The 115,089-nt window shown below is 51.3% G+C and carries 110 protein-coding genes and 1 riboswitch (2 of these 111 running past the window's edge); of the genes, 36 read left to right on the plus strand and 74 right to left on the minus strand.

What is annotated here, in order from left to right; genetic code table 11:
- From ABJU74_RS14550 to dnaK, 3 genes are all read right to left on the minus strand, one after another.
- A protein-coding gene (locus ABJU74_RS14550; RefSeq protein ID WP_348385440.1) for a putative 2OG-Fe(II) oxygenase crosses the window boundary here: on the minus strand, positions 1–721 show its 5' portion. 578 nt of this gene lie to the left of the window's left edge; only the first 721 of its 1,299 coding nucleotides appear in the window; the start codon lies at positions 719–721; its stop codon lies off the left edge, out of view.
- Positions 722–734: 13 nt separating this feature from the next.
- Positions 735–1,886, minus strand: a complete 1,152-nt coding sequence (gene dnaJ / locus ABJU74_RS14555) for a molecular chaperone DnaJ (protein WP_348385439.1) — start codon at positions 1,884–1,886, stop codon at positions 735–737.
- A gap of 123 nt (positions 1,887–2,009) precedes the next feature.
- Complete coding sequence (gene dnaK / locus ABJU74_RS14560; protein WP_348385438.1) at positions 2,010–3,956, minus strand: molecular chaperone DnaK; 1,947 nt, start codon at positions 3,954–3,956, stop codon at positions 2,010–2,012.
- Positions 3,957–4,156: 200 nt separating this feature from the next.
- Here dnaK and ABJU74_RS14565 point away from each other — a divergent pair, with 200 nt between their 5' ends.
- Together ABJU74_RS14565 and ABJU74_RS14570 are read left to right on the plus strand one after the other, a co-directional pair.
- Positions 4,157–4,627 carry a copper chaperone PCu(A)C gene (locus ABJU74_RS14565; RefSeq protein ID WP_348385437.1) on the plus strand — a complete coding sequence of 157 codons (471 nt, stop codon included), beginning with the start codon at positions 4,157–4,159 and terminating at the stop codon, positions 4,625–4,627.
- Positions 4,628–5,113: a vgr related protein gene (locus ABJU74_RS14570; protein ID WP_348385436.1), complete on the plus strand. Its 486-nt coding sequence runs from the start codon at positions 4,628–4,630 to the stop codon at positions 5,111–5,113. It begins immediately after the preceding gene.
- A gap of 40 nt (positions 5,114–5,153) precedes the next feature.
- Here ABJU74_RS14570 and ABJU74_RS14575 read toward each other — a convergent pair whose 3' ends face one another.
- Complete coding sequence (locus tag ABJU74_RS14575; RefSeq protein WP_348385435.1) at positions 5,154–6,542, minus strand: MATE family efflux transporter; 1,389 nt, start codon at positions 6,540–6,542, stop codon at positions 5,154–5,156.
- Positions 6,543–6,598: 56 nt separating this feature from the next.
- Positions 6,599–6,859 carry a hypothetical protein gene (locus ABJU74_RS14580; RefSeq protein WP_348385434.1) on the minus strand — a complete coding sequence of 87 codons (261 nt, stop codon included), beginning with the start codon at positions 6,857–6,859 and terminating at the stop codon, positions 6,599–6,601.
- Between the two features lie 104 nt (positions 6,860–6,963).
- Here ABJU74_RS14580 and ABJU74_RS14585 point away from each other — a divergent pair, with 104 nt between their 5' ends.
- From ABJU74_RS14585 to ABJU74_RS14595, 3 genes are all read left to right on the plus strand, one after another.
- Positions 6,964–8,433 (plus strand): ATP-binding protein, encoded by a 1,470-nt coding sequence (locus ABJU74_RS14585; protein ID WP_348385433.1) that lies wholly within the window; start codon positions 6,964–6,966, stop codon positions 8,431–8,433.
- 87 nt (positions 8,434–8,520) lie between these two features.
- A complete protein-coding gene (locus ABJU74_RS14590; protein WP_348385432.1) occupies positions 8,521–10,350 on the plus strand; it encodes a diguanylate cyclase in 1,830 nt (609 codons plus the stop codon).
- 103 nt (positions 10,351–10,453) lie between these two features.
- Entirely contained in the window at positions 10,454–13,441 is a 2,988-nt protein-coding gene (locus ABJU74_RS14595; RefSeq protein WP_348385431.1) for a CHAT domain-containing tetratricopeptide repeat protein, read from the plus strand.
- A 119-nt stretch (positions 13,442–13,560) separates the two neighbouring features.
- Here the strand turns inward: ABJU74_RS14595 and ABJU74_RS14600 are convergent, their stop codons facing one another.
- Positions 13,561–13,857 (minus strand): glycine zipper domain-containing protein, encoded by a 297-nt coding sequence (locus ABJU74_RS14600; RefSeq protein WP_348385430.1) that lies wholly within the window; start codon positions 13,855–13,857, stop codon positions 13,561–13,563.
- 311 nt (positions 13,858–14,168) lie between these two features.
- On the opposite strand from ABJU74_RS14600, the gene ABJU74_RS14605 reads away from it, so the two are divergent.
- Both ABJU74_RS14605 and ABJU74_RS14610 read left to right on the plus strand, forming a co-directional pair.
- Positions 14,169–15,524, plus strand: coding sequence for a GntP family permease (locus tag ABJU74_RS14605; protein ID WP_348385429.1), 1,356 nt, complete (start codon positions 14,169–14,171; stop codon positions 15,522–15,524).
- Positions 15,524–16,009, plus strand: coding sequence for a GNAT family N-acetyltransferase (locus ABJU74_RS14610; protein WP_348385428.1), 486 nt, complete (start codon positions 15,524–15,526; stop codon positions 16,007–16,009). The genes ABJU74_RS14605 and ABJU74_RS14610 overlap by 1 nt, the downstream gene beginning before the upstream one ends.
- Positions 16,010–16,012: 3 nt before the next feature.
- Here the strand turns inward: ABJU74_RS14610 and ABJU74_RS14615 are convergent, their stop codons facing one another.
- The 3 genes from ABJU74_RS14615 to hrcA all read right to left on the minus strand — a co-directional run bounded on the left by ABJU74_RS14615 (position 16,013) and on the right by hrcA (position 18,386).
- Complete coding sequence (locus tag ABJU74_RS14615; protein WP_348385427.1) at positions 16,013–16,606, minus strand: PadR family transcriptional regulator; 594 nt, start codon at positions 16,604–16,606, stop codon at positions 16,013–16,015.
- Between the two features lie 128 nt (positions 16,607–16,734).
- Positions 16,735–17,346, minus strand: a complete 612-nt coding sequence (gene grpE / locus ABJU74_RS14620; RefSeq protein ID WP_348385426.1) for a nucleotide exchange factor GrpE — start codon at positions 17,344–17,346, stop codon at positions 16,735–16,737.
- On the minus strand, positions 17,343–18,386 hold the full coding sequence (hrcA, locus tag ABJU74_RS14625) for a heat-inducible transcriptional repressor HrcA (protein ID WP_348385425.1): 1,044 nt from the start codon (positions 18,384–18,386) through the stop codon (positions 17,343–17,345). Before hrcA ends, grpE begins: the two co-directional genes overlap by 4 nt.
- A gap of 275 nt (positions 18,387–18,661) precedes the next feature.
- On the opposite strand from hrcA, the gene rph reads away from it, so the two are divergent.
- Together rph and rdgB are read left to right on the plus strand one after the other, a co-directional pair.
- Positions 18,662–19,375 carry a ribonuclease PH gene (gene rph, locus ABJU74_RS14630; RefSeq protein ID WP_348385424.1) on the plus strand — a complete coding sequence of 238 codons (714 nt, stop codon included), beginning with the start codon at positions 18,662–18,664 and terminating at the stop codon, positions 19,373–19,375.
- 8 nt (positions 19,376–19,383) lie between these two features.
- A complete protein-coding gene (gene rdgB, locus ABJU74_RS14635; RefSeq protein WP_348385423.1) occupies positions 19,384–20,013 on the plus strand; it encodes an RdgB/HAM1 family non-canonical purine NTP pyrophosphatase in 630 nt (209 codons plus the stop codon).
- A gap of 14 nt (positions 20,014–20,027) precedes the next feature.
- Here the strand turns inward: rdgB and ABJU74_RS14640 are convergent, their stop codons facing one another.
- Entirely contained in the window at positions 20,028–20,705 is a 678-nt protein-coding gene (locus tag ABJU74_RS14640; protein ID WP_348385422.1) for a CAP domain-containing protein, read from the minus strand.
- On the opposite strand from ABJU74_RS14640, the gene hemW reads away from it, so the two are divergent.
- The 3 genes from hemW to ABJU74_RS14655 all read left to right on the plus strand — a co-directional run bounded on the left by hemW (position 20,691) and on the right by ABJU74_RS14655 (position 23,497).
- Complete coding sequence (gene hemW / locus ABJU74_RS14645) at positions 20,691–21,893, plus strand: radical SAM family heme chaperone HemW (RefSeq protein WP_348385421.1); 1,203 nt, start codon at positions 20,691–20,693, stop codon at positions 21,891–21,893. The genes ABJU74_RS14640 and hemW overlap by 15 nt on opposite strands.
- A gap of 69 nt (positions 21,894–21,962) precedes the next feature.
- Positions 21,963–22,862, plus strand: coding sequence for a tyrosine recombinase XerC (locus ABJU74_RS14650; protein ID WP_348385420.1), 900 nt, complete (start codon positions 21,963–21,965; stop codon positions 22,860–22,862).
- The gene (locus ABJU74_RS14655; RefSeq protein WP_348385419.1) at positions 22,862–23,497 is read left to right on the plus strand and encodes a class I SAM-dependent methyltransferase; all 636 of its coding nucleotides are present in this window, start codon (positions 22,862–22,864) and stop codon (positions 23,495–23,497) included. Before ABJU74_RS14650 ends, ABJU74_RS14655 begins: the two co-directional genes overlap by 1 nt.
- A 44-nt stretch (positions 23,498–23,541) precedes the next feature.
- On the opposite strand, the gene ABJU74_RS14660 is transcribed toward ABJU74_RS14655, so the two are convergent.
- From ABJU74_RS14660 to rsmI, 4 genes are all read right to left on the minus strand, one after another.
- Positions 23,542–24,414 (minus strand): Rieske (2Fe-2S) protein, encoded by an 873-nt coding sequence (locus ABJU74_RS14660; protein WP_348385418.1) that lies wholly within the window; start codon positions 24,412–24,414, stop codon positions 23,542–23,544.
- A 144-nt stretch (positions 24,415–24,558) separates the two neighbouring features.
- On the minus strand, positions 24,559–25,506 hold the full coding sequence (gene gshB / locus ABJU74_RS14665; protein WP_348385417.1) for a glutathione synthase: 948 nt from the start codon (positions 25,504–25,506) through the stop codon (positions 24,559–24,561).
- A gap of 34 nt (positions 25,507–25,540) precedes the next feature.
- On the minus strand, positions 25,541–25,909 hold the full coding sequence (locus ABJU74_RS14670) for a YraN family protein (RefSeq protein WP_348385416.1): 369 nt from the start codon (positions 25,907–25,909) through the stop codon (positions 25,541–25,543).
- Positions 25,906–26,751: a 16S rRNA (cytidine(1402)-2'-O)-methyltransferase gene (gene rsmI / locus ABJU74_RS14675; protein WP_348385415.1), complete on the minus strand. Its 846-nt coding sequence runs from the start codon at positions 26,749–26,751 to the stop codon at positions 25,906–25,908. The genes ABJU74_RS14670 and rsmI overlap by 4 nt, the downstream gene beginning before the upstream one ends.
- Before the next feature lies 1 nt (position 26,752).
- On the opposite strand from rsmI, the gene ABJU74_RS14680 reads away from it, so the two are divergent.
- The gene (locus tag ABJU74_RS14680; protein ID WP_348385414.1) at positions 26,753–27,982 is read left to right on the plus strand and encodes a penicillin-binding protein activator; all 1,230 of its coding nucleotides are present in this window, start codon (positions 26,753–26,755) and stop codon (positions 27,980–27,982) included.
- A gap of 67 nt (positions 27,983–28,049) precedes the next feature.
- Here the strand turns inward: ABJU74_RS14680 and fsa are convergent, their stop codons facing one another.
- Together fsa and ABJU74_RS14690 are read right to left on the minus strand one after the other, a co-directional pair.
- Complete coding sequence (gene fsa / locus ABJU74_RS14685) at positions 28,050–28,703, minus strand: fructose-6-phosphate aldolase (protein WP_348385413.1); 654 nt, start codon at positions 28,701–28,703, stop codon at positions 28,050–28,052.
- 134 nt (positions 28,704–28,837) lie between these two features.
- Entirely contained in the window at positions 28,838–29,518 is a 681-nt protein-coding gene (locus tag ABJU74_RS14690; RefSeq protein ID WP_348385412.1) for a DUF4197 domain-containing protein, read from the minus strand.
- 74 nt (positions 29,519–29,592) lie between these two features.
- On the opposite strand from ABJU74_RS14690, the gene ABJU74_RS14695 reads away from it, so the two are divergent.
- The 3 genes from ABJU74_RS14695 to ABJU74_RS14705 all read left to right on the plus strand — a co-directional run bounded on the left by ABJU74_RS14695 (position 29,593) and on the right by ABJU74_RS14705 (position 34,680).
- On the plus strand, positions 29,593–31,770 hold the full coding sequence (locus ABJU74_RS14695) for a primosomal protein N' (RefSeq protein ID WP_348385411.1): 2,178 nt from the start codon (positions 29,593–29,595) through the stop codon (positions 31,768–31,770).
- 121 nt (positions 31,771–31,891) lie between these two features.
- Positions 31,892–33,439, plus strand: a complete 1,548-nt coding sequence (locus tag ABJU74_RS14700) for a trypsin-like peptidase domain-containing protein (RefSeq protein WP_348385410.1) — start codon at positions 31,892–31,894, stop codon at positions 33,437–33,439.
- Positions 33,436–34,680 (plus strand): MFS transporter, encoded by a 1,245-nt coding sequence (locus ABJU74_RS14705; protein WP_348385409.1) that lies wholly within the window; start codon positions 33,436–33,438, stop codon positions 34,678–34,680. The genes ABJU74_RS14700 and ABJU74_RS14705 overlap by 4 nt, the downstream gene beginning before the upstream one ends.
- Here ABJU74_RS14705 and ABJU74_RS14710 read toward each other — a convergent pair.
- Together ABJU74_RS14710 and ada are read right to left on the minus strand one after the other, a co-directional pair.
- On the minus strand, positions 34,677–35,420 hold the full coding sequence (locus ABJU74_RS14710) for an isocitrate lyase/phosphoenolpyruvate mutase family protein (protein ID WP_348385408.1): 744 nt from the start codon (positions 35,418–35,420) through the stop codon (positions 34,677–34,679). The genes ABJU74_RS14705 and ABJU74_RS14710 overlap by 4 nt on opposite strands.
- Complete coding sequence (gene ada, locus ABJU74_RS14715) at positions 35,417–36,457, minus strand: bifunctional DNA-binding transcriptional regulator/O6-methylguanine-DNA methyltransferase Ada (protein ID WP_348385407.1); 1,041 nt, start codon at positions 36,455–36,457, stop codon at positions 35,417–35,419. Before ada ends, ABJU74_RS14710 begins: the two co-directional genes overlap by 4 nt.
- Positions 36,458–36,736: 279 nt before the next feature.
- On the opposite strand from ada, the gene ABJU74_RS14720 reads away from it, so the two are divergent.
- The 6 genes from ABJU74_RS14720 to ABJU74_RS14745 are packed head-to-tail and all read left to right on the plus strand — an operon-like array spanning position 36,737 to position 41,615.
- Positions 36,737–37,291 carry a F0F1 ATP synthase subunit delta gene (locus tag ABJU74_RS14720; RefSeq protein ID WP_348385406.1) on the plus strand — a complete coding sequence of 185 codons (555 nt, stop codon included), beginning with the start codon at positions 36,737–36,739 and terminating at the stop codon, positions 37,289–37,291.
- Positions 37,292–37,301: 10 nt separating this feature from the next.
- On the plus strand, positions 37,302–38,831 hold the full coding sequence (atpA, locus tag ABJU74_RS14725) for a F0F1 ATP synthase subunit alpha (RefSeq protein WP_348385405.1): 1,530 nt from the start codon (positions 37,302–37,304) through the stop codon (positions 38,829–38,831).
- A complete protein-coding gene (locus tag ABJU74_RS14730; protein ID WP_348385404.1) occupies positions 38,831–39,706 on the plus strand; it encodes a F0F1 ATP synthase subunit gamma in 876 nt (291 codons plus the stop codon). Before atpA ends, ABJU74_RS14730 begins: the two co-directional genes overlap by 1 nt.
- Before the next feature lie 23 nt (positions 39,707–39,729).
- A complete protein-coding gene (gene atpD, locus ABJU74_RS14735; protein WP_348385403.1) occupies positions 39,730–41,175 on the plus strand; it encodes a F0F1 ATP synthase subunit beta in 1,446 nt (481 codons plus the stop codon).
- Positions 41,176–41,352 carry a glutathione S-transferase gene (locus ABJU74_RS14740; RefSeq protein ID WP_348422856.1) on the plus strand — a complete coding sequence of 59 codons (177 nt, stop codon included), beginning with the start codon at positions 41,176–41,178 and terminating at the stop codon, positions 41,350–41,352. It begins immediately after the preceding gene.
- Between the two features lie 5 nt (positions 41,353–41,357).
- Positions 41,358–41,615, plus strand: a complete 258-nt coding sequence (locus tag ABJU74_RS14745; RefSeq protein ID WP_348385402.1) for an ATP synthase F1 subunit epsilon — start codon at positions 41,358–41,360, stop codon at positions 41,613–41,615.
- A 63-nt stretch (positions 41,616–41,678) separates the two neighbouring features.
- Here the strand turns inward: ABJU74_RS14745 and ABJU74_RS14750 are convergent, their stop codons facing one another.
- Positions 41,679–42,617 carry a DMT family transporter gene (locus ABJU74_RS14750; protein ID WP_348385401.1) on the minus strand — a complete coding sequence of 313 codons (939 nt, stop codon included), beginning with the start codon at positions 42,615–42,617 and terminating at the stop codon, positions 41,679–41,681.
- 189 nt (positions 42,618–42,806) lie between these two features.
- Here ABJU74_RS14750 and ABJU74_RS14755 point away from each other — a divergent pair, with 189 nt between their 5' ends.
- Positions 42,807–44,342, plus strand: a complete 1,536-nt coding sequence (locus ABJU74_RS14755; protein ID WP_348385400.1) for a CpaF family protein — start codon at positions 42,807–42,809, stop codon at positions 44,340–44,342.
- Here the strand turns inward: ABJU74_RS14755 and ABJU74_RS14760 are convergent.
- On the minus strand, positions 44,339–44,878 hold the full coding sequence (locus ABJU74_RS14760) for a winged helix-turn-helix transcriptional regulator (RefSeq protein WP_348385399.1): 540 nt from the start codon (positions 44,876–44,878) through the stop codon (positions 44,339–44,341). The genes ABJU74_RS14755 and ABJU74_RS14760 overlap by 4 nt on opposite strands.
- A 67-nt stretch (positions 44,879–44,945) precedes the next feature.
- Here ABJU74_RS14760 and ABJU74_RS14765 point away from each other — a divergent pair, with 67 nt between their 5' ends.
- Both ABJU74_RS14765 and ABJU74_RS14770 read left to right on the plus strand, forming a co-directional pair.
- Complete coding sequence (locus ABJU74_RS14765; RefSeq protein ID WP_348385398.1) at positions 44,946–45,317, plus strand: VOC family protein; 372 nt, start codon at positions 44,946–44,948, stop codon at positions 45,315–45,317.
- Positions 45,314–45,826 carry a hypothetical protein gene (locus tag ABJU74_RS14770; RefSeq protein WP_348385397.1) on the plus strand — a complete coding sequence of 171 codons (513 nt, stop codon included), beginning with the start codon at positions 45,314–45,316 and terminating at the stop codon, positions 45,824–45,826. The genes ABJU74_RS14765 and ABJU74_RS14770 overlap by 4 nt, the downstream gene beginning before the upstream one ends.
- Here ABJU74_RS14770 and ABJU74_RS14775 read toward each other — a convergent pair.
- From ABJU74_RS14775 to ABJU74_RS14805, 7 genes are all read right to left on the minus strand, one after another.
- Positions 45,823–46,026 (minus strand): hypothetical protein, encoded by a 204-nt coding sequence (locus ABJU74_RS14775; RefSeq protein WP_348385396.1) that lies wholly within the window; start codon positions 46,024–46,026, stop codon positions 45,823–45,825. The genes ABJU74_RS14770 and ABJU74_RS14775 overlap by 4 nt on opposite strands.
- A gap of 6 nt (positions 46,027–46,032) precedes the next feature.
- The gene (gene mmsB / locus ABJU74_RS14780) at positions 46,033–46,929 is read right to left on the minus strand and encodes a 3-hydroxyisobutyrate dehydrogenase (RefSeq protein ID WP_348385395.1); all 897 of its coding nucleotides are present in this window, start codon (positions 46,927–46,929) and stop codon (positions 46,033–46,035) included.
- The gene (locus ABJU74_RS14785; protein ID WP_348385394.1) at positions 46,914–47,696 is read right to left on the minus strand and encodes an enoyl-CoA hydratase-related protein; all 783 of its coding nucleotides are present in this window, start codon (positions 47,694–47,696) and stop codon (positions 46,914–46,916) included. Before ABJU74_RS14785 ends, mmsB begins: the two co-directional genes overlap by 16 nt.
- On the minus strand, positions 47,693–48,736 hold the full coding sequence (locus tag ABJU74_RS14790) for an enoyl-CoA hydratase/isomerase family protein (protein WP_348385393.1): 1,044 nt from the start codon (positions 48,734–48,736) through the stop codon (positions 47,693–47,695). The genes ABJU74_RS14785 and ABJU74_RS14790 overlap by 4 nt, the downstream gene beginning before the upstream one ends.
- 31 nt (positions 48,737–48,767) lie before the next feature.
- Positions 48,768–49,913 (minus strand): acyl-CoA dehydrogenase family protein, encoded by a 1,146-nt coding sequence (locus ABJU74_RS14795; RefSeq protein ID WP_348385618.1) that lies wholly within the window; start codon positions 49,911–49,913, stop codon positions 48,768–48,770.
- Complete coding sequence (locus ABJU74_RS14800; protein ID WP_348385392.1) at positions 49,910–50,857, minus strand: polysaccharide deacetylase family protein; 948 nt, start codon at positions 50,855–50,857, stop codon at positions 49,910–49,912. The genes ABJU74_RS14795 and ABJU74_RS14800 overlap by 4 nt, the downstream gene beginning before the upstream one ends.
- Positions 50,858–50,921: 64 nt before the next feature.
- A complete protein-coding gene (locus tag ABJU74_RS14805; RefSeq protein WP_348385391.1) occupies positions 50,922–52,340 on the minus strand; it encodes an aldehyde dehydrogenase family protein in 1,419 nt (472 codons plus the stop codon).
- 241 nt (positions 52,341–52,581) lie between these two features.
- Here ABJU74_RS14805 and ABJU74_RS14810 point away from each other — a divergent pair, with 241 nt between their 5' ends.
- Complete coding sequence (locus ABJU74_RS14810) at positions 52,582–53,502, plus strand: DMT family transporter (protein ID WP_348385390.1); 921 nt, start codon at positions 52,582–52,584, stop codon at positions 53,500–53,502.
- 71 nt (positions 53,503–53,573) lie between these two features.
- Complete coding sequence (locus ABJU74_RS14815) at positions 53,574–55,319, plus strand: amidohydrolase family protein (RefSeq protein ID WP_348385389.1); 1,746 nt, start codon at positions 53,574–53,576, stop codon at positions 55,317–55,319.
- A 95-nt stretch (positions 55,320–55,414) separates the two neighbouring features.
- Here ABJU74_RS14815 and ABJU74_RS14820 read toward each other — a convergent pair whose 3' ends face one another.
- The 31 genes from ABJU74_RS14820 to ABJU74_RS14970 all read right to left on the minus strand — a co-directional run bounded on the left by ABJU74_RS14820 (position 55,415) and on the right by ABJU74_RS14970 (position 92,060).
- Positions 55,415–57,001 (minus strand): long-chain-fatty-acid--CoA ligase, encoded by a 1,587-nt coding sequence (locus ABJU74_RS14820; RefSeq protein ID WP_348385388.1) that lies wholly within the window; start codon positions 56,999–57,001, stop codon positions 55,415–55,417.
- A 73-nt stretch (positions 57,002–57,074) separates the two neighbouring features.
- A complete protein-coding gene (locus ABJU74_RS14825) occupies positions 57,075–57,722 on the minus strand; it encodes a DUF938 domain-containing protein (protein WP_348385387.1) in 648 nt (215 codons plus the stop codon).
- Positions 57,715–58,695 carry a bile acid:sodium symporter family protein gene (locus ABJU74_RS14830; RefSeq protein WP_348385386.1) on the minus strand — a complete coding sequence of 327 codons (981 nt, stop codon included), beginning with the start codon at positions 58,693–58,695 and terminating at the stop codon, positions 57,715–57,717. The genes ABJU74_RS14825 and ABJU74_RS14830 overlap by 8 nt, the downstream gene beginning before the upstream one ends.
- A 31-nt stretch (positions 58,696–58,726) precedes the next feature.
- Positions 58,727–60,310 carry an aminomethyl-transferring glycine dehydrogenase subunit GcvPB gene (gene gcvPB / locus ABJU74_RS14835; protein WP_348385385.1) on the minus strand — a complete coding sequence of 528 codons (1,584 nt, stop codon included), beginning with the start codon at positions 60,308–60,310 and terminating at the stop codon, positions 58,727–58,729.
- Entirely contained in the window at positions 60,307–61,665 is a 1,359-nt protein-coding gene (gene gcvPA, locus ABJU74_RS14840) for an aminomethyl-transferring glycine dehydrogenase subunit GcvPA (RefSeq protein WP_348385384.1), read from the minus strand. The genes gcvPB and gcvPA overlap by 4 nt, the downstream gene beginning before the upstream one ends.
- A gap of 16 nt (positions 61,666–61,681) precedes the next feature.
- Entirely contained in the window at positions 61,682–62,053 is a 372-nt protein-coding gene (gcvH, locus tag ABJU74_RS14845) for a glycine cleavage system protein GcvH (RefSeq protein ID WP_348385383.1), read from the minus strand.
- 29 nt (positions 62,054–62,082) lie between these two features.
- On the minus strand, positions 62,083–63,228 hold the full coding sequence (gene gcvT, locus ABJU74_RS14850; protein ID WP_348385382.1) for a glycine cleavage system aminomethyltransferase GcvT: 1,146 nt from the start codon (positions 63,226–63,228) through the stop codon (positions 62,083–62,085).
- 199 nt (positions 63,229–63,427) lie between these two features.
- Positions 63,428–63,523, minus strand: a riboswitch (glycine riboswitch).
- A gap of 122 nt (positions 63,524–63,645) precedes the next feature.
- The gene (locus tag ABJU74_RS14855; RefSeq protein ID WP_348385381.1) at positions 63,646–64,317 is read right to left on the minus strand and encodes an NAD(P)H-binding protein; all 672 of its coding nucleotides are present in this window, start codon (positions 64,315–64,317) and stop codon (positions 63,646–63,648) included.
- 4 nt (positions 64,318–64,321) lie between these two features.
- Positions 64,322–65,476, minus strand: a complete 1,155-nt coding sequence (locus tag ABJU74_RS14860) for a deoxyguanosinetriphosphate triphosphohydrolase (RefSeq protein ID WP_348385380.1) — start codon at positions 65,474–65,476, stop codon at positions 64,322–64,324.
- A 16-nt stretch (positions 65,477–65,492) separates the two neighbouring features.
- Entirely contained in the window at positions 65,493–67,343 is a 1,851-nt protein-coding gene (locus tag ABJU74_RS14865; protein WP_348385379.1) for an SPOR domain-containing protein, read from the minus strand.
- A gap of 135 nt (positions 67,344–67,478) precedes the next feature.
- A complete protein-coding gene (ftsZ, locus tag ABJU74_RS14870; protein WP_348385378.1) occupies positions 67,479–69,026 on the minus strand; it encodes a cell division protein FtsZ in 1,548 nt (515 codons plus the stop codon).
- Positions 69,027–69,130: 104 nt separating this feature from the next.
- Positions 69,131–70,390: a cell division protein FtsA gene (gene ftsA / locus ABJU74_RS14875; RefSeq protein ID WP_348385377.1), complete on the minus strand. Its 1,260-nt coding sequence runs from the start codon at positions 70,388–70,390 to the stop codon at positions 69,131–69,133.
- Positions 70,391–70,450: 60 nt separating this feature from the next.
- Positions 70,451–71,338 (minus strand): cell division protein FtsQ/DivIB, encoded by an 888-nt coding sequence (locus ABJU74_RS14880; RefSeq protein ID WP_348385376.1) that lies wholly within the window; start codon positions 71,336–71,338, stop codon positions 70,451–70,453.
- Entirely contained in the window at positions 71,335–72,255 is a 921-nt protein-coding gene (locus ABJU74_RS14885; protein ID WP_348385375.1) for a D-alanine--D-alanine ligase, read from the minus strand. The genes ABJU74_RS14880 and ABJU74_RS14885 overlap by 4 nt, the downstream gene beginning before the upstream one ends.
- Positions 72,252–73,169, minus strand: a complete 918-nt coding sequence (gene murB, locus ABJU74_RS14890) for a UDP-N-acetylmuramate dehydrogenase (RefSeq protein WP_348385374.1) — start codon at positions 73,167–73,169, stop codon at positions 72,252–72,254. The genes ABJU74_RS14885 and murB overlap by 4 nt, the downstream gene beginning before the upstream one ends.
- Positions 73,166–74,572: a UDP-N-acetylmuramate--L-alanine ligase gene (gene murC / locus ABJU74_RS14895; RefSeq protein WP_348385373.1), complete on the minus strand. Its 1,407-nt coding sequence runs from the start codon at positions 74,570–74,572 to the stop codon at positions 73,166–73,168. The genes murB and murC overlap by 4 nt, the downstream gene beginning before the upstream one ends.
- Positions 74,569–75,753 carry an undecaprenyldiphospho-muramoylpentapeptide beta-N-acetylglucosaminyltransferase gene (murG, locus tag ABJU74_RS14900; RefSeq protein ID WP_348385372.1) on the minus strand — a complete coding sequence of 395 codons (1,185 nt, stop codon included), beginning with the start codon at positions 75,751–75,753 and terminating at the stop codon, positions 74,569–74,571. The genes murC and murG overlap by 4 nt, the downstream gene beginning before the upstream one ends.
- On the minus strand, positions 75,750–77,003 hold the full coding sequence (locus tag ABJU74_RS14905; RefSeq protein ID WP_348385371.1) for a putative peptidoglycan glycosyltransferase FtsW: 1,254 nt from the start codon (positions 77,001–77,003) through the stop codon (positions 75,750–75,752). The genes murG and ABJU74_RS14905 overlap by 4 nt, the downstream gene beginning before the upstream one ends.
- Positions 77,000–78,334, minus strand: coding sequence for a UDP-N-acetylmuramoyl-L-alanine--D-glutamate ligase (gene murD, locus ABJU74_RS14910; RefSeq protein ID WP_348385370.1), 1,335 nt, complete (start codon positions 78,332–78,334; stop codon positions 77,000–77,002). The genes ABJU74_RS14905 and murD overlap by 4 nt, the downstream gene beginning before the upstream one ends.
- On the minus strand, positions 78,331–79,401 hold the full coding sequence (mraY, locus tag ABJU74_RS14915) for a phospho-N-acetylmuramoyl-pentapeptide-transferase (RefSeq protein WP_348385369.1): 1,071 nt from the start codon (positions 79,399–79,401) through the stop codon (positions 78,331–78,333). The genes murD and mraY overlap by 4 nt, the downstream gene beginning before the upstream one ends.
- Positions 79,401–80,822 carry a UDP-N-acetylmuramoyl-tripeptide--D-alanyl-D-alanine ligase gene (gene murF, locus ABJU74_RS14920; protein ID WP_348385368.1) on the minus strand — a complete coding sequence of 474 codons (1,422 nt, stop codon included), beginning with the start codon at positions 80,820–80,822 and terminating at the stop codon, positions 79,401–79,403. The genes mraY and murF overlap by 1 nt, the downstream gene beginning before the upstream one ends.
- On the minus strand, positions 80,819–82,297 hold the full coding sequence (locus ABJU74_RS14925; protein ID WP_348385367.1) for a UDP-N-acetylmuramoyl-L-alanyl-D-glutamate--2,6-diaminopimelate ligase: 1,479 nt from the start codon (positions 82,295–82,297) through the stop codon (positions 80,819–80,821). The genes murF and ABJU74_RS14925 overlap by 4 nt, the downstream gene beginning before the upstream one ends.
- A 3-nt stretch (positions 82,298–82,300) precedes the next feature.
- Complete coding sequence (locus ABJU74_RS14930) at positions 82,301–83,932, minus strand: penicillin-binding protein 2 (RefSeq protein ID WP_348385617.1); 1,632 nt, start codon at positions 83,930–83,932, stop codon at positions 82,301–82,303.
- Between the two features lie 53 nt (positions 83,933–83,985).
- Positions 83,986–84,591 (minus strand): colicin transporter, encoded by a 606-nt coding sequence (locus ABJU74_RS14935; RefSeq protein WP_348385366.1) that lies wholly within the window; start codon positions 84,589–84,591, stop codon positions 83,986–83,988.
- Positions 84,588–85,553 carry a 16S rRNA (cytosine(1402)-N(4))-methyltransferase RsmH gene (rsmH, locus tag ABJU74_RS14940; RefSeq protein WP_348385365.1) on the minus strand — a complete coding sequence of 322 codons (966 nt, stop codon included), beginning with the start codon at positions 85,551–85,553 and terminating at the stop codon, positions 84,588–84,590. The genes ABJU74_RS14935 and rsmH overlap by 4 nt, the downstream gene beginning before the upstream one ends.
- The gene (locus tag ABJU74_RS14945; RefSeq protein ID WP_348385364.1) at positions 85,550–86,038 is read right to left on the minus strand and encodes a division/cell wall cluster transcriptional repressor MraZ; all 489 of its coding nucleotides are present in this window, start codon (positions 86,036–86,038) and stop codon (positions 85,550–85,552) included. Before ABJU74_RS14945 ends, rsmH begins: the two co-directional genes overlap by 4 nt.
- Positions 86,039–86,350: 312 nt before the next feature.
- On the minus strand, positions 86,351–87,127 hold the full coding sequence (locus tag ABJU74_RS14950; protein WP_348385363.1) for a hypothetical protein: 777 nt from the start codon (positions 87,125–87,127) through the stop codon (positions 86,351–86,353).
- Between the two features lie 15 nt (positions 87,128–87,142).
- Positions 87,143–87,526 (minus strand): hypothetical protein, encoded by a 384-nt coding sequence (locus ABJU74_RS14955; protein WP_348385362.1) that lies wholly within the window; start codon positions 87,524–87,526, stop codon positions 87,143–87,145.
- Complete coding sequence (locus ABJU74_RS14960) at positions 87,516–88,511, minus strand: cysteine synthase A (RefSeq protein WP_348385361.1); 996 nt, start codon at positions 88,509–88,511, stop codon at positions 87,516–87,518. The genes ABJU74_RS14955 and ABJU74_RS14960 overlap by 11 nt, the downstream gene beginning before the upstream one ends.
- Positions 88,512–88,659: 148 nt before the next feature.
- Positions 88,660–89,694 carry an SMP-30/gluconolactonase/LRE family protein gene (locus tag ABJU74_RS14965; protein ID WP_348385360.1) on the minus strand — a complete coding sequence of 345 codons (1,035 nt, stop codon included), beginning with the start codon at positions 89,692–89,694 and terminating at the stop codon, positions 88,660–88,662.
- Positions 89,691–92,060, minus strand: coding sequence for a glycoside hydrolase family 3 N-terminal domain-containing protein (locus tag ABJU74_RS14970; protein WP_348385359.1), 2,370 nt, complete (start codon positions 92,058–92,060; stop codon positions 89,691–89,693). The genes ABJU74_RS14965 and ABJU74_RS14970 overlap by 4 nt, the downstream gene beginning before the upstream one ends.
- Positions 92,061–92,158: 98 nt before the next feature.
- Between ABJU74_RS14970 and ABJU74_RS14975 the strand changes: the two genes are divergently transcribed.
- Positions 92,159–92,677, plus strand: a complete 519-nt coding sequence (locus tag ABJU74_RS14975) for a gluconokinase, GntK/IdnK-type (RefSeq protein WP_348385358.1) — start codon at positions 92,159–92,161, stop codon at positions 92,675–92,677.
- On the opposite strand, the gene ABJU74_RS14980 is transcribed toward ABJU74_RS14975, so the two are convergent.
- Positions 92,654–93,928, minus strand: a complete 1,275-nt coding sequence (locus ABJU74_RS14980) for a gluconate:H+ symporter (protein WP_348385357.1) — start codon at positions 93,926–93,928, stop codon at positions 92,654–92,656. The genes ABJU74_RS14975 and ABJU74_RS14980 overlap by 24 nt on opposite strands.
- 211 nt (positions 93,929–94,139) lie before the next feature.
- Here ABJU74_RS14980 and ABJU74_RS14985 point away from each other — a divergent pair, with 211 nt between their 5' ends.
- Entirely contained in the window at positions 94,140–96,962 is a 2,823-nt protein-coding gene (locus ABJU74_RS14985; RefSeq protein WP_348385356.1) for a DUF5060 domain-containing protein, read from the plus strand.
- Positions 96,963–96,992: 30 nt separating this feature from the next.
- Here the strand turns inward: ABJU74_RS14985 and ABJU74_RS14990 are convergent, their stop codons facing one another.
- The 3 genes from ABJU74_RS14990 to ABJU74_RS15000 form a co-directional block, all read right to left on the minus strand.
- Entirely contained in the window at positions 96,993–97,694 is a 702-nt protein-coding gene (locus ABJU74_RS14990; protein WP_348385355.1) for a glutathione S-transferase family protein, read from the minus strand.
- Between the two features lie 128 nt (positions 97,695–97,822).
- A complete protein-coding gene (gene purT / locus ABJU74_RS14995) occupies positions 97,823–99,001 on the minus strand; it encodes a formate-dependent phosphoribosylglycinamide formyltransferase (protein WP_348385354.1) in 1,179 nt (392 codons plus the stop codon).
- Positions 99,002–99,098: 97 nt separating this feature from the next.
- Positions 99,099–99,563: a VOC family protein gene (locus ABJU74_RS15000; RefSeq protein WP_348385353.1), complete on the minus strand. Its 465-nt coding sequence runs from the start codon at positions 99,561–99,563 to the stop codon at positions 99,099–99,101.
- A gap of 133 nt (positions 99,564–99,696) precedes the next feature.
- Between ABJU74_RS15000 and ABJU74_RS15005 the strand changes: the two genes are divergently transcribed.
- Together ABJU74_RS15005 and ABJU74_RS15010 are read left to right on the plus strand one after the other, a co-directional pair.
- Positions 99,697–101,838, plus strand: a complete 2,142-nt coding sequence (locus ABJU74_RS15005; protein ID WP_348385352.1) for a TonB-dependent receptor — start codon at positions 99,697–99,699, stop codon at positions 101,836–101,838.
- A 57-nt stretch (positions 101,839–101,895) separates the two neighbouring features.
- Positions 101,896–102,021 (plus strand): entericidin A/B family lipoprotein, encoded by a 126-nt coding sequence (locus ABJU74_RS15010; protein WP_348385351.1) that lies wholly within the window; start codon positions 101,896–101,898, stop codon positions 102,019–102,021.
- Here the strand turns inward: ABJU74_RS15010 and tatC are convergent.
- From tatC to ABJU74_RS15055, 9 genes are all read right to left on the minus strand, one after another.
- A complete protein-coding gene (tatC, locus tag ABJU74_RS15015; RefSeq protein WP_348385616.1) occupies positions 102,018–102,785 on the minus strand; it encodes a twin-arginine translocase subunit TatC in 768 nt (255 codons plus the stop codon). The genes ABJU74_RS15010 and tatC overlap by 4 nt on opposite strands.
- Positions 102,786–102,793: 8 nt before the next feature.
- Positions 102,794–103,165, minus strand: a complete 372-nt coding sequence (gene tatB / locus ABJU74_RS15020; protein ID WP_348385350.1) for a Sec-independent protein translocase protein TatB — start codon at positions 103,163–103,165, stop codon at positions 102,794–102,796.
- A 31-nt stretch (positions 103,166–103,196) separates the two neighbouring features.
- On the minus strand, positions 103,197–103,424 hold the full coding sequence (locus tag ABJU74_RS15025) for a twin-arginine translocase TatA/TatE family subunit (RefSeq protein ID WP_348385349.1): 228 nt from the start codon (positions 103,422–103,424) through the stop codon (positions 103,197–103,199).
- A 28-nt stretch (positions 103,425–103,452) separates the two neighbouring features.
- Positions 103,453–104,106, minus strand: coding sequence for an SMC-Scp complex subunit ScpB (gene scpB, locus ABJU74_RS15030; protein WP_348385615.1), 654 nt, complete (start codon positions 104,104–104,106; stop codon positions 103,453–103,455).
- Positions 104,107–104,152: 46 nt separating this feature from the next.
- On the minus strand, positions 104,153–104,932 hold the full coding sequence (locus tag ABJU74_RS15035; protein WP_348385348.1) for a ScpA family protein: 780 nt from the start codon (positions 104,930–104,932) through the stop codon (positions 104,153–104,155).
- Entirely contained in the window at positions 104,932–105,939 is a 1,008-nt protein-coding gene (nagZ, locus tag ABJU74_RS15040; RefSeq protein WP_348385347.1) for a beta-N-acetylhexosaminidase, read from the minus strand. The genes ABJU74_RS15035 and nagZ overlap by 1 nt, the downstream gene beginning before the upstream one ends.
- A 163-nt stretch (positions 105,940–106,102) precedes the next feature.
- The gene (locus ABJU74_RS15045) at positions 106,103–106,741 is read right to left on the minus strand and encodes an SPOR domain-containing protein (RefSeq protein ID WP_348385346.1); all 639 of its coding nucleotides are present in this window, start codon (positions 106,739–106,741) and stop codon (positions 106,103–106,105) included.
- A 30-nt stretch (positions 106,742–106,771) separates the two neighbouring features.
- Positions 106,772–108,493: an arginine--tRNA ligase gene (gene argS / locus ABJU74_RS15050; RefSeq protein ID WP_348385345.1), complete on the minus strand. Its 1,722-nt coding sequence runs from the start codon at positions 108,491–108,493 to the stop codon at positions 106,772–106,774.
- 75 nt (positions 108,494–108,568) lie between these two features.
- On the minus strand, positions 108,569–109,228 hold the full coding sequence (locus ABJU74_RS15055; RefSeq protein ID WP_348385344.1) for a hypothetical protein: 660 nt from the start codon (positions 109,226–109,228) through the stop codon (positions 108,569–108,571).
- Between the two features lie 157 nt (positions 109,229–109,385).
- On the opposite strand from ABJU74_RS15055, the gene ispH reads away from it, so the two are divergent.
- From ispH to rnhA, 3 genes are read left to right on the plus strand one after another with little or no spacing between them, the layout of a single operon-like run.
- Positions 109,386–110,345 (plus strand): 4-hydroxy-3-methylbut-2-enyl diphosphate reductase, encoded by a 960-nt coding sequence (ispH, locus tag ABJU74_RS15060; protein ID WP_348385343.1) that lies wholly within the window; start codon positions 109,386–109,388, stop codon positions 110,343–110,345.
- Positions 110,345–111,304 (plus strand): homoserine kinase, encoded by a 960-nt coding sequence (gene thrB, locus ABJU74_RS15065; protein WP_348385342.1) that lies wholly within the window; start codon positions 110,345–110,347, stop codon positions 111,302–111,304. Before ispH ends, thrB begins: the two co-directional genes overlap by 1 nt.
- Positions 111,301–111,753, plus strand: coding sequence for a ribonuclease HI (rnhA, locus tag ABJU74_RS15070; protein WP_348385341.1), 453 nt, complete (start codon positions 111,301–111,303; stop codon positions 111,751–111,753). Before thrB ends, rnhA begins: the two co-directional genes overlap by 4 nt.
- A 79-nt stretch (positions 111,754–111,832) precedes the next feature.
- On the opposite strand, the gene ABJU74_RS15075 is transcribed toward rnhA, so the two are convergent.
- The 3 genes from ABJU74_RS15075 to ABJU74_RS15085 all read right to left on the minus strand — a co-directional run bounded on the left by ABJU74_RS15075 (position 111,833) and on the right by ABJU74_RS15085 (position 114,184).
- The gene (locus tag ABJU74_RS15075) at positions 111,833–112,009 is read right to left on the minus strand and encodes a DUF1508 domain-containing protein (protein ID WP_348385340.1); all 177 of its coding nucleotides are present in this window, start codon (positions 112,007–112,009) and stop codon (positions 111,833–111,835) included.
- A gap of 107 nt (positions 112,010–112,116) precedes the next feature.
- Positions 112,117–113,235: an FAD-dependent oxidoreductase gene (locus ABJU74_RS15080; RefSeq protein ID WP_348385339.1), complete on the minus strand. Its 1,119-nt coding sequence runs from the start codon at positions 113,233–113,235 to the stop codon at positions 112,117–112,119.
- 13 nt (positions 113,236–113,248) lie between these two features.
- Positions 113,249–114,184: an alpha/beta hydrolase gene (locus ABJU74_RS15085; RefSeq protein WP_348385338.1), complete on the minus strand. Its 936-nt coding sequence runs from the start codon at positions 114,182–114,184 to the stop codon at positions 113,249–113,251.
- 85 nt (positions 114,185–114,269) lie between these two features.
- Here ABJU74_RS15085 and ABJU74_RS15090 point away from each other — a divergent pair, with 85 nt between their 5' ends.
- Positions 114,270–114,743, plus strand: coding sequence for a prepilin peptidase (locus tag ABJU74_RS15090; protein ID WP_348385337.1), 474 nt, complete (start codon positions 114,270–114,272; stop codon positions 114,741–114,743).
- Positions 114,744–114,816: 73 nt separating this feature from the next.
- Positions 114,817–115,089, plus strand: the start of a protein-coding gene (gene cpaB, locus ABJU74_RS15095) for a Flp pilus assembly protein CpaB (protein ID WP_348385336.1). It continues 687 nt past the right edge of the window; the window shows 273 of its 960 coding nt (coding positions 1–273); its start codon is at positions 114,817–114,819; the stop codon falls past the right edge of the window.

Consider the following 115,089-nt stretch of genomic DNA (forward strand, 5'->3'; position numbering starts at 1 on the left):
CGCAATGCAGATTGATTTGTACCGGCATTAATGGCTCGGGCAATAACCAACTATGACGCGGGTCATCCATGATACGCCAGCACAATTCTGTCAAAGCCCAGACGGTAACCTGTTCGGAATTTTGATCGCGCAGCACCTGCAGCAGCTTATCGGCCTTAGCAAAATCCTGAATGCGCATTTGATGGCGCGTTTCGTCCAGATTTTTTATTTCCCAATCGCCGGGCAATTGCGCGAATAGACGGCCGGCGCGATCATGCAATCCAGCCAATCCTGCATAACGCGCTTCAAGCAGCATCAATTCCTTAGCTGGTGCACCTTTTTTGCGCAGCGATAGCGCGGTATCACAGGCCCTTCGGGCTTGTCCGCCATCAGCCAGCAATTGCATATAAAGTCGCCAAAGTGCAGCCTTTGGCCCTGACAATTGCAACGCTTTTTCGATCTGCGCCAGATAGTCGGGATCGGCTTTTTCAAAGCGGAATTGCGCCAGCGCGATATGGCCATCAATCCAATCCGGTGCTTGATCCAGAACAGCCGTCAAATTATCCAGCGCTGCCTGGTCATCTTGAGCAATCAGTGCCCCTGCTTCACTGATGAGCAAGCCGCCATCTAGCGGCAAATGGACACGGGCACTTTGCAGCAGAGCGAGGGCATTGTTGGCATCCGCCTGATAGGCGGCAATGGCCTGATCCCGCCGCTGTTGATCCGCTTCGCTATAGGCCACGGATCACCCTGCCCTAATCTGCCAAGCCGTCCCAGGCTTCTTTGATTTTCGAAAAGAAGCCGCTGCTATTTGGGCTTTCATCGCCGGTTTCGGTTTCCTGAAACTCACGCAACAATTCTTTCTGGCGCGTTGATAATTTGGTCGGCGTTTCTACTTCGATCTGAACGACCATATCACCATGGCCTCGTCCCCGCAGCACAGGCATACCGGCGCCACGCTGTCGGATTTGTTTGCCAGATTGAATGCCGGGCGGGATCCGAATTTCATGCTTACTGCCATCCAGCCCTGGAATAACTATTTCACCGCCCAAAGCGGCAACCGAAAAACTAATCGGAGCGCGTGTGAACAAAGTTGTACCCTCGCGTTCAAATATACCGTGGCGTGCCAAATGAATGAAAATATATAAATCACCGGTTGGCGCGCCGCGCGCGCCGGCTTCGCCTTTTCCAGACAAACGGATACGTGTTCCGCTATCAACACCGGCGGGGATTTCTACTTCCAAAGTCTGTGGCTTATCGACCCTGCCTTCACCATAACAGACATGGCAGGGACTCTCGATGACTTCTCCGCGTCCTTGACAGCTGGTACAGGTCCGTTCGACCACAAAGAAGCCTTGTTGGACACGGACTTTACCGTGACCATGGCAGGTGGTGCAGGTATTAACGCCTGTTCCCGGTTCTGCTCCGGATCCATCGCATGCGTCACAGCTTGCCGAAACATCTATTTCAATTTCCGTCTGCTTGCCGTGAAAGGCGTCTTCGAGGGAAATTTCCATATCATAGCGTAAATCCGCACCGCGTGCTGGACCGCGTTGCTGCTGCTGTCCGCCAAAACCGCCGCCTCCGCCGCCGCCGAAAATCGTTTCGAAAATATCCCCGATATCGTTGAAACCGGTACCGCTAAAACCGCCGCCGCCAGCATTATTACCACCACCATTGGTAAAGGCAGCATGGCCATATTGATCATAAGCCGCGCGCTTTTGCGGATCTTTGAGCACTTCATAGGCTTCGCTGATCGACTTAAACCTGGCTTCCGCAGCCTCATCACCAGGGTTTTTATCCGGATGATATTTCATAGCGAGCTTACGATAGGCCGATTTCAGCGTTGCTCCATCACAGCCGCGATCGACTTGGAGCTGCTCATAATAATCTGTTTCGGTTGCCATTGCTCTACCTCAGCCCCCCAGAAGCCGAAAATCTAAAAGGCCGTTCTGCGTGAAATTGCTTCAGATAATTTCGAGAACGAAATTTCTATCGCTATTCCAGACCGAACGGCCTTTGGGATTCATTTATTCTGCTGCTTTTTCTTTATCGTCAGAATCGGCATCATTGCTATCATCAACTTCGGAAAATTCAGCATCAACCACATCATCATCCGCCTGCGCTGCTGCGTCGGCAGCCGCGGCATCAGCCGCATCCCCGCCCGCGGCTTGTTCGGCTTCGTAGATTTTCTGGCCCATTTGCATGGAGACCTGAGCAAGCGCTTCGGATTTGGTCTTCATCGCTTCCGGATCGCCGGATTCAATGGCTTCCTTGGTTTCTTTAACCGCTTCTTCAATTTGGCCTTTTAGCTCGTCGTCAATCTTGTCACCATGTTCCGACAATTGTTTTTCGGTGGTATGAACAAGACTTTCGGCATTATTTTTGGCTTCCGCCTCTTCCCGACGTTTCTTGTCTTCTTCAGCAAATTTCTCAGCATCTTCAACCATTTGATCGATATCACTATCGCTCAATCCGCCTGATGCCTGAATTTTAATCTGCTGTTCTTTACCGGTACCTTTATCCTTAGCTGAGACGTTCACAATACCATTGGCATCGATATCAAAGGTGACATCAATTTGAGGAACGCCGCGAGGTGCCGGAGGAATGCCGACCAAATCGAAATTGCCCAACATCTTATTGTCAGCGGCCATCTCGCGTTCGCCCTGGAAGACCCGAATTGTCACGGCGCCCTGATTATCATCAGCGGTGGAGTAGACTTGCGATTTTTTCGTTGGGATTGTCGTGTTACGATCGATCATCCGTGTGAACACACCGCCCAGCGTTTCAATACCCAATGACAATGGCGTCACATCCAGCAGCAAAACATCTTTCACATCGCCTTGCAAAACGCCGGCTTGAATCGCAGCGCCCATGGCCACCACTTCGTCGGGATTAACACCGGTATGTGGTTCTTTGCCAAAAAATTCCTGAACAGTTTCGCGTACTTTAGGCATGCGAGTCATCCCGCCCACCATCACGACGTCGTCCACTTCCGATGCGTTAATTCCAGCATCTTTCAGTGCTTTTTTGCAGGGATCCAAAGTCCGCTTGATCAAATCGCCAACAAGCTTTTCAAGATCAGAACGTGTAATCGACTTAACCAAATGTTTCGGGCCGTTTTGATCAGCAGTAATGAAGGGCAAGTTCACTTCTGTGGTTTGCGCAGATGACAATTCAATTTTCGCTTTTTCCGCCGCTTCTTTGAGACGCTGCAGAGCCAGCTTGTCGCTGGTCAAATCAATGCTCTCTGCTTTTTTGAAATCTTCAGCGAGAAACTCGACCAATTTGGCATCAAAATCTTCACCACCCAAAAATGTATCACCATTGGTTGATTTCACTTCGAACACGCCATCACCAATTTCAAGGATGGAGATATCGAACGTACCCCCGCCAAGGTCATAAACAGCGATAGTTTTGCCGTCATTTTTTTCCAGGCCATATGCCAATGCAGCAGCGGTTGGTTCGTTGATGATCCGTAAAACTTCTAGGCCAGCAATTTTACCGGCATCTTTGGTCGCCTGGCGCTGTGCATCGTTAAAATAAGCGGGAACGGTGATCACCGCTTGCGTAACGGTTTCGCCCAGATAGCCTTCAGCCGTTTCTTTCATTTTTTGAAGCGTAAAAGCTGAAATTTGCGCGGGAGAATAATCTTCTCCGCCGGCCTTCACCCATGCATCGCCGTTGGAACCTTTGACAATCTCATAAGGCACCAACTTCATATCTTTTTTCGTCATCGGGTCATCGAACCGGCGACCAATAAGGCGCTTCACTGCAAAAATCGTACTTTCCGGATTGGTTACGGCTTGGCGCTTTGCCGGTTGTCCAATCAAACGTTCGCCGTCTTTGGCAAATGCGACAACCGATGGTGTCGTGCGAGCGCCTTCTGCATTTTCAATAACTTTTGGCTTACCGCCATCCATAACTGCAACGCAGCTATTGGTGGTGCCCAAATCAATACCGATAACTTTAGCCATTTTTCCCTCAATTCAATTTTCAAATATTCTCTAAATCTAGCAAAATAGCCGCCCAGCCCTTTTCGATTGGCACTGTTACGGCTTCGAGATGGGATATAGGTGCCATTTTCTTCGGCACAAGCCTTGGCATCGAGATGCGGAAACTATACATAGAGAAGTAGAGTGTTTATGAGCCAGAATTCAGGAGTTTTCAGCCAATCATGACAAAACAGCTTTCGATTTTTTTTGCTGGCCTTGTTGCAGTTTTTTTAGCCTCTTGTGGCCAAGGCGACGTTTTGCTGGTCAAAGATGTTGTGGTCAATATCTCTCCGGTTGAAGGCAATCCATCCTCTGGATATGCCACAATCTTGGGCGGTCCTGACGATGTAACGCTGGTCGGGGTCACTTCCGACGATGTTATGCGCATGGAAATACATGAAACAACGGATGATAATGGCGTGGCATCTATGCAGCCGGTGGACAAAGTTGCGATACCTGCAGGGGGCACGGTTAAACTAGAACCCGGTGGCAAGCATTTGATGATTTGGGGCGTTGGAGGCGGATCTGTCGCCCAAGGATCGCTTAGGATGCTATTCATTTTTTCCAATGATGATCGAATTGAAGTCAACGCAGTGATAAAACAAATTGGCGGAGCCGCCCCGGCCAATGCGGACCCGGATAGCGCTGAATAAGTGACAGCTCCAACTGGTTCATCACGCCCGCTCAATCCGGCGGAAATCGAATTGTCCCACTCTGTTTTCGGGGATGCAATTGATTATGATAAAGTTCGGATATTTAACCGCAAATGGTGGTTTTTTCATCCTAAGCGGGTCACGATGGCACCCGATGGGAATTTATGGTTTCATCCCAAAGGCGGGCTCTTTCGAGACGATTATAGCGAAGCCGATCTCAACCTAAAAGGCTTGTTCATTCACGAAATGGTCCATGTCTGGCAGCATCAAGCCGGAATATTCTTGCCGATCGCCCGTCATCCGTTTTGCCAATATGACTATCAATTGGTTCCTGGTAAACCTTTCGCAAAATATGGGATTGAGCAGCAAGCCGAAATTGTCCGTCACGATTTTTTGCTCAAGCAAGGCGCGCGGCTCAAAAATGGCTACACGGCGAAACATTTTGCCGGGCTTGTGCCTTTTAACGCCCAATATCTCGGCAACTGACCACGCCATTGAGAGCAATGGCCTGTTTATAACGCCAGACTCAAGGCAGAAGTCCGATCCGCGCGCGCATCAACCAGCGCGCCAACATTAATATCGCAACAATGCCCAATCCGCTAGCCAAACCGGTCCAGACTCCAATGCCTTCCCAACCTTGCCAAAAAGCGAGGCCAGCTCCAACCCCAATACCAATGAACCAATAGCCCATAAGCGCGAAGATCATCGGTACCGTGGTATCGTGAAGCCCGCGCAGCATCCCAGCACCGACAACTTGTGCACCGTCAACTATTTGAAAAATCGCTGCGATCGCTAGAAAACTGACAGCGAGAGCGGCAACTTTTTCGTTGCCCGGTGCTTCGGCATCAATGAATATCGCAATCAGGAAATCCGGAGCGAGCACAAACACCAAGGCCATGGCTGCCATGAATCCTGTGCCAATTACAAAGCTGACCCAGCCTGCCCGCGCGATACCAGCATGATCGCGCCGACCATATTGAATGCCCACGCGCACGGTTGCCGCTTGCGCTAGTCCCATCGGTACCATGAACGTGAGCGACGCCAGCTGCAGGGCTATAGCATGTGCTGCGACAGATTCCGCATTAATCCAGCCCATGAGCAATGCGGCGATCCCGAAGACTGACCCTTCCAGCCCCATCGTCACCGCAATGGGCAAGCCCAGCTTCCACAAGGCCCCAAAGCGCTGCCAATCCGCTCTCCAAAACCGGCCAAACAAATGATATCGGCGAAACCGTTTGTGCAAGATGACCACCAACACCATGCCTCCGAACATCAACAAGTTGGTCATCACACTGCCAATACCTGCACCAACGACACCGAAAGCCGGCACGCCAAATTTCCCGAAAATAAGGGCATAGTTGAACAAGGCATTGGCGAGCACCGCGATGATGCTAATGATCAATGCCCAAACCGGTTGTTCGAGCGCCGACACAAAATTACGCAAAATGATGAAACACAGAAACGGTAATATCGACCACATATAGGCCGATATATAAAGACCAGCATTATGTGCCAGGTCCGGCTGTTGGCCAGCAAAGACCAATATAGTTTCGGTTTGCCAGAGCAACATCCAAAAGGGAATTATCACGGCTATTGCTGACCAGATGGCTTGCCGAAACGTGCGGCGGACATCGCGGACGCTGTGGCTCATCCGCCCTATCTCGCTTGCCATCATCGGCGCAGACGCGGTCACAAGTCCCATGCAGAAAATCGCGCAACTCATGGCGAGATTGAACCCCAAAGTCGCTGCGGCCAATTCACGGGCGCCAAGCCAACCGATCATCAGCACATCGGTCGCCCCAATCAGAGCCATGGTGAGATTGGACAAAATCAAAGGCCAGGCGAGTTTCAAGGTCGTGCTCGCCTCGCGGCGCCACGGATGAGGCGTTGGGGAAGAATATGCTGCGCTAGCCATGATTGCCCGTTAGCCCAGCCGGACAGGCGGCGCTAGCGAATCCTGACATCGAGGCCTTAGTTGTCCTTTGCGCGGTCGATCAAGTCCATGAAATCTCGAGCAGAATCACGTTCAGCTGGATCTTCAAAAACCTCATCGATATCCGGACTGGACCCCAGCATGTATAACACAGTCCACAAAGCAAAGCGTCGTCCGGAGTCTTTTTCCAAGCCCAGATCTACGTGCATTTTTTCCAGGCCAGCCTGCAATGCTTCAGCATGGACGCTGGCTAGGTCTGCGGTTCCAAAATAACGGTGCAATTGATCATCAAAATCCATTCCTTCCGATTAGGCGAAGACCAAAGACAACACTATTGAAAAATTGATCACGTCAATCGATCGGATTGGTTGCAAGTTGATATTCTCCTCGGTAGGGCGCTGCTGTGAGTGTTTCAATTGAAATAGGGTCTGATGACACGGGACAAGCCGTGCATGTAAACATCGAAGAGTTGCTGGCAACGCGGCTCCTGGTGCAAGGCAATTCAGGCTCGGGAAAATCTCACCTTTTGCGCCGTTTAATGGAAGAAAGCGCGCATCTGGTTCAACAGGTCGTGATCGATCCAGAGGGCGACTTTGCAACGCTGGCCGATGCCTATACTCATGTGGTTATTGATGCTGGCGATTATAATGAGCAAGAAATCGCGACAATGGGTGCGAGAATTCGAGAACATCGCGCCTCAATAATTCTCAATCTCGAAGCGTTGGAACTGGAAGCACAAATGACCTGTGCGGCGGCCTTTTTAAACGCCATGTTCGATGCGCCTCGTGATCATTGGTATCCCGCACTGGTGGTTGTAGACGAGGCACAAATGTTCGCACCTTCTGTCGCCGGGGATGTTCCCGATGCCGTCCGGCGCGCCAGTCTCGGCGCGATGACCAATCTGATGTGCCGTGGCCGGAAACGCGGATTGGCGGGTGCAATTGCAACCCAAAGGCTAGCCAAATTGGCAAAAAACGTTGCCGCAGAGGCCAGCAATTTTCTCATGGGCCGAACCTTTTTGGATATTGATATGGCGCGCGCCGCGGATCTTTTAGGGATGGAGCGCCGACAAGCAGAACGGATCCGCGATCTCGAACGCGGTTGCTTTTTGGGACTGGGCCCCGCCATTTCGCGGCGCCCAATATCGATGAAAATCGGCCCTACCCATACCAATACCAAAATGGGCACGCACAGTCTCTTGCCTATGCCGGAGGCACAACCTGAAGACTTACGCAACATGCTATTCGCTGAAATGGAAACAGAGCCAACAACCGTTGTTGAGCAGCCGCCGAAGCCATCCATTGCCGCCGAAGAGTTGATCCGCCAGATTGCCAAGCCGGGCTTGGATTTAGCACCTCAATCCGAAGGCAATGCCGGTCCAGAGGATAGAGATGCTAAGAAGATCGATCAGGATCCGGTAATCGTAACAATTTTACAGGAAATGCTCGCAGACGCTGACAGCGCTTATCAGCCAGACGCTCTGCTTTATCAGGATTTTTCGGTGCGTTGCCGGATGGAACAGCTTTTACCGGTCCCGTTAAACCTGAATGAATTTCGGCGCAGATTTGCTTTTGCCAAAGGCGGAATAATGGATCCGGAAAACCCGCGTTGGGATCCCCTTTTGGACGCAGCATCAAAACTCCCAGAAGATATGGCGGCACCATTTCTGCAAATTGCTCGCGCTGCAATGGACGGTAATGCTTGTCCCGACGATGCGATATTGGGACGCGCCTATGGTACCCGTTCTCCCGGGCGCATAAGGCGACTGGTCGATTATATGGAAAAACAAGGTGCGATTGTCGTAAGGGACGATTTCGGCGGCAAACGATCGATCGGCATTCCGCAATTGGGACTAAGCACCGAAGCACAATAGTTGTAAAAAAGTGCAACGCCAGCATATTGATCTGATTCCTAGGTTTTTTTTGACGTTTCTTAACCTTTGCCGCCCATGCACTTTGGCATGAGCGAAACTGTAGTGAAAAACGATAAATGGTGGCAAAACTGGTCACTCGCAGGCGTGATAGGCATCGCTTATTGTGTCGCAGCAAGCCTTGCACTCGATCTAACGCAAGGCGCCGGAGGAATCGCAACCATCTGGCCGGCAAGCGGTATTTTCGTCTCGGCCTTACTATTGGCGCGACCGGGACAGACTTTTCCGCTCATCGCTTCTGTCGGCATGGCCAGCATGGCCTCAAATTTACTATATGATGTCCCAGTTAGCACCGCCCTTGCCTTCACATGTGCCAATCTCGTCGAAGGACTGCTGATTAGTCAACTGATCATCCGGACTTGCGGCGTCCCGAAGATGCTCGAAGATACGCGTCTTCTTGCGACATTTTTTGGTGCCACGCTCGTTGGCAGTTTGGTCAGCGGCGCGATCGCCACCGGGTTGGGCGGTGATTTTTCTATCACTTTTTTCGTCTCCTGGTTCTTAACCGTCTGTTTGGGCACATTGATAGTGACGCCCGTGGTTGTCACAATTGCCCATGAACGACGAGATGATATTGTGAAATCGCCCTTGGGTCCGTTCGCCAAACTGTTTTTGGGTCTCGCTATCGTCGCCACAATCGGATCCCTTTTGCTCTCTTCTATAGACGGCCGCTTTCTGTTTCTACCGGTTATCGGCGTTATTGCCGCAACCTATTTTTTCGGTGCTCGTGGAGCAGCGATCAGCATCAGCTTCATCGCAATTCTATCTATTGGGCAAACGGATTTCTCGTCGTCCAAAAGCGTTATTTTCGGCTTGCATAGCAATACACTATTCTTGCAATTTTATCTGCTCAGCCTGTTGTGCGCGGTCTGGCCGTTATCGGCTTTGATGGCAGCAAAGGCGAAGCTCATCGATCAATATGCGCAAACCAATGCCCTGCTCAAAATGGCGGAAAACACCGCACAGGTTGGTCACTGGTATCTCGGATCGGACAATAGCTCATTGGTCTGGTCAGAAGAGGTTTATCGCATCCATGGCATTGACCAAGACAATCTTGAAATAGATGAATCGATGGACTTAGAAGAATCCTCGTCCCTTAAGCTCTATCATCCAAAGGATCGCGAAAATGTCAGGCGCACGCTGTTGACCGCCATGGAAAATCAGGGAGGCTTTGCTTACCAAGCGCGGATCATCCGACCCGATGGCACAATCCGGCATGTTTCCAGCATTGGTCAACCGCGCTTCTCCCCCACCGGAGAATTTGAAGGGCTGTTCGGAACTTTCCAAGATATTTCCGAGCAAACAGAAACGTTGGAAGCCCTGCGCATCGCGCGAAGTAACGCATTGCGCGAAGCTGCAACAGCGCAGCGTCTTGCCGAAACCGATGAATTGACCGGAATTGCCAATCGCCGCAAAGCATTGGCGCGACTAAGAACGGCTGCTCGTGCTGCGAAGCGCGACAATACACCGTTGACCATTGCAATTTTCGATATCGACCATTTCAAGTCCGTCAATGATCGTTTTGGTCATCAAATGGGCGATAAAGTGCTACGCCGGGTTGCAAAAATCGTGACCAATCAATTGCGCCCGGAACATCTCGTCGGCCGAATGGGCGGTGAAGAATTTCTGGTTATATTGCCAGGTGAAGATGCGCGCAGTGGGTTTAAGATCATTGAAAAACTGCGATTGCTAATTGCTAATCAACGCTGGAATACCAGCGGATTATCCGAGGTCACGGTTAGCGCTGGCTTGGTATCACTCGATGAGAATGACGACATTGATGATGCTTTGCGGCGCGCTGATGAGGCCCTATATAAAGCCAAACAAGACGGCCGAAACTTACTCCGTCTGGCGGCCTAATATCTTCTGATGTTCAACCCAATTGCGCCAACGCTTGCTTCATCAGGCCAGCGAATATAGATGTGACTATGTCAAATTATCCGCTGTTTCACTCGGTGCTGCCATGGTCAGACGAACTATATTGCGAAAGCTGTTCATTATCGGTCTGGTGACCACTATACCCGCCACCATTCAAGCGCGCTCGTCAGATAGCCCACCATCCAAAATTTGCGACATTGAAAAGCAAACCGCACCATCTTTAATCACGGTCGCTCCAAAAATACTGGCCGACCGCTTTGCAAGCTTGGCCCAGCGTACCGATGAGCTGGAACAAGCCGGCGACGATCGAAAAGCAAAAAAGAGTTTTGAGCGCATATGGCAGCTGCAAGTAGAGCATCCGTGCACGGATTTTTTGGGCATGGATGAAATGCTGAATCGCTATGGCTTACTCCTTGAACGGAATGAACAGCGCCATAAAGCCCAGCAGGTTTTCGCCGATACAATAGATTTGCCGCCCAGCAACTTTGGAGCGTCCGGGCGGTTGAAAGCACGGTATAATTTCGCGCGAATACTGGCGAGAAATGGAGATATTTCGCAAGCCCTAGAGCAATTGAAAATATCAACGGAGGAACATCGCTCGGAATTCGGTGATCGATCATCGAACACACAGATTGTTCGCGCAAAATATGCTCAATATTTAAGAGATGTTGGCCAGTTCGATAAGGCCTATTCGCAAATTCAAAATGTTCTTATTGAACGCCGCAAGCAATTGCCTGACGGTCATCCCAAAATGTTGGAAGCTCTCGATATTTTCGGACTGATTTTGCGCGATCGCGGAGAATTGCAGGCCGCGAAAGATATTCAATTTGATATCTGGGAAAAACGGCAAGCCGGTCTTGGGCCCGATCATCCCCTCACTTTGGCGAGCAAAAAAAGACATGCTCTAACCTTGGTAAAGCTGGGGCAATTGAACGCTGCCAGAACCGCGTTCGAACAATTGCTTCAGTCCTACGGTCAGACACTGGGCGATCAACATCCTGAAACGCTCAACAGCATGCACAATTATTCCTTCGCATTGCTGAAATCACAAATGCCCGAACCCGCTCTTGCTTTCGCCAAAAAGTCGCTTGCTGCGCATGAAAGTAAATTTGGATTAGACCATCGACTAACTCGTTTTGCCCAACAAGCTTTTGCAGAAGCCCTTATTGCCAACGCTCGCTTCGGTGAAGCTGAAAGCCTATTGTCAAAGCTCGCCACAGATCCGTCGAAGGATGGATTGCCCGTGAACACAAGAATGCTGAGCTCTCACTATTGGCTCGCCCGATCAAGATATGAAATTCCCGGCATGCTATCGGAGGGACTCTCATCGCTGTCGGAGGTTACGGACTATTTGTCTGCCCAGTCTCAAATTGCTGCTCTTTCTCCGGCAAAAGGATCCAATCCCTTAAGCGCGATCAAAAGCAAAAAGTTTTTTGAACTTTACGCAGATATCGGCTGGAAATTATTGACCCAGAATAAACAAAAATTGGGCGATGATATTCAAGATTTTGCGGTCATAAAAGATGATGTTTTTCAAAAACTGCAATCCGTCCAGAATAATCCCGCAGGTCGCGCTTTGGCCAAATCCGCTGCTAAAGGCCATGCCGCCGCGCGCAATCTCCTTCCGGTTGTGGAGGAGCGCGAACAGGTCATAGAAGATATTGCTTTGAATCGGAGCCAGCAAACCAGCTCGCTGTTGGGCGGCGACAATATCGAAGAACTTCTGGTTCAAAATGCACAAATGTTGGCAAAATTGCAGTCGTTGAATCAACGTTTGCGCTCTGCGGCCCCTGACTATTTTTCGTTCATTCTTCCGGCAAGCTTATCCCAACAAGCCCTTGCCCCGCTTCTGCGCGATGATGAAACTATATTGCTTGTTATACCGACCGATTTGGGCACCCATATAATACTTGCCGACAAGGACCGGATAACGTGGCATAAAAGTTCATGGACGCGCGAGAAAATTGATACTGCCGCGCGCCGGCTCTTGTGGGACATTGGTGCAAATGTCGATGTCGGCATCAACGAAAGCCTTGAATGGGAGGAAGAAGGATCTGGCGCATATCCTTATGATTTTGAAACCGCGCATAGTTTATACCAAGAAATCATTGCTCCCATTGCCAAAAATTTACAGGGGAAATCCCATATTTTTGTCTCGGCATCCGGTTCGTTGTCCAGTCTTCCTTTGGGCATTTTGGTCAAACAAGTACCGAAAGGTGACGATGGAAATCCGGCGGTATTGCGATCAGCAAAATGGCTCGCGGATGACTTTGCTATTGTTCAAATTCCCAATGTCAGTTCGCTCCGTTTCATTCGCGCTGAAGGAAAAAAAGAAAATGCCATTTGGCCGATGCGCTTCTTGGGGTTCGGTGATCCGGTTTTGCAAGGACAGTCCCAATCGAGAGGAAATCTTCGCAGCCTAAAAAATCGCGCTAAAACGCCTGCAGATATGTCCGCGTTGAAAAAAATGGCCCGACTTCCTGGAACCGCCACCGAACTGGCTTCTATCTGGTCATCCTTTGGAAAACCATCCAATGCATTATTCTTGGCTGACCAAGCGACAGAAACACAAATCCGCAACATGGATTTAAACGCAGAGGTGATTGCTTTTGCTACTCATGGCTTATTGGCAGGCGAAATTGGGACGATCGCCGAGCCAGGGCTCGTATTGACGCCACCGGCGCAACCTGGTCCTGCAGATGATGGCTATCTCAGTACGTCGGATATTGCCCAACTGACAATTAAAAGCGATTGGGTCATCTTATCGGCCTGCAATACCGCAGGCGGCGATGGACGCGCCGGCGCGGATGGCTTGTCCGGATTGGCGCGGTCATTTTTCTACGCAGGAGCCCAAACGCTGCTGGCTTCGCATTGGCCTGTCAGAGATGATGTGGCCGCAAAAATAACCGTACGCATGATAGAAATTACCAAAAACGATCCAAGAAAAACACGTGCTCAGGCATTGCAGCAAGCCATGCGAGAAATTCGAAACAACCCGGTTCAAGATACCGACAGTGATAGCTGGGCACATCCTAATGCCTGGGCGCCATTTTCCCTCGTCGGTGAACCTTAGACCTGTGTCAGCAGGCAAAGGCGATGCTGCCAGCCCAAATTTCGGCGCCGGAATATGAAAGCCGATCTGTTTTGCGCGGACACAAAACCTCGGATTCCATATCCCAGCGAAAGTTTTGGTTAGTCCGGATAACCCGCTTTGCCGCGGCAATCATCATCCAGATCGCCATTATCATTATACCCGTCACAATCGTCATTTTTGTCGACAAAATAACCTGCTGCCGCACCGGCAGCAGCGCCGATAGCAGCTCCTTTTAAGGCATCATCTGTATCGCCGGTCACCGCGCCAATAATCGCGCCGGTCGCCGCCCCAGCGGCTGCTCCTTCTCCAGCGTAGTTACCCGCACAAGCGGACAGCGATAGAGCCGCTATGGCGGTAAACGACAAGCTGGTATATTTATTAGCCCATTTTTGCATGGTCATACTCCTGAGATAAACTGCCCCCAGAGAAAACAGTTAAATGGCAAGGAAACCGTCTATTTGCTGAACGAACTGTGTTTTTCCGACGAATGGCGCTGACGGTGCGGTAATCACCAAACTCATGACGGTTAACCGCCTTTGGACCGTACAGATTCTCCTCCTATTTCCAGGACATTCAGTTGCGCATCAACCCACTCGCGGCTGTTTCCAGCTTAAAGAGAGTGCTGCTTTTGACACCCATCTAATTTGATCCTTGCCGCCTGTTCCCTTCCTCTGCCAAAAGGCACGCTCGAAAAGGGGACACAAGCATGATTTCGGCTATTGGATTAATCAGCGGACTGGCTTTGTTGATCTATATGACAGTGAAAGGGGTGAATATTCTGATCGCCGGACCCATTGCTGCGGCGCTGGTGGCGGCGACCAGCGGATTGGCCTGGTTACCACCTCTGGCAGCAGAAGGCGCACCGGATTTTGCAACCGCCTACATGGATGGCTTTGTTAGCTTTTTCAAAAGCTGGTTTTTCATGTTTTTGCTGGGCGCCATTTTTGGTGAAATCATGGGAGCTTCGGGCGCCGCAGCGAGCGTCGCGCATTGGGTGATTGACAAAATCGGGATCAAACATGCCGTATTAGCGGTCGTCGCGGCTTGCGCCATTCTAACTTATGGCGGCGTCAGCGTTTTCATCGTGTCTTTTTCGGTTTACTCGCTCGCTGTCCATCTGTTTCGCGAAGCCAATTTGCCGCGTCGTTTTATCCCGGCGGCACTCGCTTTTGGATCTGTGACCTTTACAATGACCACTGCGGGCAGTCCGGAAATTCAAAATCTGATCCCGATGGATTTCCTAGGGACCAATGCCTATGCGGGTTGGGAAGTCAGTCTGGTCGTCGCTCTGTTCATGGCCATATCCGGACAATTTTGGCTGAACCATATGGTGAAACGAGCGGTTGCTAGAGGAGAAACTTTTATCGGCCGGGAATCGGATGACAATAATACCGACTATGGCAATTTGCCCGCTCCGCTTCTTTGTCTATTGCCGCTTGTCGCCGTGCTGGGCATATTTCTGATTTTCCAATATCCGCAGGATATGGGGCCCTTATCTGCGATCTTACCGCAAAACTCATTGGACAAATGGGCTCTGGTTGCCGCCTTGGGGTCCGGTGCTGTGGTCGCATTGGCCGTCGGATATCGGAAGTTGACAGCCATGCCCGAAGCTTTTTCCCGCGGTGCCACCAGTGCCGTGGTTGCAATTACCAATACTTGTGCGGTAGTCGGTTTTGGAGCGGTTGCCAAACTCTCGCCCGCTTTTCAAGAAGCGTTGATCATGGTTCAGAATATTCCCGGCAGTCCGCTTATCGGGGCCGCTATAGCGGTAACGGTTATCGCAGGATTGACCGGCTCGGCATCGGGCGGCCAAACCATCGCCTTGCCGCTAATAGCCCCTCATTATCTCGATGTCGGTGCACAGCCAGATGAACTGCACCGGGTTGTCGCCATTTCTTCCGGTGCGCTCGATAGCTTGCCGCATAATGGCTATGTGGTGACCACTATTCGTGCGGTTTGCGGGGAAACGCATAAAGATGCCTATGGTGCGGTCGGCGCCTTGACCGTCATTATCCCCGTCATTGGAACGATCATGGCTGTCATGCTCTTTACGCTGTTCTGATGTCGCTGGTTACCCGCCAATATATCCCTGCCGACAAACCGGCCTTTATTGCACTGAACCGCGATTGGATCGAAGAATCCTTTACGGTGGAACAGAGCGACACGGATCAACTGGAAGGCTTGGAAAAAACCATTTTAGGTCAAGGCGGCCAAGTGATTGTCGCAGAACTGGATGGCCAGATTGTCGGTACAGGTGCCATTCTTCCGCCACATCACAATCCACAAGATGGAAAGAAATGGCTCGAAATCGTTAAAATGGCGGCCCAGAAAGAATTGCGGGGACGCGGGATTGGCAGAGCGGTTTTAGAAGCGCTTATCTCTGAAGGCCGCGCCATGGGCGCCAATGCCATCTGGTTGGAGACCAACAATGATCTGAAAGCCGCGATCCGCTTATATGAACGGTGCGGCTTTCAGCATTTGACCGAAGATGCATTATGGCCAACGCCCTATGCACGGTGCAACGTGCAAATGGTGTTGATGCTATAACGGTTACTTCAATCGTTCGATCTTGCTGGCCGCCTCGTCAATAATGGCTGCCACGTCGAGAATTCTCTCCGACCCTTTTTCTTCTTCCGCCAAGCGAATCCGAATAGCCGTTTTCAGATTATTGGTGGCCCGGCGAATCGATGCACCGTCAGAAGCCCGATCCATTTCGGCAATATCTTCCAGCCGTTTCAAGATGGTTGCAATATGCTTCTCTTCATCCGCCAACAAAGCCGTTCCGGCTTCGGTGACCGCATAGATTTTCTTGCCACCATCATCGGCTTGCTCCGCAATCAGATCCATCTCCGCCATCAAAGTCAAAGTGGGATAGACTATGCCCGGGCTTGGTGCATAGTGACCGCCCGTTAGCTCTTCAATTTGCTGGATCAGATCATAGCCGTGGCGCGACTCTTGAGAAATCAAATGCAGCAGAACCAGGCGCAATTCTCCGCGCTGGAAAACACGCGCACGGCGCTTGGCTTTGGCACCTTCAAAAGCAGCAGCGGCAAAAGCCCGAGCAAATTTCTGTCCATTCATATAGCCCCATTGCTTACCGCGGCGGCCCCGTGGTCCGCAATCATTATAGTTTGCATATCGCATAATAGACCCTTCTTTTCTATCTAAGTAATTTCTAAGATATATCTTTATACAAGATGTGCAAGGCGGTACGAGCCACAAAATTGCTAAGCGGCTTTAAACAGACAATAATTTTCGTAAAATCAGAAAATCTATTCGGGCTTTTTGGCGACACCGACAAAGGCAGGCCGCAAAAGGCGATCTTTAATCATATAGCCAGCTTGCATTTCTTGGACAACAACGCCGGGTTCGTGCTCGTCGGTAGGCACTTCGACCATCGCCTGATGCTGGTTGGGATCGAGCGGCAATCCAACAGAGGCAACGCGTTTAATGCCGTTTTTCTCAAATACGGTTTCCAGCTCTCGGCCAGTGGCTTCAATGCCGCCGATCAAACCTTTCCATTTTTCTTCATTCTTAATTTCGGTTGGGATTGCCGCCAATGCGCGCTGGAGATTGTCCGAAACACTCAGCATATCGCGAGCGAAACCAGTTGCAGCGTATGCTTTCGCGTCTTGCGCGTCTTTTTCCAAACGGCGACGGACATTTTGTGTTTCTGCCTGAGCATAGAGAACCTGCTGCTTGGCTTCTGCCAGCTCATTTTCCAGACCTGCAATGCGCTCTTCAGCAGTGGGTTCGTCAGAAGCGGTTTCACCGCCTTCTTTCATCGAATCCGGAACGCCTTCCAATTCGGCTGCCGCCGCTTCATCCAATTTCGCGTCTTCATTGTCCTGCGGTTTCGTATCACTCATTATTTCGTCACTCATTTTAACAATCTAGATAAGGTCTGTGCGGTAAAATCTACCATGGGTACGACCCGGGCGTAGTTCAAGCGGGTCGGACCAATAACACCAACCACACCGACGACTTGCCCATCGCCGTCTTTATAAGGGGCCGCTATCACAGATGAGCCGGAAAGCGAGAATAATTTATTCTCTGCACCAATAAATATTTTGGCGGCCTCTGCATCTCGCGCATTATCCAATAGCCGGGATATTTCCTGCTTCCCCTCTAATTCGTCGAGCAATTGACGCACCCGGTCGAGATCTTCCAAAGCGCTGTCTTCCAGCAAATTCGCTTGTCCTCGCACAATGAGCACCGGGCGTTCTGCGGGGTCTTCCGTCCAAGTTGCAAATCCGCGTTTCACAAGATCTTCAGATGCTTTGTCGATCGCCATCCGCCCGGCGTGGATTTCATTGTCCAGACGTCCCAACGCTTGAGACAGTGTCATCCCGCCAAATTGCGCAGTCAGATAATTGCCTGCTTCGACCAATGCAGATTCGGAAATTCCGATGGGCAAATCAAGCACACGGTTTTCCACGGCTCCATCTTGCGATACTAGGATGGCCAGCCCCTGCCCTTCAGATAATTTCACGAAACTAAATTGCTTCAGTGTCGGCTCGCGTTTGGGCACCATGACCAGGCCAGCGCAAGAGGACAGACCAGACAAGATGCTGGTCGTGGCTCTCAGTGCATCTTCGACCGGTCCTCGCTCACTAATCTGGCTCTCAATGGCATCGCGTTCTTCCCGCGAGGGTTCCGCTGCTTGCATCATCCCATCGACAAAAAGCCGCAACCCCAATTCGGTGGGCATGCGTCCCGCGCTGGTATGCGGCGCGGCGAGTAAGCCGAGTTCTTCGAGATCCTGCATGACATTGCGGATCGAGGCGGGAGAAAGTTCAAGTCCCGGCGCCTTGGATATGGTCCGTGAACCAACCGGTGCACCGCTATCAAGATAGGATTCCACCACCACGCGAAAAATATCACGAGTGCGATCGCTCATTTCTGTGATGGGTGTAGTAGTCATGATTTGCTATATGGCCAATCGCGCCCGCAATTCAAATGCCTAAATTGCAGTCCGCGAAGCTGTGTTTTTTTGTGATCCGAAACAATATTGGATCAAGATCAATATTCAGCGCACAAATATTTTTTTGCTTCTCGTCTATCGCGGCCTTTAATGGTCACGATACGATGGTTTGGTTCGACGGTGAATTCCATTAGAAACGCGCAAATTTGTGTTTAACCGTTGCGTCGAAGACCGATGGCACTATGACACCGAAAGAAGCCACAGGAGAATCATAAATGCGCCCATCAGGACGCGCGCTGGACGAGATGCGCGCTATTTCTATCGAAACTGAATATACCAAACATGCAGAAGGCTCATGCCTGATCAGCTTCGGCGATACCCGTGTTTTGTGCACTGCCAGCATCGAAGAACGCATTCCGCCATGGCTTCGCGGCAAAGGCGAAGGCTGGGTTACCGGCGAATATTCCATGCTGCCCAGAGCCACGCACACACGCGGATCCCGAGAAGCAGCCCGCGGCAAACAATCCGGTAGAACACAAGAAATTCAACGCCTTATTGGCCGTTCTTTACGCGCCGTAGTCGACCTTAAAAAGCTAGGCGAACGTCAAATCACATTGGATTGCGACGTCATTCAAGCCGATGGCGGAACCCGCACGGCCTCGATTAGCGGGGCTTGGGTTGCGCTCCGCTTGGCGGTTAACGGTCTGCTCGATCAGAAGTTGATCAGCGAAGATCCCATCGAGCAGAAAATCGCAGCCATTAGCTGTGGGATTTATAATGGGAATCCAGTGCTCGACCTTGACTATGATGAGGATAGCAATGCTGGGGCCGATGCCAATTTCGTGCTCACCGGTGATGGCAATATTGCCGAAGCTCAGGCGACAGCCGAAGGTGAAACCTTTGATGATGAAGGCTTGATGCGCTTGATGCGGCTCGCCAAGATTGGCTGCGGTCAGATTTTCGAGGCACAAGACAAAGCCGTTTCCTAGAGGCGAATATGACCGCACATCGCAAGCTTACGCCCGGGAAATTGATCATTGCCAGTCACAATCAAGGCAAAGTTCGAGAGATTCAGGCATTATTGGCTCCATTCGGGATTGAACCCGTTTCCGCTGCTGAGCTGGACCTTCCGGAACCCGAGGAAACGGGAACAACATTTGCGGAAAATGCGTTGCTAAAGGCGCATGCCAGCGCACAAGAGGGCGATTGTGTCGCATTGTCTGACGACAGCGGGCTATGCGTTGCAGCGCTGAACGGGGCACCTGGCGTATATACGGCGGATTGGGCCGAAGCCGATCAATATGAAGGCGGTCCCGGTCGGGACTGGTATATGGCGATGGGCAAGGTCGAAGGAAAATTGGCCGAACTCGGGCCGGATACGCCGCGCAACGCTTATTTCGCCTGCACGCTGGCTCTCGCTTGGCCCGATGGACATGCCGAAGTTTTCGAAGGAAGAGTCAGCGGGAATTTGGTCTGGCCACCGCGAGGGCAAATGGGATTTGGCTATGATCCAGTATTTCAACCCGTTGGGTTCGATCAAACCTTTGCCGAACTGGAACCTCAGCAAAAGCATGACATGAGCCATCGGGCTGATGCATTTCAAAAGCTGGTCGCCGCCAGTTTTTAGATGAACTTATGTCTTTAAGGTACTGATCTACCAATAAAGTTACCTGGCGGACTATAGCGACAGACCAGCACATCTCGCTGATTATTACTCGCTAAGCCACATCCTATTGTCGTGGTTTGGCGCCAGATTATCTGTGTATAATGGCCCACATCCTGCCAACGACCGGTTGTACTGACATCGGGAAATGTGCCAGCCACAAAAAATTGTTTCTCATTTATCCAGCCGTCTACCATTTCCTGAAAAGAAAAGGCGTTCGCGGTACCGGTCCACAAATTCTCCCCTTGATTGGGGCGTGATGATCCCGGACTATGTTCGAAACGGCCATTGGCAACTAAGGTTTCAGCATAATCCTGCGCAGCGGCGCTCAGCGCAGCGTCTAGTTGAACGGCTGGTACACCAACTTCTTCCCGCTCAACATTATGCGCGCTCAGCATCACTTGCAGCAATGTATCGCCCGGAGGTGTAGGTGTGGGAGTGGGAGTGGGAGTGGGAGTTGGAGTTGGAGTTGGTGTGGGAGTAGGCGTCGGTGTTGGTGTCGGAGTTGGCGTAGGCGTAGGCGTAGGCGTAGGATTATCCGGCAGAGTCACTGGAGGGCTGCTCTCACCGCTTTGTCCGCCACAACCGACAATTAATACAAGCATTGCTGCTTGCACCAGAGTTCTGGGATATCTACTGACATGTCGATGCTTCATGATTCACCCTCCAACAGCATCGCAAAACCGACAGATGATGATGCAATGGCGCTGTATATTCATTGGCCCTTTTGCATCGCAAAATGTCCTTATTGCGACTTTAACAGCCATGTGCGTGATCAGATTGATCATCATGCGTGGCTATCCGCTCTTCTTGTTGACCTGAGGCATGAATATAAAGTTAATCAGAAGCGCCAGATCAGTTCGGTTTTTTTTGGCGGTGGCACTCCATCGCTCATGCCCCCTCACCTCGTCGCAAAACTCATCGAAGAGGCTGATAAACTATGGGGCCTAACGGATCATTGTGAGATAACCTTGGAGGCCAATCCTTCGTCGGTTGAAGCCAGCAGGTTCGCAGATCTTGCGCAAGCAGGCGTCAACCGTGTTTCCCTTGGATTACAGGCGCTTGATGACAAAATATTAGAGTTTTTAGGCCGGGCACATAATGTTGCAGAAGGGCTTGTGGCCTTGGACACTGCTCAGGAAAATTTCGACCGTGTCAGCTTTGACCTGATTTATGCACGCCCTGACCAATCTCTGAAAAATTGGCAATCGGAATTGGAGCAAGCGCTGCGCTTCGGCACGGATCATTTGTCTCTCTATCAGCTGACCATCGAACCCAGTACGCGTTTCGAAACCTTGGTGCGCACCGGCGCCCTAATTCCAGCCGATGACGATCATTGCGCCGATATGTTTGCGCTGACCCAAGCCATTACGCAGGCCCATGGGCTGCCGGCTTATGAAATTAGCAATCACGCCAGGGCCGGTCAGGAAAGCCGGCATAATCTAACCTATTGGCGCTATGAAGATTATGTGGGTGTCGGACCGGGTGCTCATGGTCGTCGTTTAAACTGCGCTACGGAACGTCATAAAAAACCGGAAAACTTCCTATCCGCCATCGAGCGGAACGGGTCGGGCATAAAGTCAGAACAAATGCTATCCGGCGCGGTGCGGGCAACTGAAGCTTTGATGATGGGCCTGCGATTGACCGAAGGGGTCGATCTCAACGCCCTCAGCCGCAAGACCGGCCTTGCGCTTTCGCAAATGATCGACGCCGCACGGGTTCAGAAAATGGCAGCGCTCGGATTGTGCGTCCTTGATGCGGACCGCCTGACTGTGACTTCAAAGGGCTTACCATTGCTCGATGCTATATTGGCCGAACTCATTGCTGATCCTTCCGGGAACTGAGACACAAACCGGCACCATGCCTGCCGGCCCCATTTGGATTTTCCTGCTATCGCTGCTAGTTTCAACCTAATGTCCGACACCATCGCTCTTATTGACCAATTTTCTCAGCATTTGCGGGATGGCCGGCGCCGGTCTCCGCATACAATCCGGGCGTATATCATCACCGCAGAACGGTTTTGCACCTTTCTCAAAGAGCATCTCGGACAGACTCCTAGTCGCGGCGCAATCAAGGCCCTCGCGCAGACTGACATCAGATCTTATCTCGCCTTTCGCCGGTCTGAACATTTGTCCAATAACAGCGCCGCCCGCGAGCTTTCCGCTATTCGTGCTTTTCTGAAATTTGTCGGCGGCGATGGCCATCAAATTCCGAAGATCAAGGGGCCCAAGGTCACGCGCGGCGTGCCGCGCCCAGCCTCCCCCGATGATATTGTTGCAATGGCGCAGGATATTGCCGAAAACGCATCCGATGATTGGATCGGTGCGCGAGATTGGGCGGTTCTTCTGCTCTTATATGGATCTGGCCTGCGGATTAGTGAGGCGCTCGATCTCACTGGTGATGCCCTGCCCTTGTCTGATATATTGCGGGTTACCGGCAAGCGGGGCAAAACCCGTCTCGTTCCCCTTCTGCCGCAGGTTCGGGATGCGATTGATCATTATTTGAGCCTTTGTCCCTATCCCGTCACCGCAGAACATAATTTGTTTAGGGGCAAACGTGGCGGCCCCTTATCGCCCAATATTATTCGCCGAGTGGTGCAGCAGGCCCGCGGCAAACTGGGTATTTCCGATAAGACAACTCCGCATGCCTTGCGCCATAGCTTTGCCACCCATTTGTTGGCCGGTGGCGCGGATCTTAGAAGCCTGCAAGAACTGCTGGGCCATGCGAGCCTAAGCAGCACCCAAGTCTATACCGCGGTAGACACAGCGCACTTGCTCGATGTTTACCAAAATTCCCATCCGCGAGCAGACTAATGTTACTTGATGATCCACAGCAGATGGATGAAATTCGGCGGTCCACGCAATCCGTATATGAACGCCAAGCCGATAACTGGGACCAGATCCGTTCTACTTCGCTTTATGAAAAACCATGGCTGGATCAATTTTTATCGACGCTTCCCGCACGGGGAAGATTACTCGATCTGGGATGCGGTTCCGGCATTCCGGTCGCAGGATATTTTCTGGCGGCTGGGCATGATCTTGTCGGTATTGATTATGCCCCGACCATGATCAATTTGGCGCAAAGACATTATCCACAGGCCCAATGGCATGTGCAAGATATGACTCAGTTCCATGTGGAGGGCAAGTTTGATGGCATTTACAGTTGGGATGGTTTTTTTCATCTTTCCATCCCACAACAACGCCACCTTTTGCCCTTGCTCAGTCAAAAGGTAAAAGCCGGTGGTGCGATCCTCCTTACCGTCGGCACCGGTGAAGGGGAAGTTACCGGCACAGTAGCCGGTGAAACGGTCTATCATGCCAGCCTGTTCCCGGAAGAATATCAAAGGCTTTTACACCAATATGGCTTTGAAAATGTCAGCTATGTTTCAGAAGATCCAGAAGCGCTCGGGCGCTCGATCATTCTGGCATCGCAAAAATCCTGCCCTTAAGACCACTTCCGCATCAGGCCAAGGCAGCGCCTTTGGACGCTAGCCTAAGCTGATCGCGCGAGGTAAATATTGCCATCACGCTCCATAATTTGCGGTGCGGCCTTGAGCGATCCGCATTGTTCGCCAATATTTTTCCCCGATTGCACGTCAAAACGATAACCATGCCAAGGGCAGCGTATTTGCCCTTTGGCATCAATCGTGGCTTCCTCAAGTGGACCCAGCAAATGCGGGCATATCGCACTATGCGCTATCCACTGATCTTGCCAATATCGAACGACAAATCGGTGTCCAGAAAATATCACAATATAAGAATGTTCCCGATCCATGTCCGCGCGCGCCGCGACGAATTTTTCGCTTTCTGCATGTGCATCGCTGGATTCGCATTTCTTGCGGTCTAAGGCTGACTGGCGTCCTTCCATCAACCCCAGATCTTCATCATAAAGCTGGCGATATTGATTTTGCATAAAACCCAATATCATATCAGATTGGACCGCAGGTTCGGGTGCTTGTGGAAGATAAAATTGGACGTCCACTTCAATATCATCAGCGGATATTTCGCTAGCCTGTGTATGAATTTCTATGCCAGCGCCCTGCCCTTCCAAAACCGTTGTTGCCCAATAATTTTGGGAAGCATCGACCAATAGTTCTAAAATTTGATAATTGTCGCTGTGTTCTGGCGGCAACCCAACTTTTGCACGCCAACCCCAAGCACCAGAATCGATCAAGGCAATATTGGAAAAGGAAGTTTGATGAACAAAAGGAAGATGTTCCCAATCATAGGCATTTTCTATCATTCTCGGCATTTTAACCGGCAGTTTGCGGACGTAATTTCCCAAATAATGCAGCTGCGCAATCGCGTCATAATCCACATGATTTGATCGCTCGGCGAAGCGGGTATTGTCTCTATCTTGTCGCATAACACCCTCTGATGATTTATTGCCAAGGCCCTGCGTCCGGCACAAAATCTTTATCAAAATCTGCAGGTTATTGGAAGGGCATGGTGGCCATATCCACCGTGTGAGCCGAAGAGAGCGGCAATCACTTTCGGATTGATGGAATATCTACGACAATCGCGCTTCAATTGCATCCCAGATCATCCCGGCAGTATCCGTTCCATTAAATTTATCAATCGCTACGATACCGGTAGGTGATGTGACATTAATCTCGGTGAGCCACTTGCCGCCAATCACGTCAATACCGACAAATAGCAGACCTAGCCGCTTCAAATCAGGCCCCATAGCCGCACAAATTTCTTTCTCTCGTTCAGTCAAATCCGCCGCTTCCGCATAACCGCCTTGCGCCAGATTGGATCGGAACTCTCCTTTTCCGGGTTTGCGATTAATGGCGCCGGCCACTTCCCCATCCACTAGGACAATACGTTTATCGCCATCCTGCACTTCGGGAAGAAACGGCTGCACCATATGCGGTTCAGGCCAAGTCTGATTAAAGACTTCAATCAATGCGCTCAAATTGCTGCCATCTTCCGGCACAAGAAAAATAGCCTTTCCGCCATTGCCGTGCAGCGGTTTCACCACCACACCGCCATGCTCAGCCTGAAAGTCTCTGATTTCATCAATATTGCGCGATATCAATGTTGGAGGCATAAACTGCGCATAGTCCAGGACATAGACTTTTTCCGGCGCATTGCGAACGGACACGGGGTTATTGACCACCAATGTTTCGTTTTCAATCCGTTCAAGCAGATGCGTAGCGGTGATATATCCAACGTCAAATGGAGGATCTTGACGCATCAGGACGACATCCACGTCACGCCCGAGATCCAGACGGATCTGCTCGCCAAATTTAAAATGATCCCCTTCGACCTGCTGCACCTTTACCGGATGCGCCAAGGTGGTCAGACGACCGGCTAAATAAGTTAGATTTTTAACGTCATAATGAAAGAGATCATGCCCTCTTTTTTGCGCCGCAATCATCAGAGCGAAACTACTGTCACCAGAAATATTCACGCCTTCCATAGGGTCCATTTGTACGGCAATTTTCAGAGTCATAAGATCGCTTTCTCACAAGATCGGGGCGGCTGGATCAAAATCCATGCCAGACATTAGGTAAATGGGTTGGCAATCGGCGCGGTGCAACCAAAATTACATCAATGCGCGCATCTTCCCCATTGCTGCAATATTTTGCATATAGAATTTCTGCCGCGGCTGCGACCCGTTTGAGGCGATGATGATCTATTGCCGTTTCAAGATCTTTGACCTTAGAGCGGGCTTTGACTTCGACAAAAGCCACTATTGAACGGCGCTTGGCAACCAAATCAATCTCACCGCGCTGAGTCCGGACACGCTGCGCCAAAATGCGCCAACCGTGCAATCGTAGCCATCCCGCAGCAATATATTCGGCGCGGCGCCCTTGTTTTTCAGCCTCCTCTCGTTTGGTGGCTGAGCCCTTCATTGCTGATTGTCCGCTTTCCAACGATTTGCCAGTTCATATAAGGATTTTCTATCAGCACCAAAGGCGCGGGCGACTTCTCCGGCCGCTTTAGAGGCAGGCAACCGCTGCAACGCTTCACGCAGCGCATCTTCAATCTCCTGGGCACTAGCCGGTGCCGCCGCGCCCGGTGGTCCGACGATGACAACAATTTCACCTTTCGGCTTCTCCGCCGCATAGCGACCAGCCAATTCGGCCAAAGATCCAGTCACCGTCTCTTCAAATTTCTTAGTAATTTCTCGGATGACCGCTGCTGGGCGATCGCCCAATTGGTTCAAAGCATCTTCCAGCATGGCGCCCAAACGGGATCCATTTTCGTAGAATATCAGCGTAGCCTTTATCGCGCCTAACTCTGCCAACGCCTCTCCGCGCGCCTTTTTCTTGCTCGGCAAAAATCCTTCAAACAGAAACCGATCGCTGGGCAGGCCGGACAATGTCAAGGCTGCGATCACGGCGCTAGGCCCCGGTATCGTAGTCACATAAGCGCCTTGCTGGCGGGCATCGCGAACCAGTTTATAGCCAGGGTCTGAAATTAAAGGCGTACCGGCATCGCTAACAAGTGCGACAATTTTACAATGTATAGCGGCTAAAATTTCTTCACGCTCTCGCAAGCCTTTATGGTCATTATAGACTCGCATATTTCCCTTTTTTTCTATAAAGTTCAATAGCTTGCCGGTCACTCTTGAATCTTCAACTAAGATGATATCGGCCACTTGAAGGATATCTGTCGCGCGCTGAGATAAATCTCCAAGGTTGCCGATTGGTGTAGCAACGATATACAGGCCATGTTCAACGGGAGCAGACATAATGAACGCCATGACAGATAGTTTATGTGTAGGACAAGATGAAAAATCATCAACCACCACACCAACCGACCAGACGCGTCGCAGCCGTCGCAATGTGTTGAAACATGCCGGATTGGCATCAGTCATTTTTCTTGCGGGTTGTGAAACCGTCGTCCCCCGGGGTGCCGAACCGCCCCCGGCACCAACGCCGACGCCGCCTCCTGTAACGGGAAACCTGCCGACGGATCAGACCCATCACCGGATTGCTCTGCTTGTTCCTCTTTCCGGAAAAAATGCTGGGGTTGGACAATCCTTGGCCAATGCCACAACGATTGCCCTGCTCGATACCAAGGCGCAGAATATTCGCATGACCAGCTATGATACCGCAAAAGGCGTGACCGCTGCTGCGCGCAAAGCGGTCTCCGATGGCAACAAGCTGATCATCGGCCCTCTATTAAGCGATAATGTTGTCGCGACAGCCAATATCGCCCGTCCAGCGGGTGTTCCCATTTTAAGCTTTTCGAACGACGCCGGTGTAGCCGGCAATAATGTGTTCCTGCTGGGGCACATTCCGTCGCAATCCATTAACCGTGTCGTGGGCTATGCAAAGTCAAAAGGAATGAACCGCTTTGCCGCCTTAGTGCCGAATGGCGTTTATGGGCAGCGAGCATCATCGACATTATTGCGGTCGGTGAAAGATGCCGGTGGAACGGTGGTTTCCATTCAAAATTTCAATCGGGATTCCAAATCAGTTGAAGCCGCGACCAAGAAGCTTGCCCAAAATGGAAGTTTTGATGCGGTCTTATTGGCGGATAATGGGACAATGGCGATCAAAGCTGCGCCCTATATTCGTAAAAATGCGAGTGGAACCGCCAAAATTCTTGGCACCGACTTGTGGAATACCAGCAGCAATCTAGCCGGTGCTCCGGCCATGCGGGGCGCTTGGTTCGCCAGTGTTTCAGATAATTTATACCGGCAATATGCAACGAAATATCGTAACCGCTATGGCCGTGCGCCATTCCGTCTATCCAGTCTGGGATATGACTCGGTACTCTTGACGGTTAAAGTCGCGCAAAACTGGAAAGTGGGAACTCCTTTCCCGATCAAGCAACTCACGGATTCGGGAGGGTTTATCGGTCTGGATGGTGTGTTCCGTTTTCGTCGCAACGGGATTTCGGAACGCGCTCTTGAAGTCCAAGAAGTACGCAGCGGCAGTTTCACTGTCATTGATCCTGCACCGCGCGGATTTTAGTCGAAACTTGCCGTCACTGGAACTAGCCAATCTCAGATGAGATCGGGCCCAAACTGCTTATCGGACTTTAGCCGATATTTTGACCTGTATCCGCCCAGTCTTTCAGAAAACCGTCAATACCCTTGTCGGTTAGGACATGCTTGAACAGGCCGCGAATGACATTGGGCGGCATTGTCGCCACATCGGCGCCAATCCGTGCTGATTCTAAGACATGAACCGGATGTCGAATGGAAGCGACCAGAATTTCCGTATCATAGGCGTAATTATCATAGATTAAGCGGATATCATCAATCAGCTTCATCCCGTCAAAGCCGTTGTCATCGTGCCGGCCAACAAAAGGTGAGATAAAACTCGCCCCAGCTTTTGCGGCCAGCAAAGCTTGATTGGCCGAAAAACAAAGCGTGACATTGACCATTGTGCCTTCGCTGGTCAACGCTTTGCAGGTTTTCAAACCGTCAATTGTCAACGGCACTTTAATGCAGACATTATCGGCGATTTTGCGGAGCACTTCGGCTTCCTTCATCATGGTATCATGATCAAGAGCGACCACTTCGGCAGAGACTGGACCATCGGTGAGGCCGCAAATCTCTTTGGTGACTTCGACAATATCGCGTCCGGATTTTTTGATCAGCGACGGATTGGTCGTTACGCCATCGACCATACCGGTCGCAGCCAAATCGGCTATCTCGGCAGTATCAGCGGTATCAACAAAAAATTTCATGCGGTCTTAGCTCCTGATAAAAATGGGATGGCAAGCGTGCGAGTCGCCTAACGGCTTTCCTAGAAAGGCGAAACCGGCCTTGCCGTCAACCTGTGCAAAAATCTGTGGATAGTGTGTGGGCCAACACCGCTAGCCTAACGGTTTGTGAGTCCAAAGACTCCAATAAGCAACGGATCATTGGTCGCTTGCGGATTGGCCCGGATCTGAGCCTCTTGGGCACCAATAGCCTGATAGATAGACTCGCTGACTTTACCGGTGACATCACGGCTAAGGTCATCAAAATTCACGGTTGTGATTTGTGACAGAACCAAGTTTATCACCTCATTGTCGAACAGGTTAAGCCCTTCGCTTACGCCAGGTAAGATACGAGTGGCCAATGCTGGCCCCAATTGGCTTTGCAACAAACTTGTCGCCGCTCGATCGCCGCCGTTAATAATCGCTGCCGCATCGGCAATACTCATGTTTCGAATGGAATCCGCAATCAAAGGCGCGGCCAAATCAGCACCTTTCTCGGCGGCCCGGTTGACTTGCTTTAACAGGCGTTTCTGAATGGCATTGGACCGCAACAAAGCAGTCGCAATGCTGGTTACCCGCGATCCACCCAATTTGTCCGGCACCGCAATACGAGCCACTTGGCTGTCGAAAAAGCCATTGGGTTGCAACAGTTCGGCAAAGGCATTTTGGGATGACAATGTCAAAAGGCGTTTAATCGCCTCCGTCAAACTCAATGTGGGTAGACTTGCACATGCCGGAAGAGTCAGCGCGAGCGCAGCCGGTCCAATAGCCAAAATATTCCGTCGATTTACATATTGCATAATCTTGCTCCCCTATCCCCAAACTTTCTATACCAGTTGGTGACGCATTGCCAAAGCCTCCTTATAGGTAGGCTATGAATCGCACGAATAATCGCGTCAGAATTTTGTTGCTCAATGCCGCGTTAGGGCCGCTCGACTACCGCGTGCCTGATGGGATGCAAGCTCCCCCCGGGACGATTGTGATAGCGCCACTTGGACCGCGCAAAGTGCCCGGCGTGGTATGGGAAGCCGAAAGTTTTCCAAGCGATGAGATTGCATTTAAGAAGTTGCGGCCTTTGCTGGAAATCCGCGATGTCCCGCCGCTTGCAGCTCCGCTGCGTCGACTCATTGAATGGACAGCGCAATATTATTTTGCTTCGCCAGCTCTGGTCTTGCGGATGGTTTTGTCCAGCGGTGCAGCTTTTGCAGACAGTCGCCCGATAATCGAATATCGGCTGAACGGCAATATTCCAGCTCGAATGACACCGCAAAGAGAGCAAGCGCTCGCAAAACTCAAGGATGAACAGGGCACAATCAGTGAGTTGGCATTTAAGGCAGATGTTTCGGTCGCTGTTATCCGCGGTCTAGAGAAATCCGGCGCGCTGGACCGCAAAGAAATATCCACCATTGCATCGCTATCAACGCCACAAGCTGATTTTGGCAAGGTGAAACTGAGTTCCGATCAACAACGTGTAAGTGATATTTTAATCAGTGCGGTAAAGGCTTCAACGTTTAAAACCTATCTCCTGGACGGCGTAACCGGATCGGGAAAAACCGAAGTCTATTTCGAAGCCATTGCCGAAGCCTTACGCCAAGACAAACAGACATTGATCCTTCTCCCTGAAATCGCTTTGACGGAACCATTTTTAGATCGCTTTCAAACGCGATTTGGAACAGAACCATTGGCTTGGCATAGTGGTCTCAAGCAGTCAGAACGTAAAAAAAATTGGCGCGCTCTGGCCGATGGCCAAGCAAAAGTAGTCGTCGGTGCGCGGTCTGCATTATTCCTGCCATATAAAGACCTGGGCCTCATAATCGTTGATGAAGCCCATGAGGTTAGCTTCAAGCAAGAAGATGGTGTCCGCTATCATGCACGGGACGTTGCTGTGATGCGAGGTCTAAAGGAATCGATACCGGTAGTCTTGGCATCGGCAACACCTGCAATTGAAAGCCGCCATCAGGTTGAACAAGGCAATTACGAGCTCTTGGAATTACCGGCTCGATTTGGCGCCGCGACATTGCCCAAAATCGAAGCTCTTGATCTCACGCAAAACATCCCGGCAAAGGGCTCTTGGCTCGCACCGAATTTGATCAATGCGCTAGAGGAGAATCTCGATAAAGGAGAACAGTCGCTGCTGTTTCTCAATCGTCGAGGATTTGCGCCGCTCACCTTGTGCCGAACTTGCGGATTTCGAATAAATTGCCCCAATTGCACAGCTTGGATGGTGGAGCATCGGCTCACCAAACGGCTTGCATGTCATCATTGCGGCCATGTAATGCCGCAGCCGGAAACTTGCCCCGAATGCGGCGATGAAGACTCGTTGGTCGCCTGCGGTCCCGGCGTTGAAAGAATTTGCGATGAGGTAAAAATGCTATTCCCTGCGGCACGAACTGCGATTGTGACGTCGGATACCATTTGGTCGCCAGCTAAAGCAGGTGAGTTTGTCGCTCAAATGGAAGCCGGATCGATCGATATTGTAGTGGGCACGCAATTGGTGACCAAAGGCTATCATTTCCCCAACCTGACTTTGGTAGGCGTTGTCGATGCCGATATAGGTCTGGAGGGCGGAGATTTGCGTGCGGCTGAGCGCAGTTTTCAACAAATTGCACAGGTCGCTGGTCGCGCTGGTCGAGCCGAAAAGCCCGGCCATGTTTTTGTTCAAACCCGCATGCCAGACGCTGCGGTGATTCAAGCCTTGATAAATGGTGACCGCGATGGCTTTTACGCGGCCGAAACCGAATCACGCCGCATCGCTGCTGCGCCCCCATTTTCAAGGCTGGCGGCCATTATTATTTCATCGGAAGACAATGCCGAAGCCATGGAGACGGCCCGACTTATCGGTCAAACCGCTCCGCAATTTGATGGGTTTGCCGTTTATGGCCCAGCTCCCGCGCCTTTAGCCATGTTGCGCGGTCGCCATCGGCACCGCTTGTTAGTTCATGCACATCGCGCTGTCGATTTGCAGGATATTTTGCGCGATTGGCTCCATCAATTAGAATGGCCCCGTGCCGTCCGCGTGGGAGTTGATGTTGACCCTTATAGCTTTGTCTGACCACCAGAAAATCGAGAAAAAGCGAATTGGGCGCTTGCTGCGCAACCACACGGGATGGTAGCGCTATTGATGATGACAGCGCAGCGACATTTGCTGGGCTTGAAACAGTGAAGGCCCGGTGATGAATCGTTTATTTGCTTTGTTGATTATTGCCTTATCTGCGCTCGGGACAAGTCCAGCCCATGCAGATCCTGCCGATATCGCTGCTGCCAGCCGATCTGTGGTGCGGGTTGTTCTGGCGGCTACCGATGGCAACAAAGTTGCTTTTGTCGGCCATGGCAGCGGTTTTGCTATCGCTCCCGACAAAATTGTGACCAATGCCCACGTCGTTGAAATCGCACGGAAAGAAAAGTCTGTGGTGATCGGTATCGTGCCTTCACAAGGCGGAAAAAGCTACGGCGGTAAAGTTATCGCCTATTCGCCCGGAAACGATCTTGCTCTTATTCAATTGCAAGATGGTGGTCGTCTTCCCGCAATGACGGTTTTCAGTGGCCCTGTCGGTGATGGCGCTGATGTCGTTGCCATTGGATATCCCGGTTCCGTCGACCGGGCACAGGGCTTGAATCTTGATGATTTGATCAACCCTATGTCGCCTGTCAAAACCCGTGGATCGGTTTCTGGCGGTCGCACGACCAAAGAGTTTGATACTATTTTGCACACGGCCCCAATCGCGAGCGGCAATAGTGGCGGACCGCTGATCGATCATTGTGGCCGAATATTGGGTGCCAATAGTTTTGGATCACTTTCTGACGGCAATGACGCGGAATTTGGTTTTGCGGTATCCAGCCGTGAAATATTGTCTTTTCTCCGCAAAGCTGGCGTAAAACCCGGGCTGACCGCTGCACCCTGCCGAAGCGCTGCTGATATTAGCCAGCAAGAACGTCAACGGGAAGCGGCCGCTCGCGCCAAAATTGAGGCAGCAAACAAGGCGGCGGCGGCTGCTCGTCAACAAGCCGAGACAAAGCTGCGGACAACCATTTCGCAAGATATTATCACTGAACGCGAAAACCAAATGGCGATAGCGGCGTTAATGCTGGTCCTCTCACTCGTCGCGGTCGGCGGTGCCGGCTATCTGATGATTCAAGGCAAGCGAACGGCCGCGATCGGAACAGCAGGAGGAGCTGCCTTGCTTCTCGTTGGCGCGATACTTGTGTTTCTCTCGCGGCCCGCATTTACTGAAATTGAAGACCGTGTTGCTGCTGCCCTGAAAGAACAGAAATTGGACACAGATGCCGACGGAAAAACAATGACGATCGCAACCAATGGCAAATATCAATGCCGTATCAATCCGGAACGGAGCCGTATCACGGTTTCTCAAGTCGACAATTTGGATATTGATTGGTCCGAAAGCGGTTGTGTGAATGGTCGCACCCAATATGGACGAGATGGAGTAAGGTGGTCGCGGGTCTTCGTGCCCAATGAAGAACAAACGGTAACGATTAGCAGCTTTGATCCGACTCGATCTGAATTTACCACCGAACGATATTTGTTGGGATTGTCTGCAATGACAAAAGCCCGCGCGATCAGAAGCCAATATGGCAATCGGGCATGCACGTCCGATCAAAAAGCACTGTCTGATATAGACGAAATGGTCAAAGCCATCCGCTCCGAATTACCGATGCAGACAAACGAACGCCTCGTTTATGAATGTGAAAAAATGCCGCAATGATCGAAAAGCGGCAACAGCGTTCAGCCACGCGTTTCATTCTATTCACCGTTTTCATCTATTCGGTTGGCTTTGGAATTATCATGCCGGTCCTGCCCGAGCTCATCCAAGAATTAGAGGATGTAAGCTTGTCTGAAGCCACTTTAATTGGTGGTTTAATTAGCGCTTCCTATGCTCTTTTCCAATTTTTAATGGGACCGTTGGTTGGCAATCTCGGCGACAGATTTGGCCGTCGTCCGGTGTTTCTGGTTTCGCTTCTCGCCTTTGGCATTGATTTCGCTTTGATGGGTTTCGCCCCCTCAATCATATGGCTGTTCATTGGTCGTTCCATTGCCGGCGGCCTCGGCGCTATATTTGGACCCGCCAATGCAGCCATGGCTGATATTTCAAGCAGTGAGGATCGCGCCAAGAGCTTTGGTCTGGTGGGAGCTGCCTTTGGCATCGGTTTCATTGTAGGCCCCGCTCTTGGCGGGTTTTTGGGCGACTTTGGTACCCGGGTTCCCTTTTTCGTCGCTGGCGGATTGGCTTTTCTCAACTTTATCTATGGCTGGTTTGCATTCCCAGAAACAATGGCGGCCGATGCCAAACGCCCCTTTGAAATAAAACGAGCCAACCCCTTGGGCGCTTTGTTGAATTTGGGGAAATTACCAAATCTCTTGGGCGTCGCGATGATCTATTTTTTGTGGATGCTCAGCAGTTCCATCTATCCAAGCAGCTGGTCTTTTTTCGCGCCAGCGCAATATGGTTGGGACAGTCGCATGGTGGGACTCTCGCTCACCTGTGTCGGACTTTCCATGGCGCTCGTACAAGCCTTGCTCATTGGCCGCTTTGTCAGCGCTATTGGCGAGCGCAAAACAGCGATATTCGGGATATTTGTCGCCGTTGTTATTTTCGTTTTCTATATGGTTGTTGATATCAGCTGGATGGCGATAGCGCTTTGTCTGTTTGTGGGCGTCCAGGGCATGGCAATGCCAAGCATCAACGCTATGATGTCTCGTCGGACACCAGCAAATATGCAGGGTGAATTGCAGGGTTTTAATGGCAGTCTGGCGGCTTTGGCTGCAATGATCGCACCGCTTTTATATAACGGATCATTGTCCTATTTTACTAGTGACGCTGCTCCGTTCCGTTTTGTCGGCGCGCCCTTTGCCATCGCGGCATGCATAGGTTTGATTCCGTTGATTTTGCTGATCATCATCAAGCCGGCTGCGGATCGTAAACCGGATCCAGACATTCAAAACTAGTTTCGATATATTTGCTGCGCCTCCGCTTCAAACGCCTCCATCGCCGCGCGCCATGGTCCTGGTCCATAGCTAATCCGTGCAACACCCAACGCTGCCAGCTGCGCAACAGACAACATGTCTGGCATTTTCATAATATTGACCGGCAACGGCGATTTATCACAAAGTAGCCCGATTAATTTTTCGTCCGAAAGAAAGGGTACAAAGAAGCTCCGCGCGCCCGCGTCGGCATAAAATTGACAACGTTCAAACGCATCCGTGACCAGTTTTTCATCATGATCCGCAATCGCTGTTTGAATGAACAAATCGGTTCGGGCGTTGATAAACAATCCCGTATCTGCTGCAGCTTTTAGTCGCTTTTCCTGATCAGCGGGACTTCGTAAGCCACCGGCAGATAAGTTCTGATCTTCCACGTTTAGTCCCGCGACGCCAACAGCTTTCATCAATAGAGCGCTCTCACCAACGGCCGTAGGCTCTGCGCCATATCCGGTTTCCAGATCAACCGTAACCGGAATATCCACTGCCGAAGCAATATGGCTTGCGTTGGTTTGTGCAAAGGAAAGCGGTAGTTTTTCGCCATCTTCAAACCCTTGTGCTCCAGCCACTGAAAGACTGCCTGTGGCAATGGCCTTGGCCCCGGCACGCGCCACAATCTGGGCGCTTCCCGCATCCCATATGTTAAACAATAGCAAGGGATCTCCCGGTTTATGCAAATTGGCCAATGTTTGAATCTTGTCACTCATTTTGCTGTTTCCTTTTTGAGCAAACCCTCTTTGATTTCGAGACCATAAGCATAGCCGCCGATCGACCCGTCGCTCCGGACAACCCGATGACAAGGTATCAACACAGCCACATTATTGGCGCCATTAGCACTACCCACAGCCCGCACCGCTTTGGGCTTACCAATAGCTTTGGCAATAGCTGCATAGCTGCGGGTTTCGCCAAGCGGGATTTTCTGCAATTCCTGCCAAACAGCTTCTTGAAATGCTGTTCCTTGGACGTCGAGCGGTATCTTATTGAAACCTTTGGGTTTTTCGACATATTCGGTGACTTGCTTTACAAGTATGTGAAACTTCTCATCACCCGGTTGCAAATCGGCCAATGGGAAACGCTCCCGCAAGGCTTGTTCGCCTTCGTTAAAAGACAAACAGCAAACCCCTTTATCGGTCGCTGCCACCAACATCTCACCTAAAGAGGTGGATATAATAGCCCATTGAATGGAAACGCCTGCTCCACCATTAATCCAAGCACTAGGTTTCATACCAAGTCTCTTTCCATTATCTGCGTAAAATCGGGATGCGGATCCGTAGCCCGCTTTGTAGATCGCCTCGGTTACAGAAATACCATCTTCCAAAGCTTGTTTCGCCCTTTCGGATCGCAACGCCCGCAAATAAGCAGCTGGTGATAATCCTGTTTCGCGCTTGAATATGCGCTGCAAATGCGTTGGCGAATAGCCGGTTATGGCCCCAAGTTCGTTAAGCGTTAGCGCCGATTCCGCTGTTCTTATGGCATTGATCGCTGCTTTGACCGCGGCTTCATCCCGCATCACATCTTTGGGCATGCAGCGTAAACAAGCCCGCAACCCCGTGGCCTCGGCTTGTTCAGGCTTTGCAAAAAAACGAACATTCTCGCGCTTGGGATGCCGCGCAGCGCAAGATGGGCGGCAATAAATGCCCGTTGTCAGCACGCCGGTGACAAACTTGCCGTCATAAGACCGGTCGCGGGCGGAAACTGCCTGCCAAGCTCTATGCTCGTCTATCAAGGAATCATCGTTATTCATGCCAATCTTTTGCCAGCCTTTTGTGATGCCCGCATCCCGTATCTTGCGATCAAAGCAAAATCTTACCTGTGAGATAATCCAATCGCTTGAAAAACTGCCTTTTTTCCTATTCTTCAAAAAGCCATTGAGAGCCATCTTGCATCGCAGCAAAATGGTTGCTAGACGCCGCCCAACTAAAGGCAAGGCGCGTTGTAATTCGCCTGCCAATGGGCACATATCACTTACCAGTTTTTTGGCCAGATTATCAGGTCAATAATACAGGCACGGAGTAACGAGCGCGTGGAGAATTCCAGCGGCATTAGAGCGAGTTTAGCAGGGCGTTACGCCACTGCTCTGTTTGCTTTAGCCACCGAAAACAAAGCCATTGAAAAAGTCGAAGCCAGCCTCGCCTCGCTTCAAAAATCGATGAGCGAATCGGACGATCTAAATGCATTGATCAGCAGCCCAGTCCTTTCTCGCGCAGACGCTGGCAAAGCGATTGCAGGAATCGCGAATAAAATGAAGTTGGATGATCTAACAACCAACGTTCTAGGAGTTCTCGCGACCAATCGCCGTTTGGATCAAATTCCTGCAGTCATCAGAGCCTTTTCAACATTGGCATCCGGCCACCGAGGCGAAATTACTGCTGAGATCACCTCGGCTCATCCCCTCGATGACACGCAAATTGATGCGCTCAAAGCGCAGCTTAAGAAAAGGGTAGGAAGCGACGTTTCGGTCTCTACCCTCGTTGATCCCTCTATTTTGGGCGGTTTGGTTGTAAAAATCGGCAGCCAAATGATCGACAACTCAATTAAAACCCGTTTGAACACGCTATCTCAGGCCATGAAAGGCTAAAGGAAGAAACATGGATATTCGCGCAGCAGAAATTTCAAAGGTCATCAAAGATCAAATCGCCAATTTTGGCAATGAGGCTCAGGTCTCCGAAGTAGGCACCGTGCTGGCAGTCGGTGATGGCATCGCCCGTATTCACGGCCTTGATCAAGTGCAAGCCGGTGAGATGGTAGAATTCTCCAACGGTACACAGGGCATGGCCTTGAACCTTGAAGCTGACAATGTCGGTGTGGTTATTTTCGGTTCTGACGCCGACATTAAAGAAGGCGATGTTGTTAAGCGGACCGGTACAATTGTTGACGTGCCGATTGGCAAAGAACTTCTCGGCCGCGTCGTAGACGGATTGGGCAATCCCATTGACGGAAAAGGTCCGATCAAAACAAAGGATCGGAGCCGCGTTGAAGTTAAGGCGCCAGGCATTATCCCGCGTAAATCAGTTCATGAGCCTGTCCAAACCGGCCTCAAAGCGCTCGACGCCCTGGTTCCAGTGGGACGTGGTCAACGCGAATTGATCATCGGTGACCGCCAAACCGGGAAGACGGCTGTGGCGATTGACACATTCATCAACCAGAAAACCGTCAACACCGGAGATGACGAAGGCAAAAAGCTTTATTGTATTTATGTTGCGGTGGGCCAAAAGCGCTCAACCGTTGCGCAAATTGTTCGTCAGCTGGAAGAAAATGGCGCGATGGAATATTCTATCGTTGTTGCGGCTTCTGCTTCCGAGCCTGCCCCGCTGCAATATCTTGCTCCTTATACCGGTGTGACAATGGGCGAATATTTCCGCGACAACGGCATGCACGCTTGTATCGTTTATGACGACCTTTCCAAGCAGGCTGTGGCTTATCGCCAAATGTCCCTGTTGCTTCGTCGTCCTCCGGGCCGTGAAGCTTATCCTGGTGACGTTTTCTATCTACATAGCCGTTTGCTTGAACGGGCTGCGAAAATGAACGAAGATAATGGTTCTGGTTCTTTGACGGCATTGCCAATCATTGAAACGCAGGCTGGTGACGTTTCTGCTTATATCCCTACCAATGTGATTTCTATCACCGACGGTCAGATTTTCCTCGAGACCGACTTGTTCAACCAAGGCATCCGTCCTGCGATTAACGTGGGCCTGTCGGTTTCGCGTGTGGGTTCCGCTGCACAAACGAAGGCAATGAAAAAGGTTTCCGGCTCGATTAAACTCGATCTCGCGCAATATCGCGAAATGGCGGCCTTTGCGCAGTTCGGTTCTGATCTTGATGCGTCCACCCAGCAATTGTTGGCGCGCGGCGAACGGTTGACCCAGCTACTCAAACAAGCGCAATTCTCTCCGCTGGCTTTTGAAGAGCAAACCGCTTCTATCTATGCTGGTACTAATGGCCATCTCGACAAGGTCGCTGTTAATGATGTTGTGCGCTATGAAGAAGCAATGTTGGCGCATATGCGTTCCGACCATGCTGATATTCTCAAGACCATTCGCGACAGTGGCGATCTGGCAGATGATACCAAAGCCAAATTGGAAGACGCTTTGACCGCCTTTGGCAAGAGCTTTGCCTAATGGCTTCGCTCAAGGAACTTAAGGATCGGATCGGGTCGGTCAAATCGACCCAGAAGATCACCAAGGCCAAGAAAATGGTGGCCGCTGCCAAATTGCGCCGGGCGCAGATGGCAGCTGAAGCGGCGCGACCTTACGCAACAGAAATGGCGAAAGTCATGGCTAGTCTTGCTGGAAAAGTGACGGTGGATGAAAATTCACCGAAGCTTCTTGCCGGAACGGGTAAGGATCAAGTGCATCTTCTGGTTGTCGCAACCTCCGATCGCGGCCTGTGCGGGGCCTTTAATGCCAATATCGTCAAAGAAGCCCGCGTGAAAGCCGAAGAGCTTTTGGAAAATGGCAAGACCGTATTGTTCTACATGGTTGGCCGCAAAGGCATACCGGTGATCAAACGTCTTTATGAAGATAAAATCGTCAAACATTTTGATACTTCAGACGCAAAGACACCGGGTTTTGAAGAAGCCAAAGCCATTGCCGAAGATTTGACCACCATGGTTGAAGAGGGCAAGTTTGATGTCGCTCATTTGTTCTTTTCAAAGTTCAGATCGGCTCTGGTTCAAGAACCAACAGCGCAGCAGATTATTCCGGTCGCATTGGACAGTTCTGGTGAAGAAGCATCCGGTGCATCAACGGAATATGAACCCGAAGAGGAAGCCATTCTTACCGAATTGCTCCCGCGCAACCTGACCACCCAGATATTCGGCGCATTGCTTGAAAATATGGCATCCGAACAAGGCGCGTCGATGACCGCCATGGACAATGCCACGCGCAATGCCGGTGATCTGATTGATAGCTTGACCATCGAATATAATCGTAGCCGTCAAGCTGCTATTACAACCGAATTGATTGAAATTATCGCTGGCGCTGAAGCGCTTTAAAGCAAGTACGCAAGGAAAGAAAAATGGCAAAAACCAACAATGTAGGCCGCATTTCACAGGTTATCGGCGCTGTCGTCGACGTAACTTTTGATACGGATATCCCGGCCATTCTCTCGGCATTGGAAACCGACAATAACGGCAACCGGTTGGTGCTCGAAGTTGCACAGCATCTCGGCGAAAACACCGTGCGTACAATCGCTATGGATGCGACCGAAGGTTTGACCCGCGGTCAGGAAGTGACCGATACGGGCGCGCAGATCAACATGCCTGTTGGTCCTGAAACACTGGGCCGGATTATGAACGTGGTTGGCGATCCTATTGATGAGCTTGGCCCAATTGGCCACAAGACCACCGCCCCTATCCACGCAGAAGCGCCTGCTTTTGTGGATCAGTCCACGGATAGTGAAATTCTTGTTACCGGCATTAAAGTTGTCGATCTGCTCGCACCATATGCCAAAGGCGGTAAAATTGGCCTGTTCGGCGGCGCCGGCGTGGGCAAGACCGTGCTTATTCAGGAACTGATCAACAATATTGCTAAAGGCCATGGCGGTACGTCCGTTTTCGCTGGTGTCGGGGAACGGACCCGCGAAGGCAATGACCTTTACCACGAATTTCTCGACGCGAATGTTATCGCCAAGGGCGAAGACGGTAACGCAACCTCCGAAGGTTCCAAAGTGGCCCTCGTATACGGTCAGATGAACGAGCCTCCAGGAGCGCGTGCTCGTGTGGCTTTGTCCGGTCTGACCATCGCGGAATATTTCCGTGACGTTGAAGGCCAGGACGTTTTGTTCTTCGTTGATAACATCTTCCGCTTCACGCAGGCTGGTTCGGAAGTGTCCGCGCTTCTTGGCCGCATTCCTTCGGCTGTGGGCTATCAGCCAACCCTGTCCACCGACATGGGTCAGTTGCAAGAGCGGATTACGTCCACCAACAAGGGTTCGATTACTTCGGTTCAGGCGATTTATGTTCCTGCCGATGACTTGACCGACCCTGCACCGGCAACCAGCTTTGCCCACTTGGACGCCACCACGGTTTTGAACCGGGCGATTTCCGAATTGGGTATCTATCCCGCGGTTGACCCGCTTGATTCAACTTCTCGGGTTCTCGAACCCCGCGTTGTGGGTCAGGAACATTATGACACCGCTCGCGCTGTTCAGGAAATCTTGCAGAAATATAAATCGCTGCAAGATATTATCGCCATTCTTGGTATGGACGAGCTGTCCGAAGAAGATAAGCTGGTCGTCGCCCGTGCGCGTAAGATCCAGAAGTTCCTGTCTCAGCCTTTCCACGTTGCGGAAGTCTTTACCGGCATTTCGGGTAAGTTTGTTGATCTTGAAGATACGATCAATTCGTTCAAAGCGGTTGTGGATGGTGAATATGATCACCTTCCAGAAAATGCCTTCTATATGGTTGGCGGCATTGAAGAAGCGCTTGAAAAAGGCAAGAAACTGGCAGCAGAGGCAGCCTAAATGGCAGACTTGCGCCTCGAAGATTGCGTCAATGAGATCTGTCCTTGGTCGGGAGACCCAGTTTCGGCAGACTCTTTGACGGAATATAAGGGAGCGGTCGTCGGCTTTTGCAATACGGGGTGCCGGGACAAATTTGAGAAAGCCGCATCCATGTTTGATGCAGCGATACAGGACTGAAGAAAATGGCGAACCTACATTTCGAACTCGTAACCCCAGAAAAACTGGTCCGCTCGGATGATGTTTACATGGTGGTTGTTCCCGGAACCGAAGGCGACTTTGGCGTCTTGCAGGGCCATGCACCGTTCATGTCAACGGTTCGCGATGCGGAATTGATCATCTATGCCACGGAAGGTGCAGAAGCAGAGACGATCGCAGTTCAAGGGGGCTTTGCCGAAGTGAACGAAAAAGGGCTGACCGTTCTCGCTGAGGCGGTTTCCTAACTCCATTATTGGATCCATTTGCTGCGATCCACCATTGCTTATCTTTAAGAATTATAGCGGCTGTTAGCTGGGCAACGTGGGTTGCTGTGCTTCAGCGGCGGCGGATCTGCGCTCGCTCAACCACAAGAATAGACCACTGAGCAGAATCAACGCGCCGCCCACTAAAGCGACGGGATCGATCACATCCCCGAATATGAATATGCTAATCAGGGTTGCGATGATCAATTGGATGTAAACGATCGGGGCGATAGCAGCGGCGGTTGTTCGCATGGTGGCCATATAGAGAAGAAAATGGCAGCCAGTGGCGGTTATCGCAACAATGGCGCAGCGGATAATCACATCCCAGTCCGGCGCACCCGGTATATACATGACTGGCAACAAAAAATGCCCAATTCCAGCGGCAATAGACAGAAAAATAGCGGCCCAAAAAGCAATGTAAAATTGCGCTGCAAATATTGATCTTTGACTCGAAACCATCCGATTGAGGATAAGCATGGAAGCCATAGCGACGGCTGCGAAAAGCGGCAAAATGGCAACCCATCCAAAGGCTGCAACATTGGGGCGCAACATCACCAGTACACCTCCAAATGCAACAATGGTCGCCACCCAAGTCACAGGCCTCATTTTCTCTTTAAGGAACCAACCGGAAAACAAAGCTGTCAAAATTGGGTTCACAAAGGATATCGCCACTGCATCTGCTAATGGCATAATGTAAATGGCCGAGAAAAAAGTAATAGTACCAATGGCTAAAGTCAGTCCGCGGGCCGCGTGCAGCCATGGTCGGTTAATCTGAAAACCCTTTGCGCCCTCTCGCCAGAATAGGATAATCGCTAGCGCAAAAGCGCCAATGGAAAAACGCAAGGCCGCGACTGCCGGAGCCGGCCAGTCGCCTGCCATCGACTTGATAAAAGCATCACCAATTGGAAATCCGGAAAATGCAATCAGAGCGAGTAAAATACCGCTACCCGATATCGCTTTTCCAATATTGTTATTCGCTGACAATTGCGTTCCTCTCGACTGGAGCTCTGTTCCACCGACTGCAGACATTTTTGAAAACACACAAGCACCATTTTCAGGTGTAAATCGATGTCCAAAATCAAAACTGTCCCACTACCATTATCCAAACATTAACCATTTTCCCCGAAAGAGATGTCTGATGATTTGGGAACAAACTATTTCCGGCGGAGAGACATGAGCGCATTTGGCAAGAAAAATGGATTGGGTGGCGGCAGACCGTCATTTGGTGTTGCGAAACCGATGTCTGGCGGCGGCAGTGCAAAACCCAATGCCGATCAGGAAGAAAACGAACAAAAAGACGGTGGTGGACAATTCCCGCCCATTGACGCTGTTCCCTTGCCTGGAGAAGAAATAGCCGCAGCGGCTGAGCCCGACAAAGGCGATGCAATGTCGCGGCTTGCTGAGCGATCCAATCAAGTTTCAGCTGAAGGCGACAAGGATGAAGGCTTCGGTGCCTCCGTTCATAAAATTAAAGAACAAGTTTTGCCGCGTTTGCTGGAACGGGTTGATCCCGAGGCCGCTGCAACATTGAACAAAGAAGAACTTACCGAAGAATTCCGGCCGATCATCATGGAAGTGTTGACCGAGCTGAAACTGACTTTGAACCGCCGCGAGCAATTTGCGCTCGAAAAAGTTCTGGTTGATGAACTTCTGGGTTTCGGGCCGCTAGAAGAGCTTCTTCAAAACCCTGATATTTCGGATATCATGGTCAATGGTCCGGAACAGACCTATATCGAGATTAAGGGTAAGCTGGAAATTGCACCGATCCAGTTCCGCGATGAAGAACATCTTTTTCAAATCGCGCAACGGATTGTGAACCAGGTTGGTCGCCGCGTCGACCAAACGACACCGCTTGCCGATGCCCGCTTAGCGGATGGCTCTCGTGTGAACGTGATCGTTCCGCCGCTTAGCCTCAAAGGTACCGCAATATCCATTCGTAAATTCTCAGAAAAACCGATCACGCTTGATATGATGCAAGGCTTTGGTTCCATGTCCAATGAGATGTGTACCGCACTGAAAATTGCAGGCGCGTGCCGATTCAACGTTGTTATCTCTGGCGGTACAGGTTCTGGTAAAACGACCATGCTCAACGCTATGTCGAAAATGATCGACCCGGGTGAACGCGTGCTGACCATTGAGGATGCCGCCGAGCTTCGTTTGCAACAACCACACTGGTTGCCGCTTGAAACCCGTCCTCCTAATCTTGAAGGCGAAGGTGCCATCACCATTGGCGACTTGGTGAAAAACGCCCTGCGTATGCGTCCTGACCGGATTATCTTGGGTGAGATTCGTGGCGCCGAATGTTTTGATCTTCTCGCCGCGATGAACACGGGCCATGATGGCTCCATGTGTACGCTTCACGCCAACAGTCCGCGCGAGTGTCTTGGCCGGATGGAAAATATGATCTTGATGGGCGACATCAAGATCCCGAAAGAAGCTATTTCACGCCAGATTGCCGAATCTGTTGACCTGATCGTTCAGGTGAAACGTCTGCGGGATGGTTCACGTCGGACGACCAATATTACCGAGGTTATCGGGATGGAAGGCGACGTGATTGTGACGCAGGAATTGTTCAAATATCAATATCTGGACGAAGATGCTGACGGTAAAATCATTGGTGAATATCAATCCTCTGGCCTGCGCCCCTATACACTTGAAAAAGCGCGGCAATATGGATTTGAGCAACCTCTATTGGAAGCTTGCCTCTAAGCGATTTCCAAAGCTTCGGCGAAATATTGGCCGTTTTCTGCGAGAAGATATTCTGTTGTCGGTGGAAATCCGTCCAGTACCGTTCTTTTTACCAGCCGCTGTGCTGTTGTCGTCTTTAGGCTCAATGAAACCGCACGTGGCGACGCTTCTGGCAATGCGCGCTCTATCCCACTGAACCGATTCTGACCGGCTGCTAGAACGTGAACCAATGGCAGGGTCCACCGGGTCATGCCCTTTACCGGAATTTCAAGACGGCTCTGCGTCCTCATGATCGCGCACGCCACCCCTGCCATCGCCTCACCGCTTTCCGTCAAGAGATATTCGGGACGCAGCGGATGGCCATGACCAGGATTGCGGATTATCCAACCCGCATCAATTAGTTGTTCCAGTGCCCGAGACAGACTGTCTCGCGACAGACCAACCCGATTTAATATCTCCACAAATCGTGCACCTCTGCCGGAAAGCGCAGCCAATATCGCAATGGTCCAGCGATAGCGGCTGAGCGCGAGGACTGTCGATAGGGACAAAATTGACATAATATTTTATCTACTATACTTTTCTGACTATAAATCAACTGCGACTCGAAAAACAGGAGAGTTCAATATGACGATTAGCTATGACGGAGACCTCACCGTTTCCATGGGCGTTAGCGATATCGATGCATCGATCAAATGGTACGCGGAAATCTTGAATTTTAAACTTCTCTACAAAGATGAGGACATTGCGTGGGGCGAAATGTCCACGGGGTTGACCAACGTCAATTTGGGTCTCAGCCAGCTTGAAAAAGTAGAAAAAGGCGGCGGAGCAACTCCTGTCTGGGGTGTGAGAGATATCGTAGAGGCCAAGGCTAGCCTAGACGCGGCCAAAGTTAAGCAGGATGGAGAGATTCAACATATTCCTGGCTTGGTAAAATTGCTGACCTTCTATGATCCTGATGATAATGTGATGATGCTGTTCGAGAATGACAGCGAATGATTTTTTCCTTGATATTGCTGCCCTTGGTGCTGGCAAGCGAAATACCGGCGCCAGTAGACAACAAGGCCACTCCCGATTGGTTGCTTGGCAATTGGTCCGGTAAAGGTTCGTTATTTGGTCAGCCAGCGCATATGTCGCTTACTGTTTGCCCCTTGGCTGGAAATCGCGGGTTGACGCTGGACTATCAAGTCAAAGGAGAAGGCCGTTCGACCATGCAATTTGCAGGTCATGCGGACTATGTCCCGGACGGAGAGAACCGGTGGCGTGGTCAATGGACGGGCAGCAATGGCGTGGATCATGATCTATCCGCACTGGTTTCAAAAGATTCCTTCACCGCCACTTGGCACAATGCAGCGGTCGAGACCGGGCGCACCCATTATCAACGCACTGGACCAGAGCAGCTAAGGGTGACCGATTATGTTCTTCGCGAGAATGGCCGCTTTGAACAATTTGCCCGTGCCGATTATGATCGCAAAATCGCTTGTCCGGGTTCACCCAATACCGATTAATGACCTTTAAACGCTAGGCCGACGCTGATCGCAGCAAAGAGCAGCGACATCAGCATGACAAAGGGCCAAGGCATGAAGCCGACTTTCTCGATATTCTTGCGATTATTGCGCCGCCGCTCTGCAATTGCAGCAATAACTGCAATCACCACGGCAACGCCTCCGGCTATCGCCCATCCACTTAAATCTGGTAGAAAGTCCAAGGCTGATCAATCATCCAGCATGTTGATAATGCCGGAGAAATCCATAGTGCCTTGTCCGTTTGCTTCGGCATATTGCTCATAAAGCGTGCGTGCTTTCTCGCCCATCGGGACTTGTGCACCAGCGCTTTCGGCCGCTTCCATAGCAAGGCGGAGATCTTTCAGCATCAAGGCTGCAGCAAAGCCGCCTTCATAACCATTGTCCGCTGGACTTTGGGGTCCGATACCCGGCACAGGACAATAGCTTGTCATCGACCAGTTCTGGCCCGATGCTTTCGATGAAATATCGTAGAAATTCTGAAGGTCGAGCCCCAGCTTCTCGGCCATTTTGAATGTCTCGCAAGTCGCAATCATGGAGGCACCGAGCAGCATATTGTTGCAGATCTTAGCCGCCTGCCCTGCGCCATTGTCACCGGCATGAATGACAGCCTTGCCCATATCAGACAATATCGGCTCAGCCCGCTTAAAGGCATCCTCGCTGCCGCCAACCATAAACGTCAGCGTACCGCCATTGGCCGCGGCGATACCGCCAGATACTGGAGCGTCGACCGGCACGATATTTTTGGCTTTAGCCATCTCTGCGACATCGCGCGCGCTGTCGACATCGATGGTTGAGCAATCGAGCACCAATGTACCCGGTCCGGCATTGATGATCACATCATTGGCATAGACAGAGCGAACATGTTTCCCGGCTGGCAGCATGGTAACCACAGCCTCCATATGACGAATGGCATCGGCGGCATCACTCACCGGATGGCATCCTGCTTCACCAGCTTTGGCCAAAGCTTCGCCAGAAAGGTCAAAGGCGTGCACCTCGTGTCCGGCTTTTGCCAAGTTAGCAGCCATGCCGCCGCCCATATTGCCGAGACCAATAAATCCGATCTTCATTTTCAACGCCCCTTCCAATTGCCTTCCCGCTTCTCGATAAACGCGGCCATACCTTCGGCTTTGTCTTCGGTAGCGGTTAAAATCTGGAACAAGCGGCGTTCATGCAGCAAGCCTTGGTCCAGCATTGTTTCAAAGGCGGCATTGACCATTTCCTTGTTCACCTGAATGGCCATAGGCGGCATCGCGGCGATGGTGCCCGCGGCCTTTAGGGCTTCGTCGACAAGCTGGTCATGCGGCACAACCCGCGCCACCAGACCTGACCGCTCCGCTTCCTCGGCATCCATCATCCGGCCGGTGAGACACATATCCATCGATTTGGATTTGCCCACCGCTCGGGTCAGACGCTGGGAACCACCCATACCCGGCGCTACGCCGAGCTTGATCTCTGGTTGACCGAATTTGGCATTTTCGCTGGCGATGATGAAATCCGACATCATGGCGAGTTCACATCCGCCGCCCAAGGCAAAGCCGTTTACCGCCGCAATCCAAGGCTTGCGCGTGGTCTTGACGATTTGACTGGTCCATTTGGAAAAGAAATCCTCGAGATAGAAATCTGCAGCCGACTTATCATACATTTCCTTGATATCGGCTCCGGCCGCAAAGGCCTTGTCGCCGGAACCCGTAAGCACGGCGCAAAGTTGGGTTTCATCCGCTTCAAAAGCCGCAAAGGCATTAATTAGTTCATCCAGAACCTGACTGTTCAATGCGTTGAGCGCTTTCGGCCGGTTCAAGGTGATCAGCGTAACTTGACCCTTTTTTTCGGTCAGAATTGTTTCATAGCTCATAACGGTTTCCATTCCTCATCTGCCGGTAACGGCGCAAAAATACTGTCGATCAATTCGTCACTGGTTTCTTCGGGAGTCGCAGGATTCCATTTGGGATCATTATCCTTATCGACAATCAACGCGCGAACACCTTCAATAAAGTCGTTGCGGACCAATACTCGCGAACCGATGCGATATTCGTTTCGCATTTCATCGGCAAATGTTGTCATCACCGCGCCTTCTTTCAGCTGGCGAAGCGCCACTTTACAGGTCTGCGGACTCTTCGTACCAAGCGTATCGCGTTCTTTTGCCGCCCAAGCGCTATCATCCGCGTCCAAGGCAGCCAAAATATCTTCATATATGTCTGATGCGAAAAATTTGTCTATCTTGTCCAGATTATCGGTGATCCGAGCAGTCGGTACAGTATCCGATAGCTGACCCAATATACCGTCAATCCGATCCGGATTTTCACTAATGCGTTGCTTGGCTTCTTCCAAATTCTCCGATGGCAGATAGTGGGTTGCCAAACCCACTTCCTTGCACTCGGCTCCATCCAGCCGCGCGCCCGTCAGCGCGAGAAACTGGCCCAGGCGCCCTTCGAGCCGCGATAGGAACCAGCCGCCGCCAACATCCGGAAATAGTCCAATGCCGGTTTCCGGCATGGCAAAACGGGTATTCTCGGTTGCCACGCGATATTTGGCAGGTTGAGAAATTCCTACGCCGCCGCCCATTGTGATGCCGTCCATGAATGCGACCACTGGCTTTGGATATTCGAAAAGGAGGTGATTGAGTTGATATTCCTTATAGAAAAATTCTCGCCCCTCTTTGCCATCTTTTTTGCCTGATTCCTGCAACATCGCAATATCACCGCCAGCACAAAAGCCGCGGCCTTCACTATGGTCGATCATGATCGCTTCAACACTGTCATCGTCACGCCATTCGATTAATGCATCACGCATGGCCTCGCACATGGCCAGGTTCAGAGAATGGATAACTTTTGGACGGTTGAGACTGATATGCCCGACGCGGCCAATTTTATTGAGGATGAGATCTTCGGTCATGTTATCTTTCTTTATGGTCAGCAATTGTAAGTTACTGACGGAGCATTTCCCGTGAAACGATCATTCGCATCACTTGATTGGTGCCTTCGAGAATCGAATGCACGCGCAAATCGCGCCAAAAGCGTTCGATAGGATAGTCTTGCAAATAGCCGTACCCGCCAAATAGTTGCAACGCGTCATTGACGATTTTGGAGCCATTGTCCGTGGCTAGGCGCTTCGCCATGGCAGCAAATTTTGTTTTGTCCGGGGCGCCATTAGTGACCTTGACGGCCGCCATATATAATAGCGCTCGCGCCGATTCCAGATCAGTAGCCATGTCCGCCAACATGAACTGCGTGTTTTGAAAATCACTGATGCTTTTCCCAAATTGCTTGCGTTCTTTTGTATAGCCAATGGCTTCGTCGAGGCAGCGCTGCGCCCCGCCTAAAGAACAGGCGCCAATATTCAGACGGCCACCATCCAGTCCCGCCATAGCAATGCGAAAGCCCTCCCCTTCACCGCCAACACGATTTTCCTTGGGAACGCGAACATTGTCGAAATTCACCTGTGCTGTGGGTTGCGAATGCCATCCCAGCTTCTTCTCATTGGCGCCAAAACTGACGCCCTCCATGTCCTTTTCAATAACCAGACAAGTTACACCGTTCGCACCCTCATCTGAGGTTCGCGTCATGGTCACATAAAGTTCATTCTCGCCGCCGCCTGAAATAAAGGATTTAGAACCACTAACAATATAGTCATCGCCATCCCTGACAGCCTTGGTCTTCAGTGAAGCGGCATCCGAACCTGCGCTGGGTTCGGTCAGACAATAGCTGGAAATCTTATCCATGCTGATCAAGTCGGGAAGATATTTGTCCTTTACGGCCTGTGCGCCAAATGTATCGATCATCCAGGCCGCCATATTGTGGATCGAGATAAACGCACTGGTCGACGGGCAGCCATAGGCCATGGCCTCCATGACTATCGCGCTTTCGAGCCGCCCCAAGCCAATGCCACCGGAGTCCTCTGAGACATAAATGCCGCCAAAACCCAGCTCAGCGCTTTGCTTGATAACATCGCGCGGAAAGATATGCTCTTCATCCCATTTACCGGCATGTGGCGTAATCGCATCAGCGGTGAATTTCTGGGCCATATCCTGAATGGCCAATTGATCGTCCGTCAGCGAGAATTGATCCGTCATTTCTTCGAGTTCCATTTTTCGTTCAACACCTGTTCGGAAAAAAGCCGGTTGAGAACCTTTTCGTCGGTACGCTCATACACAAGTTCGCGCGGCTTGAAGCCCTTTATATGAGCCAAGGCTGCGACCCGCCCAGAACCGAGAAACCAGGTATCAGGTTCAACCTGAGCGATCGGATCTGTATAAGCTTCATCCATCGTGATGATCGTCCAACCATCGGCAACCAGTCCGCGCACCATATCCGTGATGAAAAGGGCCGCAATATCTGTCTCGTGCAAAAGTAGCACATGAGCAGGCGACCGGCCTAAAGTTTGCACCGCAATCTTATCGTAAAAATTCGCTGTATCCACCATGGTCTCAACATAAAGATCCCGCAATGCCTTCATATCTAGAGCTTTGCCCTGCTGTTTGGCTTGCGATGCAAGCGAGTCCAGATGCCAGTCATAATTATCTATTGTGACATAACCATTTGCGAGCCCACGATCCGACAATGCGTTGCGAATAGCGTTGCGCTTTTGGCGATCGCGGCGGCCTTCATCGAGATACGGAAAGCGAAACCAGGGGCGATATCCAGACTGCCTCTTCAGCCATTTCTCGGCTTCATCTATTTCGGCAATATAGTCTTGAACATTGGTTTTCGATAACCAAGGATGAGATTTTGTGTGATTTGCGATAACGTGGCCAGCAGCGACATAGGCACGGACCCGGTCTTCACCGCCGATGCCTGCTTCTTTTTCCAAATTGCCAGTTGTGATAAAAAAACCAGCTTGTTTAACCCCTGCGTTAGCAAGAGCTGCTATCAATTTTATGGCCCGCTGATCCGGTGTGAAAAAGCCGCCCGCGTGACGCGGAATATCATCAAAGCTAATCGCGATGCGTTTCTCGGCATCAGCAGGCTGCAAGGCAAAACCCAAGCTCGCCATCAGGATCAATAAAAAGCGTATCATTGCAGGACCATTGCCCCTTCGATGTCAGAAAGGCTTGCGCTCAAGAAATACCGACGGAAGTTTTTTAAGCCAATTTTCGCATCACATCGCCAAACAGCTCTTCATCGGAAGGCAGCTCTTTGGCTACCGTCAGAGGTTTTGACACCCAGGTTTCGTTGATCAAATCCCGCCATGTAATATTGTTATTGGTTCCATTGCCGCCCCAGCTTCCGCACCCAAGCGAGAATGTTTGCCGCATACCATTCCACAAATTGCCGCTATTAGATGCTGATTGTGGTTGATTTACCATAACACGTGATGTCCGGGTTATATTGGCCAATTTCATAATATTGGCATCGGACTGGGAATAGATACCGCAGCTATGTCCCTGCCCTTGATAAGCTTGGATATTATTGGTCAATTCAATCGCATGATCCAAATCTCGCGCCCGGTACAAAGCCATGGCTACCGTCATTTTTTCACCGGAAAAAGGATGATCCGGTCCGTAGCCGGTTTCAGGAATAATCAAAAACTGCGTGTCGCTTGGAATTTCAAAGCCCGCCATACCAGCGATAAATTCCGGGGTCTGCGCGACGACTTTGGCGTTGATATGGCCATCAATCCAGAGCACTTCTTCGAATTTCTTTTTGTCATCGTCGCTCATAACATAGCCGCCTTTGGCGACAAGCTTGGCCAACATGTCATCATAAATGGCATCGACAAGGATAACGCTATTGTCGGATGAGCAACTGGCCGCAAGGTCGAGAGTTTTGGACATCCGAATTTTTTCTGCGGCATCGTCCAAATCAGCAGTTTCATCCACGGTGATAACGGCATTGCCAACGCCTACGCCCAAAGCTGGCGTTCCGCTTGAATAAGCTGCCGTGACCATCGCACCGCCACCTGTGGCTAGAACCCGGTCGCATTGCCGCATCAGTTCATTGGTTTTTTCCACCGATGGCACGTCTATGCTGATGACCAAATCCGCCGGAGCTCCCATTTTAGCAATGGCATCTCGCATGAGATCACAAATCATCTTATTGGTCAGCTTCGCTCGCGGATGCGGTGCAACTATTATCGAGTTGCGGCCCTTCACCGCTGAAATCGCTTTAATGACGGGAGTGGCTTCGGGATTAGTCGATGGCGACAAGGCTCCGATGACGCCCATGGGCTTGGCGATTTTAACAATATTCCGATCGACATCTTCTTCGATGATCCCGACGGATTTATCGTCGATAATATCAAACAAAGTTGCCCGTGTTTTCCGGAAGATTTTCAAATATTTCCCATCATAGTTGCCCAATTGGGTTTCATCGACCGTATGTTGAGCGATTTTCTTAGCGGTTTCTTCTTCCGCAACCGCCCAGACCATGGCGGTGATCAGTTCATCAACTTGCTCTTGCGTATAATTTTCTATCTGTTCTTGCGCCGCACGAGAGCGCGCCACCAATTCTGCGACTTCATCCACAATCGGATCCTGAGGGTTTGTGGTTTTGTCCAACATGTAACGCTCCTGAATTAATATTTTTGCCAAATATCTGCCAAGATTAGACTCGCAGTATCGGCATATTTCTTAAGCCTCTATATAAATCACCACCAATGGGCATGCAATGGCTGCCAACATTGCCAGCGCAACTAAATTACAAAAGCAACAGTGCCATGCTGCAATGTGCAATTGCATTGTCCGCTGCATTGCGCCTATCAGGGCGGCAAATACAAGGGGTTACGAGCATTGCACCGGCCGCATGACAACTGATGTTTTAGATAAACCGGTGCCGCAACACCCTGTTTTAGGCCAAGATCGCCCCTTTGCCGGGATTGTGACGCGGCTTGCTGCCATGCTGTCTTTGGCCATCATGTTCGCTTTTGTGAAATTGGCAGGCGAGCAAGGAGTTCATGTGACGGAAAGCTTATTTTACCGTCAGTTAACGGCGATGCCACTTATCTGTTTTCTAATCTGGAGGAGCAGCGCAGGCTGGCCAGCGATTAAATCGGACAAACATAGATTGCATATCTTGCGATCCATCCTCGGAATTTTTGCCATGGGTCTCAATTTCTGGGCGATGACTTTATTGCCGCTTGCCGATGCGACCACAATCAGCTTCACGGTTCCTATATTTGCAACCTTATTCGCTGCGCTTATTCTTCGTGAAAAAGTCGGCATTCAGCGCTGGTCGGCCGTTTTGATTGGCTTTATCGGGGTGCTTGTTGTTATCCAGCCCGGCGGAAGCCTAATTCCCGCATTTGGCGCGACTATTGCGCTTGTTGGCGCCTTAGTGACCGCTTCGGTTACGCTTGTCATTCGGATGCTAGGGCGCACCGAGACGAGCATCGTGACGATATTCTGGTTTTCCGTCTACACCTTACCGGCATTGGCAATTTGCACCTATGTTTATGGCGGCGGGCATGATGCCACGACCTGGGGCTATTTGCTCGGTGTCGGAATATTTGGTGCCATCGGTCAACTTACGATCACCCAATCGTTGCGGTTCGCCCCGGTATCCACGGTTATGCCGATGGATTATAGCGCGCTGGTTTGGGCAACAATCATCGGAATTGTGATATTTGGTCAATGGCCCGGCCTATCAATCTGGTTTGGCGCACCGATAATTATTGGCTCTGGCCTGTTTATCGCTTGGCGCGAGCATATCAAATCTAGCAGCTAGCCGGACATTCTTATTTAACGCTTGCCCAACCTCTTCTCCTGAGCCTAGTCTTTTAAAAAGGGGAGAACATTGTGAGAAAATGGATTCATGGCGCTATCGCCATTTTGGCGGCATTGGGTTTTAGCAGCTTAAGCATTGCATCCGAAACACCCAAAGCACCGCCCTATCCTCAAGTAACGGTTTACGAAGCGGCCAAAATTGTCACGATGGAACCTGGATATCCCGAGGCGCGGTTTGTAGCGACAGCCGAAGGGATCATCCTTGGATTGGGTCAAACAAAAGAAGATCTCAGCGCTTGGACCGATGGCCGCGATGTGACTTTTGATTCCCGATTTTCCGATCAGATTTTAATGCCCGGATTTATCGAGCCGCATGTCCATCCGATGCAAACTATCATGATGTTGCCAATCCCCTTTATCAGTCCAGAATCTTGGGAATTGCCAGGAAAAACCTATCCAGCAGCCCGCGGCAAAGCCGCCTATGAACGCCGACTGCGAGAAGAATTATCCAAAAGCCAGGACGCGCTTTTTATAACCTGGGGCCATCATAAACTCTTCCACGGCGAGATGGATCGGACAGCGCTTGATACGATTGCTCCAGACCGAGCGGTGGTGATTTGGCAACGCAGTTTCCATGAGATTATCGCAAATTCTAAGGCACTCGAGTTGCTCGACATCGGGACCGCCGCTGCCTTCCAAGCGGAGTTTAACAAACCGCAAATCGACCCCGATCACGCTGACTATGCCAGCGGTATTATCCACGAAACCGCATTGTTCAATGGTATTGCAAAGCTTCGCCCCTATCTCTTCTCACCCGCAAAGGTGCGGCAAGGACTGAAGGATATGCGCCAAATGATGCTGGAAAATGGCGTGACAACGAGCGCCGATTTAGCCTTTGGAGGATTTGGCGGACCTGAGATGGAATCGCAATTGTTTAAGAGCCTCTATGATCAGCCGACAACCCCATCACGAATATTGGCCATTCCCATCGCGCCCCTAGTACTTGGCGATCCCAACAAATGGCTGGAAGACATGAAATCCAAGTATGAAAGCGACAAGTTTTTCTTCTCAAATCGAGTGAAGCTATTCGCTGATGGTGCCTTTTTCGCGCAATATATGCAGATGAATCCCCCTGGTTATAGCGATGGTCATGAGGGCAAATGGCTTACAGAACCGGATGAATTGTTGCAGCAAACCAAAAGATTCTGGGACGCGGGATGGAATTTGCATACCCATGTCAATGGCGACAAAGGGTTGGATGTGGTGCTTGGTATCACCGAACAGCTCAATCCGCGCAATGGTCAGGATATTGTCATGGAACATCTTGGCTATTCCACAGAAGCGCAAAACCGGCGGATCGGCAAAATGGGTTTATATGTTTCTGCACAACCCAATTATATTCGCATCCTGGGAGACACATATGCGAAGACGGGACTGGGCCCGGATCGTGCGGCACAAATGAATCGTTTGGGATCTTTGGAGCGCAAAGGCGTTCCTCTCGGTCTCCATAGTGATTTTAACATGGCTCCGATCGACCCGCTATATCTCGCTTGGGTCGCAAGCAACCGCATTACACTCGACGGCAATGTCAAAGCGCCAAAAGAAAGGCTCTCGCTCGACAAAGCCTTGCGCGCAATTACCATAGAAGCGGCCCAAATCATCGGATTGGATGCGATGGTCGGTTCGATCGCGACCGGTAAAAAGGCTGACTTTACCATTTTGGATCGCAACCCTTTTGAAATAGGAGCATCCAAGTTGCAGGAGATCGAGGTACAAGGCGTGATATTTGAGGGAAAATGGTTTCCGGCAGGAGGGTGATTAATCACCTTCACTGCACCCCGCAGACCCCTTAAATCGGTCAGCGATTTTCTGAAGCCTCGCCTCTAACGATATCACAACGATTATACGCGGGCCTAATTCACGCCGCGCTCTTTTCCTTCCCAATAAGGGTCGCGCAATTCGCGGCGCAATATTTTGCCGCTTGCGTTCCGGGGTAGTTCGGCAATCACATCGACCGATTTTGGAACCTTGAATCCGGCAATCCGTTCCCGCGCCCAGTTTATCACGCTGTCAGCATCAATCTCGCCCGCATCGGGTTTCGGTGAAACGACGGCTTTAACCGCCTCCCCCCATTTTTCATCAGGGATACCGATGACGGCAACTTCATTGACCTGCGGATGTCCGAAAATCGCATTTTCAACTTCGGCTGGATATACATTCTCGCCACCGGAAATGATCATGTCTTTTACGCGGTCCTTGATATAAAAATATCCATCCTCGTCCATAATGGCTGCATCGCCGGTGTATAGCCAGCCATCTGCATCAACGGTTTCAGCGGTTTTCTGTGCATTGTTAAAATAATGCAGCATGTTGAGACCGGAACGAGTTGCGATTTCACCAATTGTGTTGGGCGGAACTTCCTGATGGTTTTCATCCACTATCCGCAATTCAACCCCGGGGAGCGGAATACCTATACCGCGCATCCGCTCATTTCCAGCTGGATCATGGTCCTCAGGGGGTAAGATACAAACCGTGCCAGTCGTCTCGGTCATCCCATATTGCTGACAGAATAGCGCCTGGGGCATGGTCTGAATACACTGACGAAGCAATTCCAAAGGTATCGGCGCCGCACCATAGGTGACCGAACGAACCGATGAGAAATCCGTGTCTTTGGCGCGGGGCCAGTTGACCAGCATCTGCAATGCCGTAGGCACAAGAAAAAACTGGTTCAATCCCTTGTCGATACAATCCAGAACACTGTCAGGATGAAATTCGGGGATCACCATCATCGTTGCTCCATTGTAAAAGGCGATGGGACCAATACCCGACCCGGCAATATGAGCACAGGGCATAACCGCTAAAGTACTGTCTTCCGGTCCAATATGAATCCAAGCATGCTCCGGTTTATTTTCAACCAGAGGGCGCATTTTAAACAGATTGTCATTAGTTAAAACTGCACCTTTGGGATTGCCAGTGGTGCCTGATGTATAGAGTTGCAATACCCCTTCGGATGGATCTGTATCCGGCAATATACCAGGTTGGGTTTCAGACACCCAATCATCCAATGATTTTAGCCCCTCAGCGTCTCCGACGACCAATATTTCTTTCACCGTCTCCGCGACCGCTGCGGCTTGCTGAGCCACCGCGGCAAATTCCGGTTCACATATGACCAGAGGAGCCTGCGTATCAGATAATACATACGCCACTTCGGGAGCAGCCAAACGCCATCCGATCGGAGCAATGACCGCACCGGCGCGACTGGCTGCGGCAAATAGCGTAAAATAGAGACCATTATTCTTGCCCAGCCAGCAAATTCGATCCCCTTTTTTGAGACCCGCTCCAATGAAGGCTTGTGCATATTTCGTCACAATCTGGTCCAACTGTGCATAGGTGACAGTGCCGGCCGGATCATCAAGCGCAATATTATCGGGCAGTCGTTCCGCCCAATACGCGATGGATGATCCCATACAACGGCGAATCTCTGCTGTTTCGTTTGACATTCCCACTCCCATTTTTCTCAAATGTAAGCGGTCGGTTAAATCAAGGCAAGAGGATTGAAACGATCCCGCCTTGTTACTGACGACGATAGACGAGTGACAAATTATTGGCGGGCATTTCGACAAGCTCGGTACGCGCAAATTGATTGTCTGCCGCTAACGCATCCATATCCGCAACCTCTCTGATCCCCCAACGCAAATCGCGGCTTTTCAAACTGCGATCAAAGTCCAGATTCCCCTGTGCTGTGGGGGCATCACCGCGAAAATAAGGGCCATAGAGATAGAATAGTTCATCCGGTTCCAGCAAAAGGGCGGCCTTCCGGAACAATCCAATTGACGCTTCCCATGGCGCAATGTGGATCATGTTAATGCACAATATGGCGGCAGGTTTAGCAATATCCCATTTTGCCGCCAGCGCATCGAGTTGCTGCGGCGGCAATAGATTCGCGGCGTCCGCGCGCTTGGTCCACGCTGCAATCGAACGGCAGGCTTCCGGGTCAGGGTCGCTGGGCTGCCACAAAAGATCTGGAAACTGCTCTCCAAAATAGACCGCATGTTCGCCAGTGCCGCTTGCGACTTCTAATATCGTTCCCTGTGCCGGCAAAAGCTCTCGCAACAACGCGACAATCGCATCGCGATTGCGCAAGGTTGCAGGCGCATGTTTCTCATCTTGTGGCCCCGCCTTATCGCGGAACCAGGGACTGGAATCGGCCTTTTTACCCATGATCATCACCGTTCATGGGTTGGCGCCGCCAGACCGCTGCCAAAACGCTACCGATCACCACATGATATATAGCTGATATTGCGCTGGGAACCGGAGCCAGCGCCGCTTGCAGCGGATTTGCAAATTGCGCAGCAAAACCAGGCGATGCGGCCAGACTCGAACCCAGTCCGCTATTTTGCATGCCCACTTCTATACTGATGGTCCGGCGCTCTCCCAATCCAAAACCAATGAGTTTTGTGACTATATAGCCAAATCCAAAACCAAAGATATGCAGCAGAAAAACGGCCAGCATTAAAATCCCAAAATACTCTTCAATGAGCGCTTTGGAATTGGCAATAATCGCACCCACAATAAGCACTATGACAATCACGGACGCAAGCGGTGATATAATCGCTATCTTCGTGGTTATCTTTGGAAAATATCGATTTAGCAACAAACCCGCGATGAGTGGCAGCAAAACGATCGAGATCAAATTGACGAACAGATTCCACTGATCAATCTCGACATATTTTCCAGCCAATAAACCAGTTAAAATCGGTGTCGCGAAAACAGCCACCAAAGTAGAAACCATTGTCATCGAAACGGACAAAGCGAGGTTCGCATTGGCGAGATAGGCCACAACATTGGACGCTGTGCCACCCGGGCAGCAGGAAACGAGGATAAGGCCTACCGCCAATCCGGTCTCCAAATTACTGATCATTGCAATGATGACACCGGCAAGCGGCATGATCGTAAACTGCAAAAGCACACCTGCAGCAACGGCCTTGGGAATACGAGCAATGCGTTTGAAATCATCAAAGGACAAGGTTAGGCCCATACCCAGCATGATCAAGCCTAACATCACGCTGATCAACGGCTGACCCAAAGGTTTAAATCTTCCGTCCACCACCCACAGAAAATGCTCAGGGATAAACCAAGCCCAAGCTGTACCGAGCACGGTCCACAGCGCGAATAAATTGGTTAAGCGCTGCAAGATCAGTTTGCCCCCCTCTATCGCCGGCTACTCACTCGGCCGCTTCAGCATATTCCTCTGCTTCTTGCCAGACCAAAATAGGTTTCCGAGCAGCTTGTGTTTCATCGAGCCTTTTGAGCGGCGCAAAATGAGGTGCGGATTTCAGAAGCTGATCACCGGTTTTGGCGCGCTGCGCAACCGATCGAAACGCCCCGATAAACTGGTCTATTGCGGCCTTGCTCTCAGTTTCGGTTGGTTCCACGAGCATCGCGCCATGCACAACGAGCGGAAAATACATAGTCATCGGATGATAGCCTTCATCGATCATACCTTTGGCCAAGTCCAAGGTACTCAGACCATCCGCAAAGCCATTATCTGAAAACAATGCCTCGTGCATACATGGTCCGGATTTGGCAAATGGTGCCTCCAGCAAATCTTCCATGCTGCGCAAAATATAATTTGCATTGAGAACCGCATCTTCGGACACTTGTTTAAGGCCGTCGGCGCCATGGCTAAGCATATAGGTCAATGCCCGTGTAAACATTCCCATTTGACCGTGAAATGCCACCATCCGTCCGAAGCTGCTGCTATGTTCATCCTGTGCCGTTTCTTCTTCAATCAGGTGGAATCGGCCATCCGCTGTTTTCTCCACAAATGGCAAAGGTGCAAATGGTTCCAACGCTTCGGAAAATACAACCGGGCCCGAGCCAGGACCACCGCCGCCATGCGGGGTGGAGAAAGTTTTGTGCAGGTTGATATGCATCGCATCGATACCAAGATCTCCCGGCCGCACGCGTCCAACTATGGCGTTAAAATTGGCGCCATCACAATAAACGAGACCGCCAGCCTCATGCACCGCATCAGAAATTTCTTTCATATCCGGTTCAAACAATCCGCAAGTATTCGGGTTGGTAATCATAACTCCAGCAACATCCGGACCGAGACGCGCTTTCAAAGCAGTCAGATCAACCCGTCCATCCGCATTGGCCGGAATATCTTCCACCTTGTAACCCGCGAACGCAGCGGTCGCGGGATTGGTTCCATGTGCACTTTCAGGTACCAAAATTACTTCACGGGCGTCTCCGCGCGCCTCTAGCGCTGACCGTATCGCCAAAATACCGCAAAGCTCGCCATGCGCTCCGGCCTTGGGGCTCATCGCTACAGCCGGCATACCGGTGAGAATTTTCAGCCATTCTGCCAATTGGTAAATTGTCTCCAACGCCCCTTGCACGCTATCAACCGGCTGCAATGGATGGATATCGGAAAAGCCCTTTAGTCGCGCCATTTTTTCATTGAGGCGCGGATTATGCTTCATGGTGCAGCTGCCCAGGGGGAATAATCCAACATCAATCGCATAGTTTTGACGGCTGAGTCGCGTGTAGTGACGCACCGCTTCCGCTTCTGAAAGGCCTGGAATACCGATCGGTTCATCACGATCAAGACCGCCCAATCGTGATGCAACCGATGGTGCTTCAGGCAGATCCACTCCGCTACGATCAGGCGAACCAATTTCAAAAATAAGCGGCTCATCAACAATCAAGGCGCGATTGCCGGTATGAGTTTGCAGATCATTGGCGTCTGGAACGATCAAATCGCCTTCCTGTTTGGTCGGACGCCCTTCGGTCAACATGGTCATGCCAATTCTCCCTCAAGCGCCGCCGCCAGTTCTGCAACATCCTGATCACTGGTGGTTTCAGTCACAGCGACAATCAATCCATGCGCCAAACCATCTTCGCTCGGATAGAGCCGGCCCAACGACACGCCTGCGAGAATTTTCTGATCTGCAAGTTTGCGAACTATGGGCCGCGTGTCTTTATCAAGAACCAACGTGAACTCATTGAAAAAGTTATCATTCAAAAGTGATACGCCATCAATCTGCGCTAAACGATCCGCGGCAACGATCGCCTTTTTGTGATTGAGTATGGCTAGGTCTCGCAAGCCTTTTTCGCCGAGCAAGGTCATGTGTGCCGTAAAGGCGAGAGCACAAAGCCCGCTATTGGTGCAAATATTGGATGTCGCTTTTTCTCGGCGAATATGTTGTTCGCGCGTCGAAAGCGTCAAAACAAAGCCGCGCTTTCCTTCGGAATCGACCGTCTCGCCGCACAACCGGCCGGGCATCTGCCTTACATATTTTTGCTTGCAACCAAATAGTCCGACATAAGGTCCGCCAAATTGCAAGCCCACTCCGAGCGACTGGCCTTCACCGACAACAATGTCTGCGTCCATTTGCCCCGGCGAACGGATTGCGCCCAGAGCCACAGGTTCTGTCACAACAGCAATAAGTAAGGCTTTATGATCATGCGCTTTTTCTGCAAGAGCGGACATATCCGATATACGGCCCAATATATCAGGATATTGAATCACCACACAGCTCGTCTCATCGTCAATCTGGTCGAGCAGATCCGTACCATCTGTTTCAGCTTCCAATTGCGGCGCATGATAAACCAAATGATCCTTTGTGAAGCGTGCCATTGTCTGCGCCACAGACACATAATGCGGATGCAGTCCCGAAGAGAGAATGGCTTTACCGCGCTTGGTTATGCGGCGCGCCATGACAATGGCTTCCCAGCAAGCGGTAGAGCCATCATACATGGATGCGTTTGCAACATCGACGCCAAACAGCCGAGCAACCTGGGTTTGAAACTCAAACAGGGTTTGCAATGTGCCCTGCGCAATTTCGGGTTGGTAAGGCGTATAAGCCGTCAGAAACTCCCCGCGCTGGATGATATGATCAACGCTGGCTGGAACATGATGTCGATAAGCCCCTGCTCCCAGGAAAAACGGCATATCACCGGCAGCCGAGTTATTTTTTGCCAATGCTTTCATATGCGCTTCCACCGCCATTTCTCCGGCATGCATTGGCAAATCGCGAATGGGGCCATTGAGGCGTGCTTTCTCAGGAACATCGACAAACAGATCATCGATAGTGCTGGCACCAATAGTGGCGAGCATGTCCTGCCGGTCAGAAGGGGTAAGCGGAAGATAACGCATTTTTTATTCCTATTTCTTAAAGTCCGTCGACGAACGCTTTATAGGCTTTTTCATCCATCAGATCGTCCAATTCGGCCTTGTCTGACAAGGTGACACGAAAGAACCATCCATCTTCTTCAGCGGAGCTATTGACCAGTGCAGGTTCGTCTTCGAGAGCATCATTCACCTCCACAACCGTGCCCGAAACAGCCGCATATACGTCTGATGCTGCTTTCACTGACTCGACGACGGCCGCATCGTCGCCCTGAGACAATTCCGCCCCAGTTTCCGGGGTTTCCACAAACACGATATCGCCCAATTGCTCTTGCGCGTAGTCGGTTATGCCAACGGTCGCGGTTTCGCCTTCCACGTCCACCCATTCATGCTCATCGGTATAATATCGGCTCATAGTCTCGTCCTTTTCCCTCTTCAAATCTTCTATAATTTTGGTTTGCGGTGATAGTTATGCGGTACAAAGGGCATATCTACGACGGTGCATATTATTTGTTTCCCCCGTTGTTCGACGAGGATCTCAGTCCCTGTTTCGGCCTTGTTCATCGGCACATATGCCATCGCTATTGGCTTTTGCAGCGTTGGAGAAAAACCACCGCTGGTCACCGCGCCAATATTTTGCCCATCCGTGTCAACCACCTGCGCGCCCTCGCGAATGGGTTGCCGACCGTTGATCAAAAGACCAATTCGCTTTTTCTCAGCTTGTGCAGGATATTGAGCAAGCACGCGCGCAGCGCCGGCGAAACTTCCTTCCTCCCGCCGCGCTTTCGATAAAGCAAAATTCAAATTAGCTTCCACCGGAAGAATATCTGCATTCATATCATGCCCATAGAGCGGCAATCCTGCTTCTAGTCGCAAGCTGTCCCGGGCTCCCAAGCCAATCGGTTTAACCTCTTCCAGTGCACATAAAGCCGCGGCCAATTTCTCTGCATGCTCTGCAGAAACGCTGATCTCGAAACCGTCTTCGCCAGTATAACCGGAACGGCTAATCCCCAAGGGGACATCTCCCCACAGGAAAGGTCCGGCTTCCATGAAGTATAGATCTGTCGGTAAAGGCCACTCGGGTTGCATCGGACTAATGTTCAGCTTTGAAAGAGCTTCATTGGCTTTCGGTCCCTGTAAGGCCAACAGCGCCTGATCTTCCAAATGGCTTAAAGTAACACCGGACGGCAATTGCGCCTCAAAATAGGCGATATCATCATGCTTTGTCGCACCATTGACCACCAGATAGAGATTACGGCCAGTATTGGTCACCATCAGATCGTCCAATATTCCGCCATCTTGCGCGAGCAAAAGCGTGTAGCGGATTTTACCGACCGCCAATGCCGATATATTGCCCGGGACAATCGCCTCGAGCGCCTCTGCTGCGCCCTCACCAACAAGCTGAAGCTGCCCCATATGACTGACATCAAACAGTCCGGCATTTTCGCGAGTCCAAAGATGTTCCGCCATAACACCTTCATATTGGACCGGCATTTCATAGCCGGCAAAGGGCACCATCCGGCCACCTTGCGTCCTATGCCATCCATCCAGTGGAAGTTTTTTCAGATTTTCGGTTTTATCATCGCTCATCAAAAATTCCGTTAGTCGCCAGAGTACAGCTTGCAGAAAAAGCCTGCAAAACTGCCCCCTCTGTCACGGAACCTGAGAGTTTCATCCGCCTTCGCTATGGCTTAGACGGACAAGTCCGTTTGTGCATTGCGACGGGAATTTACCCCTTCGGTGGCCCTCCATAGCTTTCGCTGTGATGAGCGCTTTCCAGAGTGCTTATGAAACTTATGCGGTCCTTCGGCCTGAGAGTTTCCGGGGCGGTTGCTCCTTCGGCGGCCAGTTGATTGCGAGACTGGCACTCTCCCGCACAGCTTCGAGATCTGCACCTCTAAGGCTATGATCAAAAGCAGATGAAAGCGTGACCGACCCGGTTGCGGGAGTCAATGATTCGATGGTGCAGTGCGACAAATTTACGAGATAAAACGAACAAACTGCTCTTTAACGGCCCGACTTGGCCAGCGCCCAAATCGCATCATTTTCATGAATATACGCACCTGCAACCTCTGTCTTCAGCAAGGCGGCGACGGCCATTGCCACTTCTTCGCCCGCGATCGAACGATATTTACGCAAAGATCCGCGCAGCAACTTGTCCATTAGCGGGCTCGCAATAATGGCAAGACTTTCTCCCAATCGGACATCATTCGTCCGTTCGCCTTTCAGCAAACCGGGGCGGATAATATCTAATCTATCAAAATTTTCAGCGCGCAATAGCTGTTCGGCTTGTCCTTTTACCTTCAGATAAAAACCCGAAGCTTCCGCATTGGCCATTGTCGAGGAAATCGTCACAAATTGCTCGGCACCGGCGGCCTTGGCGGCTTTTCCAACCGCACCGACCAAATCCCGATCAATGGCTGCAAAAGCCTCTTTCGATCCGGCCTTTTTCATGGTGCTTCCGAGACACGAAACAACCCGCTGCGCTTGAATGTCAGCAATGGTATCAAGCCATTTTTCTGGTGCCACGATATGCACGTGGGCCGCACCAAATTCGCCCGCCAACGGCTTGCGCACCAAAAGATGCAATTTTTCATCGCATCCATCTTTGACCAATTGACGCACCAACAAGCTTCCAATCAAGCCCGTTGCACCGACGATTAAAATTGCATCTGCCATAGCTTCATCCAAAAATTGCGTGATGACATTTGCTAGCATAACGATCTGTCATTCCGGCCATAAAATCCGCAATATGCCGGATGCGTTCAGGTTCAGCAGACGGAAGAGAATGAGCCCAACCTTGCGGCATCAAACTGGGTTTCTCGCGATAGACCTTGACCAGATCAGCCACAACAATTCGTGCTTTGTCAGCGGCTTCCAATTGCTCTGGATGATTGTAAAGATTGGCATACATGAATTTCTTCAAAGCGCGTTCTTTCACCGCCATGGTTTCCGAAAAACCGCCGATCATCATTCCTGCAGCGCGGACATCATCGGCGGTGGTGACACCGCTTTCGGAAAGCCGTTTTTGCGTGGTTTCGATCACATCATTGACCATCAAACCAATTTGATCCCGAATGAGTTCAAACACCAGCCGGTCTGGTTCAATATCGGGGAAACGATCACAAATGTCCTCCCAGCGTTCGGCAATGAAGGGCAGCGTCACCAGTTGATCGATGCTCAAAAGTCCGGCCCTGATGCCATCATCAATATCATGATTGTCATACGCTATATCATCCGCAACGGCCGCTATTTGTGCCTCCAAAGAAGGCCAACTGTTCAGATCCAAATCCATGAGACTATTGGCTTCGTCCAAAGCCCAAGTGGGCTTGGATACTGGTCCATTATGCTTCGCGAGCCCCTCCAACATTTCCCATGTTAGATTGAGACCTTGCCATCGCGGATAAGGTCGTTCCAGTTGAGTCAGGGTTCGTATAGTTTGCGCGTTATGATCAAAACCACCATGATCCGCCAGCGCTTCTTCCAGCGCATCTTCTCCGGCATGACCAAAGGGAGGATGGCCAATATCATGGGCCAGACACAAAGCTTCTGTCAGATCTTCGTTTAATCCCAACGCTCTGGCAATGGTCCGTCCAATTTGCGCAACTTCAAGGCTATGCGTCAATCTCACGCGAAAATGATCGCCATCGGGAGACACAAAAACCTGCGTCTTGTGGCGCAAGCGACGGAAGGAAATCGAATGAATGATACGGTCGCGATCGCGCTGAAAATCATCACGCGGACCGCGAATACCGCTGTCTATTTCGGTCCGGCCTTCATCATGAAGGCGACCACGACTAGCCCGTGGATCGCTGGCATAGCGGGCCATGTTGATCATCGGATGACAATCACCATCAATTCAACTTATTCACTTCGGTGCCATTGGCACTCACCCAAGCGAAACCATCACCGCCGCCTTTACGAAATCCGGCTTCAAATTTCTTTGCTGTTGAAAAATCTGTAAACGGACCAACGACCAAACGGCGCGTTTTCCCCCATGGAGAGGTCCAGCCATTTGTGTCGGCGAATAAATCTACATTTTTCCGCGACATCCGGCCATAATCATATTTCAAGGCCTTCAAGTCCGATCCGGTCGCAATTTGCACCCAATAGCGTTTGGGATGCTTTGGTGGTTCGGGTTTAACTTCTTTCTTCTCGATCGTTTTGGCCACAATCGGCTTGGGTTTTGCCGGTGTTATCTTGGCCAAGTCGACGGGGACTACCGACAATTCGCGTTCTTTTTCGGGTACCGCGATAGATCCAATTATTGCAGATAGCGGGCGCTTGGCATCATTATTCGCAACATTGTTCGACGACGCTGCCGAAGCCGGCGCGGCACCATTGGCCTGTGCAAGATCGAAAGTCACCAATTGTACCGGCTTCTGCGCTGGTTTTTGGACTGGCCTTTGAACGGGTTTTTGCTCTGGTTTCTCGGTCGGCGGCGTCACCGGTTTCACATTCCCGATAGGCACTTTTCTGGTCACTTTTTCTGAGACCAACGGTTTCGCAGCCGTGGTTGGCTGCGCTGAGGCAAGTTTTACTGGCTGCTCTCCACCTTTTGCAGATCCCCCAACCGTGGTTTCAAATCCCGGTTTGGGCACATCAACAACTGTCGTTTTTAAACCGTCCGACGGTTTGACTGCCTCTTCGACCGCAGGTTTCGCTGCGGCTGGTTTTACCAAGGGTCGGGCCCGCGTTGGCACCGGCAATCGGCGCATCGAAAGCGGCATTTTACTGTTCGATTCAGCCCGAGAAGCAACGCGTACCACTTTCTTTTTCTTGCTTTTTTTGGCTCCAGGCCGCCGCCGAGGAGACGTATCCGGCATTGCCAATATTTTGGGCTTTTCGGCTTCTTGTCCCAATGGTTCGCCAATCGGAATAAGCCCAGCATCCGCGCCATCTCCGCCGCGTACCGCATTTTGCGAAGCAAAACGCACGGAAGCGACATCCACACCAATATTTTCGCTAGCCGGAAAATGGCCAAAATGAACGGCGGCTGCCTTTTGCGCCGCAGTCAATTTTGGCATTCGATCGAAAAACGGTTTAATGGCTTTGGCCATCTGCTTGCGCATCGTCTGTTGAGCAATTTTATTCGCTTCTTTTTCCTGGCCGTTCATCGCCAGAATAAAGGCCCGGTTGCGCCATGCATCGCGGTCGCTTTTTTGCAAGAGCGGTCCCAACTGGGATTCCGCTCCGGCAACATCACCGCTAATCCCTAGCGATATGGCATAGCGTTTCAACAACGTGTCACTCTGGCCATTGCTAAGCGCGAGCTTATAGTCTTTTTGTGCATCGGCATTACGGCCGATAAGATCGTAAGCTAGCCCTCGATCAATCGCGATATCCTTGGCCGGAATCCCGTTCGCAGTGGCCTCATCAAAATATCGGATCGCTCCAAACGGATTTTGTTCCTGTAACAATGCCCGTGCCAAGCCGACTTTAACCCTTCCGCTGCGTGGGTAAATTTCATTCGCCCGCGCAAGAAAACCTAAAGCAGCGCGTGTGTCACCCAGATCCAAAGCGGCAAGTCCCGCATCGGCGAGTGCGCTTGAATCATTTGAATTTCTGGCAATACGACGCAAGGCATCTTGCAGGCTACTATTGGCCGATTGCGTATTATTTTGAGCCATGGCCGGAGCGACAGGCGCAGACAGAGCGGTGAGCGGCAAACTCCCCAGGATCATATATTTTACGATGTGTTTCACAGGTCTAACAATGGTGAGTGCCAGTCCAAAATCAACCATCTCTCAAAATTTGCAAGATCAACTGCCCTTGCCGAAAGACAAGGGTCAGCAATCCGATCAAAAGTTAGAAAAAGAAACCGATCGATGGCATCACCCTCACTGGTTATTTTGACGATTTAAAAACCTTGGAATATCGAGAGGATCTCCTGAGCCATCTTCTTCCTCATCCCCTTCCTCTTCCGCTTTATTTCCGCCGCGAGTGAGATTGGACATACGTTCAAACAAGGTGCCGCCGCCGCTGGCAACGCGAGGTGCAGACTCACCAGATGCTGGTGCCTCTTCCTCAACCGGTTGCATCGTGTCACCGCCGAGCACCAATTCATCTTCTTCCAGTTCGTCATCCGCAACCATGCCAGGGGTCAGCGATGCAAAGGATGGCGCTGCGGCACTTTCGTCTGCCAAGTCGTCATCATCCGAATAAGTTGCCGCTGGTGCAGGAGCCACTTCCTCCTGCATTTCTGGTTCGGCCTCAGGCTCGGGTTCGGGCTCGGGCTCTGGTTCGGCTACTGGTTCAACAACCATTTCCGCTTCAGACGCTTCCAAGCTTTCCGCCATATCCAATACTGGTTCTTCTGGTTCCGCAACATCTTCAGGGATGCTGGCGGCAAAAGACGGCGCTGGAGGCGCAGGATTGCTCATCGCGAAAGAGGAACTGGGCGCAGGCGCTGCCACGGACCCATCGCTGTCGATGCCCGTTGCCACAACAGATACTCGGATACGGCCATCAAGGTTTTCGTTAAAAGCGCTACCCCAAATAATATTCGCATCAGGGTCAACCAATTCACGAATATGATTGGCCGCTTCATCTACCTCCATCAAGCGCATATCTTCGCCGCCGGTAATGGAAACAATAACCCCTTTTGCTCCTTGCATCGACACGCCGTCGAGCAGCGGATTGGCAATAGCTTTTTCAGCCGCTTCCAATGCACGGCCATCGCCTTCTGCTTCACCGGTACCCATCATCGCTTTGCCCATTTCGTGCATAACAGAACGCACATCGGCAAAATCAAGGTTGATCAGACCTGGCATAACCATCAAGTCGGTAATACCGCGCACACCCTGCTGAAGCACTTCATCCGCAAGCAAAAATGCCTCTTTGAATGTCGTGTTTGGATTGGCCACGAGGAACAGATTTTGGTTTGGAATGATAATCAGCGTATCGACATTTTTTTGCAATTCTTCGATACCGGCATTGGCCGATTTCATCCGCCGTGTGCCTTCAAAAGTAAACGGCTTGGTCACAACGCCAACTGTTAGAATGCCTTTATCTCTTGCCGCTTTAGCAATAACGGGAGCCGCACCGGTTCCGGTACCACCACCCATGCCGGCCGCGATGAAACACATATGAGCGCCTTCCAGCGCCTTTTCGACGAGATCCAATGTTTCTTCAGCCGCCGCGCGCCCAACTTCAGGACGAGACCCTGCTCCCAATCCCTGGGTAATGTCCGGGCCAAGTTGGATCCGTTGTTCTGCCGGAGAACTATTCAACGATTGCGCATCCGTATTGCTGACGATAAAATCGACGCCCTCAACTTTGGCTGCAATCATATTTGCAATAGCATTGCCGCCGGCACCACCAACGCCGATAACCGCGATGCGTGGTTTCAATTCTTCCACTTCAGGTGGGCCGATATTGATGCTCATTTTATTGTCTCCCCAGACATAAACTCTATGTGTAACATTTGGGTAACGCTTTGCACAAAATTGATGTTGGAATCACCCCAAAAGTTAATTTTTTTCGTAAATTCTTAAAAATTCCCTCGGATTGCCGACATTAGCCGTCCAATTACCGCAGGACCGGTATATTTCTGGACGTTTTGATGGCTGCCTGAAAGCGATCTGAGATCGACAGGTTCTTGCACCGCATAAAGCGCGAGGCCAGCCAAGCCTGCAAATGCCGGACCACTATGCGCATCCGGTAACGCGGTTAATCCAGTCGGACGCCCGATCCGTACTGTTTGCCCCAATGCCGATTGTGCGTAATCGGCAATGCCTTTTAGTTCAGCGCCGCCGCCGGTTAAAACGACTTGCCGGCCTACCGGGCCGGTAAAACCCAATTCTTTTAGGGTTTGCCCGATTTCACCGATGAGATGATCCAGACGCTGACGGATAACACCGATCAACTGGGCCTTGGTGATACGGCCTTCTTCCTCTTCATCTGGCCCGACTTCGTCGAGCTGCAAATCGATCACGTCATGATTGTCACGCGGGCTGGTTGTGGCGGAACCATGAAAACATTTTATCCGTTCAGCTTGCGCGCGGCGGAGACCGAAAGAAGAGGCGATATCATCGGTAATATCCGCAGCGCCATAAGGCAGCGTCGCCAGTCCAACCAACATTCCTCCGGCAAATAACGACACATTGGTCACTTCTGCGCCCAACTCGACCAAGGCGACACCCAATTCGCGTTCCTCTTTGGAAAGGCAAGCTGTGCCGGCGGCAATAGGCGAAGCAATGATTGATTTCACGTTGAGATGAGCACCACGAACACTCATATCAATATTTCGTACCGGCGATGCGTCGGCCAGAATAACGTGAATATCAACGCCGAGCCGGTCCGCGTGCAGACCCTTTGGTTTTTTCACACCAGCCAAGCCATCAATCGTATAAAGAGCAGGCTGCGCATGCAGAACCATTTTTCCTTGCGGATCAATGCTCTTGCGTCCCGCTTGCAACAGATGATCAATGTCATCTTGTTCGATCCGATGCCCGCCCAGTTCGGTCTCCACCGCGGTCAACATGCTGGTCAATCCGCCTGCTGAAAAGCTGACCCAGACGTCGTCAATATTTGTACCGGCAATCCGCTCGGCTTGTTCCACCGCGTCGCGCACATCCAGTTCGGTTCTTTCGGTATCGGCGATATAACCGCGCTTTACGCCCTTGCTGGCGCGCTGACCGGTGCCCAGCACGGTGATGTCCCCATTGTCCATTCGGCCAGCAATCATGGCTGTGATTTTAGATGACCCAATATCCAATGCGGTAAAAATCTTTTCTACCCGTGCTACCATTTGCCTGTTCCTCTATTTCCTTTTCGCTGCGTCATGGTGCCCCCAATCGATAGCTTATATTTAACTTTCCGGCGAAGCCGAAACTTTTACTTTTGGCGGCATACGCAAATAGGCTCGCTCTGAATCCCTAAGATCAAAATGCACAACCCCGCGGCCAAGCAGGCGATTAACGCCATCCATTCTGGCAAAGTTCAACAAGGCCGCTGCGGCCGTTTTTTCCCCCTCTGGCAATGCCAAAGTTTCGCCGCTGTCAAATTCCAGATTCCAGCGCCGATTACCGATCCAGGTCGCGCCGGTCACCATCGGACTCAGCGCCGGTGCCACGTCGAGTAATTTGGTCAGTTCAGGCACGCGTTCATTGGCCTTCTTGCCCACAATCACAGGCAGATCGGGAATTTCGTCACTTTCTATCTGTTGTAGCGGATAACCGGTCTTGTCGATAAGAGACAATTTGCCATTGCGCTGCCAAACCGCCGCGGGCTCCCGTTCGATGATTTCCACGACCAATGTATCCGGCAAACGTCGCGATATGCGCGCATCTTTGATCCAGCCATTATCCATCAGATCATTGCGCACTTGGTCGATATCAACCAGCATCATCGAACGATCTTTTTGGGCAAGGGTGATTTCGTAAACCTTGAGCTCGTCAATCCGATTGACCCCGGTGACTTCAACACGCTTCACTTCAAAACCAGCATCGCCAACACTGGTGGCAATTTGGCTGCTAATCCGTTCGTTTATCCCAGTATAATGCGCAACGCTGTAGGCACCCACGACAAAAACTCCGACCAGTCCCCAGGTGAGGCCTTTTTGAATTTGCGCTTCTGTGACCGGCATCGCCCTTAAGATTTTATCAAAAAACGATACTTTGCGGACTTTACGCTTATTGGTTTTGCGCGGCTTGCCTTTTGATTTTTTGTTGGTTCTTCTGACCGATCCTGTTGTCATAATGCCTCTCTAACGATCATTTCGACCAGTTCTTCATAGCTAATACCCAATTGCTTGGCCTGTTCAGGAACAAGGCTAAGCGGTGTCATGCCTGGTTGGGTGTTTGTCTCCAGGACGAACAGGCCTTCCGCGCCCAATTCATCATCCCAACGATAATCCGTGCGCGACGTTCCCTTGCAACCCAAAACCTGATGCGCGCGCAGCGCATAGTCCAGGCAGAGTTTCTCAATATCAGCCGGAATATCAGCCGGACAGATATGTTCAGTCAGACCTTCAGTATATTTCGCATCATAGTCGTAGAAACCGGCCTTAGTCCGCAATTCGGTGACACATAGCGCTTTGCCGCCGACAACTGCAGTCGTCAGTTCGCGCCCTTTGATAAATGGCTCTGCCAGCAAAGCATCAAATTCTTGCCAAGGCCCTGTGACATCACGGCCAATCGGGTTGCCGTAATTGCCTTGATCGGTAACAATAGCCACGCCGACTGACGAGCCTTCATTAACAGGCTTCAGCACATAGGGTCGCGGCAATGGGTCGGCTTCAAAAATTTCCTTGCTTTCAACCATCTTGCCTTCCGGCATCGGAATACCGGCTGGCACCAGTTGCTGTTTTGTCAGCTGCTTGTCGATGGCGATGACCGATGTCACCAATCCGCTATGCGTGTACGGGATCTGCATCAAATCAAGCATGCCCTGCACGGCGCCATCTTCGCCCGGGCAGCCATGTAATGCATTGAAAACAACATCGGGTTTTACGCTATCCAAAACCATAGCCAGATTGCGGTCCATATCGACGCGGGTCACCTTATGGCCATTTTTCTCAAGCGCATCAGCAACGCCATTGCCGCTCATCAATGAAACCTCGCGCTCGGCAGACCAGCCACCCATCAGAACAGCAATGTGGAGTGTGTCACTCATGCTTCGTCCCCCACGCGTTGAATCTCCCATTGTAGTTCAACGCCGCTATGCTCTTTCACACGCCGTCTCACTTGTTCGCCGAGGGCTTCAATATCGGCCGAAGTTGCACCGCCCAGATTGAGCAGGAAGTTGCAGTGTTTCTCTGACACCTGCGCTTGCCCGACCTGAAGACCGCGACAGCCGGCTTCATCAACCAATTGCCAGGCCTTGTGCCCTTCGGGGTTTTTGAAAGTCGAGCCGCCGGTTTTGGAGCGCAGCGGTTGGGAGGCTTCGCGCTCATCTGCAATACGTTTCATTTCCGCGCCGATAATCTCAGGATCTCCCTCGGTTCCGCGCAACTTAGCACTAACAACGATCGCGCCTTCCGGCAATTGGGAATGGCGATAGCTATATCCCATGTCCGCTAAAGGAATGGTTTTGCATTCTCCTGTCCGCAAGACCACATCCGCGCTTTCCAATATGTCGCACATTTCGCGGCCATAAGCGCCGGCGTTCATACGCACCGCGCCGCCAATTGTTCCCGGTATACCGCGCAAAAATTCCATTCCTGCAATGCCGTGATCGCGGGCCATGCTCGCTGCGGAAATACCCGGCGCACCGGCACCACAAATCAACGCATCGTCAATCCCAAATCGTCCTTTGCCAACCGTTTCAATGCCAGCAAAGGCCTTGCCCAACCGCACCGTCACTCCGCGCTTTCCGCCATCTCGAATGATAAGGTTCGATCCCAGCCCCAAAGGCCAAACCGGAATAGCGGGATCAAGATCGCGCAAGAAAACTTGCAAATCTTCGATATCCTTGGGTGCGAACAACCACTCTGCAGGGCCGCCACTTTTGAACCAAACAAGCGGTGCCAACGGCGCTTCGGCGGTCAACTTGCCGCGCGTATTGGGAAGAGCTGTGGCCACTGTCATGACCGCGCCGCCTTTATGCCTTCAGCCAGACCCGCCGCCCATTTGGTGATATCGCCAGCACCCAGGCAGACGATCATATCTTTTTCCTGCGCCACTTCGGCGAGCCTGACAGTTAAATCCGCTTCATCTGCGACCGTTTCAGCAATCCGGTGACCACGCTTTCTCAGACCAGCGGCCAGCGCCTCACTGTCCACGCCTTCAATCGGATCTTCTCCGGCAACGAAGACGGGCGTTACATATACCATATCCGCATCGTTAAACGCTTGCTGAAAATCTTCCATATGGTCGCGCAGGCGCGTGAAGCGATGGGGTTGAACCACAGCGATTACACGCCCTTCGGCACCTTCGCGAGCCGCCGATAGCACGGCGCGAATTTCAACCGGGTGATGTCCGTAATCGTCAATGATCGCCACACCGTCGACTTCACCCACATTGGTAAAACGTCGTTTGACGCCTCCAAATTGATCAAATCCTACGGCAATTTGCGCATCGGTCATGCCCATCTCGAGACCAACCGCAACGGCTGCAATGGCATTTTGGACATTATGCCGACCGGGCATTGGCAATTCTATACCTTCAATCGTCCGCGTCGCACCGTCGCGGTCACGAATAACAACATCAAAACGATTGCCACCAGCAATGGGAGTCACGTTCACACCCTTGACATCGGCCTGCGCTGAAAAGCCATAGGTGATCAGGCGTCGATCCCGAATCCGGGGCAATATCGCTTGCACCTCTGGATGATCGAGACATAAAATCGCGGCACCATAAAAGGGAACATTCTCGATAAATTCGACAAAACAATCTTTGATTTTATCAAAGCTGCCATAGTGATCGAGATGCTCTGGATCGATATTGGTAACAACCGCGATTGTGCCATCGAGCCGGAGAAAACTACCGTCGCTTTCGTCGGCTTCGACAACCATCCATTCGCTGTCACCCAGCCTGGCGTTGGAGCCATAGCTATTGATAATCCCGCCATTAATTACGGTCGGATCAATCCCGCCCGCATCCAGCATGGCAGCAACCATTGATGTTGTGGTGGTTTTACCATGGGTTCCAGCAATGGCGATTGTGCTTTTCAACCGCATCAGTTCGGCGAGCATTTCAGCGCGGCGGACCAATGGAATTCTGTCTTCCAGGGCTTTTTCTACTTCGGGATTGCCGCGCTTAACCGCCGTGGAGGTTACCACCACGGCCGTGCCTTCGACATTCTCCCCGCTTTGGCCAATCATTACTTTAATACCCTTGGCGCGCAGGCCTTCGACAATATAGCTGTCGGCAATATCAGACCCTTGAACCTGATAGCCCAGATTGTGCATCACTTCGGCAATACCGGACATACCGATACCGCCAATACCGACGAAGTGGATCGTCCCAATATCGGTGCCAACACCCTTCATTGGGTATTTTCTTTCGCGAGCGCCGGGCGCGGGTTAGAGTTAAGTTGCAGCTTATCTGACTTCACTTTCAAGGATTTGGACAATGGTGATGTACCAATACTTTCGACCAAATCTGCAAGATCGCTTACCGCATCCGGCCGACCGCATTGCTTGGCAAAGCGCGCAGCATTTTCTAGAGCATCCGGTCCCAGAGCCATTTTTTGCATTTGCTTTGCCAACTCTTTGGCGGTGAATTGCGGTTGAGCAATTGCGCGCGCGCCTCCTGCTGCCACCATTTCACGGACATTTTGGGTTTGATGATCGTCTGTCGCAATCGGCAATGGGATCAAAATGGCTGGACGACCAGCGGTGGTCAATTCAGCAATAGTGGAAGCGCCTGCTCGCCCAATAACAAGATGCGACCATCCCAGCCGTTGCGGCAAGTCCGGCAAATAGGTTGCCAGTTCAGCTGGGATATCATGCTCGGCATATTTTTCGCGGACGCGCTCAATATCTTGTTCGCGGCATTGCTGGGTGACTTGCAATCGGCGGCGTAAATGCATTGGCAATAGTGCTAGTCCATCAGGCACAACATCGGACAATATCGTTGCGCCTTGGCTCCCGCCGGTGACCAATACCCGAAAAACACCTTCTTCGCTGAGCGGAGGATAAGGCTCCTCCCGCAAGGCGATAACTTCTTCGCGAACCGGATTGCCCACAAGATGAACTTTTTCTTCATATTTGGGTTTCAGCTTCAAAATGTCGGGATAGGAAGTCGCAATGGCATTTACCGATCGCGCAGCCAATCGGTTCACTCTGCCCAAGACCGCATTTTGCTCATGAACGATAGTCGGGATATTTTTCCGGTTTGCAGCAAGCAATGCAGGAAAAGCTGGATAGCCCCCAAAGCCAATCACGGCTGAAGGCTCAAAAGTTTCGTACAACTGCATCGCCATCTTGCGGCCCTTCAAGATGGCGCGAGCGCCAAACAGCCAACCGCGAGGATCTTTTGTAATCCGTCCTGCCGGCAGGACATGGACCTGCCCATCATCGACCATGCCAGGAATTTTCTCACCGCGCTCATCGGTTATCAAAGCAACCCGATGGCCCCGTTGAACCAGCTCAGCCCCGAGCGCATAAGCGGGGATCATATGGCCGCCCGTGCCTCCGGCTGCGAGAACATAATGTTTAGAAAAGCTCATTTGGCCACCATTCCATTCGTGACATAAAGGGAGCGATCTAAATAGGGGTTTCTACGCGTAAAGGCCAGCAGGAGTCCGACGCCAAGCGATAAAGCCAAGGTTGATGATCCGCCATAGCTGATAAACGGCAATGTCATCCCTTTCGACGGAAAAAGTTGCAGATTGACGGCCATATTGATCAATGCCTGCCCACCGAATTGGGCCGTCAGACCTGCCACTGCCAAAATGATAAAATTATCCTCTTCATCCAGTAATCGCAAAAAGACCCGGACGATAATCGCGAGATAAACAAGCGCAATCGCGACACAGGCGAGCAATCCAAATTCTTCACCAATAACCGAAAAGATGTAGTCCGTATGCGCTTCCGGCAGCTTGAACTTTGCCGTACCCAATCCCGGGCCAGTACCAAGCAAACCACCACCTGTCAGTGCTTTATGCGCAAGCATCACTTGATCAAACTCATCGCCGCCAAATAGCCATGTGTTGATCCGCTGTGTTGCAACCGGATAAAAGAAATAAGCCGCTACTATTCCGCCAACACCAATTGCGCCCATTGCTGCAATCAACCGCGCAGACAAGCCGGAAATCATCATCAAAACAAACCAAATACCGCAAAATATCAGGGTCTGCCCGAGATTGGGCTGCATCATCAGTAGCAGCGCAACCACGCCGGTCAGCACAAAGGACAGCGAGATGACAGGAAGCGATGGATCCTTGACTCGCAAGGATAACAGCCAGGCCAATGATACGGCATAAAAAGGCTTTAAAAATTCACCGGGCTGGACCGTTGCAAATCCATAGCCAATCCAACGTTGTGCGCCATTGACCGTTTTTCCGAAAATTGGAACCAGAAATAACAAGGCAAATGCAGCAATTGCGGCCAAGATCGCAAAACGCCGCGCTTGCTCTTTAGGGAGCATCGAAACGATGAGCATGATCGGGATGCCGACAATCACCCAACCAAGCTGGCGATAGAAAAAATAGAGAGGATCAAGTGTAATGGTCGCCGTGCTGTGTTTCAAAGCCGAAACCGGAGAAGCCGCGGCGACGGCAATTAATCCAATAGCCACGAGCGTCATCATCAACGCCAACAACACCCGGTCCAATTCCCAAAACCAGATAGCGAGCGGTGATCGGTCACTGCGTCCCAATCGCGATTCCAGTTGAAACCGTTTCTTTTTCAATCCCGCGGCAATTTCCGGCAACGCATTGCCCGGTGACGCCTGAGGTGATGTGGTTCCATCGGTCATGATACTGAGCCCCCAGTTGCTGTTCCGACTAAATTATTTTCGATGACGCTGTTCACCGCACAGCGAAAACACTCTCCCCGTGCTTCAAAATCTTTAAACTGATCAAAAGAAGCGCAAGCGGGCGACAATAGAACAACCTCACCGGGCTGAGCATTAGCTGCGGCATGCTGGACCGCGGTTAACATCATCTCGCAGGGGTCGACCGACATATGTGGTTCCAACAGGTTACCGAACATCGGCCCTGCGTCACCAATGGTATAAGCCTGAACAACATTGCCAAAAAAGGCTTCGCATTCTTTAAGATCATCACTTTTGGGCAAACCACCAACAATCCAGTGAATTTTTGGATAAGCGCCCAAAGCCGGTCCGGTTGAAGCGGGATTGGTCGCCTTGCTATCATTGATGAATAGCACACCATCTTGTTCCGCAACCCGTTCCATCCGATGAGCCAATCCGCGAAAACTTTCGATGGCAGCACTAATCTGTTTTTGCGATATGCCCAGTTTCTCTGCCACACAGGCTGCGGTAATGGCATTTTCAAGATTATGCGGTCCTTGTAAAGACGGCCAATTTTCTTGACCCGCAGCAGTTGCACCACTGAGATCAACAATATCATCGATCCGGCCTTCTTCGCGCAAATAGCCAATAATCAGTTGCGACTTTTCATCCGTTCCGGAAATAATCGCCTTATGCTCGGCTGATGTCATATCAAAAAGCCGAGCTTTTGACGCGGCATAGGCGTTGAAACTATCATAGCGATCCAGATGATCGGGTGAGATGTTCAACAATACGGAAATGTCACAATCCAGACTATAGGTGAGATCAATTTGATAGCTGGATAGCTCGAGCACATAGACACCGCCGGCTGGCAAAGGGCTTTGAGACAAGATTGGCAATCCAATATTCCCGCCCATATGCGTCGGCAACGCAGCGCTTTGAATGATGTGGTGAATCAACGCTGTGGTTGTCGATTTTCCGTTAGTACCGGTAATGCCGACAACCCGGTGCGGCGGCAAAGACCGGCGCGCTTGTGCGAATAATTCAATATCGCCGATAATCGGAACCCCGTCATCACTCGCTTTGTCGCGAATTGGATGGGTGTTGAGCGGAACGCCCGGTGAAACCACAACCGCATCATAGTCGCTTAAATCCACTTCCAGAGGATCAGCAATAATTGCCTTCTCGCTTGCCTTCTGGCGCAAATCTTCCCTTGCATCCCATGCGAGGATCCGCGCACCGCTGGCGTGCAGTGCGTCAAGCGTAGCCATGCCAGAGCGCGCCAAACCCAAAATGGCATAACTTTTATTGGCAAAGGCGGAAGAACGGATCATCTGAGCTTGAGTGTCGCCAATCCGGCCAGGGCAAGAACCAGGCTGATGATCCAAAAACGGATCACAACCGTAGATTCCGACCAGCCTAGCTGTTCAAAATGGTGATGAATGGGCGCCATTCGGAAAACCCGTTTTCCCGTGCGCTTGAAGAAGAAAACTTGGACAATGACCGAGACAGCCTCGAGTACGAAAAGCCCTCCGACAATAGCCAAAACGATTTCATGGTGAATAGACACTGCGATTGCGCCCAATGCGCCGCCTAAAGCCAAGCTGCCCGTATCGCCCATGAACACCGCCGCTGGGGGCGCGTTAAACCACAAAAAGGCAAGACACGCGCCAATAATACCCGCACAGAATATAGCCAACTCACCAGCACCTGGGACAAACGGAATACCGAGATATTTTGAAAATACGGCATTACCGGACAAATAGACCAGAATAAGGAATGTTGCGCTTGCGATAACCACAGGCATTGTCGCCAATCCATCAAGCCCGTCAGTCAGGTTGACGGCATTACCGGAACCGACGATGACAAACATGGCAAAGGGCAGATAAAACCAACCCAAGTTGACTTCCACATCATTGAAAAATGGCACATATAAGTTGGTTCCAACCTGCTGCACAATGATCCAAGTTGCAAATCCGGCGACGACAAATTCCATGGCCAGCCGGACCTTCCCGGATACGCCTTTGTGACTGGCTTTGCTGACTTTATCATAGTCATCCATAAACCCGATTGCGCCAAACCCCAGTGTTACAAAAATACAGACCCAAACGAATATATTGGAAAGATCCATCCAGAGCAGCACGGAAATCACCAAGGAAATCAATATCATCAGCCCGCCCATGGTTGGCGTACCGGCTTTTTTGAGATGCGTGATTGGCCCATCTTCGCGGATCGGCTGTCCTTTGCCTTGTCGCATACGCAGCATGTTGATGAATTTTGGCCCGATCAACATACCGATGAATAGCGCCGTCGCGATGGCGGCGCCCGAACGAAAACTCAAATATCGAAAGACATTGAATATGCCTTCAAATTCGAGCCATTGTGCCAATAGATAAAACATTAATACTCCCCACTCACCAAAGCCGATACGACCTTGCCAAGCCCCAAATAATTTGACCCCTTGATTAAAAGCATATCGTCATCGCTCACTTTTTCCGCGACCAGAGCCAAGGCTTCCGAAGAGCCCGCGACATGAAATATTTCCGGCTTAGCATCAAGGCTTTCCGGAGCTAGTTTTTCCAGTTGGGCTGACGTGTAAGTCATTTCATCACCAACCAAGATTATGGTTTGCGCACCCGACAAAACTATATCTTCGACCAAAGCCTCATGATAGGCTTGGGCTTGATCCCCCAGTTCGCCCATGGCCCCTAGCAAAACATGTTTCGCACCCCGACAATTTTCGCTGGCCAATTGCCGCAAGGTTGCTTTCATCGAAACCGGATTGGCGTTGTAGCTTTCATCAATAAGCAGCAGTTGACCGCCATTCTTCAATTCTAGCCGGTGGCGTTTGCCGCGCCCATCGAGCCCAGAAAGTTCTGCAAGGGCCAAGCCTGCCGCCGCCAAATCGCCATCGACCGCCCGAACAGCGGTCAATATGGCCAGCGCATTGGACACCCAATGTTCTCCTGGCTCTGCAATGGTGAAGCATAAACTGCGCTCGCCGGTCCCATCGTCACGAAACCGCGCGGTGACCAGCGATCCGCCGCCTTGCGCGGGCACAATATCAACCGCACGGACATCCGCTTCAACACCAGTGCCAAAAGTTATGACTTTCTTGGTATAGCGGTGCGCCGCTTTGCTGAGCCGATCCCGGTGGGGGCTATCATAAGGAATTATGGCCGTTCCTTCAGCCGTCAGACCTTGAAAAATTTCAGCCTTGGCATCGGCAATCGCGTCCACACCCGAGAAATGGCCAATATGTGCCGGTGCGATTGCTGTGACAATCGCTACATCGGGACGCACCAATCGAGTCAATTGCGCCAATTCACCAGGGTGGTTCATACCCATTTCGAAAATGCCAAATTGCGTATCTGCGGGCATTCGCGACAGGCTGAGCGGGACCCCCACATGATTATTATAGCTTTTCACCGAGCGATGGGCCGTGTGGGAAGGCGATCGGCTCAAGGCTGCGAACAACGCTTCTTTGGTTCCAGTTTTACCAACCGAACCGGTAACCCCAATTGCTTTGCATTGGCTGCGCGCGCGCGATGCAATGGCCAAATCATTTAGCGCTTTGGTCGTATCCGCAACCAAGATATGCGGTCCGTCGACAGGTTGGCTGACGACAGCGCCTGCCCCGCCCGCCCCGTAAATTGAATCGACATAAAGATGTCCATCGCTTTGCTCGCCCTTGAGCGCAAAAAACAAATCACCCGATCCGATTTCGCGCGAGTCAAATGCGACGCCGCTGATGTTGAAGTCCGCACTTGCTTCACCGCCTACGGCTTCAGCAATGGCCTTTGATGTCCATAATTTGCTCATGCGGCCGATTCCGATTGCGGCGCTGTACTCGCTTCTCTTGCGCATTCTCGTGCCACTTCCACATCATCAAATGGGATGATGCGATCACCAATAATTTGGCCTTGTTCATGGCCCTTACCAGCAAGCAGGATAATATCTTCCGCTGCGGCAAGCGAAATCGCATGGGTGATTGCAGCCCGGCGATCGCCGACTTCCAATGCTGTTGGAGCGCCTGACAATATATCAGCGCGAATGGCGGCCGGCTCTTCTCCACGTGGATTATCATCGGTAACGATCGCAATATCCGAAAGCTTTGCCGCGACTTTACCCATTTCCGCGCGCTTGCCTTTATCTCTATCGCCGCCCGCTCCAAAAATCGTTATGAGTTTGCCTTTGACATGCGGACGAAGTGCGTCGATCGCAGCGCGCAAACCATCAGGTGTGTGGGCATAATCAACATAGGCCGGCGCGCCGTTGGCTGTAATGACGGCACGCTCCAAACGTCCGCGTACCGGCTGCACCCTTTGCAGATGATCAAATACATCTTCAACCTGACCTCCCGTGGCCAGCACTGCGCCTGCTGCGCATAATATATTCGCCGCCTGATAAGCGCCAATTAACGGCAGTGAAATCCGATGGGTATTGCCTTGCGCTTTAACCATGAGAACTTGGCCGAGCTGTGTTGGCGTCCGCGATAGAAGGCGAAGAAAAGTGCCTTGTTCGCCAACTGTCGACAAATTGAGACCGCGGTCCATCGCCCGTTTAATCACCGGTGCAGACCATTCATCATCAGCCCAAACAATAGCTGTACCCGCAGCATCCACAACTTCATCAAACAGGCGCATTTTGGCTTCAAAATAGCTATCCATATCACCATGATAGTCGAGATGATCCCGGCTCAAATTTGTGAATATGCCGACCTGCACAGGCAGACCTTCGGTGCGATATTGAGACAAGCCATGGCTTGATGCTTCAAAAATTGCGTGGCTAACGCCTTCCCGTGCCAATCCAGACATATTCGACAAGAACGTCACAATATCAGGCGTTGTGAGGCCGGTTTTGACTTGCTCATCAGCAGTTGTCACACCCAATGTGCCAATAGATGCGCTGTTCAATCCGGCCATCCGCCATAATTGGCGAGTCATTTCAGCTGTTGACGTTTTGCCATTGGTTCCCGTGACCGCGGCAACATATTGCGGCGTGGGTGTGAAATAACGGGCCGCCATCAGCGCAAATAGGCGGCGCGGTTCATCATCAACCAGATGCACAGCGCCTTCGACTTCAGCTTCCGCGCGAGCGACCACGGCAATAGCACCTGCCGCGATCGCCGCTTCAATATAGTCTTCACCATTGAAACGGGCGCCTTGAAACGCTCCGAAAATATTGCCAGGTGCGATTTTGCGATGATCAATGGCAAAGCCCGTGACATGAGCCTCGCCCCCTTCGCTTTCTAAAGCCGCATCGTTTAAGCCGGCAATGAGAGCACATAGTTTCATGGCCTATCCCTTCGGTGACCAGAGCAGCGGCGTTAACTCCGAAACATCAACATCTCTATGTTCGTCAGGCACAACGCCCAGCATGGGACCAACCCGTGGAACCACTTTGCGGACCACCGGCGCTGCCGTCCAACCCGCTGTTCGTTGAAAACCCGTTTCGGCATTGCCTTTTGGTTCATCCAACATCGCAATCACCACATAACGGGGATTATCCATAGGGAAAGCCGCGGCAAAAGTAGAGACAAGCGATGTCTTATTATAGCCGCCATTAGAAGGTTTTTCTGCTGAACCGGTTTTTCCGCCAATGCGATAGCCCGGCGCATCTGCCTTACGGCCTGTTCCGTTTGACACAATCATGCGAAGCAGCTGTCGCATACGGGCGCTGGTTGCTGCCTTGAATACGCGGCGACCCTCCGCCTCTTCTCCTCGCTCCACTTTCAGCAATGTTGCCGGGCGCCATATCCCGCCATTGACCAAAGCCGCATAAGCACTGGCCAAATGCAACGGTGTCACGGCTATACCATGGCCATAGGCAACGGTCATGTTGGTGACACGTCCCCAACTTTGTGGCCATAGAGGTTTGCCGCGTTCGGCCAATTCTATATGCGGCCGTTCATCGAAGCCAAGGCGGCGGATCATATGCTCCATGCCTTCTTTGCCGAGATTATCGGCAATGCGGGCCGTGACGATGTTAGAACTGTGGACCAACGTTTCCGGCACATTAAGATAGCGGTTTTGACCATGATCATCTTTGATCTTAAATCCGGCAACCTTGATCGGCTCGGTAGCATTATAGCGAATGGCTAGATCCGTCACTGTGCCAGCATCGAGCGCCGCAGCTACAGTCAGTGGCTTAAAAGTGGACCCCAATTCGAAGACACTTTGAGTGACTTCATTGGTTTGATATTTCATCGTTGCTTTGCGAATTTTATTAGGGTCGAAAACCGGCAAAGACGCCAGCGCCATGACTTCACCAGAATGAACATCGAGAATAATCCCAGCCGCACCGCGGGCATCATTGGTCGTCATTGCGACCATCAACTCACTTTCCAAAGCCGCCTGTACTCGGCTATCGATGGACAGCGCCGCGGGCGCACCCCGCAGACTTTCGTCTGTTAGACGATCGTTCAGTGCCCGCTCCATTCCCATCACGCCTTGGCTGTCGGCATCGACATATCCCAGAACATGGGCAGCCAAATCTCGCTGCGGATATAGGCGCTCATTTTCTCTTGGAAATTCAATACCAATTTCGCCCAACGCATGCACTTGTTTAACTTCATGCGGCAACGCGCGTCGCCGCAGATAAGTTGGGCGCGGGCCGGATAATTTAGCGAAAAATTCAGTTGCCGTCGTGTCTGGGAATAACTCGGACAATTGCCGCGCGAGCAATTCCTTATCGCCAAGAACACGTTCAGGCACAACACGAATGGCATAGCCCTTCATCGTGCGTGCCAAGGGCACGCCGTTGCGATCAATAATGTCGCCCCGCGCGGGGACAAAGACCGAACTGGACATGCGGGTGGGCTTGGCATCTTCCAAAATACTAAAGCTGATCAAACGCCCTACGATAATTGTGAAAATCGCCAAAAATACGAGCAGCAATACCATCAATCGGAAATGCGCGCTCCCTACCATTTCCTTGTTCTTGCCGGAAAACTGCACTTTTCTGCTGCTTGCCAGAAGAGTGGTCATGGAGCACGTCTCCCGGACCGCTCGGTATCAGCCCGCGCTGCCAACTGTTTTATTAGCCCATCATCCAACAACTTTTCTTCCATAGTTGCCACACGAGCCGTTTTCGTTTCACGCAATTGGTCAGCACTGGGTTCCGTGCCGGATTGTTCCGACTTGTCCGCGTTCAATTCTACCGCCGGCGTTTTTTCGGAATTTTCTTCACGCGCCTTTGCAGCAGCTTGCGGGAAAACCGATCCAATAATGCCAGCCGGCGCAACCTTGTCCATCGTGCTGATCACAGCGACTTTTACAGGCTTGCGTAAATCTTTACCGCCAAGATTGGCCAATGCCCGCTCGCCATCTAAATATTGAGCGGCCTTGGGAGATACGTAGCCATATTCCAACTTGTTCCAATGTTCCAACTGACGCAAATTAGCCCGCGCGCTAAACTCGGTTTCAAGATACCGAATTTCTTTTTTGACGGAGACAATCTTGCTATCCGTTCGCGTCAAGTCACTGCGTAACGTCGCAACACTAAGCGACAATGGATAGAGCAGGATTGCCACTAAGAATACAAGCGCAAGCCATCCTATCCCTTCCAGACGTTTGACCGCTAGCTTCATGCCTCGCCTCCCATCGCTTGCGCCGGTGCATCAGAGCGCACGGCTGATCTGAGGGTGGCGGAGCGGGCTCGGGGATTAGAGACCTGCTCCGCCCCGGCCGGACGCACCAGTTTGGCTGGTTTATGAAAGGTGGGTGCCGGCCGTTTTTCGGGAACTTGTGGGAGATGCCGGGAACCAGCGGACTTCTGACCGCTGCGATCTCGGAGAAAATTTTTGACAATGCGGTCTTCCAGACTGTGGAAGGTTACCACCGCGAGGCGACCGCCAGGCCGTAACAAGCGCTCTGCAGCAACCAACCCGTCTTCCAATTCACCAAGTTCACGATTGATGTGAATACGGATGGCTTGAAAGGTTCTGGTGGCCGGGTCTTTCTTGTCGCCCGGTTTTTGCCCCAAAGCCTTGCGAACAATATTTGCCAATTCTGATGTCCGCGTCAAAGGGCGCCCATTTACAATCGCCTTGGCAATTTTCCGTGACCGCCGTTCTTCACCATATCGATAAATGACATTGGCAATTTCTTCTTCATCAGCTTCGTTCAGAAATTCCGCTGCACTAATGCCGCTTTGCGACATCCGCATATCCAATGGCCCGTCTTTTTGAAACGAAAAGCCGCGCTCTGCTTGATCCAGATGCATGGAAGAAACACCTATATCTAGCGCCACCCCATCAATTGCATTTTCGCTCAATATCTCAGCCATTTGGGAATAGAATGCGTGGTGCAAAACCAATTGGCCCGCCGCCGCTTCCACATGGATTTCTCCAGCCGCAATCGCATCAGGATCTTGATCAAAACCATGAACCCTCGCCCCGGCCGCAACCATCGCCATGCTGTAGCCTCCGGCGCCAAATGTACCATCGACATGCGTTTCACCCGGGGTAATGGCGAGCGCATCGATGACTTCATCAAGCAGAACAGGGACGTGATGTTGAAGGGATGGAATAGCAGCGCTCTCCGGGGTCATTTCTTTTTCCCCAGTTCGCTTAAGTGAAATTCCACCAAGCGCTTATCGACCGGCACATCGTCGGTTGTATCAAGCAGGGCTTGCGGAGCCCACAGGCAGAAGGTCTTGCCGATACCATGGAAGATGACATTATCTTTTAGGCCGCCAATTGCCTGCAGCATCGGCGGCAGCACGAACCGCCCACTGGCATCAAAGCTTAATTCTTGCAGAGAGGAAAATTTGCGTGCACCGGCTGCATCCCGATCATAAGGCTCGGATCGCGCGATGGCGATTTCCTCTTCCTTGTCGATTTCCGCTAACATGTCGATTTTCCGGCTTAAACCAAAGCCCACCAGACAATCCCATTTTTCATGTTTGCCAAGACACAAAACCCGGCCGTCGCTGCTGGCAATTAAATCTTTACGCAAAAAGGCGGGAACGGACAAACGACCTTTGTCGTCTATCGCGGAAATTCCCGATCCTGAATATGCATAATTGCCAGACACAGCCTACATCCCTCAACTTTATCGGTAGGCAAAACTCTCCCGTCTGGAGAAGCGCGCAATGAGCCACTCCCGAAACCATAGAATCCCGGACAGGAAATTTACCCCGATAACGATATAGGGTTAACAGGGGTCGAGTGGGGATGGAAGGGGATTTCGCGGGAATTTACGGGAATATACGGATCAAAAACACTAACCATTTGTATTTATTGTATTTTATTTTCCCTCCTGTTCGACAGATCCGGCCAAATTTCGGTTTAGTTGTTGGAAACACGAAAAATATGTTGCGAAGATCGTGGTTCAGGAGTGTGAATTTTAGGGTTTTTGAAGGTCATCAATCAATATATCCACCCATTTGCGCGCATCACCAGTGTCATTTTGCGGCTTTTGGTCCCACAGACTGTCATTTAGAAAATCGGCATCCGCCACGATGATGGCGCGGCCTTTCCCAATGTGACAATGCGCGATGAAATTTGCCGCACTCATTTCACATTTGACCGGCGCTGGTTGATCATTCGCTGTGTTTTTATCCGGTAAGGTCGCCAGAGCACCGATGCCGACGGTAGTAAACGCAATGTCTGAAAATTCCAGTTCGACTTGGCCTTCGCCTTGCTCACTCGGCGCCTCTAGTTGCAACCCCCAATGATTAAGCAACGGAGACAATAGCCCGGACGCCAATGGCCTCCGTTTATCACCGAGCGCATAAATTGTATGCCAGTCAAGCATGGGGTCGGTAAAAATGAGCGCCCTACCCCCTGCCCTAACCCATTTGTCCACCGTAGCAATATCAGCAGGATCCATAGCGGGTGGTTGCGCCAGTAAAATGATGTCGGGCGAAGATTTTTCCAGCGCTTCAAAGCTGTCCACCGCAACAATGTCATGTTGCTCTTGCCAGTGACTATATATAGCAGCGGGATTGGCTTCCCCAGAAATCACCGCCTCCATGGAAACGGCTTCTCCCCAAATTATGGGAAGGCTGGTCATCATTGTTATTTTGGCGCGTGCGGTTTCTTGCTTCGGCGCCCCGGTTGACGCTGGGCTGCATTGCAACAGCAAACCCGCAACCGCGAGCAATAGAAATGGTGAAGCCACGCCGCGCAGCAATGCCTATCGCTCCTGATCCATGGGCGCTTCAAGCTTGGGATCGGGTTCCAAATCAGGCACGACTTGCGCGCGGTTTTCAGGGACTTGTGGCACGGGTTGCACCACCTCATCTTCAGGAACCGGTGCCGGCGTGATGCCCAATTCGGCTAAGGGTTCTGCCGGAGGCTGTGCCGTCGGCGGTGTGATATCTTCAACCAGCTCGCGCGAACCATTGGCCGCTTCTGCTTGAATTTCCTCTATGGCAGTTTGCTCGTCGCTGGCCCGTTGCAACACAAAATTAGCGACGCTGACCAGAAGTAATACTGCAACCAGACCCACCACGCCCACTTGGATGCGCTGGACCGTGTCCTGCCGGTTACCATTTTTTTTCTGATCATCACTCATCATCTAACAACCATGGGAAAACCGGCAATCCTTTCTCTTTTAACCATGCCGCATTATACAGCGAAGACAAATATCGGAAACCGGTATCGCACAAGATTGTCGCCACCTTACTACCCGGTCCTAGTTCTTTTCCAAGCGCAATAGCACCAGCCACATTAATCCCCGATGAGAGCCCTAAACATAGGCCTTCTTCTTGCAGCAAACGCTCAACCCACTTCAACGCTTCTTCATCGCTGATACGATATTGCGTATCGATCGGAGCTTCTTCAAGATTGCCTGTAATCCGGCCTTGCCCAATACCTTCAGCGACACTGCTGCCTTCAGACTTAAGCTCTCCATGAGCGTAAAAATGATAGAGCGCTGCACCATGGGGGTCGGCTAGGCCAATGCGTACCGCTTCATTTTTGGCCTTTAGCCCCATGCCGACACCGGCAATTGTTCCACCTGTGCCTGCCGCACAGACAAATCCATCCACTTGGCCATCCAATTGCGTCCAGATTTCTTCGGCTGTGGTTTCAATATGCGCGCGGCGATTGGCGACATTGTCAAATTGATTGGCCCAAATCGCGCCTTCAGTTTCTTCTGCCAAGCGCCGGCTCGTATGCACAAAATGTCCCGCATTGGCATAGGGAGCGGCAGGCACCAGAACCAATTTTGCGCCAAGCGCACGCAACGTATCCATTTTTTCCCGGCTTTGCGTCTCGGGCATCACAATGGTGGTCTTATATCCTTTGGCATTGGCGACAAGCGCAATTCCAATGCCTGTATTGCCCGCGGTCCCCTCGACAATCATGCCACCCGATTTCAACAAACCGCGTTCTTCTGCATCCTGCACAATGAATAAGGCAGCGCGGTCTTTGACTGATGCGCCGGGATTGGCAAATTCACATTTGCCATAAATATCGCAACCAGCCTCGGCACTGGGACCGGCCAGTCGCACCAATGGCGTATTTCCAATTAAAGCGAGCGTGTCATTCAATATATTCATGAGCCCTTCCATAGGCGGCGTTGTCAAAAGCGACAAGCGGAGACAATTTGGCAGGGCAATAGCGTAGCTTTAGTCGTCTGAAAATATCGATGATTTGAGCGCCCGCTATATGCGCAATCCGGATGGTAGTTTCTCGATAGATTTGGGCCTAGAAACCAAGCCCTTTGACCTTTAGCGGAATACGGGCGAGCCGATCGCTGGAGGTCAAATAGAGCATATAACCATCATTGCCAAAAGCGCAGTTGGCAGTTGCTTTTTCTGCCAAGATGCGGCCCAAAAGCCTGCCCTCAGCCGACAAGATCAATATTCCGCCGGGGCCGGTAGTGAATATATGACCGCTCTGTGCAACGCACATGCCATCGGGAAGACCCGGCGCGTCATCCGCCACCAGCGGCTGGGCATCAAAAAATATACCTTGATCCTTAATCCCGCCATCCGCAGCAAGGGCATAGCTTTTCAATATTTGCTTTTCGCGATCAGACTGAGCCACATAAAGTGTTTGTTCATCGGGCGACAAAGCTATGCCATTGGGCCGAGTCAGACTGTCATCAATGAGGATGATGCTGCCATCGGCTTTTCGCTGATACACACCGTTTACAGACAGTTGTTTTAAGGGGGATTGGTCACCACCATCCAAGCCATAAGGGGGATCGGTAAAATAGATTGTCCCATTTTTTGCTTCGATCAGATCATTCGGACTGTTAAAATTTTTCCCGTCAAACTGATCAGCCAATATCTTGTCCTCGCCGCTATCCAGATCAATAGCGGTAATCGCCCTTTTACCGTGATTAGCAGTAAGAAGCCGGCCATCCCTGGCCATGAGCAAACCATTGGTTCCTTCCCCATCAGCGAGGCCAGAAGGCTTTCGAAATACCGCCAATCCTTGCTCTTCTGACCAAATATAGGCGGTGTTCTGAGGAACGTCCGAAAAGTATAGGCGTTGGCGTTCGCGATCCCAAGCTGGTCCTTCCGACCATTGAAATCCATCCGCTAGTTGCTCTAATTGCAGCGTGCTATCGATGACGCCGTCAAGCGCCGGATCTATTCTTTCCACTTTCCCGAACATTTGAACCCGATCCGCGCCTTGCGAAGCGGCGGTCTTTTGATCCGTACAGGCCGTTAATGCCGTGGCACCAATTGCAGCCAAGAATAGCCGCCGATTAAAATAAGGTTGGTCGATCATCTCACCTCCGTTTGGGTTGCAATAGCGGCAGCGGGCACATTGCTTTCCACTGTCCGGCTCAATTGGAAGCTCCCTCTCTGCCTTATATCTTCTGCAGATGCACCAATCATAACATCAAACCGCCCGGCTTCGACGCGCCATTTCCCATCTCTGTTATAATAGGTCAACTGATCGGCAGAAAGGGTGAATGTGACCGTTCGGCTCTCGCCCGGCTGCAGCAACACCCGTTTAAATCCCCGCAACATCATTTTGGGTTGCGCCTGACGAGACACCACATCGCGCACATAAAGTTGCGGCGTTTCATAGCTGGGCCGTGTACCGCTATTGGTCAACCTTACCGAAAAATCGATAGAATCGCCCGGATCGATAAACGGCGTGCTTATGGTAAGATCGGTAATATCTACCGCAGAATAAGACAGGCCATGGCCGAAGGGAAAAAGCTGCGTGATCGGTAGATCCTTGAAGCGGTTGCTATCTTTTACAGGATTGGGATGAGCGGGCCGTCCGGCGGGATATTCACCATAGCTATAAGGAACAGCGCCGGTGGTGCGCGGAAAGGCAATCGGAAGTTTCCCGCCGGGCACTGATCGCCCAAATATAATATTGGCGACGGCAGGCCCGGCCTCATTGCCGAGCAACCATGTCATCAAAACGGCATCAGCTTTTTCCGCCACATCGGGAATGGCCAGCGGACGACCACCGGTAAGCAAAATAATCACCGGTTTGCCAACCGCAAATATCGCATCGGCCAGCGCTTTTTGCGATTGTGGTAAAGCAAGAGAGGAGCGACTCCGGGCCTCTCCGGACAGATCATAATCTTCGCCAATGACGAGCAGCACGACATCGCTAGATTGCACCGTGGCAACGGCGGCGGCAATTCCGCTTTCATCTGCGCTTTGCGGTGCAGCACCAGGCGCAAAGCGAATAGTCGTACCTTTTGGCGCGCCGGCCTTTATGCCTTCGAGAATTGTGACAACTTCGGTTTTGTCACCCCGTGCGCGCCAACTGCCCAATTGGCTTTGCTTGTCCGTTGCCATCGCACCAATGACCGCAATCGTCTCCGCCCCGCTCGTAAGCGGCAAGGCAGCCTTGTCATTTTTCAACAGAACCATGGATCGTTCCGCTACCAAGCGGGCTTGGGCAATATGGTCAGCCGAACGAATTTCTGCTCTTTCCATATCCACATCATGATAAGCCATCGGATTGTCAAACAAACCCAACCGTTCTTTGGCGGTCAAAACATTGCGCACCGCATTGTCGACATGTTGAACCAGGTTAGGATTGATCATCACCGCTTTGGTCAAGTCATCGGCATAGACCAGGCTCATCATATCCATATCAACTCCCGCTGACACGGCCAATGCGCCTGCATCCGCGCGGCTTGCTGCAACGCCATGATTGATCAATTCCGCCACGGCATTCCAATCACTGACCAGCATCCCGTCAAAGCCCCATTTTGCGCGCAAGACGCCATTGATTAAATCCGCATTACCCGTGGTCGGCTGCCCGCCTACATCATTAAAAGCCGTCATATAACTGCCCGTCCCGGCTTTCATCGCGGCATAAAAAGGCGGCAAATAAATTTCATGCAATGCCCGATCGCTAATCTCGGCCGAGCCATAGTCACGGCCACCCAAAGGCGCCCCGTAAGCACCAAAATGCTTGGTTGTCGCCATCATCGTGCCTGCACCGGACAAAGACTGCCCCTGATAGCCCTGCACTTGTGCAGCCGCCATAATGCTGCCGAGATAAGCATCCTCGCCGGCCCCTTCGACTACTCGGCCCCAGCGCGGATCACGGGCAATGTCTACCATCGGAGCAAAAGTCCAATGCAATCCGGAATTGCTGGCTTCTTCGGCCGAGACACGCGCTGTTCGCTCCCAATCATTAGGGTCCCAGCTCGCCGAAATTGCAATGGGAACCGGGAAAATAGTCCGATATCCGTGAACCACATCCATGGCAAAAAGCAACGGAATCTTAAGGCGGCTTTCTTCTACTGCCACCCGTTGTAACTCACGCAAAGGTTCGGCGCCCGCTACATGGAGATAAGAACCGGCCCGCCCGGCTCGCACGCGATCCAGTTCTGCCGGTGTCAATTTTGAATTGAGCGTTTTTGATCGCCCGCCAGCTGCCTGTGTTAATTGCCCAACCTTTTCTTCCAGGGTCATTTTCTTGAGCAGTTTTTCCACTCTCGGACTCGACTGGGTTGGAATGGGTTTAGAAAGAGGTAACTTGCTGGCAATGTCGACAACATGCGTGGGCAATGGGCCCGGATCCTGGTCTTGTGCTTGCGCGCTTGCAATAACGGTTGTCGTCATCAAGGCAAAAAGCGCCATATGGGCCGCCGGGCCTGAAACTGTCATCATTCTCTCCATCTGTTTTTGAGATGATAGCCGACAAACCAATATCATGACAAGGTTGTCATCTATTATTTGTAGATGCTAGTGGTTATCAGGGAGTCGGAATGGCAGTTAGACTGAATCAAAATGATCTTGTGATCGTCATGGGCGTTTCCGGTTGCGGGAAATCGACAACGGCCGCGCATCTTTCTCGCCAAACGGGTTGGACAATGATCGAAGGCGACCATCTGCATACCCAGGCCAATAAAAGTAAGATGGAAGCCGGTATCCCCTTGACCCATTCAGATCGCTTGCCTTGGCTCGATGCGATTGTGGCTACAGTCAATGCTGACAAAAACGGACCGCTCATATTGGCCTGCTCCGCTCTCAACAAAGCGATACGCGATTATTTGGCGGAAAGGGTCGAGCGTGCCTGCTGTTGGATATTGCTTGAACTCCCAGAACAGCAGCTCCTCCAACGGCTCGAACAACGCCAAGATCATTTCATGCCTTCGTCCTTGCTGCAATCCCAACTGGAAGCGCTCGATCCGCCTTTAGATGCAATAAGATTGGACGGCACATTACCAACCCCGCAACTCAGCGCGGCGCTTTTGACCGCGTTAAACGAACGGATAGACCAGTAAAGCCAAGAGGAAACCGGTCCCACCGGTCAAGGTTGCGCTGATTGTCCAGCTTTTCAACGTCTCCGCCGTTGTTAATCCGAAATAGCGATTGATCAGCCAGAATCCACTATCATTGACGTGGCTACAGGCGGTTGCACCGCCCGCTATTGCGACCGCGACCAATGCCAATTGCGGCTGTGATAAGGCCGCCGCAGAAGCAATTGGATAGGTTAAACTGGCCGAGGTAATCATCGCTGCGGTAGCCGAACCCTGTGCGATACGCAGCAACAAAGCGATAAAGAATCCGCAAACCAAAGGTGTCAAACCCCATGCTAAAGCCGCATCAGCCAGTGACTGGCCCGCTCCTGTATCCACCAACACCTGTTTAAACGCTCCACCTGCACCTGTGACGAGTAAGATAATACCTACCGGTTCGAGAGATTTTTCAATCGCTTGGCGCAAGGCTGCACGATCCTCTTTTTCGCTTTTACGCATCGCCAACAATGCTGCCGCACATGCGATGAGCAAAGCAATAACTGGCGTCCCAGCAATCTCAAGAATATCTCGGAACAAGCCGGCCGGAAGACCCAGCGGACCGACAATGGCGCCGGTTATGATCAAGAATAGTGGCAAGATTATCAAAGCTAGCGCGGTTTTAGCTATTTGGGGATCAAAGGATTGGGTGCTGCCAGATGCCTGTGCCAAAGTCAGTGGCTGACCCATTGGCAGCCAATTTCTGCGCAGAGCATAAGCAGCAAAAATAGGCCCGCCCACCAAGGCTGCAGGAATCCCTACAAGAATTCCAAAGACCATCACCCAGCCGAGATCGACTTGCAACTGCTGCGCCACCGCAATCGGTCCTGGCGTTGGCGGGATAAAGGCATGCGCGGCGGCCAGTCCTGCTAATAAAGGCAATCCAAAAGCAAGGGGAGCCTGTGAAAAACGCCGGGAAAAGGCCAATATTAATGGAAACAAAATGATAAACGCCACATCGAAGAAGACGGGTATGGCGATAATCACGCCGACAAAACCGAGCATCCACCGAGTGAGTTGCGCGCCTCTTCCGCGGGTTACATATTGCGCCAAGGCGGTTATGCCGCCGCCATGTTCAACCAACATTCCGAACATTGCGCCCAGTCCGACAATTGCCGCAATGCCTCCCAATGTTCCGCCCATGCCTTTGCTTACCGCTGCAATGGCTTCATTGGGAGCAAGGCCCGCTCCCAATGCCGCAGCAATGGCGGCAATGAGCAAAGCAGGGAAAGGATGCATGCGCGCCCTCATGATTAATATCAACAGAGCAATTATGCTGAATATCATCGAAAATAGCGCGCGATTTTCAATCAACCATGCGATAATGCTTCTCCCCGCGCTTGTCTTGAATCGATATTTATGACAACGTTGTAATGAACGTTTTAAACTGCCACAAGTGTGCTTGCAATAAGCTTGTCCGAACAAGATTATTGGCAGCGGAAAGGAGAGAATGAGGATGCCAGCAGGAGCGACGCCGACCACATGGGTCAGTGCTATCACAGCCGTCCTATGGTTGATGCTAAGCATGAACAATGCCCAAGCCGCACAATCGCCTGCGCTTCCGCAATGGAAAATCATTCCCACGCAAGGAATAATGGCCCCTCGTCACGAAGCCAGCTTGGTTGCCTTTAACAAGAAATTATATCTGATTGGCGGGCGCGGGATCAAACCCGTCAATGTCTATGACCCACGAACCAATATGTGGACCGCAAAAGCTCAAACCCCCATTGAATTGCATCATTTTCAAGCCATTGTGCATGGCGACGCCATTTATATTCTGGGTGCTATGACGGGCGGCTGGCCCAAGGAAAAGCCGATTGATCGGATCATCATCTATTATCCGGAAGAAGACCGGTTTGTTGACGGACCGCTGATTCCGGCCGAACGGCGACGAGGCGGCGCGGGTGTCGCGATTCATGATGGAAAATTCTATATGATCGGCGGCATAACCAATGGTCATCTCGATGGCTATGTGCCCTGGTTCGATGAATTTGATCCAGCCACCGGACAATGGCGCATCTTGCCCGGCGCACCGCAAGCGCGCGATCATTTCCAAGCTGTTATAGCCAACGGTAAGCTCTATGCCTTTGCCGGCAGGCGAACAGAATATGCCAAAAACCGGAGTTTTGAACAAACTCTGTCGATCGGCGATATCTATGACTTTGAAACGGGCCAATGGCAGCCGATGAACAGCGCCTTTGCTATTCCAACAGAGAGAGCCGGCAATATGGCGCTCGCCTGGAAAGGGCAAATCATTGTCGGTGGCGGCGAAAGCGGATCGCAAGAGACTGCCCATGATGCCGTCGAAGCTTTCGACCCGGTTACAAGCACATGGCGGCAATGGCCGGCATTGCGGCGTGGACGCCATGGATCGGGCTTCGCCGTTCTTGGTGATTATTTGTATACGGCATCAGGCTCTGGCAATCGCGGCGGTGAACCTGAATTGGCCAGTCTTGAACGATTGAAGCTCTTGCCTGTTTTGGAAGATGCTCAAACGCTTACAACCAAGACCAGCGCACAGATGGTGACCATGCAATGGCATGAATGGGAACAGTCTTTCGTCGGCCCGGCCCTGTCTGAAACCAGCGCCGATAATCCGTTCACCGACTATCGGCTAACCGTTACTTTCACTCATGAACAAAAAAAACATATCTTGCGCGGCTTTTATGCAGCTGATGGTCGAGCAGCAGAAACAGGTGCGCAAGCCGGAAATATTTGGCAGGTCCGCTTCACGCCCGATCAACCGGGACAATGGACATGGCAAGCGCGCCTCTCTCGCGGGCCGAATATCGCCATCGATCCAATAGCAGATAGCGGCGAGACCATCGCGCTAGCAGAAGATCACGGCCAGTTCCTGGTTGTTGGGTCTGACAAATCTAATCCCGATTTCCGTCACGCCAACCGCGGCAAGTTGGTTGCGGACAAAGGTTATTTCCGGTTTGTTCAATCAGGACAATATTGGCTAAAAGGCGGGACAAATAGTCCGGAAAATCTTTTAGGCTATCACGAATTTGATAATAGCTTTCGCATGGCCGCTAACGCCCGTGATGGCGAATCTGATGGCGGACTGGCTCTCCATAAATTCACACCACATTTGCAAGATTGGCGCCCTGGCGATCCGAGTTGGCGGGGCGGTAAGGGCAAGGCCTTGGTCGGTGCCATTAATTATTTGGCTTCCCAGAAAATGAACAGCGCCTATTTTCTGACGTTGAACATCATGGGTGATGGCAAAGATGTCTGGCCTTATCGCAGCCCCCAGGATTTTACCCGCTTTGATGTGAGCAAGCTGGATCAATGGGAGATTATTTTCGATCATATGCAAGCCAAAGGGATCCTGCTTCATATCGTCCTGCAGGAAACCGAAAATGAACTAATGCATGATGCTGGTGACACCGGGATAGAACGCAAATTATACCTCTCCGAACTTATCGCTCGCTTTGGCCATCATAATGGCCTGGTCTGGAATCTGGGCGAAGAAAACGGACCGGTACATTGGCGGCCTGAAGGGCAAAATGATCAGCAGCGCAAACAAATGATCGACTATATCACTGCCATCGATCCCTATGATCATCCAATTTTATTGCACACACATAGCGAAGCGGCGGACAAAGATGCGATTGCAGGTCCGTTGCTCGGCTATCCGAACCTAGATGGCCTGTCCTTCCAAGTATCCGAACGAACCAGCGTCAATGATCAAGTCCGAAAATGGCGATCTTTATCGGCCGACAACGGTAAGGATTGGCTGATAACAATGGACGAAATCGGCAAATGGAATGTTGGCGCCCTGCCCGACAATCTCGATCAAACCAATCACGAATCTCTCCGCCGGCATGCTTTATGGGGGCACCTTCTTGGCGGTGGTGGCGGGGTTGAATGGTATTTTGGTGCGCATTATCCTGCTAATGATCTAACTTCGGAAGACTGGCGCTTGCGCGAAAGTCTATGGCGACAAACTGCCATTGCCTTGGACTTTTTTGAAACCAACTTGCCCTATTGGGCCATGCGGCCATGTCAGGTGCAACCACCCAGAAGTGCGGTCTATTGCTTTGGGCAATCTGCTCAACTTTATGCTCTTTATTTGCCCGATGGTGGATCAGTACAATTGGATAGCGGCCTGACCAGCGGCCGATATAGAGCTATTTTTCTTGATCCTGTTACGGGAAAATCGCAAGCCGGTACACCGATAGTAGCTAGCCCGAAGGGCCAGTTGCGTATCACCGCCCCAACAGCAGAACGCGGCCGCGACTGGGTTGCGTTTCTTCAAGCGCAATAGAATGAATTTAGTGCCGAAAAATCCCCGCCATCATCCGTTTAAGTCAATTTTTTCGGGCACCATTTTGGCAAGCATCTTCTGACAGCTTTGCAGATTTCTCTCAAAAACCGGATGCGTGTTCATGGCGGATAGAAACGCAGTCAGCCCGGGCCATTTGTCAGCGTCAAACGGTGCCGCAATCAGGTCTGTCTGCATGAGCTGAGCGGCAACCGCAATATCCGCAATCGACAATCGGTCACCGAGAAAATATTGTCCACCATCCAACTGGTTTTCGAGATAGTCCCACAAAGGTGGTAATTTTTCGTTCCAGGTTGTCCGCGCTGTTTCCAGATCGGGTTGCCCACCGGTCATGGCGGCAAAGACTATTGGCCGAAATACCCCGCCGCCACCATTCATTGCCATTACACTATCGGCAAATTCTTCCAACCATATGGCCCGGCCATAGGCAAAGGCATCGTCCGGAAAAGCGGCAGGTTCTGGATATTTTTTCTCCAGATAAGCGCACATGGCCGAGCTATCGGCAATCGTCCCAGCCGTGCCTTCCGACGCGATGGATTTATCCCGCAAGGCCGGGATGCGCGCCAAAGGGCTGATTTCCAGATACCAGTCCGGCATTGCCATGATGTTGACCGCTTCACACTCATAGTCGACCTTTTTCAATGCCAGCACAGCTTCAGTTTTGCGCTGAAAAGGAGACAAAGGGGAACCATAAAGAATAATGTCGGCGGCCATGTAATTTCTCCAAAATGTTGAACCGCTTAAGAGCGGACAGTTGCCCTTAAAGTCAACCTCGATTTCAACTTGTTATGGCATTGATCTTGAGGGCGATTACTTCCCATAGATAAGCGTTCAAAGCCCGATCAAAGATACTCTATGCCCGCGGCATCAGCAGCCTTCTTGGCCAGCGAGCGCGCCGCATCTGTGGTTGGCGCCGTTGCTAACGCCACTGCCATTCTGCGATAGGGACGCGTTACCGGTTTGCCAAAAATACGGATATCCACTTCGGCGCCATCCTTACTCATCGCCAAAGCATCGGCGATGCCGGTAAAGCGGAATTGTTCGCTATCTCGATCAGCCAGAATAACAGCACTTGCACTCGCCGGAGCGGTGAGTCCGATACGCGGAATTGGCAACCCCATTATCGCGCGGGCATGAAGATCAAATTCACTTAGATTCTGACCAATTAGGGTAACCATTCCGGTATCATGCGGGCGGGGACTCAATTCGGAAAATATTACGGTCCCATCTTTTGTAACGAAAAACTCAACCCCGAAAAGCCCGTTACCCCCAAGATTATCAACAATCTTGCGGGCCATATTCTGCGCCGACAAAAGCGCGTCTTCCGACATCTCTGCCGGTTGCCAACTTTCTTGATAATCCCCGCGCTCCTGGCGATGACCGATCGGAGGACAGAATAATATGCCCTGCTGTGTTCGAATGGTCAGCAATGTGATTTCATAGGCAAAATCGACAAATTGTTCGACAATGACACGCGCGCGATCGCCTCTCATATTATCGACTGCATCGTTCCAAGCGGCCTCAAGCTCTTCCGGGCTATCGACTTTACTTTGCCCCTTGCCGGACGAGGACATAACAGGCTTTATCACCAATGGCAGACCAATATCATCCGCTGCCGCCTGCACTTCAGAAAAATTCTCTGCATAATGATAGCGCGATGTCGTCAGGTGCAGGTCTTTAGCCGCAACATCTCGGATCGCATCCCGGTTCATCGTCAATTGCGTTGCACGGGCAGATGGGACGACCTTAAAACCAGCGGCTTCCACATCCGCCAAAATTTCGGTTCGAATGGCTTCAACTTCCGGAACAATCAGGTCCGGCTGATGTTTTTCAATTGCTGCGCGCAAATCATCGCCATCGAGCATTGAAAAAACTTCGCAGGCATCGGCGACTTGCATTGCTGGTGCTGCAGCATAGGAATCGCAGGCTATCACATAGGCGCCGAGCCGTTTTGTGGAGATCGCGAATTCGCGGCCCAATTCTCCGGAACCAAGCAACAATATTTTTTTGGTGAAGATCATGCACGCTTTATGAGAATATCACCCTCTCAGTGCAAGCTAGAATTAGAGCGTTCAGACGCGTTTATCCCCGCCTTTGCAGCACCGAAAATATTATCGACTAGCCGTTTTCACCCGCCATCATTTCGGCCATACGGCGGTTTAACTCGGCAGGACTTACATCTTCAATATGCGTGGCTATCGACCATTCATGGCCAAATGGATCTTTCACCCATCCCGAACGATCACCGTAAAATTGATCCTCTACCGGCCGTATCGCTGTGGCTCCCGCTGCAACCGCTTGTTCAAAGGCAGCATCACAATTTTCGACATAGATCATCAAACTGTTGGTGGCTCCGCCCCGACTTGTTGGGCTCAGCTTGTCCATTTCAGGAAATTCGTCGGCTAGCATGATATGCGTATCGCCAATCACAATATCGGCGTGGCCAATTTTATCGCCCATCGGCATGCGCATGACTTCCTCGGCGCCAAAAGCTTTTTTATAAAATTCAATCGCTGCTGCGGCATCGTCAACCGTCAAATAGCTGGTTACGCTATGATATCCGTCTTCCTTCCATTGCGTCATATCTTCCACCTCTCCTTGCACATCCCATTGTAGCAAAATTGCATCAGTCTGGCGAATTCGGTAAATTTGGTTTGATATAACATATCACGCCTATTAAATGAGGCCCAACATTCATTCAATTTGGAACATCCCTATGGCTCATCGTAAGCTTTTCATTTCTGCTGCCGTTCTGGCACTCCCGATTTCTCCTGTATTTGCCCAAGACACTGAGGCTCAAGCCGATGCGCAATCCGGTCTTACGGATGATTTTCACAATCGCCAGGCCATTGTTGTGACGGCCCCCTATGTTGATGAACTGGACATTTTGGCTGGAACTTCCGTCTTGTCCGGCGACAAATTGACCGAAGATCTGCGGGGACAAATTGGAGAAAGCTTGACAAAATTACCGGGCGTTTCGGCGACCAGCTTTGCCCCTGGCTCGTCTCGCCCCGTTTTGCGTGGCTTTCAAGGCCCGCGGGTGCGGGTGTTAACCGACGGTATCGGAACCTTGGATGTTTCCAATACATCGGTCGACCATGCGGTGACCATTGATCCCTTAACAGCACAGCGGGTGGAAGTTCTTCGCGGACCCGCCGTTCTCTTATTTGGCGGCGATGCCATTGGCGGCGCAGTCAACGTTATTGACAAACGGATCCCCCGCGATGTGCCGAAAGAAGCGGTTCACTTCGACGCGCTCGGCGGATTTGGTAGCGCCGCGGATGATTATAGCCTTGCCGGTTCCGTCGACGTTCCGCTCGGCAATCGACTGGTTGTCCATGTAGATGCCAGTTTTCGTGACACAGCCGATCTGCGTGTTCCCGGCTTTGTCGTTGCGCCAGAATTTCGCGCGGAATTGTTGGAAGAAGCGGCTGAAGAAGAAGCCGAAGGGGAGTTGGAAGAAGCGGAAGAATTTCGTGAAGCGGCCAATCAGCGAGATCGGATAGAAAATTCGGCAACCCGAACATGGACCGCAGGCGGCGGCATTGCCTTCATTGATGACGGCGGCAATATTGGCTTTTCTGTCAGCTATTATGACAGCGATTATGGCGTACCTGGACGTCCCGGCGCAGCCCATCACGGTGAAGAAGAAGGCGAAGAGGAAGAAGGCGAGGAAGAGGAAGAAGGTCCAGTCACCATCGGTCTTAAACAATATCGCGCTGACCTTCGCGGCGGTGTCAATATTGGCGGCTTTTTTGAATCATTGAATTTCCGCGCGGGTTATTCCGACTATGAACATACTGAATTTGAAGGGGACGAGATTGGCACGCTCTTCTTCGTAGAAGGCATCGAAGCACGCGCTGAACTCGTTCAAGCGGACCGCAATGGATGGCGCGGTGTGATTGGCACCCAATATGTTGGAAGAGATTTCAACGCGATTGGAGCAGAAGCTTTTTTGCCTAAAAACACGGTGGAAAGTTGGGCTTTATTTTCGGTTCAAGAAATTGATTTTGGAACGGTGGAAGTCGAAGGATCTTTCCGTTTCGAAAATACGGATATTACCTCTCAGGCAGTGAATTTTGATCGTGACTTTAGCGCCTTTTCTGCTGCTGTTGGCTTGGCCTATGCGCCGGGCGACCAAGGTCTTCGTCTAGGCGCCAACTTATCGCGCTCGGAACGGGCACCTTCGGCGGAAGAATTGCTTTCTGACGGACCGCATATTGCAACTCAAGCTTTTGAAATTGGCAACCCCAATTTCACCACAGAAAAAAGCTGGGGTGGAGAATTATATGCGCGCTGGAATACGCCCGATGTCGAGTTGAGCGCGACTATTTATGCGAATTTCTTTGATGATTATATTTTCGAAACCGAAACCGGGGCTGAAGAAGATGATTTGCCGGTTTTCCAATATTTTCAGCAAGATGCGACATATTACGGATTTGAAGCATCAGCTTCCGCGGTTGTTGCGCGTACCGGCGGATTTAAAATTGTGGCCGATGGCGTTGCAGATTACGTCCGCGCGAAAATCCGCAATGGCGGCGGGGCAGTGCCGCGCATCCCACCCTTGCGTCTACTTGGTGGCCTTTCAGCGCAAAGCGATTCCATCGATTTGCGGGCAGAATTGGAATGGTCAGACAGTCAAAACCGTGTTACAACATTTGAAACGCCTACCGATAGTTTCACCTTGGTCAATGCATCAGCGGCCTGGCGGCCTTTGGGCAAGGATGGCGGTGTCACCTTGCTGGCATCGGCCAATAATATTTTTGATGTGAATGCGCGCCGTCATGCTTCGTTCACGAAAGATTTTGTACCGCTGGCGGGTCGCGATTTTCGCATCAGTGCGAAATTTAGTTTCTAGCAGATCTGAGGATTCCCTCCTGATTCTGTTATAAACGCAGAATCAGGAGTATTTCACATGCGCAAAATTTTAGTTTCCTTAGCTGTTTCTTCAGCCTTTCTGTTGGGCGCTTGTAACACGGTACAAGGTGTCGGGCAGGATATAGAATCCGTCGGCCGCGCTGGCGAAGACGCTATTAATTAGGCCGTATTTTCGGCCTTTTTCCGCTTTCTTTCGGTAAACCACATGATCGCTAACGACACTTCGTAAAGCATGATCAATGGGATACCGAGAAGAAATTGGGAAACAACATCCGGCGGCGTCAATATAGCCGCCAGAACAAAAGCGGCGACGACCATGTATCGGCGCAGCCCCTTCAGCTGATCCCGCGTAACCAGGCCCGCGCGGTTGAGCAACAGCAACAGCACAGGCAACTGAAAACAGACACCAAAAGCCAGCATGAACCGCATCACCAAATCGAGATAATCGCCCATCGCCGGCAAGGCTTCTTGGGTCATGCCGCCCACTTCTCCTTCAAAGCCCAGGAAAAACCGGAATGCCGTCGGCATAACGATATAATAAGCCAGCGCCGCACCGGCGGTGAACAAAAGCGGCGTGGCGAACAGGAAGGGCAGAAACGCTCTTTTCTCATTGGCATAGAGACCGGGTGCCACAAAAGCCCAAAGCTGATTAGAGATTACAGGAAAGGCGAGCAGGAAAGCCGCGAACATCGCCACCTTAATTTCCACGAAAAATGCCTCGTAAAGCTTGGTATAGACCAATTTTCCTTCACCCGGCGGAAATGCATCCGTCAGCGGGACCACCAACAGGCCGAAAATCTCATCGGCGAAGTAAAAGCTCACCGCGAACGCGATGAGCAGCGCCACCACAGCCCATACCAGGCGTTGGCGCAATTCGATAAGATGCTCCAACAGCGGAGCTTTGCTATCGTCAATATCGGGCGCCATTTGTTCGTTCATGACCCTGGTTTTTCCGTCGGCGTTTTTGGCGGCAAGGGTTCTAGCGGCAGATCCGCTTGGTCCGTGAGGGTCTCACCGGTATTGTCTGGTGTCCCATCAAGCGGTTCCATTTGCGGCGCGTCTCCAGAAGCAGATGGATTTTCGAGCATGATACGCTCATTTTCCGCCGCCCACTTCTTTTCCATTTCCTGCAATTCGGCCTCGCGCACCATGGCATCCAATCCAGTGCGGAAATTGCCCATCACACCGCGCGCCTTGGCTATCCACCGGCCAGCCGTAGCCAGCGCCCGCGGCAATTCCTTAGGCCCTATCACCACGATAGCGATAATCACGATTATCGCGATTTCCGAGATAGAAAGATCAAACATATCGGTTGCCGCCTATGCTGGCGCGCCGGTCTCAGCTAGCGGTTTTGTCGGATGTGGCAGCTTTATCTGCGCTCAGATCTGCGGTTTTGCTATCAATTTGTGCCGAAGCTTTTGCGCTTTCCTCTTCTTCGGTAATGCCCTTTTTAAAGGACCGAATGCCTTTGCCAACATCGCCCATCATCTCCGAAATCCGGCCGCGACCGAACAGGATCAGCACCAAAGCTGCTACAATTAAAATCTGCCAAATACTCGGTTGCATCGAAAATCTCCTGATCTATGCCTATTACTTAGGCGCTTTCCGCCGCATTTTCCAGTGAATCGGCGGGTTGATCGTCATTTTCTTGTGCACCATCTTCGTTAAGCTCTGATTGCAATGGCAATTCTTCTTCCGCTTCCATTTCCATACGCTCCAGAGCCAAATCGACTGGATCCAGCAATCCTGCGGCTTTGAGATCATCCAGTCCCGGTAATTCCTTGCGGCTTTCCAGGCCAAAATGAGTCAGAAACTCAGCAGTGGTTGCATAGATTAATGGACGACCCGGCACTTCGCGGCGTCCAGCCGGACGTACCCAGCCCGCCTCCATCAAGACATCCAATGTGCCTTTGGCAACTTGCACGCCTCTAATAGCTTCTATTTCGGCGCGGCTTACGGGTTCATGATAGGCAATGATCGCGAGTGTCTCCATACCCGCACGGCTCAGCTTGCGCAGCTCAGCGCGTTCGCGGCGGAGCAAATGTGACAAGTCATGAGCAGTTTGAAAATGCCAACGGTCGCCAGCATTGACCAAGACAATACCGCGTCCGGAATAATCATTCTGCAAATTGTTCAACGCCGCCCGGATATCAACATTCTCGCCAACATATAATTTGATATCCGTCACTGTCATCGGTTTTTCAGAGGCAAATAAAGTCGCCTCCACCGCTCGCGTTGCTTCATCCATATCAGCATTTATTCCCATGATCAGATCCCGATCGTCTTGTTGCTGTTCATTCATCACCAACCGCTTTCAACTTTAACGGTGCAAAGCTCTCTTCCTGTGCGAGAACCAATTTGCCTTGCCGGGCAAGTTCCAACGCCGCGACAAAACTGGAGGCCAAAGCAGATTTGCGCAATTGCGGCGGCGCACCCGGAGGCAAAAAAGACCGAATATCTGTCCATTCAATCGCTTCGCCAAGCATCAACGATACCCGGGCCAATGCGTCTTCCAACGTCATGACCATCCGTTGTTTCACAATATGCACGGGCGGTACGCTGCGCAGTTTCACCCGGCCATAAGCTGAAATCAGATCATAATATTCCGCTTGCCAATGGCGGTTTTTGACCACCCGCAAACCTTCTGGTGCACCGCGGACAAAAACGTCTCGCCCGATCCGATCTCGCGCCAACAACCGCGATCCAGCCTCTCTCATAGCATTAAGGCGTTCAAGGCGCATTTGCAGCCGCAGCGCCAATTCTTCTGGCGACGGGTCCACTTCGGGATCCTTGGGTAACAAAAGTCCCGATTTGAGATAGGTCAACCATGCCGCCATCACCAAATAGTCGGCAGCAAGTTCTAGCTTTAGACTTTGCGCATCAGCAATATATTGCAAATATTGCTGGACCAGCTCGAGAATGGAAATTTCGCGCAAATCCACTTTTTGATTGCGAGCCAATGCCAAAAGCAAGTCCAAGGGACCTTCCCAGCCATCAATATTCAAAGTCAATGACGCGTCTTCATCTGCCTGCGACGAAGGGAAGAAAAATTGCTCGGTCTCCGTTTCACTCATCAGGCGGCCGCCAATAAAGCGTCACGGCGCGACAGCAGTTCGGCCAATTCGACAGATTGCGTCGCTTGATCCAAAGTCGCCATTGCGCGATCGAGCCGGTTTCGTGACGGGGTGCTGATATCGTCCAGCAAATCGGCAATGCCGATCATCTCATCCATCCGCCCCCAACAGTTAAGCGCAATATCGCACCCGGCTGCTACGACATCCCGGGCGCGCTCCGGCACAGCGCCCTTCAAAGCTTTCATATCGAGATCATCTGAAAAAAGAAGGCCATCAAACCCTATGGAACCGCGGATAATATCCTCAATCACGGTAGGCGAAAGGCTGGCGCAGCGGTCCTTGTCCCAAGCCGAATAGACAATATGCGCGGTCATGCCCATCGGCGCATTTGCAAGTGACCGGAACGGGGCAATATCAGTTTCCAAGGCTTCGGCTGGCGCGTCCACTTTTGGTAGTTCCATATGACTGTCGACAACCGCGCGGCCATGTCCAGGCATATGTTTGACAACGCTGACCGCACCACCTTTGGTTTGCCCATCGATCACAGCGCGTCCCAAGGCAGCAACTTGCAAGGGTTCACTGCCCATGGCGCGATTGCCAATCGCATCGGCAGTGTCCGGTTGGCGGACATCCAATAGCGGCAGGCAATTGACGGTAATCCCGACTTCACGAAGGCTCTCAGCAATAGCTTGCGCGTTTAATCGAGCGGCCTCAATCGCTGTGGCCGGCGCGCTGTCATAAAGCTTGTCAAAAACTTCGCCCGGAGGAAAATTCGGCCAAATAGGCTCTTGCATACGCGCAACACGTCCGCCCTCTTGATCAATCAAAATGGCAAGATCATCACGGCCATGCAAAGTTCGCAGTTCGTCGGTCAATGCGCGCAATTGGGCCTTGTCTTCGACATTACGGCCAAAAATAATATAGCCGGCGGGATCGCTTTCCTGAAAAAACGCTTTCTCATCCTTCGTCAGGCTTAACCCTGACATACCAAAAACAACCGGCTTCATAACCAAACTCTACCCAACAGCACATAATATTTGCTGGGCTTATCATGCGGAAAATTGGCAGTTTGGTAAAGCGGAAAGCGCCGTTATCCACAGCGCTTCCCCGGTTTTCATCAGATTCTCGCTACCACAGGATGGGGTATTGATGGAGCGAAACGGTTTGTTCCTATTGCGGAACGACAATACAGCTTTCGCCTGCGGCCTTTAAATTATTGCACACATTTTGAGCCGCGGACACATTGGGTGCTACGGCATTTAAGCGAAAGATCGTGCCCCCTTCAACCGAACCTTGAACAATTTTCTTTGGCAAGGCACCGATATCGGAAAAGCGACGAGAAAAACCCGACCAAGCGTTGTCGGCTTGACCCGCTGTGCTGAAAGCACCCAGCTGGATCATCGCACTGCCCGGAGCCGAAGGGGCAGCCGAAGTGGTTTTCTTGATCGGTGATTCAACAGGTGGTGCCGTGCCAAGCTTTCCGGGCGTTCCTTGCCCTTCAGAGGCTGCAAAACTCGCATCACCTTCGCCTTCAAACTGCTTGGCCTGTGGATCATCGGGACGAACTTTATAGTCGCCTTCTTGCGCTGCGATCAGCGTTCCATCGCCGCTGAGTCCGCCGCTATCGCGCTTCTGCATCCAATAAATGCCACCAACAATGGCGGCCAATAGCGCAATGCCAACCGCCAAAAATATAGCAACACGAATAGGCGAATATTCATCCTCGCCTTCATAATCTTCCGCAGATTCCAGCCAAGGCAGACGATTTTCATCATCCAGATCCAGACTATCACTATTTACATCGGACATACTCAAACCCCACACACAATTTTCGAGCGCTTACATCTTGTCAGCGGCGCTAACCCCCATCAGCGCGAGACCGTTCTTAATCACTTGCCCTAAATATTTAGCTAAGAAAAGCCTAGCCGATGTCATTGCGGGGTCATTTACCATGATAATCCGCATTTCTGGGTGATCATTGCCCATATTCCAAAAGGCATGAAAGGCCGCTGCAAGGTCATTGAGATAAAAGGCGATCCGATGCGGTTCACGGCTCACCGCTGCCGATTCGACGATTCGCGGAAATTGGGCGGCTTGTTTTACAAGATCCAGCTCTTCCGGTCCCAGTTTCGCCAAATGCTCATCCGATGGCAAAATGTCTTCATCTGCCGCTTTTCTTAAGGTCGATTGAATTCGCGCATGGGCATATTGCACATAAAATACCGGATTATCGCGGGAAGCTTCCGTGACCTTGGCAAAATCAAAGTCCATTTGCGCATCGGCTTTTCGCGTTAACATCGTAAATCGAACCGCGTCTTTGCCCACTTCTTCGACCATGTCGGCAATGGTCACAAAATTGCCAGACCGCTTGGACATTTTTTCAGGTTCACCATTGCGCAGCAACCGAACCATTTGAATCAACTTCACATCAAATTTGGTCTCCCCGCGCGTCAACGCGGATACCGCTGCTTTTATCCGTTTCACCGTGCCGGAATGGTCCGCGCCCCAGATATCAATCAATTCGTCGGCCTTTTGCGCTTTTTGAAAATGGTAAGCGAGATCGCCGCCAAAATAGGTCCATTGGCCGTTTGATTTTTTGATCGGCCGGTCCTGATCATCGCCAAATTGCGTGGACCGGAACAATGGCAGTTCGACTGCTTCCCAGTCTTCAATCGTCTTCCCTTTTGGTTTTTCTAGAACCCCGTCATAAATTAAATCCCGGGCGCGCAATTCGGCTTCGGCCGCATCCGCTTTGCCAGCCGCATGCAATTCCGCTTCGGAGGAAAAAACATCATGCTGGATGCCAAGCAGTGAGAGATCGGCACGGATCATATCCATCATCCCGGCCACCGCTGCCTTGCGGAAAATCGGCAACCAGCTTTCTTGCGGTGCATCGCGATATTTATCGCCATATTCCTGCGCCAGAGCCGAACCAAGCGGTTTCAGATAATCCCCTGGATAGAGACCTTCGGGAATGTCCGAGATGGCTTCACCCAGCGCTTCGCGATAGCGAATATGCGCTGATTGCGCGAGAATATCGACTTGAGCACCGGCATCATTCACATAATATTCGCGAATGACCTTATAGCCGATAAACGCGAGCAAATCGGCCAATGCATCACCAACGACGGCCCCCCGGCAATGCCCCATATGCATGGGTCCGGTTGGATTGGCCGATACATATTCAACATTGACGGTAACGCCGCTTCCTTTGGTTGAACGACCATAATCGGTACCAAGCGTTTCAATTTCCTTCAATTCAGCCAACAGAACCGCATCGCTGACCTTGAGGTTAATAAAGCCCGGCCCGGCTATTTCAGCCGAACGGATATCATCCAAGCCGCTTAGCTTCTCAACAATTTTGATTGCCAAATCGCGCGGCTTTTCACCAGCGGCTTTGGACAAAACCATCGCTGCATTGGTCGATAAATCACCGTGGGACGAATCCCTTGGCGGTTCCAAGGTTATATTTTTCCGATCCAGGTCCGCCGGCAAATCGCCGCTCGCCACCAGATCATCCAAAGCCTGATCAATATGTTTTTGAAAAATATGAAACAGCATCGCTTCACCCCAATTTTCAATAGATTATAGAGCCCGGACTGGCCGAACTGCCGACGGAAATTTCCCTAAACCGCTTTATCGGGTCGCGTTATATTGCAACTGTTCCGGCGTGAGCTGAAACCCAATCAGCAACTCAAATGTCGATCGTGCCACGGCTGCTCGAACCGCTGGATCTGCCAAAGGATCCAAGGCTGCATCCGGGTCTCCGGGTTTTCTTTTACGTGTGATCCGTTCGATCACTTCTTCAGGCAATCGCGCGGCGGCGGCATCGACATAAGAGCCAGCCTTACCAGACGCCGAAGCCCGATATTCGCCATCGGCAAAGGTCAAGGTCACATTGTTAATGCGTTTCGCAACCACAGCCGTTCCGCCCTGCACGACGCTTGAAAAATAGGGAACCGTGATCGTACGCGCTCCTTGTGGTCGCGAGCGAATGGCATAAACATCAAACGAGGCTTCCGAATATATGCGAGCGCCTTCGCTGTTACAGGTGGAGCGCACATTGGTTATATTCGCTACGACATCAATTGCGCTCGCATCAGTGCTATTGACCGGATCAAAAATAGTGATGTCTCCGGTGTGATCAGGAACAGCAACCGCTGGACAACCAGTTCGGGTCACGCTGACACCAACGCCAGAGCTGACGTCCAGTGCGCCATCTTGTGCGCAGCCCGCCACAGCCAATACCGTCCCGCTAGTGAGTAACAGCTTATTGAAACGCCCTTTGAAAATCATGCTTATTCCTTGCCTTTAGTCCCATTTTGCACAGATATGATCTGCGTCCTTGTTGCGGGTTACGAAACCCTTATCTATGCCTTTAAGAGCACGCAACCATCCATAGGATGAACAGACAGGCTTTTCGTCGGCTCTGTTTTTCATTAAGGCATAAATTATGACACATGCAGAAACAGAAAAACCCCGCATTCGCTTGCTTGTAGCCGCTCCTCGCGGTTTTTGTGCAGGGGTTGATCGCGCCATAAAAATCGTCGAACTGGCGATCGAAAAATATGGAGCTCCCGTTTATGTGCGGCATGAAATCGTTCATAATCGCTATGTCGTCGATGAATTGAAGAAGCTGGGTGCTATTTTTGTCGAAGAATTGGACGAAGTGCCAGACGGTGTGCCAGTAGTCTTTTCTGCCCATGGCGTGCCCAAGGCTGTCCCTCACAAAGCCGAACAACGCGGCCTGGAATATCTCGATGCCACCTGTCCGCTGGTATCCAAAGTCCATCGTCAAGCCGAACGACAAGTTGAAGCTGGACGGCATATTATCTTTGTCGGCCATGCCAACCACCCCGAAGTCATCGGTACATTTGGTCAAGTGGATGACGGCATGATGACCTTGGTAGAAACTTTGGAAGATGTGGCCGACCTGTCTCCACCTGATCCAGAAAAATTGTCTTTTCTCACCCAAACGACATTATCAGTTGATGATACGCGCGCCATTGTCGATGCCCTGAAAAATCGATTTCCGTCGATTATCGGACCAAAAGGCGAAGATATTTGTTACGCCACATCAAACCGTCAAGATGCAGTCAAAAATATTGCCCAATCCTGTGATTTGGTCTTGGTCATCGGAGCACCCAATAGTTCGAACAGCTTGCGTTTGGTGGAAGTTGCGGAACGCGAAGGGACCACATCCTATCTTATCCAGCGGGCCGATGAAATTGACTTTAGCTGGATGAAAAACGTCAAAACATTGGGATTAACCGCCGGAGCCTCCGCGCCGGAAATTTTGGTGCGCGAAGTCGTCACCCAATTGGAACAGCAATATATTGTCGATGAAGAAAAGGTCGTAACCGCTGACGAACGCATGGTTTTCAAGCTGCCTCGCGGCCTCGAACCTGCCTGATGGCCGTTTATACAAAGGTCAGCGCCGAAGAAATAGAAGCGTTTCTTACGCGCTTTAATGTCGGCACATTAGTGTCCGCAAAGGGCATTGCCGAAGGGGTTGAGAATAGCAATTACCTGATAGAAACAACCCAAGATCGCTTCATTCTGACCCTTTATGAAAAGCGGGTAGATCCTGATGATCTCCCATTTTTTATCGATATGCTCGATCATCTGGCCAGCAAAAATTGCCCAGTGCCACCAATGATCGCAGATCGTGACGGTATGAAAATTCAGCAGCTCTGCGGACGCTATGCATGTTTGATCACTTTTTTACCGGGCATCTCGGTGACCATGCCAACAGTGGCGCAGGCCAAAGCGGCTGGAGCAGCACTGGGCACTATGCATGACGCGCTGCAAGATTTTGAAGGCGAACGAACCAATACTATGAACCGCGACAGCTGGCGAACATTGGTGATGGAATGTGGCCCTGATGGCTTGGATAAGGCCTCTCCAGGGCTGTTCCACCAGGTAAACGAAGAATTAGATTATCTCGATAAAATGTGGCCAAGTTTATTGCCGCAATCAGTCATCCACGCTGATCTATTTCCCGACAATATATTGATGCTCGAAGATCAGGTGACTGGTTTGATTGATTTCTATTTTTCATGCTCTGATATTCGTGCCTATGATGTTGCGGTCACCCATGCCGCTTGGTGCTTTTCTAAAGATGGGTCCGTATTTGATCAGAGTGTTTCGGCGGCGTTGCTAGCCGGCTACGTTGAAAAATTCGGCCTTAGCCGGGATGAGCGCGACGGCTTACCTATTTTAGCGCGCGGGGCTGCTTTGCGTTTCCTGCTGACCCGCGCCTTTGATTGGATCCATACTCCCGCCGATGCATTGGTGACCCGCAAAGATCCCAAGGCCTTTCTCCATCGCCTCCACTTTTATCAAAAGAATCCGGAAATTTTCATCGCATGACTGAACTGTCCTATGTTGAAATCGCTACCGATGGCGCATGTAAAGGCAATCCTGGTCCCGGCGGCTGGGGTGCTCTGATCCGCTTCGGAGAAAAAGAGAAAGAAATTTCCGGCGGTGAACCAGAAACCACCAACAACCGAATGGAATTGCGCGCCGCCATAGAGGCACTCAATACGTTGACACGCCCTTGCAAGGTCAAACTCTCGATCGACAGCACTTATGTCAAAGATGGAATCACGAAATGGGTGTTTAACTGGCAAAAAAACGGATGGCGAACAGCAGCGAAAAAGCCTGTTAAAAATGCGGATCTATGGCAAGATCTAGTCGAGGCGGTTCAGCGCCATGAAATTGAGTGGCATTGGGTCAAAGGCCATGCGGGCGACGCTGACAATGAAAGGGCTGACACTTTGGCCAGCGATGCCGCGCTCAATATTGCCATGCATGGATAAAAAAATCCCGGCCAATCAATGCTCTTGAGAATTTTCTCGCCAGATTTTTTGCCGGGATTTGAATTTCTAAGAAACAGCTTTAGCTATTATCTTCGACCTCGGCTCCAGGGCCATTTTTGATAATCGATGCGATTGCATTTTTCGCGCTTGCTTTGCTAGCATAGCCTTCTGTCGAAAACATAATTTCGCTGTTATGTTTAAAACGAACCCGGAATTCGCCTCTTTTATCTTTGTAAATTTCAAACTTGTGCGCCATTTTCCAATCTCCTTTATGGGCTTCGACCTGCCCTTTGCGGCCCTGCACGGGCAGATGAGTTATTGCCTCATAAGAGGCTGAACGCAATGCTGAATATGTAAACTTGTTTAGCTAAGGAAGCGGTCGGGTCGATATAATTGCGCGTCGAGGGATTGTACGGCAGCTTCACGTTCCGATTTCAAAAATAGAGACTTGGCCAATTTTGCCGCCGCGGGTGCTGTTTGTATTCCGAAACCACCCTGCCCTGAAAACCAGAAAAACTCAGATTGCTGCGGGTCATATCCGTAAACCGGTAAACGATCCGGCGAAAAACTGCGCAAACCTGCCCATTTGCGATGGACATTGAGAATGTCCACGTCAACAATCGACTGAAATCGGTCAATAGCTAAGGCCACATCCCATTCTTCCGGCGCAACGTCGGTCGCATCAACCGGTGTTTCATCATGCGGGCTAAGCCAAAAACTACCGCCAGCTTCCGGTTTAAAATAGAAACTTCCATCGAGCGCAACCACAAGTGGCATATCCATTTTGGCGGGCGGATCGGTTTTCAATTGGACCATCGTTCGCCGCATCGGTTGAATGTGGATTGGCAACGCTCCTGCAAGATCTCCAATCTGATTGGCCCAGGCTCCTGCTGCGTTGATAATTTTTGCCGCGTAAATCGTGTCTTTGCCATTGGAGATTGCCCAATGGTTCTTTTCGGCGGTAATGGCGTGGACACGAAAGTTGCAATGCAGGTGCGCGCCCTTCTTCTTAGCATCACGCAAATAAGCAGAATGCAAAGCGGCTACATCAATATCACAGCAATCCGGTTCAAAAATCGCGCGATCCCACCCGGGTTTCAAGTGAGGGATAGCGGCAGATAAATCATCACGGGTCCAAGGTATCATGGTAACGCCGCTTTGGGAAAATTTCGCCAGAAATTTATCGACCAAATTCTGCTCGCCCGTTCGCCCTATATTGATCGCCTTGCGTGGATGGAGAAAACCCGTTGGTGAAAATTCCGGGGGCGGGTCGTGTAAAAAATCGAATGATGCCGTTGTGAGCGGTTGGACTTTGGGACCGCCATAGCTCTCCGTCCAGAAAGCCGCAGACCGCCCCGTGCTGTGGTAGCCGGGATGGGCTTCCGCCTCGAGCATCACTATTGAACATAGATCGGCAAGCTCGGACGCCATACTCGCGCCAGCAATCCCAGCTCCAATAATCGCGACGTCAAATTGGCTCATGCTTTAAAATAATTCATTGCGGTGCCACTTTGTCGAGAAAGTCAAAACTGGCCCGCAGTGCCTCATTGCGCACAGCATCTATCTCCCGATAAACTTCATGGGCACATTCTTTTCCAAATAGTTTCATTTCAGCGTGTGGCAACAAATGCACTGCGCGTTCAATCGTTGCATGATCGACCAATTCATCAACCGCCGTTGCCAGAAACAAAATCGGAATATCGACGACTTCCAAATGTTTGCGGTTGCGTAATCCTCGGGTGGAAGAATAGGCCCGCTCAACCCATCGCCAACTGGCCGGCCCCAAACGTAAATCGGGACGTTCTTTAAACCAGAAAAATTCATCAGCATAACGCTCAGCATCATGGGTGAGCAAATTCTGGCGCAGCACTTCGGGCTCCAATGGCTTTTCACTCACCTTCCAAGCCCGCCGTTTATCGCGTCCAAAAGCACAGATTAATTTTGACAAGAGATGGGCTGTCCATTCGGGCATACCGCCTCCGGCAGGCGCCAGCATCGGAGCACTTAATATCGCAGCGTCAGGATGAATACGCTGCTCGGCCAATGTCCGCGTTACCAGATGACCACCCATGCTATGACCGATTACGACATGCGGTCCAGGATGAGTATCATGCCAATGATGGTAAAAAGCCGTAAGATCTTCGATCCAAATAGAAAAATCTTCAATATGCCCGACATTAGGATGCGGACCGCACCGGCCCGACCCTCCTTGGCCGCGCCAATCCGGTGCTGTTACATTCCATCCGGCCTGGTAAAAATCACCAAATGTCTCGAGATATTTTTCGTAAAAATCGGCGCGCCCGGTCATGAACAATATCGAACCACGTGCTGGCTCGGTGCTTTGAGTCCACTCAAATTGGCGAATTTCCCAGCCATCAAGGGCATGCCATATCAATTCTTCGGCATCATCAGGTATAACGCGGCGAACCACTAAAGTTGGACTTTATTCTGATTAATTGGGTTTCCGGATATCATGGTTACTATTTGGTAAGGCATTTTTCTTAAAGCTGTTTCCCATGAACGCGGAACAACTTATCTACTTGCTCTGGGGCGGCTTGGCAATTGCGCTAATCGTAGCGGCGATTACCGATCTCAAGAGTCGAATCATATCGAATAAACTGAATCTGGCGATTGCGCTTGGCGCACCGGTATTTTGGATAGCCAGCGACATGACATTTTGGCCAGATATGGTTTGGCAGATTGGCATTGCTACGCTGATATTTACCATATTTGCCGGCTTATTTGCTCTGGGTATGATGGGTGGCGGTGACGTAAAACTGCTTACAGCCATAGCTTTGTGGCTCCATTGGTTCACATTAATCGAGATGCTGGTGATCATGTCAATCGCTGGCGGTTTGCTCACGCTGTTAATGATAACGGCTAAGAAAATCCAAAAAACTGAGGGTCCAGTAAAGGTTCCATATGGTGTGGCCATATCATTTTCGGGGCTTTGGATAATTTACGAACGATATTTTAACCATTTTACTTGAAAGAGAAAATTACCGCCAACGGATCATTCAGGGTGATCGATTCCGGTGGGGCATTCAGGAGGCGTAAGACGTCATGGACAAGAAGAAACTTATTTTGCTTATCGGTGCATTGGTTGTGGCGGCTGTCACAGCTTTGCTTGCTAGAAGCATGTTCACCGGTGCTGCTGCACCTCAAGTAGAAGCGAAGAAAGTCGAAACGCTTGGAGAAGAAGTTCTCGTTGCGTCGCGTGCTTTGCCCGTTGGGACGATCATTACGCCGGAAGCCTTTAGCTTCCAGCCTTGGCCGGAAGATTTGGTTGAAGAAGCCTATTTCCAAAAAGAAGGCACGGACATAGAGTCTTTAAAT

The sequence above is a fragment of the Parasphingorhabdus sp. genome (assembly GCF_039982415.1).
Classification (GTDB): domain Bacteria; phylum Pseudomonadota; class Alphaproteobacteria; order Sphingomonadales; family Sphingomonadaceae; genus Parasphingorhabdus.

What these genes read in the sequence shown, in the direction of transcription:
- dnaJ (WP_348385439.1), bottom strand. Translation starts at nt 1,886, where the DNA reads ATGGCAACCGAAACAGATTATTATGAGCAGCTCCAAGTCGATCGCGGC.
- dnaK (WP_348385438.1), bottom strand. Translation starts at nt 3,956, where the DNA reads ATGGCTAAAGTTATCGGTATTGATTTGGGCACCACCAATAGCTGCGTT.
- ABJU74_RS14565 (WP_348385437.1), top strand. Translation starts at nt 4,157, where the DNA reads ATGACAAAACAGCTTTCGATTTTTTTTGCTGGCCTTGTTGCAGTTTTT.
- ABJU74_RS14575 (WP_348385435.1), bottom strand. Translation starts at nt 6,542, where the DNA reads ATGGCTAGCGCAGCATATTCTTCCCCAACGCCTCATCCGTGGCGCCGC.
- ABJU74_RS14580 (WP_348385434.1), bottom strand. Translation starts at nt 6,859, where the DNA reads ATGGATTTTGATGATCAATTGCACCGTTATTTTGGAACCGCAGACCTA.
- ABJU74_RS14590 (WP_348385432.1), top strand. Translation starts at nt 8,521, where the DNA reads ATGAGCGAAACTGTAGTGAAAAACGATAAATGGTGGCAAAACTGGTCA.
- ABJU74_RS14595 (WP_348385431.1), top strand. Translation starts at nt 10,454, where the DNA reads ATGGTCAGACGAACTATATTGCGAAAGCTGTTCATTATCGGTCTGGTG.
- ABJU74_RS14600 (WP_348385430.1), bottom strand. Translation starts at nt 13,857, where the DNA reads ATGCAAAAATGGGCTAATAAATATACCAGCTTGTCGTTTACCGCCATA.
- ABJU74_RS14605 (WP_348385429.1), top strand. Translation starts at nt 14,169, where the DNA reads ATGATTTCGGCTATTGGATTAATCAGCGGACTGGCTTTGTTGATCTAT.
- ABJU74_RS14610 (WP_348385428.1), top strand. Translation starts at nt 15,524, where the DNA reads ATGTCGCTGGTTACCCGCCAATATATCCCTGCCGACAAACCGGCCTTT.
- ABJU74_RS14615 (WP_348385427.1), bottom strand. Translation starts at nt 16,606, where the DNA reads ATGCGATATGCAAACTATAATGATTGCGGACCACGGGGCCGCCGCGGT.
- grpE (WP_348385426.1), bottom strand. Translation starts at nt 17,346, where the DNA reads ATGAGTGACGAAATAATGAGTGATACGAAACCGCAGGACAATGAAGAC.
- hrcA (WP_348385425.1), bottom strand. Translation starts at nt 18,386, where the DNA reads ATGACTACTACACCCATCACAGAAATGAGCGATCGCACTCGTGATATT.
- rph (WP_348385424.1), top strand. Translation starts at nt 18,662, where the DNA reads ATGCGCCCATCAGGACGCGCGCTGGACGAGATGCGCGCTATTTCTATC.
- rdgB (WP_348385423.1), top strand. Translation starts at nt 19,384, where the DNA reads ATGACCGCACATCGCAAGCTTACGCCCGGGAAATTGATCATTGCCAGT.
- hemW (WP_348385421.1), top strand. Translation starts at nt 20,691, where the DNA reads ATGTCGATGCTTCATGATTCACCCTCCAACAGCATCGCAAAACCGACA.
- ABJU74_RS14640 (WP_348385422.1), bottom strand. Translation starts at nt 20,705, where the DNA reads ATGAAGCATCGACATGTCAGTAGATATCCCAGAACTCTGGTGCAAGCA.
- ABJU74_RS14650 (WP_348385420.1), top strand. Translation starts at nt 21,963, where the DNA reads ATGTCCGACACCATCGCTCTTATTGACCAATTTTCTCAGCATTTGCGG.
- ABJU74_RS14655 (WP_348385419.1), top strand. Translation starts at nt 22,862, where the DNA reads ATGTTACTTGATGATCCACAGCAGATGGATGAAATTCGGCGGTCCACG.
- ABJU74_RS14660 (WP_348385418.1), bottom strand. Translation starts at nt 24,414, where the DNA reads ATGCGACAAGATAGAGACAATACCCGCTTCGCCGAGCGATCAAATCAT.
- gshB (WP_348385417.1), bottom strand. Translation starts at nt 25,506, where the DNA reads ATGACTCTGAAAATTGCCGTACAAATGGACCCTATGGAAGGCGTGAAT.
- ABJU74_RS14670 (WP_348385416.1), bottom strand. Translation starts at nt 25,909, where the DNA reads ATGAAGGGCTCAGCCACCAAACGAGAGGAGGCTGAAAAACAAGGGCGC.
- rsmI (WP_348385415.1), bottom strand. Translation starts at nt 26,751, where the DNA reads ATGTCTGCTCCCGTTGAACATGGCCTGTATATCGTTGCTACACCAATC.
- ABJU74_RS14680 (WP_348385414.1), top strand. Translation starts at nt 26,753, where the DNA reads ATGAACGCCATGACAGATAGTTTATGTGTAGGACAAGATGAAAAATCA.
- fsa (WP_348385413.1), bottom strand. Translation starts at nt 28,703, where the DNA reads ATGAAATTTTTTGTTGATACCGCTGATACTGCCGAGATAGCCGATTTG.
- ABJU74_RS14690 (WP_348385412.1), bottom strand. Translation starts at nt 29,518, where the DNA reads ATGCAATATGTAAATCGACGGAATATTTTGGCTATTGGACCGGCTGCG.
- ABJU74_RS14695 (WP_348385411.1), top strand. Translation starts at nt 29,593, where the DNA reads ATGAATCGCACGAATAATCGCGTCAGAATTTTGTTGCTCAATGCCGCG.
- ABJU74_RS14700 (WP_348385410.1), top strand. Translation starts at nt 31,892, where the DNA reads ATGAATCGTTTATTTGCTTTGTTGATTATTGCCTTATCTGCGCTCGGG.
- ABJU74_RS14705 (WP_348385409.1), top strand. Translation starts at nt 33,436, where the DNA reads ATGATCGAAAAGCGGCAACAGCGTTCAGCCACGCGTTTCATTCTATTC.
- ABJU74_RS14710 (WP_348385408.1), bottom strand. Translation starts at nt 35,420, where the DNA reads ATGAGTGACAAGATTCAAACATTGGCCAATTTGCATAAACCGGGAGAT.
- ada (WP_348385407.1), bottom strand. Translation starts at nt 36,457, where the DNA reads ATGAATAACGATGATTCCTTGATAGACGAGCATAGAGCTTGGCAGGCA.
- atpA (WP_348385405.1), top strand. Translation starts at nt 37,302, where the DNA reads ATGGATATTCGCGCAGCAGAAATTTCAAAGGTCATCAAAGATCAAATC.
- ABJU74_RS14730 (WP_348385404.1), top strand. Translation starts at nt 38,831, where the DNA reads ATGGCTTCGCTCAAGGAACTTAAGGATCGGATCGGGTCGGTCAAATCG.
- atpD (WP_348385403.1), top strand. Translation starts at nt 39,730, where the DNA reads ATGGCAAAAACCAACAATGTAGGCCGCATTTCACAGGTTATCGGCGCT.
- ABJU74_RS14740 (WP_348422856.1), top strand. Translation starts at nt 41,176, where the DNA reads ATGGCAGACTTGCGCCTCGAAGATTGCGTCAATGAGATCTGTCCTTGG.
- ABJU74_RS14745 (WP_348385402.1), top strand. Translation starts at nt 41,358, where the DNA reads ATGGCGAACCTACATTTCGAACTCGTAACCCCAGAAAAACTGGTCCGC.
- ABJU74_RS14755 (WP_348385400.1), top strand. Translation starts at nt 42,807, where the DNA reads ATGAGCGCATTTGGCAAGAAAAATGGATTGGGTGGCGGCAGACCGTCA.
- ABJU74_RS14760 (WP_348385399.1), bottom strand. Translation starts at nt 44,878, where the DNA reads ATGTCAATTTTGTCCCTATCGACAGTCCTCGCGCTCAGCCGCTATCGC.
- ABJU74_RS14765 (WP_348385398.1), top strand. Translation starts at nt 44,946, where the DNA reads ATGACGATTAGCTATGACGGAGACCTCACCGTTTCCATGGGCGTTAGC.
- ABJU74_RS14770 (WP_348385397.1), top strand. Translation starts at nt 45,314, where the DNA reads ATGATTTTTTCCTTGATATTGCTGCCCTTGGTGCTGGCAAGCGAAATA.
- ABJU74_RS14785 (WP_348385394.1), bottom strand. Translation starts at nt 47,696, where the DNA reads ATGAGCTATGAAACAATTCTGACCGAAAAAAAGGGTCAAGTTACGCTG.
- ABJU74_RS14790 (WP_348385393.1), bottom strand. Translation starts at nt 48,736, where the DNA reads ATGACCGAAGATCTCATCCTCAATAAAATTGGCCGCGTCGGGCATATC.
- ABJU74_RS14795 (WP_348385618.1), bottom strand. Translation starts at nt 49,913, where the DNA reads ATGACGGATCAATTCTCGCTGACGGACGATCAATTGGCCATTCAGGAT.
- ABJU74_RS14800 (WP_348385392.1), bottom strand. Translation starts at nt 50,857, where the DNA reads ATGATACGCTTTTTATTGATCCTGATGGCGAGCTTGGGTTTTGCCTTG.
- ABJU74_RS14805 (WP_348385391.1), bottom strand. Translation starts at nt 52,340, where the DNA reads ATGTTGGACAAAACCACAAACCCTCAGGATCCGATTGTGGATGAAGTC.
- ABJU74_RS14810 (WP_348385390.1), top strand. Translation starts at nt 52,582, where the DNA reads ATGACAACTGATGTTTTAGATAAACCGGTGCCGCAACACCCTGTTTTA.
- ABJU74_RS14820 (WP_348385388.1), bottom strand. Translation starts at nt 57,001, where the DNA reads ATGTCAAACGAAACAGCAGAGATTCGCCGTTGTATGGGATCATCCATC.
- ABJU74_RS14825 (WP_348385387.1), bottom strand. Translation starts at nt 57,722, where the DNA reads ATGGGTAAAAAGGCCGATTCCAGTCCCTGGTTCCGCGATAAGGCGGGG.
- gcvPB (WP_348385385.1), bottom strand. Translation starts at nt 60,310, where the DNA reads ATGACCATGTTGACCGAAGGGCGTCCGACCAAACAGGAAGGCGATTTG.
- gcvPA (WP_348385384.1), bottom strand. Translation starts at nt 61,665, where the DNA reads ATGCGTTATCTTCCGCTTACCCCTTCTGACCGGCAGGACATGCTCGCC.
- gcvH (WP_348385383.1), bottom strand. Translation starts at nt 62,053, where the DNA reads ATGAGCCGATATTATACCGATGAGCATGAATGGGTGGACGTGGAAGGC.
- gcvT (WP_348385382.1), bottom strand. Translation starts at nt 63,228, where the DNA reads ATGAGCGATGATAAAACCGAAAATCTGAAAAAACTTCCACTGGATGGA.
- ABJU74_RS14855 (WP_348385381.1), bottom strand. Translation starts at nt 64,317, where the DNA reads ATGGCAGATGCAATTTTAATCGTCGGTGCAACGGGCTTGATTGGAAGC.
- ABJU74_RS14860 (WP_348385380.1), bottom strand. Translation starts at nt 65,476, where the DNA reads ATGATCAACATGGCCCGCTATGCCAGCGATCCACGGGCTAGTCGTGGT.
- ftsZ (WP_348385378.1), bottom strand. Translation starts at nt 69,026, where the DNA reads ATGAGCATCAATATCGGCCCACCTGAAGTGGAAGAATTGAAACCACGC.
- ftsA (WP_348385377.1), bottom strand. Translation starts at nt 70,390, where the DNA reads ATGGTAGCACGGGTAGAAAAGATTTTTACCGCATTGGATATTGGGTCA.
- ABJU74_RS14880 (WP_348385376.1), bottom strand. Translation starts at nt 71,338, where the DNA reads ATGACAACAGGATCGGTCAGAAGAACCAACAAAAAATCAAAAGGCAAG.
- ABJU74_RS14885 (WP_348385375.1), bottom strand. Translation starts at nt 72,255, where the DNA reads ATGAGTGACACACTCCACATTGCTGTTCTGATGGGTGGCTGGTCTGCC.
- murB (WP_348385374.1), bottom strand. Translation starts at nt 73,169, where the DNA reads ATGACAGTGGCCACAGCTCTTCCCAATACGCGCGGCAAGTTGACCGCC.
- murC (WP_348385373.1), bottom strand. Translation starts at nt 74,572, where the DNA reads ATGAAGGGTGTTGGCACCGATATTGGGACGATCCACTTCGTCGGTATT.
- murG (WP_348385372.1), bottom strand. Translation starts at nt 75,753, where the DNA reads ATGAGCTTTTCTAAACATTATGTTCTCGCAGCCGGAGGCACGGGCGGC.
- ABJU74_RS14905 (WP_348385371.1), bottom strand. Translation starts at nt 77,003, where the DNA reads ATGACCGATGGAACCACATCACCTCAGGCGTCACCGGGCAATGCGTTG.
- murD (WP_348385370.1), bottom strand. Translation starts at nt 78,334, where the DNA reads ATGATCCGTTCTTCCGCCTTTGCCAATAAAAGTTATGCCATTTTGGGT.
- mraY (WP_348385369.1), bottom strand. Translation starts at nt 79,401, where the DNA reads ATGTTTTATCTATTGGCACAATGGCTCGAATTTGAAGGCATATTCAAT.
- murF (WP_348385368.1), bottom strand. Translation starts at nt 80,822, where the DNA reads ATGAGCAAATTATGGACATCAAAGGCCATTGCTGAAGCCGTAGGCGGT.
- ABJU74_RS14925 (WP_348385367.1), bottom strand. Translation starts at nt 82,297, where the DNA reads ATGAAACTATGTGCTCTCATTGCCGGCTTAAACGATGCGGCTTTAGAA.
- ABJU74_RS14930 (WP_348385617.1), bottom strand. Translation starts at nt 83,932, where the DNA reads ATGGTAGGGAGCGCGCATTTCCGATTGATGGTATTGCTGCTCGTATTT.
- ABJU74_RS14935 (WP_348385366.1), bottom strand. Translation starts at nt 84,591, where the DNA reads ATGAAGCTAGCGGTCAAACGTCTGGAAGGGATAGGATGGCTTGCGCTT.
- rsmH (WP_348385365.1), bottom strand. Translation starts at nt 85,553, where the DNA reads ATGACCCCGGAGAGCGCTGCTATTCCATCCCTTCAACATCACGTCCCT.
- ABJU74_RS14955 (WP_348385362.1), bottom strand. Translation starts at nt 87,526, where the DNA reads ATGATGAGTGATGATCAGAAAAAAAATGGTAACCGGCAGGACACGGTC.
- ABJU74_RS14960 (WP_348385361.1), bottom strand. Translation starts at nt 88,511, where the DNA reads ATGAATATATTGAATGACACGCTCGCTTTAATTGGAAATACGCCATTG.
- ABJU74_RS14965 (WP_348385360.1), bottom strand. Translation starts at nt 89,694, where the DNA reads ATGATCGACCAACCTTATTTTAATCGGCGGCTATTCTTGGCTGCAATT.
- ABJU74_RS14970 (WP_348385359.1), bottom strand. Translation starts at nt 92,060, where the DNA reads ATGATGACAGTTTCAGGCCCGGCGGCCCATATGGCGCTTTTTGCCTTG.
- ABJU74_RS14975 (WP_348385358.1), top strand. Translation starts at nt 92,159, where the DNA reads ATGGCAGTTAGACTGAATCAAAATGATCTTGTGATCGTCATGGGCGTT.
- ABJU74_RS14980 (WP_348385357.1), bottom strand. Translation starts at nt 93,928, where the DNA reads ATGCATCCTTTCCCTGCTTTGCTCATTGCCGCCATTGCTGCGGCATTG.
- ABJU74_RS14985 (WP_348385356.1), top strand. Translation starts at nt 94,140, where the DNA reads ATGAGGATGCCAGCAGGAGCGACGCCGACCACATGGGTCAGTGCTATC.
- ABJU74_RS14990 (WP_348385355.1), bottom strand. Translation starts at nt 97,694, where the DNA reads ATGGCCGCCGACATTATTCTTTATGGTTCCCCTTTGTCTCCTTTTCAG.
- purT (WP_348385354.1), bottom strand. Translation starts at nt 99,001, where the DNA reads ATGATCTTCACCAAAAAAATATTGTTGCTTGGTTCCGGAGAATTGGGC.
- ABJU74_RS15000 (WP_348385353.1), bottom strand. Translation starts at nt 99,563, where the DNA reads ATGACGCAATGGAAGGAAGACGGATATCATAGCGTAACCAGCTATTTG.
- ABJU74_RS15005 (WP_348385352.1), top strand. Translation starts at nt 99,697, where the DNA reads ATGGCTCATCGTAAGCTTTTCATTTCTGCTGCCGTTCTGGCACTCCCG.
- ABJU74_RS15010 (WP_348385351.1), top strand. Translation starts at nt 101,896, where the DNA reads ATGCGCAAAATTTTAGTTTCCTTAGCTGTTTCTTCAGCCTTTCTGTTG.
- tatC (WP_348385616.1), bottom strand. Translation starts at nt 102,785, where the DNA reads ATGGCGCCCGATATTGACGATAGCAAAGCTCCGCTGTTGGAGCATCTT.
- tatB (WP_348385350.1), bottom strand. Translation starts at nt 103,165, where the DNA reads ATGTTTGATCTTTCTATCTCGGAAATCGCGATAATCGTGATTATCGCT.
- ABJU74_RS15025 (WP_348385349.1), bottom strand. Translation starts at nt 103,424, where the DNA reads ATGCAACCGAGTATTTGGCAGATTTTAATTGTAGCAGCTTTGGTGCTG.
- scpB (WP_348385615.1), bottom strand. Translation starts at nt 104,106, where the DNA reads ATGGATGAAGCAACGCGAGCGGTGGAGGCGACTTTATTTGCCTCTGAA.
- ABJU74_RS15035 (WP_348385348.1), bottom strand. Translation starts at nt 104,932, where the DNA reads ATGAGTGAAACGGAGACCGAGCAATTTTTCTTCCCTTCGTCGCAGGCA.
- nagZ (WP_348385347.1), bottom strand. Translation starts at nt 105,939, where the DNA reads ATGAAGCCGGTTGTTTTTGGTATGTCAGGGTTAAGCCTGACGAAGGAT.
- ABJU74_RS15045 (WP_348385346.1), bottom strand. Translation starts at nt 106,741, where the DNA reads ATGTCCGATGTAAATAGTGATAGTCTGGATCTGGATGATGAAAATCGT.
- argS (WP_348385345.1), bottom strand. Translation starts at nt 108,493, where the DNA reads ATGCTGTTTCATATTTTTCAAAAACATATTGATCAGGCTTTGGATGAT.
- ABJU74_RS15055 (WP_348385344.1), bottom strand. Translation starts at nt 109,228, where the DNA reads ATGATTTTCAAAGGGCGTTTCAATAAGCTGTTACTCACTAGCGGGACG.
- ispH (WP_348385343.1), top strand. Translation starts at nt 109,386, where the DNA reads ATGACACATGCAGAAACAGAAAAACCCCGCATTCGCTTGCTTGTAGCC.
- thrB (WP_348385342.1), top strand. Translation starts at nt 110,345, where the DNA reads ATGGCCGTTTATACAAAGGTCAGCGCCGAAGAAATAGAAGCGTTTCTT.
- rnhA (WP_348385341.1), top strand. Translation starts at nt 111,301, where the DNA reads ATGACTGAACTGTCCTATGTTGAAATCGCTACCGATGGCGCATGTAAA.
- ABJU74_RS15075 (WP_348385340.1), bottom strand. Translation starts at nt 112,009, where the DNA reads ATGGCGCACAAGTTTGAAATTTACAAAGATAAAAGAGGCGAATTCCGG.
- ABJU74_RS15080 (WP_348385339.1), bottom strand. Translation starts at nt 113,235, where the DNA reads ATGAGCCAATTTGACGTCGCGATTATTGGAGCTGGGATTGCTGGCGCG.
- ABJU74_RS15090 (WP_348385337.1), top strand. Translation starts at nt 114,270, where the DNA reads ATGAACGCGGAACAACTTATCTACTTGCTCTGGGGCGGCTTGGCAATT.